The sequence below is a fragment of the Streptomyces sp. NPDC020884 genome, assembly GCF_044333935.1.
Classification (GTDB): Bacteria; Actinomycetota; Actinomycetes; order Streptomycetales; family Streptomycetaceae; genus Streptomyces.
This window is the reverse complement of sequence record NZ_JBIRRY010000002.1, coordinates 604,746-718,629: the sequence shown is the minus strand read 5'-3', so window position 1 is coordinate 718,629 and position 113,884 is coordinate 604,746. Positions and strand designations below refer to the sequence as shown.

The following is a 113,884-nucleotide window of genomic DNA, read 5'->3' as shown; positions in this document are numbered from 1 at the left end:
CTGCTGACGCTGCCCGACGCCGGGCACGTGGCGATGATGGAGTACCCGGAGGCGGTCGCCCAGGCGTTCCGGGAACTGCTGGACGATTGCGGCGGGAGCTGATCCGGGGCGTGGGACGACACAGTCGAAAGGGCTCCGGGGCGATCCGCCCGGACGCGGCGGCGACGGAACCGGGCGGCGAGCGCGCCGCGACGAGGCCCGCGTCCGGCGGCGGCCGGCGCAGGCGGACCGCTCCCGCGCCCACCGGTGACGGGCGGGGCCCGTTCTCCCCCGACGCCCCGCAGGTGCGCGGCGGCCACCCCGAGCAGCACGAGCAGGGCGGCGGCTGGGGGACCGGACCGACGCCCCGCCAGAGCCACGGCGCCCCCGCACCGCACGGCGCCTCCTACCCGCCCCACCCGTACCCCGCCCCGAACCGCCCCGCCGACCCCCGGCCGTACGCCGGGGGTCCCGCCGGGCCCCAGGACGCCGCGGCCCGGCAGCAGGCCGTGGCCCGCCAGGTGTCCGCCCAGCGTGCGGCCCAGCGCGCCGCGGACGGCCGGGTGGCGCAGCCGGCGCCCGCCGGTACCCCGGTGCCCGGCCCACGCCGGGAGTTCGTGGACGCCTTCGACGCCGAGGCCCCGGGAGCCGCCCCCGCCGTGGCCTCGGACGGGCCCCCGGACGGCACGGACGACGCCGAGGCCGGGGAGCCGGCCGAACGTTCCGCGCCCCGGGGCTCCCGGGGGCGGGCGTTCACCGGGATCGCCGCCGCCGCGGTGACCACCGTGCTCGCGGTCGTGGTGGCCGGACAGGTGGCCGAGGACTCCGGCGACCGTGCGGCCGCCGCGCGCGCCGCCGATGTGGAGCGGCAGGGCCTGGGCGAGGAGGCCTCCCGCTCCGATGCCCGCCCGACCCCGAAGCAGCCCTCGGCCAAGCCCGAGGTCAAGCCCCTCTCGTACGCGGACAAGATGGCGGAGCCGTATCCGCTCGCCGCGGACCTGAAGGCGAGCGGGACGTTCGAGGCGGTGCCCGGTCTGGCGAAGGCCCCCGGAAAGGGGCAGAAGCACCGCTACCGGATCGATGTGGAGAAGGGTCTGGGGCTCGACGCCGGTCTGTTCGCCGAGGCCGTGCAGAAGACGCTCAACGACGACCGGAGTTGGGCGCACAACGGTGCGATGACCTTCGAGCGGATCTCGTCGGGCACTCCGGATTTCGTGATCACGCTCGCCAGTCCCGGGACCACCGGCGACTGGTGTGCCAAATCGGGTCTGGACACCACGATCGACAACGTCTCCTGCGATTCCGCCGCGACCGACCGCGTCATGATCAACGCCTATCGCTGGGCGCAGGGCGCCGCCACCTTCGGCCCGGAGCAGCTGCTGCCCTACCGTCAGATGCTCATCAATCACGAGGTCGGCCACCGCCTGGGCCACAACCATGTGAGCTGCCGCACCCCCGGCGCCCTCGCTCCGGTCATGCAGCAGCAGACCAAGACCCTTGAGCTCGAAGGCATCAAGTGCAAGCCCAACGCCTGGGTGCACCCCACCGGTTGACCCGGCGATGTCCATATGGTGAGACGGCCGTCTCGTTCCGCTTTGACAGCGGTCGAGGCGGTCGTTCATATTTCTCGGCATGTCGCGCAGCCCCGCACCTTCCGAGATCGCCGCCCTTGAGCTGGCGCTTCTCGGCGTGACCGGGCACTGCGTAGCCGACGTTCTCTGTCGCTGACGCCTGTCCGAGCGCGCGTCGGCCCTTTTTCTCTTTCTTTCCCCGTGAGCCCTCTTCGGCTCCGGCGGGCCCCCATGACTGCCGCGCCCGGACGTCTTTCCGTCCGCAGGCGCGGCCTTTTCCTTTCGTTCCCCGATGACGGGGTCCGGTATGTCCTTCTCGTTGTCGCCTGCGCGGATGCCGCCTTTTCGCCTTCTCCGCTTCCTTCGCTCGCAGCACTCCGAGAGGTCATCTTCCGATGCGTCAACCGTCCGTCATATCCCGCCGCGTGGCAGCGTCCACCGCGGTTCTCGTCCTGGCCGCGGGCGTCGCGGCCTGCGGCCCCGAGGACAGCAAGAACGCCGCCGGCGCGTCCGGCGCCGAGGGCAAGCCGCAGAAGGGCGGCACCCTCACCGTCCTGAACAGCAACCCGCAGCAGGACTTCGACCCCGCCCGGCTCTACACCTCCGGCGGCGGCAACGTCCCCTCCCTCGTCTTCCGCACCCTCACTACCCGCAACCGCGAGGACGGGGCCGAGGGCGCGAAGGTCGTCCCCGACCTGGCCACCGACCTCGGCACGCCCAGCAAGAACGCCACCGTGTGGACGTACACCCTCAAGGACGGCCTGAAGTACGAGGACGGCACCGCGATCACCTCCGCCGACATCAAGTACGGCATCGAGCGATCCTTCGCCGCCGAACTCTCCGGCGGCGCGCCCTACCTGCGGGACTGGCTGATCGGCGGGGCCGACTACCAGGGCCCGTACCAGGACAAGAAGGGCCTCGACTCCATCGAGGTGCCCGACGGGAAGACGATCGTCTTCCACCTCAACAAGCCCGAGGGCGAGTTCCCCTTCCTCGCCACCCAGACCCAGACCACCCCGGTGCCGCAGGCCAAGGACACCGGCACCAAGTACGAGGAGCACCCCCTCTCCTCGGGCCCGTACAAGGTCGTCACCAACGAGAACGACGGTGAGCGCATCATCCTGGAGCGCAACCCGCACTGGTCGGCCGGCACCGACGAGGAGCGCAAGGCCTACCCCGACCGGATCGACGTCCGCTCCGGCCTCGACTCCGCCGTCATCAACCAGCGGCTCTCCGCCTCCCAGGGCGCCGACTCCGCGGCCGTCACCACCGACACCAACCTCGGCCCCGCCGAACTCGCCAAGGTCAGCAGCGACAAGAAGCTCGCCGCCCGCGTCGGCACCGGCCACTTCGGCTACACCAACTACATCGCCTTCAACCCGAAGGTGAAGCCCTTCGACGACCCGAAGGTGCGCCAGGCGATCTCGTACGCCGTCGACCGCTCCTCCGTCGTCAACGCGGCGGGCGGCTCGTCGCTCGCCGAGCCCGCCACCACCTACCTGCCGAACCAGGAGTCCTTCGGCCACACGCCCTACGACCACTTCCCGGCGGGCCCGACCGGCAACGCGCAGAAGGCGAAGGAGCTGCTCAAGGAGGCCGGGCACGCCAAGGGCCTGACCGTCACCCTCACCCACTCCAACGACAAGGACTTCGAGACCAGCCCGGAGATCGCCACCGCGATCCAGGCCGCGCTCAAGAAGGCCGGCATCACCGTCAAGCTCCAGGGCCTGGAGAGCAACGACTACTCCGACACCATCCACAGCGCGAAGAAGGAGCCCGGCTTCTTCCTCGCCCACTGGGGAGCCGACTGGCCCTCCGGCGGTCCCTTCCTCGCCCCGATCTTCGACGGCCGGCAGATCGTGAAGGACGGCGCCAACTTCAACACCGGCTTCCTGAACGACCCCGCGGTCAACAAGGAGATCGACGAGATCAACAAGATCACCGACCTGAAGGCCGCCGCCGCCCGCTGGGGTGCGCTCGACGAGAAGATCGGTGAGAAGGCCCTGACCGTGCCGCTCTTCCACCCCGTCTACAAGCGGCTGTACGGCGAGGACGTCAAGAACATCGTCATCAGCGACTGGACCGGCGTCCTCGACGTCTCCCAGGCCGCGGTCAAGTAGCCATGTCGGAAGCACTCCTGGTCCAGGAGGCGGGAGCGGCGCCGGCCGTCGCCCCCGCCTCGGGGGCCCGGCTGTTCTGGCGGAGGCTGCGCGCCCAGCGCGCGGCCTCCGCCGCGGCCCTCGTCGTCCTCCTGCTCGTCCTGGTCGCGCTCGCCGCACCGCTGCTCACCGCACTGGCGGGCCAGGACCCCAACGCCTACCACCCCGACCTCGTCGACTCGGCGGCCGGCGGCGTCCCCCTCGGCTCCTTCGGCGGCATCAGCGGCGAGCACTGGCTCGGCGTCGAACCGGGCACCGGCCGCGACCTGTTCGCCCGGGTCGTGCACGGCGCCCGGGTCTCGCTCGGCGTCGCCCTCGTCGCCACCGTCCTCCAGATCGCCCTCGGCCTGGTCATCGGACTCGCCGCGGCCCTCGGCAGCCGCCGCACCGACCAGATCCTCAGTCGGATCACCGACATCAACGTCGCCCTGCCGATCATGGTCATCGCCCTGGCGCTCCTGGCGATCGTCCCCGAGACCTTCCCGAGGCCCGTCCTCATCGCCCTCGTCATCGGCGGCATCAACTGGGCCGGCACCTCGAAGATCGTGCGGGCCCAGGCGCTCACCCTGAAGTCCCTCGACTTCGTCTCGGCCGCCCGGCTCACCGGGCGCGGCCCCTGGTCCATCGCCCGCCGCGAGCTGCTGCCCTCGCTCGCCGCACCCGTCATCACGTACGCGGCCCTGGCCTTCCCCACCAACATCATCGTCGAGGCGGCCCTGTCCTTCCTCGGCGTCGGCATCAAACCGCCCACCCCGTCCTGGGGCCAGATGCTCACCGAGGCCGACACCTGGTACCAGGCGGCCCCCACGTATCTGCTGATCCCGGCCGGACTCCTCTTCGTCACCGTCCTCGCGCTCACCGTCCTCGGCGAGGGCGTGCGCACCGCACTCGACCCGCGCGCCGCGTCCCGGCTCCGCGTGGGCACCAAGAACACCGGGGGAGGTGCGGCATGACCGGCTTCCTGATCCGGCGGCTCGGCGGCGCCGCCCTCGTCCTGTTCGCCCTGACCGCCATCCTGTACGGGATCTTCTACGTCGCTCCCGGCGATGTCGCCCAGATCGCCTGCGGCCCGCGCTGCTCGCCCGCCCAGGTCGCCCAGGTCACCGAGCAACTGCGGCTGGACGACCCGGTGTACGTGCAGTACGCGCACTTCCTCCAGGGCATCGTCGCCGGGCGCGACTTCTCCACCGGCACCGGCGCCGAACACTGCGCGATGCCCTGCCTCGGCGTCTCCTACCAGTCCGACCAGCAGGTCACCCAGCTCATCCTGGCCAAGCTCCCGGTCACCGGCTCGCTGGTGATCGGCGCGTTCGCCGGCTGGCTGCTGCTCGGCGTCGGCACCGGCGTCCTCTCCGCCTGGCGGCGCGGCCGGATCACCGAACGCGTGCTGACCTGGCTGACCCTGGCCGGCTCCGCCACCCCGGTCTTCGTCATCGGACTGCTGCTCATCATCGTGTTCTGCTCCACCCTCCAGTGGCTGCCCGCCCCGTCCTACGTACCGTTCACCGAGGACCCCGAACAGTGGGCCTGGGGACTGCTGCTGCCCTGGACGTCCCTGGCGCTCATCGAGTCCGCCAAGTACGCCCGCCTCACCCGCAGCGCGATGCTGGAGACCCTCGCCGAGGACCATGTGCGCACCTTTCGCGCGTACGGGGTCGGCGAGCGGGCCATCATCGGCCGGCACGCCCTCCGGGGCGCGGTGGCGCCCGTCATCGCCCTGAGCGCCCTGGACTTCGGCTCGATGTTCGGCGGCGCGGTGCTCACCGAGTCCCTCTTCGGCATCCCCGGCATCGGCCGCGAACTGGTCCACGCGGTCAAGGTCGTCGACCTGCCGGTCGTGGTCGGCATGGTGCTGGTGACCGGGTTCTTCGTCGTCCTCGCCAATGCCGTCGCGGACCTGCTGTACGCGCTGGCCGACCGACGGGTGGTCCTGTCATGACAACACCCCAACCCCTGGTGGAGGTCGCGGACCTCACCGTCGACTTCGGCTCCGTCCGGGCCGTCGACGGGCTCTCCTTCACCCTGGAGGCGGGCGGCGCGCTCGGTGTGGTGGGGGAGTCGGGCTCCGGCAAGAGCGCCTCCGCCTACGCCCTGCTCGGCCTGCACCGGGGAACCGGCGCCCGGGTCGGCGGCTCCGTCCGCGTCGCCGGTACGGACGTGAACGCGGCCGGCGAGCGTGAACTGCGGTCGCTGCGGGGCGCGCGGGCGGCCATGGTCTTCCAGGACCCGCTGTCCTCGCTCGACCCGTACTACCCGGTCGGCGACCAGATCGCCGAGGTGTACCGGGTCCACCGTCCCGTCTCCCGCAAGGCCGCCCGGGTCCGCGCCGTCGAGGTGCTGGACCGGGTCGGCATCCCCGACGCGGCCCGCCGCTCCCGGCTGCGCCCGCACGAGTTCTCCGGCGGCATGCGGCAGCGCGCGCTCATCGCGATGGCGCTCGCCTGCGAACCGCGGCTGATCGTCGCGGACGAGCCGACCACCGCCCTCGACGTCACCGTGCAGGCCCAGATCCTGGACCTGCTGCACGACCTGCGCCACGAGACCGGCATGGGGCTCCTGCTCGTCACCCATGACGTGGGGGTGGCGGCGGAGAGCGTGGAGGAGGTGCTGGTGATGCGGCACGGCAAGGAGGTGGAACGCGGCCCGGTCACCCGGGTCCTCGGCGCGCCGCGCGAGCCGTACACCAAGGAACTGCTGGCCGCCGTACCGAGGGTGGAGACCCGCAGGATCGTGCCGGCGCCCCCGCCGCGTGCCGCGGAGGACACGGCGCCCCTCCTCGAAGCCGTCGACCTGCGGCGCGAGTTCGGCCGGGGGAGTGCGCGGGTCGCCGCCGTGGACGGGGTCTCGCTCGCCGTGCACACCGGGCAGACGCTCGGCATCGTCGGCGAGAGCGGCAGCGGCAAGACCACCCTGGGCCGGATGCTGGTCCGGCTGCTGGACCCGACGGCGGGCCGCCTCCGGTACGGCGGCACGGAGATCGGCTCGCTGCCCGAGAAGGAGCTGCGGTCCTTCCGCCGCGAGCTCCAGATGGTCTTCCAGGACCCCGTCGCCTCCCTCAACCCCCGCCGCTCCGTCGGGGAGTCCGTCGCCGATCCGCTGCGGGCCGCCGGGGAGAGCGACGAGGGCCGGATCCGGGACCGGGTGGGCGAGCTGCTGGAGCGCGTCGGGCTCGACCCGGGGCGTTACGAGCGCTACCCGCACGAGTTCAGCGGCGGCCAGCGCCAGCGCATCGGGATCGCCCGCGCCCTGGCCGCCGAGCCGAAGCTGATCGTCTGCGACGAACCGGTCTCCGCGCTGGACGTCACCACCCAGGCCCAGGTCATCGACCTGCTGTCGGAGCTCCAGCGGGAGCTGGGCATCGGCCTCGTCTTCATCGCCCACGACCTTGCCGTGGTCCGGCAGGTCAGCGACCGGGTCGCGGTGATGCGCCGGGGCCTGATCGTCGAGCAGGGCAGCGCCGACGCGGTGTACGGCGACCCCCGGGACCCGTACACGCGGCAGCTGCTGGCGGCCGTTCCCGCCCTCGATCCCGGGCTCGCCGCGGCCCGCCGGACGGCCCGCAGGGAACTGGCCGCAGCCTGACCCTCCGTAACAACCGACCGCTGTATCGCGACGGAACGCGACGGGGGCGGGAAAGTTACGACGGTTCACCCCTTTCGGTGGTGCGACGGACAACCGTCCGTCGCACCACCGTCGTATCCGCATACGGTCGTCCCGCTGCGAGTCGCCGTTTCAACGGCGGCCGCCCACAAGGGAGATCGGGGGTGTACTCGTGCGGATCGGACTGCTCACCGACGGTGGTTATCCGTATGCGACCGGTGAGTCCAGACTCTGGTGCGACCGACTGGTGCGCGGGCTGCCGCAGCACGAGTTCGACCTGTTCGCCCTGAGCCGCTCCGCCCACCAGGAGGACCAGGGCTGGGTCCGGCTGCCGCACCAGGTCAGCCGGGTGCGCACCGCCCCGCTGTGGACCCCCGAGGACGGCACCCTGCGCGGCAGCGGCGAACGCGGCCTGCTGGCCCGCCTGGTGACCGGCGGCGAACAGTCCTACGGACGGCGCGACCGCAAGCGCTTCACCACCCACCTCACCGCCCTCGCCACCGCGATCTGCACCCCCGACGAGGCGGGCGCGGAGGCGGGCCCCGGCGCCGGGCTCTTCGCCGACGGGCTCTACGGCCTCGCCGAGCTCGCCCGCGAACGCGGCGGACTCCACCTCGCCCTGCGCTCCGAGACCACCGTGCGGATCCTGGAGACCGCCTCCCGCGCCCGCGGCACCGGCCGGACCGTGCAGAGCGCCACCGTGCCCGACCACCTCGCCTTCGCCGCCGAGCTGGAACGCGCGCTGCGCCCGCTCTCGCTGGACTGGTACGACCAGGAGAGCCTCGGCGCCGTCGACCTCTGCCATGCGGCCTCCGGCGGCGCGGCCGCCCTCCCGGGACTCCTGGCCAAACGCTTCTTCGGAGTGCCCCTGCTGGTCACCGAGCACGGCGTCCAGCTGCGCGCGCACTACCTGGCCGCCTCCGACACCCCCTACGGGGCCCCCGTGCGCGCCCTCCTCGCCGGATTCCACGGCCGTCTCGCCACCGAGGTCTACCGGCAGGCCGCGATCGTCACCCCCGGCAACACCCACGTCCGCCGCTGGCAGCAGCGCTGCGGGGCCGACCCCGCCACCCAGCGCACGGTCTACCCGGGCATGGCCGCCGAGCGCTTCGGCCCGGTCGGCGAGGACGACGACGCGGGCGGCCCCGACACGCTGGTCTGGGTCGGCCGGGTCGAGCCCGCCAAGGACCTGATCGCCCTCCTCCACGCCTTCGCCGAGGTCCGCCGCGCCGAGCCCGACGCCCGGCTGCGCATCTTCGGCGCCCCGGCCCCGGGCGAGGAGGGGGCCGCCCATCTCACCCACTGCCGGGCCCTGGCCGCCCAGCTCTTCCCCGACGAGGCCACCGGCGCACACACCGAAGGGGTCAGCCCGGTCACCTTCGAGGAGATCGGCGGCCCCGAGGTCCCCGATCTCGCCGAGGCCTACGGGGCGGGCGGCGTGATCGTCCTCTCCAGCGTCGTCGAGGGCTTCCCGGTCAGCCTCGTCGAGGCCATGTTCTGCGGCCGGGCCACCGTCTCCACCGATGTGGGAGCGGTCGTCGAGGTCATCGGCGGCACGGGCCTGGTGGTGCCCCCGCGCAACCCCAAGGCGCTCGCGGACGCCTGTATCGCGCTGCTGCGCGACCCCGAGCGCCGGGCCAGGCTGGGGGCCGCCGCGCGGGCCCGAGCGCTCGAACTCTTCACCGTCGAACAGAACCTCGCGGCATTTCGCGGCATTTACCTCGAGCTGATCTCGCATACCCCGGTGCGCCGGGAGGCCGACACGGTGGACGCCCACGGCGACCCGCTGCCCTTCGCCACCCCGCCAGAGGCCCGCCTCCTGGGCCACTGGACCCAGCCGGGGCCCCGAGGCCGGCCCCTACCCGATCCGCAGGCGTCGCCCGTCGCCGCTGCCGCTGTTGCCGCTGCCGACGTGCCGGGCTGGGCCGCGCCCGGGGCCCGGCTGCCGGACCGGCCCGGTGAGCCCGAGCCGCAGCACGCGCGGGAACCGGAGCCCGAGGGTGTCTGCGCGGTCGCGGCAGGACCGGCGGGGGACGGCGATGCGTGACCACTCGACCCTCCACGACCACGGAGACCACCCGATGACCCGTCCGGACGACCAGGCGACCCCCGCCGCCCCGGAACGCCCCGCGGAGATCCCGCCCCGCACCACGGCGCGCCGGGCCCCGGCCGCCACCGCCCGCCGGGGCCCGGCCGACCCGGTGAAATCCCTGCTGCACCACCACCGCGACCTGTGCGAAAGGGCCGTGGACCCGCTGGAGATCGCCGCGGGCCTGGAGGCGCACGGCATCACCGACCGCACCGCCGCCCGCTACCGCCACCGGGACGTCTTCGCCCTCGCCGAGGAGCTGTACGCCCGGATGCCGCGTCGCCCGCAGGAGCCCGCCGCCGACGGAGTCCCGGGCCCCGGCCCCGACACCGAGGCGCGGGCCGCCTGGACACTCCTCGCCCTGCTCCCCGGAGCCGCCTGCCTGGCGACCGCCGGACTGCTCCGGGTCACCGAGGGCGTGCTCGGCGACGGGACGCGCGCGCTGATCACCGTCGTCGGCGCCGTCCTGGCCTGCCTGGCGCTCCGCGCGTGCCTGGGCCGGGGGCCGCTGCGCGCCCCGGAAGGAGCGGGCCGCGCCGGGATGTACGGCTGCTGGCTGCTCAGCTACGCGGTGTACGGCGAGGAGCTGCTCGCCCAGGTCATGACCGGCGGCCCGGACGGCCCGTGGGACGGCACCCCCGCCCCGCTGCTCGGTCTCGCCGCCGCGATCGCCCCGGCCGCCTGGTGCGCCCACTTCTTCACCGTCCACGCCCACCGCAAACTGGCCGGCAGCCGCGCCCTGGAGGAGTTCGGCGCGGGCGTGCGCCCGCTGCTCCTCGCCGCCGTCACGCTCTTCCTCGGCGCGCTGTTGCCGCTGCTCCTGCTGGCCGATCTCGGCCTCGGCGGCAGCGGGACGCCCGTCGCGGCGGCCGCCCTCGGGGTCCTGTTCTTCGTGGCCCGGCTGCTCGCCGCCCACGGACTGCCCGAGCCGGGCACCGTCGCGCTCGCCGCGGCCTGTGCCGTCGAGGCGGGCGCTCCGGCCCTCGTCCTCGCCGCCCGGCTCCCCGGACTCGAACCCCTCGCCCAGCCCGTGAACGCCCTCGTCTCAGCGGGCGGGACCGGAGCCGTGCCCGCCCTCGCCTGCGGCGGGGCGGCCCTCGGGCTGCTGCTGCACGCGGCCCTCGCGCTCTCCCGGGCCTCCGCCCACACCCGGGCCTGAGCCGGCCCCACCGACGTACCACCGCACCACCCCCCCGGACCGCCCCACCGCCAGAAGGCTCGACCGCTCGACCGCCCCACCGCTTCACCGACCCACTCCCGCGGAGCCGACGCCGCGGGCCCCGCCCGGCACCGACCGAACCGACCGAGGAGAAACCCGCCATGACCCCCCAGTCCCCCGCACCGGCAGTGAGCCGTCGGCACCGAGGCGGTGCGCGATGAGGGTGCTGCTGCTCGGAGCCAACGGATTCCTCGGCCGCTTCGTCGCCGACCGTCTGCTGGCCGACCCCGCCGTCCACCTCACGGCCCTCGGCCGCGGCGACGACGCCGACGTCCGGTTCGACCTCGCCGGCGGCAGCCCGGGAGCCCTCACCCGCTTCCTGGACGCCGTCCACCCCGGAGTCGTCGTCAACTGCGCTGGCGCCACCCGCGGCGGCGCCCGTGACCTCACCCGCCACAACACCGTCGCCGTCGCCACCGTCTGCGAGGCCCTGCGCCGCAGCGGCTGCGGGGCCCGGCTCGTCCAGGTCGGCTGCGCCTCGGAGTACGGGCCCTCGCAGCCCGGGTCCTCCACCGCCGAGGACGCCGTCCCGCGCCCCGGCGGCCCGTACGGCGTCAGCAAGCTCGCCGCCACCGAACTGGTCCTCGGCTCCGGCCTCGACGCCGTCGTGCTGCGGGTCTTCTCACCGGTCGGCCCCGGCACCCCGGCCGGCTCCCCGCTCGGCCGGCTCGCCGAGGCGATGCGCCGGGCCATGCAGTCCGGAGACGGCGAGCTGAAGCTCAGCGGCCTCGGCGTGCAGCGGGACTTCGTCGACGTACGGGACGTGGCGCGGGCCGTCCACGCCGCCTCGCTCTCCGCCGCCCAGGGGGTCGTCAACATCGGCACCGGCCGCGCCGTCCGCCTCCGCGACGCCGCCGCCGTCCTGGCGAGAGTCGCCGGCTACGCGGGCGCACTCCACGAGCTGGACACGCCCCCCGCGCGCCTGCCGATCGGGGCCCCGCGCACCTCCACCGAGTCCGTCATGGAACACCTCTCCGCCACCCCGTCCCCGTATCCGGACGGCTGCGGAGCCTGGCAGCAGGCCGACGTCCGCACCGCGCGCGACCGGCTCGGCTGGCGGCCCCGGATCAACCTGGAGGAGTCGCTCGCGGACATCTGGATGGAGGCGGCGTGCCGCATCTGACCGCTCCCGCCGACGCCCGCCGGACCGCGGGCGGCGAACAGCTCGGCTTCGGCGTCCCGGGCTATGCCCACCCGCTGCTCGCCCCCGCCGAATGGGCCGAGCTGGTCCGTCCCGGCACCCCGCTGCACTGGGCCGTCCTCAACATCGCCGAAGGCCCCGGCTCCCGGCCCGACCCGCACTGTCTGGAGGCGGCGGGCAGACTGCGCAACGCCCGCGACCGCGCGTTGCACGGCGAGGCCCCGCAGGACACCGTCCGGGCCTCCGGCGGCAGGCTGCTGGGCCACCTCGACCTCGCCTTCGGCGAGCGGCCCTTCGACGAGCTGATCGCGGACGCCCGGTCCTTCATCGACTGGTACCGGACCGGGGGCTTCTACCTCGCCCGGTGCCCCGCGGAGCGCGCCGGGCTGCCCGCGGTCCGGCGGCTCACCGGCACCCTGCACGCCCTGCTGGCCGAGAGCGACAGCGCGGACGGCGGGGGCCGGCTGGTGCTGGGCCACGGCACCCAGCCGTATCCCGGGTACGCGGAGGCGGCCGACCAGCTGGTCACCTTCCAGGGCCCCTGGACCGACTACCGCTGGTCCCAGGTGGCCGAGTGGACCGCCGACTATCCCCCCGAGCGGTTCGCCCACTTCGTCCACGGGGTCCCGCGCACCCACCTCGAGGAGGCCATGCGGATCGCCCGCTGGCAGGGCGCCGGGACGATCTTCTTCACCGACCGGGACGGCCGAAGCGGACAAACCGATCCATTCGCGGCGCTGCCCAGGTACTGGGACGAAATCGTCTCGCGGATCGGACCCGGTATCTCGGAATGAGGAGGGGCGTGGCAGTGTTACGGGGAGAACAACCGTACGTAGTCGACCGTAAGAAGCCGGTCTACGTAGAATCCGACCACCTGCATTGTTGAGGTTCCTGTGTCGCTGCCACCCCTGGTCGAGCCAGCTGCTGAGCTCACCGTCGACGAGGTCCGCAGGTACTCCCGCCACCTGATCATCCCCGATGTCGGGATGGACGGACAGAAGCGCCTGAAGAACGCCAAGGTGCTGTGTGTCGGCGCCGGCGGCCTCGGCTCGCCGGCTCTGATGTACCTGGCCGCGGCCGGCGTCGGCACGCTGGGCATCGTGGAGTTCGACGAGGTCGACGAGTCGAACCTGCAGCGCCAGATCATCCACAGCCAGGCCGACATCGGCCGCTCCAAGGCCGAGTCCGCCAAGGACTCGGTGCTGGGCATCAACCCGTACGTCAACGTGGTCCTTCACGAAGAGCGGCTCGAAGCCGAGAACGTGATGGAGATCTTCGCGCAGTACGACCTGATCGTGGACGGCACGGACAACTTCGCCACCCGCTATCTCGTCAACGACGCCGCGGTGCTGCTGAACAAGCCCTACGTCTGGGGCTCGATCTACCGCTTCGACGGCCAGGCGTCCGTGTTCTGGTCCGAGCACGGCCCCTGCTACCGCTGCCTCTACCCGGAGCCCCCGCCGCCGGGCATGGTCCCCTCCTGCGCCGAGGGCGGCGTGCTGGGCGTGCTCTGCGCCTCCGTCGGCTCCATCCAGGTCACCGAGGCCATCAAGCTGCTCGCCGGCGTCGGCGACCCGCTGGTCGGCCGCCTGATGATCTACGACGCCCTGGAGATGCAGTACCGCCAGGTCAAGGTCCGCAAGGACCCCGACTGCGCGATCTGCGGCGAGAACCCCACCGTCACCGAGCTCATCGACTACGAGGCCTTCTGCGGCGTCGTGTCCGAGGAGGCCCAGGAGGCGGCGCTCGGCGCGACGATCACTCCCAAGCAGCTCAAGGAGTGGATCGACGGCGACGAGAAGATCGAGATCATCGACGTCCGCGAGCCGAACGAGTACGAGATCGTCTCGATCCCCGGCGCGAAGCTGATCCCGAAGAACGAGTTCCTCATGGGCACCGCCCTCCAGGACCTCCCGCAGGACAAGCGCATCGTCCTGCACTGCAAGACGGGCGTCCGCAGCGCCGAGGTCCTCGCGGTCCTCAAGTCGGCGGGCTTCGCCGACGCGGTGCACGTCGGCGGCGGCGTGATCGGCTGGGTCAACCAGATCGAGCCCGAGAAGCCGGTGTACTAGCAGCACCCCCGTACGGGAAGGGGCCCGGTCCGCGCGCTGCGGACCGGGCCCTTCCGTATGCCCGGGGCGGGGGAGGCCCGCTATCCGCAGGTCTTGCCGTCCGCCGGGACCTTCCCGTCCAGGAAATAGTCGTCCACCGTCGAGGTCACACAGTCGTTGCCGCCGTACGCCCCGTGCCCCTCGCCCTTGTTGGTCAGCATGACGCCGACGCCCTCGCCGAGCTCGTCCGCCATCCGCTGGGCCCCCTCGTACGGGGTCGCCGGGTCGCCGGTCGTCCCGACGACCAGGATCGGGCCCGCGCCCGGTGCGCTGGTCTCCGGCGTCTCGTGCTCCCCCTCGACCGGCCACTGAGCACACCACCCGGCGGTGTCCCAGGCCAGGAACGGGCCGAAGACCGGCGACAGTTTGCGGAACTCCGGCAGCAGCGCACGAGCCTCCTCCACGGTCGGCCGGGACTTCGAGTCGGCGCAGGAGATCGCCCGCTGGGAGTGGTTCTGGGTGTCGTACCTGCCCTGCTCGTCGCGGCCGTTGTACGAGTCGGCGAGCCGGAGCAGGCCATTGCCCGTACCGGCGTTCTCCGCCTCGTCGAGCGCGGCGGTCAGAGCGGGCCAGCTCGACTCGGAGTACAGCGGGGTGACGATGCCCGTGATGGCCAGCGACTCGCTCAGCTCCCGGCCCGAGTCGGTCGGCAGGGGACTCCGGTCGATGCGGGCCAGCAGCCGGGCGATGCGCTCCGAGCCCGCCTTCGGGTCCTGGCCGCGGTCCTTCAGATAGTTTTCCAGGGCGCGCTGGAAGCCCGTGGTCTGGTTCCGGGCATGCCCGGTCCCGTCGGCCGTCGGGTCGACCACCGCGTCCAGCACGGTGCGTCCCACGTTCTGCGGGAAGAGGTGCGCGTACGTCCCGCCCAGCTCCGTACCGTAGGAGAAGCCGAAGTAGGACAGCTTGTCGTCGCCCAGGACCTGGCGGATCAGGTCCAGGTCACGGGCGGCGTTGGCCGTGCCGACGTGCGGCAGGACCGTACCCGAGCGGCGCTCGCAGCCGGTGCCGAAGTCCGCCGCGTCCTCGATGAACGCGGCCTCCTCCGCCGCCGTGTCCGGAGTCAGGTCGACGCTCCGGTGGGCCTGCTCCTGCTCCTTGTCGGTGCGGCAGCGCACCCCGGAGCTGGCCGCGACCCCGCGCGGATCGAAACTCACCAGGTCGTAGCGGGTGTTGAGCGTCGCGTACCCGTCGGCAGCGCGCGGCAGTATGGCGACACCGGACCCGCCGGGACCGCCGAAGTTGAACAGCAGCGAGCCGAGCCGCCGCCGCTTGTCCCGGGCCTCCTTGCGGACCAGCGCGATGGAGAGGGTCTCCCCGGACGGATCCGCGTAGTCCAGCGGTACGTCCACACTCGCGCAACGCCAGGCCGAACCGGGGGCGTCGCCGTCGCGCGGGGCCGTGCAGCGCTTCCAGTCGGGGCGCTGCGAGGTGAGCGCCGAGGGCAGGGCGGGCGTCTTGGGGGAGTCCTCGAGGTCCGTCGGCGCGGGGGTGGCGGACGCGTCGCCGGGGCGGCCGTCCGCCGGATCGGAGGCCGTCGGCTCCGTGCTCAACAGGCCACAGCCGGCGAGCAGTCCCGCGGCGAGGAGAGCCGCTCCTGTTCGAACGGCGGCCCGATGGACCCGTCGGTGCGCACGCATGATCCGGCTTCCCTCCCCGAGGCCCGAAGCCGGTGGTGACGCGTCGGGCGGCTGTGGTGTGCCGCCATGTTAATCGTCACCGGCGGCACGGGATCCGGGGCCCGGGGCCGGGGGCACTCCCGCCCCGGAGAGGGGCATCACCCGCAGACCGTGCCGGACTTGGGCACCGTACCGTTCAGCAGATAACCGTCGACGGCCCGCTGCACACACGCGTCCTTGCTGTTGTACGCCCCGTGCCCCTCGCCCTTGTACGTGAGCTCCACACCGACGCCCTTGCCGAGCTTCTCCACCATCGCCTTCGCGCCCGCGTACGGGGTCGCCGGGTCGCCGGTGTTGCCGATGACGAGGATCGGCGCGGCCCCCGGGGCACTGACGTCCGGGGTCTCCCAGGCGCCCGCGACCGGCCAGCCGGTGCAGCTCATCAGGCCCCAGCCCAGGTAGTCCCCGAACAGCGGGGACGCCTTGCGGAACGCGGGCAGCGCGGCCTTCGTCTGCTCCAGGGAGAACCGCTGCTTGCTGTCGGCGCAGTTGATGGAGATGTTGGCGGCGTTGGAGTTGTCGTACCGCCCGTCCTCCGAGCGGCCGTTGAGCGAGTCGGCCAGCGCGAGCAGCAGCCCGCCGTTCCCGCCGCCCGCCTCGTCCAGGCCCTGCTCCAGCAGCGGCCAGGTCTCCTTGGAGTACAGCGCGGACGCGATGCCGGTGGTGGCCAGCGTCTGCGTCAGCGTCCGGTCGCCGAGCCCGTCGACGGGCTCCTCCTCCAGCTCGGCCAGCAGATCGGCGATGCCCTGCTCGACCTCCTGCGGGGTGGCTCCGGGCAGCGCGCAGTCGTCGCGCTCCGCACAGTCCTTCGTGAAGTTGTCCAGCGCGAGCTGGAACCCCTGGGCCTGCCCGAGGGAGGACTGCTCGGCGTCCTTCGTGGGGTCGACCACCGCGTCGAAGACCGCCCGCCCGACCTTGTCCGGGAAGAGGTGGGCGTAGACGCCGCCCAGCTCGGTGCCGTACGAGATGCCGAAGTAGTGCAACGTGTCGTCGCCCAGCACCGTGCGCATCAGGTCCATGTCGCGGGCGGCGTTCGTGGTGCCCACGAAGGGGAGTTCGGGGCCGGAGTTCTCCTCGCAGTCCGCGATGAAGTCCTTCTGGCCCTGGACGAACTCCTTCTCCTCGGCCGCGTCGTCCGGGGTGGAGTCCTCCTGGTAAAAGGCGTCCAGCTGGGCGTCGTCCGCGCACTGGACGCCCTCGCTGCGGCCGACCCCGCGCGGGTCGAAGCTCACCAGGTCGTACCGGGTACGGAGCTTGTCGTACTCGGTGCCGAAGGCGGGCAGCGTCGCCACGCCGGACGCGCCGGGGCCGCCGAAGTTGAACACCAGCGAGCCGATCCGCCGCTTCTGGTCCTTGGCCTTGCCCCGCACCAGCGCCAGCTCGATCGTGCGGCCGTCGGGCTTCGCGTAATCGAGCGGTACGTCCATGAAGGAGCACTCCCACACCACGCCGCCGGGCAGCGGGGACGGCGACTCGCCGCCGCCCTGGGCCGTGTTCGGAGGTGGACAGGGGGACCAGGCGAGCTTCTGCGAGGCCAGTTCCCCGGCCGTGGAGGACGGTGAGGCGGTCGACGCCCCGGTCGGAGTCGAGGACCCCTCTGCGTCGCCGCCGTCCGAACAGGCGGCCAGCGGCAGCAGCACGGTGGCGGTGGCGGCGAGGGCGGCGGCACGCAGAGCGGGGGAAGTCCTCATGACCCCATCGTGCGGCGGGGCGCCGGGGAGCGCGGCCGGGCGCGGTCCATGCGAGTGGTGGCGGGCGGCGGGGCGGGCCGGGCTCCGCGCCCGGACCTTCGGCTCCGGCGCTACAGCTCGCCCTTGCGGGTCAGCTGGTTGAAGGCGATCCACCCCGGCAGCACCGGCAGCCACAGCGTCATCACGCGGTACAGCAGCACCGCGGGCGCCGCGACCTCCTTCGGCAGCCCGACCGCGATCAGGCCCAGCGTCAGGGCGCCCTCGACCGCGCCCATGCCGCCCGGGGTCGGGGCGGCCGAGCCGAGCGCGTTCCCGGCGAGGAAGACCACCGCGATGCTCGCGTAGCTCAGCTGGGGGACGTCCGGGCCGCTGAACGCCCGGATCGAGGCGTCCAGGCAGAGCACGAACAGGCCGGTCAGCAGCAGCATGCCGCCGATGCCGGTGAGCAGCTTCTGCGGCCGCTGCACCACGTCCAGCATGCGCGGGACGACCCCGGCGAACAGCGAGCGCACCCGGGTCACCACGAACTTCCGCAGGAACGGGATCGCCGTCACCACGAGCACCAGCACCGCGACCGTGAGCAGACCCGCGATCACCGTCCGGGACGGGGTCAGCGAGTCCGGGGTCTTCTCCGTCCCGGTGAGATAGCCGAACAGCGCCAGCAGCAGGATGTGGGCGCCGAGCCCGAACAGCTGCGAGGCCCCGACGCTCGCCACCGCGAGACCGGGGCGCACCCCGGCCCGCTGGAGGAAGCGGGTGTTCAGCGCCACGCCCCCGACCGCGGCGGGCGCGACGATCTTCACGAAGGAGCCGGCCACCTGCGCCTGCACGGTCTTCAGGAACGGCACCCGCTCCGGCACGAAGCCCAGCAGGCTCATCGCCGCCGCCACGTAGCTCAGCGCCGAGAAGCCGAGGGCGGCCGCCACCCAGCCCCACTCCGCCTGCTCCACGACCGCCCCGAAGTCGGCCTGGGTGACCTGCGAGATCAGGAAGTACGCGGCGATGGCCCCGGCGATGAAGCTGAACAGCGTACGCGGCTTGATGCGCTCCAGACGGACCGGTTCGACCGGGGCCTGCGGGCGGATCAGCAGCACCTCGCGGCGGATCTGGGCGAGCAGATCCTCCTCGCGGGCCTCCTCCAGCGCATCGTCGATCGCGCGCTTCTCGGCCTGCTTCTCGGTGCGCAGCGACTTGCGCTCGGCCTTGGGCCCCGTCCTGGCGTCCGCGGCGTCCGCGCCGTGATCCGGGGAAGCGCCCTCGGCGGATTCCGCGGCGGCCTGCGTCTTCGCCAGCTTGGCGGCCTGCGAGGCCTCCACCACCGCCTCCCGCTCGCGCTGCGAACGCTCGCGGGCGATCCGGCGCAGCGTCGCCCGGGTGGAACGGCTCAGCGCGATCGGCTGGAGCAGCGGCAGACAGTCCGCCACCGCGTCCGGGCCGAGCACGGCCAGCGCCCCGGCGACCGACCGCTCGGCCCCCACGCGCAGCCCCAGCGTGGTCAGCAACTGGGCCACGTCCATCCGCAGCACCAGATCACCGGCGGCGATCTCGCCCCCGCGCAGATCCGTCACGAACGCCCTGCCGGAACGATCCACCAGAAGGGCGTCGCCGGTGAGTCTGCGGTGCGCGATCCGCCGCGACTGGAGGGCCTTCACCTGACGCCAGGCGCTGCGCACCAGCTCGTCGGTGATCTCCTCGTCCTCCATCGAGTCCAGTGACCGGCCGCCGATGTGCTCGTAGACGAGCATCACCGCGTCGGGGCCCAGCTCCGAGGTGGCGATCAGCTTGGGTGCGTTCGCCCCGGCGGCGATGGCCGCGTACGCGAGGAGCGCCTCCTGCTCGAGCGCCTGGCGCAGCGACTGGATGGAGCGCCGCTGGGTGATCCCGCGCAGCGTGAGCCGCCGCCAGGCCCGGTAGAAGAACCCCTGGGCCTGCTGTTCCCGGTCGACGACGGTGACGTCCAGCGGCGGACCGTCCTCCAGGGTGACCAGATACCGCCGGCCCCGGTCGCTCTGGTCGGCGTTGTCCGGGGTGTCCTCGGTGCGCATCGCGGCGACCGGGCGGAAGCCGACGTGCCGCAGACCGGCCATCAGGTGCTGGCCGGTGGGGCGGACGTTCGGCGAGCCGACCGCGTACAGCGTCCCGTACGCCACCGTCCAGCCGATCAGCACGGTGAGGATGATCGAGAACGGGGTGGTGTACCCGCCGACGAGCATCGCGAACGCGTCGAGCAGCAGCACCACCCACAGCACCACGCGCCAGCGCGGCCGCCGCGCCATTCCGACCGCCGTCATGTACGCGATGACCGGCGCGAGATACCCGTGCACCGGGTCGGTCAGCCCGCCGGCCGTCTGCGGCTGGGTCAGCGCGTCCTGGATGGTGCCGGGCGCGGTCCGCGAGACCCAGAGATCGGTGGCGAGCGTCACCCCGTGGGCGAGCACGGCGGCGAGAACGCCGTCCGCGATGCGCAGCCCGTCCCGTTTGATCAGCCGCTCGATGGCGAAGGCGACCGGCACCAGCAGCACGGCGATGCTGGACACCAGTCCGGCGATCTTGATCAGCAGATCGGGCGCCTGCTCGGTGCCCTTGGAGATGTCGTCCTCGAGACCGGTGGTGGTGCCCTGGGCGAACGCGGCGATCGAGAAGAGGACCGCGATCGCGAGCACCCCGATGAGCAGCCGCATCAGGTCGGAGGGGCGGTGCACCCGGGCGGGGAGCAGCGGCTCGTCCCCGGAGACGCGGTCGCTCAGGGCGGCGTCGGCGGAGGACAGCGTGGAGCCGGCCAGATGTCCGGTGGTGGACGTCGTGGGGCCGTCGGCGCGGGGTGCTCCGGAGGACTCGGGATCACCCTGTGGGCGCTCTCCGGCATCGGAGGCGTCCGCCGCCTTCGGTGGCTGCACGCCCTGCTCCTTCGTCGCCTCTGGTTCGTCTTCGTGTTCTGGTATCACCGGTCACCGCCCGCATGATGGTGGCACGGCCCGCAGTCAGAGGGGGGCATCAGGGTGCATCGCACGGGCGCGGGATGCGCAACATACGCCCCTTTGCACCTGTGTGCACGCTGTGTGTCCGGACGGACACCGGTTCGGTCGCGCTGTCGGTCGGGCTGTCGGTGGCGTACGGCAGGATGGGGCGGATGAGCCAGGACCAGACGGACGGGGGCGGCTCCGGCACCGCCCCGACCGGCGCCGAGCTGCCGGAATACGCGGAGCGCGTCCTCGACGTGGCCGATCTGATCCCGCCCGGCCGGGTGATGACGTACGGCGACATCGCGGAGTGGCTGGACGAGGGAGGACCCCGCCAGGTCGGCCGGGTCATGGCGCTGTACGGATCGGCCGTGCCGTGGTGGCGCGTGGTCCGCTCCGACGGGACGCTGCTCCCCGCCCACGAGCTGCGGGCGCTGGACCACTACCGCGCGGAGGGCACCCCGCTGCGCGAGGCGTCGCGCCACGCGGAGGGGCATCTGCCGCGCCTCGACATGCGCCGCGCCCGCTGGGACGGCGGCGGGCACCCGGGTGGCACGGGTGCTCCCGGCGCTCCCGGTGCCACCGGTGGCGACGCGGGCGGTCCGGTCGAGCCGGACGGTTCGCGCGGTCCGGGTGGTCCGGTCGGTCCTGGCGGTCCGGGCGGGAAAACTCACACCTGACAGCTTCCGCCACCGGTTCCGCCACAGGCTCCGCCACCGGTCTCCGGCACGAGCGGCCGGACCCGGCCGAGGACGTGACGAGGGACGCAGCCCGGCCGCTGCCTCCCGCGCCGCCGCTGGCGTAGCGTCGTCATCGCGCGGCATGCTCCGCCCCCTCTCCCCGGCTATCCCGACTGCCTCGACCTTGTTCCTCATCACCTGTACACCCACCAGGACCGGCGAACCACGTGAGTCTCTCCTCCACCCGGCACAGTCCGCACCGTGAGTCACGGCCGCGGACCACGGGTGCGTACCGTCTGGTGCGCACTCCGCCGGGCTCGGTGGATCCTCCTCTGCTGGACGCAGGTCAGCGCGCGGTGGTTGACCATCCGGGAGGCCCGCTGCTGGTCCTCGCCGGGCCCGGCACCGGCAAGACCACCACCCTCGTCGAGTCCGTCGCCGCCCGGGTGAACGGGGGCGCCGACCCCGCCCGCATCCTCGTCCTCACCTTCAGCCGCAAGGCCGCCGTCGAGCTGCGCGACCGGATGGCCGCCCGCCTGGGCGCGGCCCGGGGCCCGCAGGCCACCACGTTCCACTCGTACTGCTACGCCCTGGTCCGGGCCCACCAGGACGCCGACCTGTTCGCCGATCCGCTGCGCCTGTTGTCCGGGCCCGAGCAGGACGTCACCGTCCGTGAACTGCTCGCCGGCCAGCTCGACCTGGAGAAGGAGGGCCTGCCCCACGTCCGCTGGCCGGACGAGCTGCGGTCCTGCCTGACCACCCGAGGCTTCGCCGACGAGGTGCGCGCCGTGCTCGCCCGCAGCCGCGAACTGGGTCTCGGCCCGGACGCGCTGGCCGCCTTCGCCCGCCGCACCGGCCGCCCGGACTGGACGGCGGCGGCGCAGTTCCTCGCCGAGTACCTCGACATCCTCGACGCCCAGGGCGTCCTGGACTACGCGGAGCTGGTGCACCGCGCGGTCCTGCTCGCCGAGCACCCCGAGGTGGCGGAACGGCTGGCCGGGAGCTACGACGCGGTGTACGTCGACGAGTACCAGGACACCGACCCGGCCCAGGTGCGCCTGCTGCACGCGCTGGCCGGGAACCGGGGGCGCGGCACGGACGCGCGCGGCGGGCGGACGCTGATCGCCTTCGGCGACCCCGACCAGTCGATCTACACGTTCCGGGGCGCGGACGTGAACGGCATCCTGGACTTCCCGGACACGTTCCGCCGGGCGGACGGGGGCCCCGCGCCCGTGGGCGTGCTCACCACCTCCCGCCGCTCCGGGGCCGGGCTGCTGGCGGCGACCCGGCTGCTCACCCGCCGGATGCCGCTGACCCGGCTGCCCGCCGACACGGTCCGCGCCCACCGCGAACTGCACGCCGTCCGGGACGGCGGCCGCGTCGAGACGTACACCTACCCGACCGCGTCCACGGAGCTGGAGAACATCGCGGACCTGCTGCGCCGCGCCCATCTGGAGGACGGGGTGCCGTGGCAGGAGATGGCCGTACTGGTACGGGCCGGAGGCCGCTCGCTGCCCGCCGTCCGCCGCGCCCTCACCTCCGCCGGCGTCCCCCTGGAGGTCGACGGCGACGACCTCCCGCTGCGCCACGAGCCGGCCGTCGCCCCCTTGCTGACGGCCCTGCGGACGGTGGCCGCGGCGGCGCTGCACACGGTCCGGGCCGACGAGACGGACCGGGAGACCGACGGACCCTCGTCTGCCCCGGAGGCCGACGGATCCCTGCCTGCCCCGGACGACGCCGGCCCCCCACCCGCCCCGGAGACCGACGGAACCCCTCCCTGGCTCGACACCGAGACCGCGCTCACCCTCCTCACCTCCCCGCTCGGCGCCATGGACGCCGCCGATCTGCGTCGCCTCGGCCGGGCCCTGCGCGACGAGGAGCGCGCCGCCGGAATCCGGGTCCCCGCTCCCTCCGACGAACTGCTGGCCCGCGCCCTCGCCGAGCCCGAGCGGCTGGTCACGCACGACCCCGCGTACGCCCACGGCGCGCAGCGCCTCGGCGCGCTCCTGCGCAAGGCCCGCGAGCTCCTCGAAGGCGGCGGCACCGCCGAAGAGGCCCTGTGGACCCTGTGGAACGGCACCCCCTGGCCGGGACGGCTGGAGCGGGCCGCGCTGCGCGGCGGGGCGGGCGGGCGCAACGCCGACCGCGATCTCGACGCGGTGTGCGCCCTGTTCGACACGGCCGCCCGCGCCGAGGAGCGCACCGGCGGGCGCGGGGCCCTCAACTTCCTCGAAGAGGTCGACGCCCAGGACATCGCCGCCGACACCCTCTCCCGGCGGACCGCCCGCCCCGACGCCGTACGCCTGATGACCGCCCACCGCTCCAAGGGACTCCAGTGGCGGCTCGTCGTCGTCGCCGGGGTCCAGGAGGGGGTCTGGCCCGATCTGCGCCGCCGGGGCTCCCTCCTGGAGGCGGACCGGATCGGCCGTGACGGACTCGCCGAACCCCTCACGCCCGGGGCCCTCCTCGCCGAGGAGCGCCGGCTCTTCTACGTCGCCGCCACCCGCGCCCGCGAGCGCCTGATCGTCACCGCGGTGAAGGCCCCCGCCGACGACGGCGACCAGCCCTCCCGCTTCCTGACCGAGCTGGGCGTCGAACCCCGCGACGTCACCGGCCGCCCGCGCCGCCCCCTCGCCGTCGCCGCGCTCGTCGCCGAACTGCGCGCCACCACGGTCGACCCGGCCGCCTCCGACACCCTGCGCGAAGCCGCCGCCCACCGCCTCGCCCGGCTCGCCGCGCTCACCGACGACGAGGGGCAGCCACTGGTGCCCGCGGCCCACCCCTACCGGTGGTGGGGTCTGGAGGAGCCGACCCGCTCCGCCGTCCCGCTGCGCGACCGCGACCAGCCCGTCACCCTCTCCGGCAGCGCGCTGGACCAGCTCGCCAACACCTGTGCCCTCCAGTGGTTCCTGGGGCGCGAGGTGAAGGCCGACGCCCCGGCCACCGCCGCCCAGGGATTCGGCAACGTCGTCCACGTACTCGCCGACGAGGTCGCCTCCAGCCGTACGCCCGCCGACCTGGACGTCCTCATGGAACGCCTGGACTCCGTGTGGAACGGTCTCGTCTTCGACGCCCCCTGGAAGTCCGAGCAGGAGAAGGACCACGCCCGCGCCGCCCTGGAGCGCTTCCTCCAGTGGCACGTCCTGGACCGGGGCGGCCGCACACCCACCGCGAGCGAGCACGACTTCGACGTGACCCTGGAGGCGGGCGAGTACGCCGTCCGCATCCGAGGCTCCATGGACCGGGTCGAACAGGACGCCGAGGGCCGCGCGTACGTCGTCGACTTCAAGACCGGCAAGGGCGCGCCCACCAAGGACGAGGTCGCCGCCCACCCCCAGCTCGCCGTCTACCAGCTCGCCGTCCGCGAGGGCGCCGTGGACGAGGTCTTCGACGGCCGGCGGCCCGAGCCGGGCGGCGCGGAGCTGGTCCAGCTCCGCCAGCCGGCCCCGAAGAAGGAGGGCGGCGACGCCTTCCCCAAGATCCAGGCGCAGGAACCGCTGGCCGGGGAGTGGGTCTCCGACCTGCTCGCCACGGCCGCCGGAAAGGTCCTGGACGAACGCTTCACGCCCACCACGGGCACCCACTGCACCCACTGCACCTTCCGCGCCTCGTGCAGCGCGCAGCCGGAGGGGCGGCAGGTGGTCGACTAGTCGACCGGACATCCGGTTCGTACCGGGTTGTCAGCGGGTCCGGCTACCGTTGCTCAGGTGTCCCCACGCATCACCGATCCCGAGCAGCTCAAGGAGCTCCTCGGGATCCCCTTCACCCCGGAGCAGACGGCCTGCATCACCGCGCCGCCCGCCCCGCAGGTGATCGTGGCCGGAGCCGGGTCGGGCAAGACCACGGTGATGGCCGCCCGGGTGGTCTGGCTCGTCGGCACCGGCCAGGTCGCGCCCGAGCAGGTCCTCGGCCTCACCTTCACCAACAAGGCGGCGGGCGAGCTGGCCGAGCGCGTCCGCAAGGCGCTGATCGCCGCCGGGGTCACCGACCCGGACGTCATCGACCCGGACCATCCCCCGGGCGAGCCCACCATCTCCACCTACCACGCCTTCGCCGGCCGCCTCCTCACCGAGCACGGCCTGCGCATCGGCCTCGAGCCGACCACCCGCCTCCTCGCCGACGCCACCCGCTACCAGCTCGCGGCGAAGGTGCTGCGCGAGGCCCCGGGCCCGTATCCCGCGCTCACCCGGTCCTTCCCCACCCTGGTCAGCGATCTCCTGGCGCTCGACGGGGAGCTGTCCGAACACCTCGTACGCCCCGGCGCGCTGCACACGTACGACACCGAGCTGCTGAGCGCCCTGGAGCACACGAGACTCAGCAACGCCGACCTGCGCAAGATCCCCGAGACCGCCGAGGCCCGCCGCTCGCTCCTCGGCCTCACCGAGCGCTACCGGGCCGCCAAGCGCAGCCGGGACCTGCTGGACTTCGGCGACCAGATCGCCCTCTCCGCCGAGCTGGCCCTGACCCGGCCCGAGGTCGGGGAGATCCTGCGCGAGGAGTTCCGGGTCGTCCTCCTCGACGAGTACCAGGACACGTCGGTCGCCCAGCGGCTGCTGCTCGCCGCACTGTTCGGAGCCGGCGGACCGTCGGGAGCGGCCGGTCACGCGGTGACCGCGGTGGGCGACCCCTGCCAGGCGATCTACGGCTGGCGCGGCGCGTCCGTCGCCAACCTCGACGACTTCCCCGAGCACTTCCCGCACGCCGACGGAGCCCCCGCCACCCGCTACAGCCTCAGCGAGAACCGCCGGAGCGGCGGCCGCCTCCTCCAGCTCGCCAACAGCCTCGCCGAGCCGCTGCGCGCGATGCACGAGGGCGTCGAGGCGCTGCGCCCCGCCCCGGGGGCCGAGCGGGACGGCATGGTCCGCTGCGCCCTGCTGAACACCCACACCGAGGAGATCGACTGGCTCGCCGACTCCCTCGCCCACCTCGTGCGCACCGGCACCCCGCCCGGTGAGATCGCCGTCCTGTGCCGCACCGCCGGGGACTTCCCCCAGATCCAGGCCGCCCTGGTCGCCCGGGACATCCCGGTCGAGGTCGTCGGCCTCGCCGGACTGCTGCACCTGCCCGAGGTGGCCGACCTGGTCGCCGTCTGCGAGGTCCTCCAGGACCCCGGGGCCAACGCCTCCCTGGTCCGCCTCCTCACCGGACCGCGCTGGCGCATCGGCCCCCGTGACCTCGCGCTCCTCGGCCGCCGCGCCCGCCTCCTCGTGCACCGGGCCGGCCACGCGGACGACGCCGACGCGGACCAGCGGCTCGCGGACGCCGTCGAGGGCACCGACCCGGCCGAGGTGATATCGCTCGCGGACGCCCTGGACACCTTCCTCGTCGCGGGGGACACGGCGGACGACGGACTGCCGTTCTCCGCCGAGGCCCGGATCCGCTTCGCCCGCCTCGCCCGGGAGCTGCGCGACCTGCGGCGCTCGCTCGCCGACCCCCTGATGGACGTCCTGCACCGCGTCCTGGCCACCACCGGCCTCGAAGTGGAACTGTCCGCGTCCCCGCAGGCGCTGGCCGCCCGCCGCCGGGAGACCCTCGCCAACTTCCTGGACACGGCGGCCCGGTTCGCCTCCCTCGACGGCGAGGCCACCCTTCTCGCCTTTCTCGGCTTCCTGCGCACCGCCGCGCAGTACGAGAAGGGCCTCGACAACGCTCTGCCCGGCGGGGAGAACACCGTCAAGGTCCTCACCGCCCACAAGTCCAAGGGCCTGGAGTGGGACGTCGTCGCCGTGCCCGGACTGGTCACGGGCCAGTTCCCCAGCGGCCGGTCCCGGGACGCGTGGACCGCCCAGGCCAAGGTGCTCCCGCACGCCCTGCGCGGTGACGCGGCGACCCTCCCCGCCCTGGAGACCGCCGCCGGTCTCGACGCCAAGAGCCTGAAGGCGTTCAAGGAGGAGATGAAGGAGCACCAGCACACGGAGGAACTGCGCCTCGGGTATGTCACCTTCACCCGCCCCCGCTCCCTGCTCCTCGGCTCCGGCCACTGGTGGGGCCCGTCCCAGAAGAGGACGCGCGGCCCGTCCGCCTTCCTCGACGCGCTGTACGAGCACTGCGCCGCGGGCCACGGCGAGATCGAGGCCTGGGCGGACGAGCCCGCCGAGGACGAGGAGAACCCGGCCCTCGCGGTGCCCGACACCGACCAGGCCTGGCCCCTCCCGCTCGACACCGCCGCCCTCGCCCGCCGCCGCACCGCCCGGGACACGGTGCTGGCCCACCTGGAACGCCTGGCCGTCCACGGCGACGAGCCGGCACCGGCGTACGCGGGCGGGGCAGTGGCGTACGCGGGCGGGGCGCCTGACGAGGACGAGCCCGTCGAGCCCGACGAGCCCGTCGACGTCGAGCCCGACGAGGCGCCGATCGACGGGGAGTGGGACTGGGACGAGCTCCCGACCGAACGCCCCCCGGGCCCCCCTGGCCCCCCGCACCCGGCCCCGCACATCCCGGCCGCCCGCCACCCCGAGGAGGCCGGTCCCCCCGAACGGCTCACCCCCGAGGAGGCCCGCACCCTCGCCTCCTGGGACCGGGACCTGGAATCCCTGGCCGGCGAACTGCGCCGCGCCCGCGCCACCGTGCGCGAGGTCATCGTGCCCGCCTCGCTCTCCGCCACCCAGTTGCTGCGGCTCGCCGAGGACCCCGACGCCTTCGCCCAGGAGCTGGCCCGGCCGATGCCCCGCCCGCCGCAGCCCGCCGCCCGCCGGGGCACGCGCTTCCACGCCTGGGTGGAGTCGCGGTACGAGGAACTGCCGCTGCCCCTGCTCGGCCCCGACGAGCTGCCCGGGGGCGACGAGAGCGACGCGGAGATCGCCGACGAGCGGGACCTCGCCGAGCTGAAGGAGGCGTTCGAGCGCACCGCGTACGCCCGGCGCACGCCGTACCGCGTGGAGACGCCGTTCCAGATCACGCTGGCGGGCCGCGTCATCCGGGGCCGTATCGACGCCGTCTACCGCACCGGCGACACCTACGAGATCGTCGACTGGAAGACCACCCGCCACCGCACCGCCGATCCCCTCCAGCTCGCCGTCTACCGGCTGGCCTGGGCCGAGCTGCACGAGCTGCCGCTCACCGCGGTCACCGCCACCTTCCTCTACGTACGCAGCGGGGAGACCGTCCATCCGCGGGGGCTCCCGGGCCGGGCCGAGCTGGAGCGGATCCTGCTGGACGAGCCCGCCCCCGAGGACGGATAGGCTCAAGAGCATGAGCGAGACCCCGGACAGCGCCGTCCGTACGTACACCGAACAGCACCGCGCAGCCTTCCTCGACGACCTCGCGGAGTGGCTGCGCATCCCGTCCGTATCCGCGCAGCCGGAGCACGACGGGGACGTACGGCGCAGTGCCGAGTGGCTGAGCGCCAAGCTCAAGGAGACCGGCTTCCCGGTCACCGAGATCTGGGAGACCCCCGGCGCCCCCGCGGTCTTCGCGGAGTGGCCCGGCGAGACCCCGGACGCTCCGACCGTTCTCGTCTACGGCCACCACGACGTGCAGCCCGCCGCCCGTGAGGACGGCTGGGCGAGCGATCCGTTCGAGCCGGTGATCCGGGACGGCCGGATGTATGGACGCGGCGCCGCCGACGACAAGGGCCAGGTGTTCTTCCACACCCTCGGGGTCCGCGCCCACCTCGCCGCCACCGGCCGCACCGCCCCGGCCGTCCACCTCAAGCTGCTGATCGAGGGCGAGGAGGAGTCGGGTTCCCCGAACTTCCGCGCCCTGGCCGAGCAGTACGCGGACCGCCTCGCCGCCGACGCGGTGATCGTCTCGGACACCGGCATGTGGGACGAGGACACCCCCACCGTCTGCACCGGCATGCGGGGCCTCGCCGAGTGCGAGATCGAGCTGCACGGCCCCACCCAGGACATCCACTCCGGATCGTTCGGGGGAGCCGTCCCCAACCCCGCCACCGAGATCGCCCGCCTGGTCGCCGCCCTCCACGACGAGGACGGCAGGGTCGCGATCCCCGGGTTCTACGACGGGGTCGCCGACCTCACCGACACCGAGCGGGCCCTCTTCGCCGAGCTGCCGTTCGACGAGGCGACCTGGCTGCGCACCGCGAAGTCGCGGGCGGCCTCCGGCGAGGCCGGGTACTCCACGCTGGAGCGCGTCTGGGCCCGCCCCACCGCCGAGGTCAACGGCATCGGCGGCGGCTACCAGGGTGCCGGCAGCAAGACGATCATCCCCTCCGCCGCCCTGGTGAAGATCAGCTTCCGGCTGGTCGACGGCCAGGACCCCGACCGCGTCCAGCAGACCGTCCGCGGCTGGGTGGAGTCCCGCGTTCCGGCGGGCGTCCGGCACCGGATCACCTTCCAGCCCGCCACCCGTCCCTGTCTGACCCCGCTGGACCACCCCGCCCTCCAGGCGGTGGCCCGCGCGATGGGCCGGGCCTTCGGGAAGAAGATCCTCTTCACCCGCGAAGGAGGCTCCGGTCCCGCCGCCGACCTCCGGGACGTGCTCGGCGCCCCTGTCCTGTTCCTCGGCATCTCCGTACCCTCTGACGGCTGGCACGCCCCCGACGAGAAGGTCGAACTCGACCTTCTGTTCAAGGGCGTGGAGACGACCGCGTACCTGTGGGGCGAGCTGGCCACAGCGCTCCGATGAATGCCCGGAACTCCGCTGAATCCTCTGCACACCTCCACGTACCTCTGCACACCCGTTCCGCCCAGGGGGAGTAGGAAGCACCTGTGAGCACCTTCGACAACGCCACCGCAGACCGCCCGATCGGCCTCACCGCGCCGAGCGGCATCGACCGCGCGGCCCACCACCGCCTCGACGAGGCCTGGCTGGCCGTGGCGTGGAGCCACCCGACGACCCGCGTCTTCGTCGTCTCCGGCGGGCAGGTGCTGATCGACGACACCCCCGAGGGGGGCACCGAGATCGTGATGACCCAGGCCTTCGAGGCCCCGGTCACCGAGACCCACCGGTACTTCCTCGGCACCGACGAGGAGGGCGTCAGCTACTTCGCGCTCCAGAAGGACTCGCTGCCCGGCCGCATGGACCAGTCGGCCCGCCCGGCCGGACTGCGCGAGGCCGGACTGCTGCTCGGCCCCCGCGACGCGGGCCTGATGGTGCACGCCGTCGCCCTGGAGAACTGGCAGCGGCTGCACCGCTTCTGCTCCCGCTGCGGCGAGCGCACCGTCATCGCGGCGGCCGGCCACATCCGCCGCTGCCAGGCCTGCGGCGCCGAGCACTACCCGCGTACCGACCCGGCCGTCATCATGCTGGTCACCGACGACCAGGACCGGGCCCTGCTGGGCCGCCAGGTGCACTGGCCCGAGGGCCGCTTCTCCACGCTCGCCGGGTTCGTCGAGCCCGGGGAGTCGATCGAGCAGTCCGTGGCCCGGGAGGTCTACGAGGAGGCCGGGATCACCGTCGGCGAGGTCGAGTACATCGCCAGCCAGCCCTGGCCGTTCCCCTCCAGCCTGATGCTCGGCTTCATGGCGCGGGCGAGCTCCTTCGAGATCACCGTCGACGGCGAGGAGATCGAGGAGGCCCGCTGGTTCTCCCGCGAGGACCTCACCGCCGCCTTCGAGTCCGGCGAGGTCATGCCCCCGTTCGGAATCTCGATCGCGGCCCGTCTCATCGAACTCTGGTACGGCAAGCCGCTCCCGAGGCCGGGCGGCGTGAAGCGGACCGGCTGAGCACCGGCCCCGGACACACCACTGCCCCCGGCGGTGCCGGGGGCAGTGGTCCGCGCGACGGGCAGTCGTTCCCTCGGCGGATCAGGCCGCGAGCGCCTGCTTCACCTGGGCGAGCGACGGGTTCGTCATGACCGACTCGGTGCCCGAGGGAGCCACGATCAGCAGCGTCGGGACCGTCTGGTTTCCGCCATTGGCCTTCTCGACGAACGCCGCCGACTCCGGGTCGTGCTCGATGTTGACCTCGTTGTACGCGATGCCCTCGCGGTCCATCTGGCTCTTCAGCCGACGGCAGTAGCCGCACCAGGTGGTGCTGTACATCGTCACAGTGCCCGCCATGTCGCTGGCGCTCCTTCGTCTCGTCCGTCCGCTGCGCGGCCGGCAGCGTCACTCGCGGTCCGGCGGCTTTCCGCAGCGTTTCCGCATCGGTCAAGAACGTACGGGACGCGGCGGGCATTCCCGCCACCGCCCAGGCGCTCCGGGCCGGACGACGAGCGGGGCGGCGGGTGCCGCATCAGTACGACGAATACCTCACCCCTGTGGACAACCGCCGCATCCGCCCCGTGGGACCTGGCAGCATGGCGGGGTGACAGCAGCAACGCACTCCACCCTCTTCCCCCAGGTTCCCGAGACCCCGGACGCCGTGCTCGACGGGCTCGACCCCGAGCAGCGCGAGGTGGCCCTGGCCCTGCACGGACCGGTGTGTGTGCTGGCCGGAGCGGGTACGGGCAAGACCCGCGCGATCACCCACCGCATCGCGTACGGGGTGCGGGCGGGCATCCTCCAGCCGGCCACCGTGCTCGCCGTCACCTTCACCAACCGGGCCGCCGGAGAGATGCGCGGCCGCCTCCGGCAGCTCGGCGCGACCGGCGTCCAGGCGCGGACCTTCCACTCCGCCGCGCTCCGCCAGCTCCAGTATTTCTGGCCGAAAGCAGTCGGTGGCGAGCTGCCCCGGCTGCTGGAGCGCAAGGTGCAGCTGGTCGCCGAGGCCGCCGCCCGCTGCGAGCTCCGCCTCGACCGCAACGAGCTGCGGGACGTCACCAGCGAGATCGAGTGGGCCAAGGTCACCCAGACCGTCCCCGCCGACTATCCGGCGGCGGTCGCCAAGACCCAGCGCGACGCCCCCCGCGATCCGGCGGTCCTGTCCCAGATCTACTCCCTGTACGAGCAGCTCAAGCGCGACCGCTCGGTGATCGACTTCGAGGACGTGCTGCTGCTCACCGTCGGCATCCTCCAGGACCGCAGCGATATCGCGGAGCACGTGCGCGGCCAGTACCAGCACTTCGTCGTCGACGAGTACCAGGACGTGAGCCCGCTCCAGCAGCGGCTGCTCGACCTCTGGGTCGGCGACCGCGAGGACCTCTGCGTCGTCGGCGACGCCAGCCAGACGATCTACTCCTTCACCGGGGCCACCCCCGACCACCTGCTGAACTTCCGCACCCGCCACCCCGGGGCGACCGTGGTCAAGCTGGTGCGCGACTACCGCTCCACCCCCCAGGTCGTCCACCTCGCCAACGGTCTGCTGAGCCAGGCCCACGGCAAGGCCGCCGACCACCGGCTGGAGCTGGTCTCGCAGCGCGACAAGGGCCCCGAGCCCGCCTACGCGGAGTATCCGGACGAGCCCACCGAGGCCGAGGGCACCGCCCGGCGCATCCGCGACCTCATCGCCGCGGGCGTGCCGGCCGGTGAGATCGCCGTGCTCTACCGGGTCAACTCCCAGTCCGAGGTCTACGAGCAGGCCCTCGCGGACGCCGGGGTGCCCTACCAGCTGCGCGGCGCTGAGCGGTTCTTCGAGCGGGCCGAGGTCCGCGAGGCGGGCACCGCCCTGCGCGGCGCGGCTCGCGCCGGGGGCAACGACTCCCTGCTCGACGGAGCGGAGGGGCTGCCGTCCCAGGTGCGGGCGGTGCTCTCCACCAAGGGCTGGACCAGCCGTCCGCCCGCCGGGTCGGGGGCCGTGCGCGACCGCTGGGAGTCGCTGGCCGCGCTGGTGCGCCTCGCGGAGGACTTCGAGACGGCGAGGCCCGGGGCGACCCTGACCGACCTGGTCCGCGAGCTGGACGAGCGGGCGGCCGCCCAGCACGCCCCGACGGTCCAGGGGGTGACCCTGGCGTCGCTGCACTCGGCGAAGGGCCTGGAGTGGGACGCCGTGTTCCTGGTCGGCCTGACCGAGGGCATGATGCCGATCGCCTACGCCAAGACCGACGAGCAGGTCGAGGAGGAGCGGCGCCTGATGTACGTCGGGATCACCCGCGCCCGCGTCCACCTCTCGCTCTCCTGGGCGCTGTCCCGGTCACCGGGCGGCCGGGCGAGCCGACGGCCGACCCGCTTCCTGAACGGGCTGCGGCCGGGCTCGGCGGCCTCGGGCGCACGGGGCGGAGCCGGCGGCGGCGGTGGGATCGACCGGGGCACCGGCCGGACCGCGGCGGCGAGCAGGACTCCGGCGGTCGAGCGGAAGCACCGGGGGCCGGTGCGCTGCCGGGTCTGCGGACGGACGCTCACCGACGCCGGCGAGATGAAGCTGATGCGCTGCGAGGAGTGCCCCTCGGACATGGACGAGGCGCTGTACGGGCGGCTGCTCGACTGGCGGGCCGCCCAGGCGGCCCTGCTGGGCCAGCCGGACTTCTGCGTGTTCACCGAGAAGACCCTCATGGCGATCGCCGAGGCCGTGCCGTCCACCGCGGGCGAGCTGGTCGTCATCGCCGGCGTCGGCAACCGGAAGCTGAGCCGCTTCGGCGCCGAGGTTCTTGCCATCTGCGCAGGTGAGGCGTTTGATGAGGAGTCCGGGGAGGGCGCCGACGAGACATGAGAAAAACTCATCCAGAAAATAGTTTGCGCCCGCACCAGTCGTCACCATAGGTTCTTAACCACGGGAACAGCGACTTCTCTGAAGCCCTGATTCCGTGCTGTACTTATCCGAATACGCAGGACCGGTCCCGGCCGGTCCCCCTGAGACGCCGAGAGGAGGCGATTGAAGTGATCAGCATCATCGAAACCCAGAAAATGACCGATCTCTCGGTCGTCTCCGCCTGCTCGCTCGGCCTCACCCGCTCCTCGGTTGCTTCGCTTCGCGCCACCGGTCTGTCCGGCGTCTCCGCCGTCCGTCCGCTGTCCCTGGCGAGCCTCCCCGTGATGCGGGAGCGCAATGAGCGACCGATCGAGGCACCGGCGGCAGCAGTAGCGAAGGCGGCAAAGGCTCAGGCCTATGCCTTTGCGGCAGCCGGTGCCGGAGCCAAGACGCAGACGCAGCACCAGAACCACACGAAGTGGGCCATCCGTGGGCCTGAACCCTGGAGTGATCCAGCCTGATCCAGCATCAGGCCGGCGCCTTCAGGGCCGCGGAACCCCACTCGGGATCCGCGGCCCTTTTGTTTTGTCCGAACGGACGAGACGGAACGAAGGAGCCTCGGGACAAGCAGGACTTGGTACCAGTAGCCGCCAACCGGCCAACAGGCCGGCACGACCAGACGAGGACACCACCCACCGTGCACATCGAAACGCACGCCCCGTCAGTACCGCTTTCCACCCCGATCTCGCCGCCCGGCTCCACGGAGGACTCCACCTTGACCCCGCTCACCACGCTCACCGCGCTCGACGACGCCATCGAGAACCTCGGCGTGCCCGTTCCCTGCCGTTCCTACGACCCGGAGGTCTTCTTCGCCGAGTCGCCCGCCGACGTCGAGTACGCCAAGTCCCTCTGCCGCACCTGCCCGCTCGTCGAGGCCTGCCTCGCCGGGGCGAAGGACCGCCGCGAGCCGTGGGGTGTCTGGGGCGGCGAGCTCTTCGTCCAGGGCGTCGTCGTGGCCCGCAAGCGTCCGCGTGGCCGTCCGCGCAAGAACCCGGTCGCGGCGTGACCGCCACCTGTGGGGTCCCCGCCCCCACATCCAGGCTGCGCCTCGGAACGATCGACCGTCCTCAGACTCATGACCCCCGGAATCAGGCACCAATGATCACCCCCACGAAGGAGCCCGTCGGCTCCGCCACCCCTGACGTCACCATCATCGGCGCGAACGACTCGCGTCAGAACAGGACCCGCGAGATGCAACTCATCCCAGAAGCCCTGGCTCGTGCGCATATGCACGACCGCCTGCGGGAGGCCCAGGAGGACCGCCAGTCGGCCCGCCTGATCAGCGCCCGCCGCATGCAGCGCCGAGCGGAGCGCGCCTCGCTGCGCGCCCGCCGCGCGCTGGCCATGGCGGTCATGCACTGACCGTGCAGCCATTACCCCACCGCGGGGCCGTCCGGACACGGGCGGCCCCGCGGTGCGTTGTGCCGTCGCCCGTCCGGTCGCAGGGATATCGTCAGGAGGTGGACGAGGAGAACGATCCCCCCGAACAGCCCGTCGCGGGAAGCGTGGTGTGCGCCCGCTGCGGCACCGCCGTCGAAGGCGGAACCGCCCCGGTGACGTGGCTCAGCTCCGTGGAGGACGGACGCCGTCTCCACTTCTGCGAGGGCTGCGCCCGCCTCCACATCCGCGCGATCGAGAGCCGCCTCGACTCGCTCTGGTGGTGACCGCCCACCCGGCCCCGGGCGTCGGAGGCGGGAGACCACGGGCCCTCACTACGCCTGGACGGTCTCGCCCTCCTCCTCGGCGTACTCCGCCGCCGGGCCCTCCACCGCCCTGTCGTCGGCCTCCGGTTCGTCCGCCTCCGGGTCCTCCACCAGGAATCCCGGCAGCCAAGCTTCGAGCTCGTCGCGCAGCCGGACCGTCGCGCCCAGTTGGCACAGCACCCCGATCGTGCTGAGCGTCACCCGGTGTATCAGGACGTAGGACGGGGGCAGATTCAGCTGCCGGCCGAGCTGATGGGCGGGGGAGCGCGGATCGGCGATCCGGGCCGCCTGCTCACGGATCCAGCCCCGGCTGAAGGTGAACTCCTCCACCCGCGTGGGCTCGATGATCGGGAGCAGATAGTCGAGCACCGCGTCCGGGTCCAGGTCGATCGACTCCTTCACGAAGCCGTCCTCGCGCAGCAGCCCGTACACCGCGGCCCCATCGCCCTCCAGCGTCAGCCGCAGGGACTCCCCGATGTTCCGCGGGAGCCCGCCCGGAAGCCGGTCGACCGTGCCGAAGTCCAGCACCCCCAGCCGCCACGAGCCGGCCGAGCCGTCTTCCTCCTCCGGCAGCAGGCGGAAGTTGCCCGGATGCGGGTCGCCGTGCAGCAGGCCGGTGCGCGCCGGACCGGAGAAGAGGAAGCGGGCCAGCAGCTGCCCCGCACGGTCCCGCTGCTCCGCCGTACCCTCCGCGATGACCTCGGACAGCGGGATCCCGTCGATCCACTCCGTCACCAGCACCTGGTCGGACTGGTGCACCACCTGGGGGACCACCACATCGGGGTCGTCCGCGAACTCCGCCGCGTGCTCCCGCTGCGCCTGCGCCTCCAGCTCGTAGTCCAGCTCCTCCTCGACCCGGTCGCGCAGTTCCTTGATCACCGGCTTGATGTCCATCCCCGGGACCAGCGGGCCAAGCAGCCGGGCGAACCGGCTGAGCTGGGTCAGGTCGGACAGCAACGCCTCGCCCGCGCCCGGATACTGCACCTTCACGGCGACCTCGCGGCCGTCGTGCCACACGGCCCGGTGCACCTGACCGATCGAGGCGGCGGCCGCCGGTGTGTCCTCGAACTCCAGGAAGCACTGCCGCCAGTCCTCGCCGATCCGTTCGGCGAGAACCCCGTGGACCGTGCGCGCGGGCAGCGGCGGCGCGGCCTCCTGCAGTTTGGTCAGCGCGGCCCGGTAGGGGCCGGCGATCTCTTCGGGCAGGGCCGACTCGAAGACGGAGAGGGCCTGGCCCAGCTTCATGGCCCCGCCCTTCAGCTCGCCCAGGGTCTTGAACAGTTGGTCCGCCGTGCGCTGCTGCACCTCACGGGCGACCAGCTCGGCGGACCTTCCGCCGATCCGCTTGCCCAGACCCCAGGTGGCACGGCCGGCGAAGCCGAGCGGAAGCGCGGCCAGCTTGGCCGTACGCGTAACCGCCTTCCGGGGAAGATCAGACATGTGCCCCTCCAGTTCCCAGATTGCCGTGCCGCTCGGGCCTCCGGTGTCTCTCCGGCGACGGCGGTCACCCGGCCATTGTGTCCTGCGCCCGAATCCCGTCCGAGGCCCGATCCCCTCCGGGCGGCGTCCGACACCCCCGAGCGCCCCCGGCCGCCCCGCAGGAACAGTCCGCGTGCGGGCCGATCGGCTCGGAACGCCAGTCCAGCAACGGCAGCGCAGCCTCCCAGCGAGCTCCGGTACTGGCCGGGAGCTCCCCGTCCAGAAAGGCCAGGGCATGTGCCGCGGCGAGACCGGCGACCGCGGTCGCGAGCGCCAGATCGCAGGCGGGCACCGCACCCCGCCGCCCGGAACGCCACTGCGCCAGCATCCGGGGCCACTGCGGATCCCGGTCCGCACGGTGCAGTTCCAGGCAGCCCGCGCAGCCGGTGCCCCCGGGCAGGACGAGAGGCCCGACCACCCCTGTGGCCTCGATCACCCCCGCATAGAGATGAGGAGTGCCCGACGCGATCCAAGGGCCGGCCGTGTCCGCGACGGGTGCGTACACCGCGAGGCCGTCCCGGGGTGCGACGACGATCAGGGACAGACCGGGCTGTCCGGCGCTCCCCGCCGGTTCGGCCCCTGCCCCGCCTTCTGCCGGGTCTCCTCCCGGGCGGCCCGCCCCCGCCCCGTCCGTCCTCGGCCGTCGGGGGGCGGGCCCGGGTGCGGACCGGCGGACGAGCCGGCGGGCCGCCACGTCACGCCGTTCCCCCACCGAAGCCGGGGGAAGCCCGGCGGGCGCCACATCCCAGGGCTCGGCCCGGCCTCCGTCGAGCACGTCCACCTGTCCGACCCCCGCACCGGACAGCACGGACGCGATGGACGCCCCGACCCGGCCCGCTCCCCGTACTTGGACCCGCATCGCCCGCCGGGACGCCATCCGGCGCAGTCCGCCGCCCGGTTCGGGACGAACGACCGACAGCGAGGCCACGTCGGGACGCTGGCGGTCCATCACATCGGCGCTCCGACGCAGCGCATCGGCTCCCGGACCGGCCGACCGCGGATCATCGAGAAGGCCGGCCTCCGCCAACCGTCGCAGCAGAACGTCCACGTGACGTTCCGACAGATCGAGCCCGCGTGCCTCCTGGTGCAGGAGTGGCAGACCGCGCGTGCCGTCGAGCAGTTCCAGAAAGCTCCCGGTGGCGATGTCCACCGGACCGAGTGTCACGGCATGGGCGGGTGTCACACCGAATCGCACGGTGTTCCGTCCGCGCCAGGCACGACGCAGTGCGGGCTTCAGCATCGGATACATGACTTCTCCCCCCGAGCGGTGTCGCGGGCACGGGTGTGCCCGCAGACCGGATGATCCGCGGAGCTCTTTCCGCAGGACTTCCGCCAGAATGCGGGCCCGCGACGGACCGTGCGCGGAGTTGTCCACAGGCACCCGTTATCAGTCGTTCAAGCCCTTAATCGTTCAAATGGTGCAAGCTGTGGCGTGGATCGCCGCCGAACCGTTCCCGGGGCGGGACTTCCCCCACGGACAGCGGGTAACGTCGTGGCGTGCCCGCCGACCCGTCGTCCGGCTTCGCCGGGGAGACCCCCGCGCGCAGCGCCGGAAGCCATCAGCGCAGCGCGGCAGCCCATCAGCCCCGCGCTTCGGTGACGAGCGCGGTCGAGGTCCGCAGGAGCACCCGGCGCAGGAGGACGGTCTCCGCGTACCGGGAGGGCGACCGCACGATCGTGCTCATCCCCGCCCGGATGTCGGAGGCCGAGGAGCGGCGCTGGGTGGGTGTGATGCTGGACAAGCTCGCCGCCCAGGAGAGCAAGCGCGTCCTGGGCGACACCGAGCTCGAGGAGCGTGCCGTCCGGCTGTCGGCCCAGTATTTCGACGGTCGCGCCAGGCCCCTCTCGGTGCGCTGGGTGACCAACCAGAACACCCGCTGGGGCTCGTGCACCCCTGCCGAGGGCAGCATCCGGCTCTCGCACCGGCTGCAAGGCATGCCGGAGTACGTAGTCGACTACGTGCTTGTCCACGAGCTCGCGCACCTGCTCGTTCCCGGACACGGCCCGAGGTTCTGGCGGCTGCTGGAGGCGTATCCGCGCACCGAGCGCGCCCGTGGGTATCTGGAGGGCGTGGTGGCGGCCGACCAGCTGCCCCACCTGCCCGCCGCCCGCGAGGAGTGACGCTTTCGCCGATTCTGTACCGGGTGTGTACCGGCTTGGTCCGATGCCGTCGTTTGCGGTTAGCCTGACGCGACGCATTTACCTTCGGGATGGGGGACGGTCGTTACGCATGGCCAGGGAATTCCAACGAGGCCACAAGGCCAAGATCAGTGATCTCACGCCAGGGACGGATCTGTACGTAGGTGTGCAGATCGCTGCCCCGGGGCTGACTTTCGACATCAGCTGCTTCGGCCTCGACGCCAACGAGCAACTGTCCGACGACCGGTACTTCATCTTCTTCAATCAGCCGAAATCGCCCGAGGAGTCCATCCAGCTCCTCGGCGCGCAGTCCGGTGACACCGAGTCCTTCCGCGTCACGCTCGACCGCATTCCGGCAGCCATCCACAAGCTCTCCTTCACCGCGACGCTCGACGGTTCCGGGCAGATGTCCCAGATCGGTCCGGGGTACATCCGGATCGTCGCGGGCGGCGAGGAAGTGGTGAGGTACGCCTTCACCGGTTCGGAGTTCACCACCGAACGCGCCGTGATGCTCGGCGACTTCTATCTGAAGGACGTCTGGCGTTTCGCCGCGGTCGGCCAGGGTTTCGACGGCGGTCTCGACGCGCTCCTGAAGAACTTCGGCGGCGAGGTCGCCGAGGAAGAGGCGCCGCCCGCCCCGGCCGCCGCTCCGGGCTTCGCCCCGCCGGCCCAGGCCACCGCGCCCCCGGCCTTCGGTGCACCGGCTGCCCCGCCCGCATCCCAGGCCCCGCAGCCCGCACCGTCCTTCGGCGCCCCGTCCGCGCCCGCGCCGCAGCAGCCGATGCACGCGGCGCCGACGATCGCGGCGCCCCTGGCGCCCCAGGCCCCGCACGCCCCCGCGGCACCGCAGGCCCCGTCCCCGTACGGCCAGCCCCAGCAGCCGCAGTTCGGCCAGGTCCCCGGCCAGGGCGCGCCGCCGGCCCCGCCCTTCGGCCAGCAGGCTCCCGCCCCCTACGGCCAGCAGGCTCCGGCTCCCTACGGGCAGCCCGCGCCGGCTCCGTACGGTCAGCAGCCCCCCGGCGGCATGCCTCCGGGCGTCCCGCAGGGTGTGCCCCAGGGGGTCCCGGCCACGGGCGCGGGTCTCCAGGCGGCCCTGCAGCCGTACAAGGAGACCGCGACCGGGCAGCGCTGGACCCCGCAGAACCAGCAGCTCATGCGGGTCGACCTGACCATGGGCGGATCCGGGGTCCTGGCCCGCCAGGGCAGCATGGTGATGTATCAGGGCAAGGTCGACTTCGGCTACAAGAGCGCCGGGTTCGTCGGCCGTGCCGTGGGCAACGCCACCGGCCAGGAGATGCAGCTGATGCGCTGTACCGGCCGCGGCCAGGTCTTCCTCGCCGAGGAGGGCTCCCACCTGCACCCCATCGAGCTCCAGGGAGACGCCATCTGCGTCTCCGCCGAGAGCGTCCTCGCCTTCGACGAGTCCCTCCAGTACGAGGTCCGGCGGGTCGAGGGGCACGGCATCCCCGGCGGCGCCCTGTTCACCATGCAGTTCCAGGGCACCGGCACCGTGATCATCAAGACCCACGGCACCCCGGTCGTCCTGCCGGTCACGCCCACCACGTTCGCCGACTGCAACGCGGTGGTGGCCTGGTCGGCCGCCTCCCAGGTGATCGTCTCCAGCCAGGTCCGGCTGCGCCGCAACGCCTACCCGGGGCACAGCGGCGAGACCGTGAACCTCCAGTTCCGGGGAGCCCCCGGCAACTTCATCGTCGTCCAGCCCTACGAGGTCTGAGGGAGCCCGTCATGAACCAGCAACTCGCGGGCTTCGCCCCGACCCCTGTCACGGCCCGTATGGAGAACCACGGCAAGACCATGCTCAAGGTCGCCATGGCCTCCGGACAGGACCTCTTCGCGCGCACCGGCTCGATGGTGGCGTACGAGGGTTTCATCCAGTACGAGCCCAACCCGCCCGCCGTCCGGCAGATCGCCTCCCAGTGGATCACCGGCGAGGGCGCACCCGTCATGAAGTGCTCCGGCGACGGGCTGCTGTACCTCGCCGACTACGGCGCCGACGTGGTCGTCATCAACCTCAACAACGACTCCATCTCCGTCAACGGCACCAACCTCCTCGCCTTCGACGCCCACCTCACCTGGGGCGTCGAGAAGGTCAAGGGGCTCGCCAAGTTCGCCGGACAGGGCCTGTGGAACGTCGTCGTCCAGGGCACCGGATGGGTCGCCATCACCTCCCGGGGCACCCCGATCGTCGTCGACTGCGGACGCGGCGAGGACGAGACGTACGTCGACCCCGACGCGCTCGTCGCCTGGTCCCCGAACCTCAAGGTGAAGGGCAAGCGGAGCTTCAAGGCCGGCTCGCTGATCGGCCGGGGCAGCGGCGAGGCCTATCAGATGGGCTTCTCCGGCCAGGGCGTCGTCGTCGTCCAGCCGAGCGAGGACAGCACGGACCGCCTGCGGATCCGGAACTGACGGGGAGGGAGAACACATCATGCAGAGTCCGCTTTTCAGTCACACCGAGCAGCAGACCCAGGACCGGTACGCCGTCCAGAACCCGCAGCTCCTGCGGGTCTCGCTGACCGGTCACGACGACGTCCTCGCCCGGAAGGGCGCGATGGTCGCCTACCAGGGTCTGATGGACTTCGACGGCGAATACCAGTCGCAGGGCCAGCGGAACGCCCGCGCGCGCACCGGCGAGGGCCTTGACCTGATGCGCGTGTCCGGCCAGGGCACCGTCTACCTCGCCAACCTCGCCCAGTACATCCACGTCGTGGACGTCGACCGCGAGGGAATGACCGTGGACAGCTCCTATGTCCTCGCGCTCGACTCCGCGCTGCACACCGAGGTCATCGCGGTCGACAGCCAGTACGGGATCTCCGGCAGCGGCAAGTACCAGCTGAACATCTCCGGCTCGGGCAAGGTCGCCCTCATGACCTCGGGCCAGCCTCTGATGATGCAGGTCACGCCCGAGAAGTACGTCAACGCCGACGCCGACGCGATCGTCGCCTGGTCCAGCTCCCTGCGCGTGCAGATGCAGGCCCAGACGCACTCCTCGGGTGTCTTCCGGCGTCGTGGCAACACCGGCGAGGGCTGGGAGCTGAGCTTCCTCGGCCAGGGCTTCGCCCTGGTCCAGCCGAGTGAGGTCATGCCTCCGCAGAACGCCCAGATCGGGCAGGGTGCCCGCGCGCAGTTCGGCGTCGGCCAGCAAGGCGCTCACGGCCAGAACCAGAACAACGCCTGGAACTGATCGGCACACGGTTACGGGTAAGGGGCGGCCTCAGGGAGGCCGCCCCTTACCCGTATCCGCCCTACCGGCCCGCCCGCTCCAGGCGGGCGCGCGTCGCCTCCAGCAGCCGTACGACGGACGCGTCGGCCACTCCGGGCACGTCCTCGTAGCCGAACCAGCGCAGCTCCAGGGACTCCTCGCTGATCCGCTCCGCCGCTCCGGCCGGGGCCAGCGCGGCGTACTGCACGTCGAGGTGCTGGTTGCAGGGAGAGGGGATCGGGTGCCGGTCCAGCCGGACGGGTCCGCCGGGCAGCAGGGTGAGCCCCGTGATGCCGGACTCCTCCGTGGCCTCCCGCAGCGCGGCCCCCTCCAGGGCGGCGTCCTGGGGCTCGCAGTGGCCGCCCATCTGGAGCCACCTGCGCAGCTTGCGGTGGAGCGTCAGCAGCACCTTGCCGCGCTCCGGATCGATCACCAGGGCGCTGGCCGTCACATGCCCGGCCCCGCACGCCTTCCACATGCCGTCGTCGTGGCGTGCCAGGTGATCCAGATAGTCCCGACGCAGCTGCGCCTGGTCACCGTCCGGGCCCTCGGAGGCATACCCCTTCAGTACGAGAACGGCGTCGTCGTGCAGGCTCACCGGCCGGGGCCGCCCTTGCCGTCCTCGTCGTCCTTGCCCTCGCCCTGATCGTCGGCGTCAGTGTCACCGTCGGCGTCGGCCTCGGGGGCGTCGGGAGCCTTCGGCTTGCCGGAGCCCTTCGCCGCCTCGCCGAGCATCTTGTCCAGTTCGGAGAAGTCGGCCTGCTCGTGGTGCACGAAGCCGTCCGGGTCGTCCAGGTCGTGGGCGGTCGGCAACATGTCCGGGTGGGCCCAGAGCGCGTCCCGGCCCTCCAGACCCCGGGCGTCGGTGAGCGAGGCCCACAGACGCGAGGCGTCCCGCAGCCGGCGCGGGCGCAGCTGGAGACCGATGAGCGTGGCGAACGTCTGTTCGGCGGGCCCGCCGGAGGCGCGGCGCCTGCGCATCGTCTCCCGCAGCGCGTCGGACGAGGTCAGCCGGGACTTCGAGGCCTCGTGGACCACCGCGTCCACCCACCCCTCCACCAGCGCGAGAGCCGTCTCCAGCCGGGCCAGGGACGCCTTCTGCTCGGGCGTGTCCTCGGGCTGGAACATGCCCTGCTGAAGGGCGTCCTGCAACTGCTCCGGCTGCGAGGGGTCGAACTGACCGACGACGTCCTCCAGCTTGCTGGTGTCGACCTTGATACCGCGGGCGTAGGCCTCGACGGCGCCGAACAGATGCGACCGCAGCCACGGCACATGGGCGAAGAGCCGCTGGTGAGCGGCCTCGCGCAGGGCCAGATACAGCCGCACCTCGTCCTGCGGCACGCTGAGGTCCTTGCCGAACCGCGCCACGTTCAGCGGGAGCAGCGCGGCCTTGCCCGCCGGGCCCAGCGGCAGCCCGATGTCCGTGGAACCGACCACCTCACCGGCCAGCACGCCGGTGGCCTGCCCGATCTGCTGGCCGAACATGGCGCCGCCCATCGACCGCATCATGCCGATCAGCGGGCCCGCCATGGCCTGCATCTCCTCGGGCAGCACATCGCCCATCGCCAGGCCCACCCGCTCGGCCACCGGGTCGACCAGCTGCTGCCAGGCCGGCAGCGTGGCCTCGACCCACTCCGCACGGCTCCACGCCACGGTGGAGACCGAACCGGACGGCATCGACGTCACGCCGTCCAGCCAGAGGTCCGCCAGCCGCAGCGCCTCGTCGACCGCCGTCCGCTCGGACGGGCCGACGCTGGCGTCCTTGGTGCCGTCCGGAGTGCCCTGCGAGACCGTCTGGCGGGCGATCTGCTTGGCCATGTCCCAGTTCACGGGACCGCCCTCGTAGCTCAGCATCTGGCCGAGCTGCTGGAAGGCCGCGCCGAGGTCGTTCGGATTCATCGAGCCGAACATTGCGGCGAACGGGTTGTCCCCGCCCGCCCCCGGCCCGAATCCGAACGGGCCTCCGGGCCCGCCCGCGCTCTGCCCACCTTCGGTGGGGTCCTTCTTCTTGCCCTCGTCGCCGTTCTCCGGCTCCTCCGGCGGAAGGCCGAATCCGAATGGGGTGTCACTCACGGGTTTCCTCGGCTCGTAGGGCCGCCGGCTCGAACCGACGGCGACTGCCCGACATCACCATCCAGCGTAGACACCACGCCCGCTTCGGGCCTCAGTGCTCCGCCGACTCCCGGCCTGCGGCAGGATGGACGCCACCTGGTACGTACGCGTCATTCGGGTACGTACTGAAGACAACCGCTGGAGACGCCCGGTGAGTTCCCCAGATCCGCAGGTTCGCGCAGCGCGAAACCTGACCGACCCCTCGCCCGAGAGCACGCCCGAGAAGAAACGCCCCAGGACCCCCAGAAACCGGGGCCCCGTCGTCGCGGTCACCGGCGCCGCGACCGGCATCGGCGAACTGCTGACCGCCCACCTCGCCGCATCCGACGCGATCAAGCAGGTCATCGCGATCGACGAGCGCCGCGGAGAGGTCTCCGAGGCGACCTGGCACATCCTGGACGTACGGGATCCGGCCATCGCCGAGAAGCTGCGCGGCGCGGACGTCGTCGTGCACCTGGCCGTCGATCTCGACCTGGAGACCGACCCCGCCGCCCGCACCGCGTACAACGTACGAGGAACCCAGACCGTGCTCACCGCCGCGGCCGCCGTCGGGGTCCACCGGGTCGTGCTGTGCACCTCGGCGATGGTCTACGGGGCGCTCGCCGACAACGACGTGCCGCTCTCCGAGGACGCCGAGCTGCGCGCCACCGCCGAGGCCACCGGCGTTGGCGACCTCCTGGAGATCGAGCGGCTCGGCCGCCGCGCCCCGCGCGCCCACCCCGGGCTCAACGTCACCGTCGTGCGCCCCACCGTCCTGGTCGGCGGCACGGACACCGCCCTGACCCGCTACTTCGAGTCCCCGCGTCTGCTGGTCGTCGCCGGATCGCGCCCCACCTGGCAGTTCTGTCACGTCGACGACCTGGTGACGGCGCTGGAGTACGCCGCCCTGGAGAAGATCGACGGCGAGTTCGCGGTCGGCTGCGACGGCTGGCTGGAGCAGGAGGAGGTCGAGGAGCTCAGCGGCGTACGCCGGATGGAGCTGCCCTCGGCCGTCGCGCTCGGGGCCGCCGCCCGGCTGCACCGGATCGGTCTCACTCCGTCCCCGGCGGGCGACCTGGCGTACACGATGCACCCCTGGGTGGTCAGCGTCAGCCGGCTGCACGACGTGGGATGGCGGCCGAAGTGGACGAACGAGGAGGTGCTCGGAGCCCTCCTCGAAGAGGTCGAGGGCCGCCACACGCTCGCCGGCCGCCGCCTCGGCCGCAAGGACGCCACCGCCGCCGGAGCCGCCGGAGCCACGGTCGCCCTGCTCGGCGCCGCCGCCGTGGTGCGCCGCGCCCGCAAGGCCCGCCGCCGCATCTGACCGCCCACCGCGCCCGCAGGCCCCTGTAGGAGGCTCCAAACCGGCCGGTCCGCCGCCGGTAGAACAGGCAATTCCGGGATGTCGGAGCCGTACGGCACGATGGGAGCATGGCACCCACCCACGACCACCCCGGCGAGCACGCGGCAGCGGACCCCATCCGGCTGCTGGCGATCCGGGACGCCCCGCTCTCCCTCGACGAGGTCTTCCGCGCCGTCGGCGACGACGCGGCGGGGGGCATCGCCCTCTTCGTCGGCACCGTGCGCAACCACGACGCGGGGCAGGACGTCGGCGCGCTCGGCTATTCGTGTCACCCCTCGGCCGAGGACGAGATGCGCCGGGTGGCGGAGAAGGTCGTCGCCGACTTCCCGGTCCGTGCCCTGGCGGCCGTCCACCGAGTGGGTGAACTGGAGGTGGGCGACCTGGCCGTGGTCGTCGCCGTCGCCTGCCCGCACCGCGCCGAGGCCTTCGAGGCCTGCCGCAAGCTCATCGACGACCTCAAGCACGAGGTTCCGATCTGGAAGCACCAGCGCTTCTCGGACGGTACGGAGGAGTGGGTCGGAGCCTGCTGAGCGCAAACGGGACCGGGGCGCATCAGCCCCGATTTGCGTAACCGCACCCCCGCCATGAGCGTTGGACTTCCGGATCGTTAATCTGCTGATCGGGCATCCGGTCGCTCATGGGGTAGGGAGGTCGTGATGGCGGCACTCGCTTGGCTGTTGATACCACTTTTCGCTGCTGTCGGGGGTGCGATATGGGCGAGTTGGGCAGCCCGCAACCGCACGACCGGCGACGTCACCGAACTGGCCGGCTACGCCAGGTTCCGTGACGCGATGGAGAAATCCCCTTCCGGTTCCGAGGTACTCTGAGGCCGCCGCACGCCGCGTGATCGACTTCCGCCGCGTTCCGGCCCCCTCGTACGGACCGGCCCCGGCAGTGCACTGACAGGCCCTTCCCGTACTGTCGTTCCATGCCACGCCGCACCGCGACGATGCTCGCCTCCGCCTTCATTCTCATCGCGCTGCTCTGCGCAGGCGTGCTGATCAAAGTGCCGTATGCGGAGATGTCTCCCGGACCGACGGTCAACACCCTGGGCGACGCGCGGGGCGAGCCCGTCCTGCAGATCTCCGGTCGCAAGACGTACCCGGCCTCCGGGCACCTCAACATGACGACGGTCCGTGTCACCGGGGCGGAATACCGGATGAACATCGCCGAGGCCGTCTACGGCTGGCTGGCCCACGACAGCATCGTGGTGCCGCACGACACGCTCTACCCGAACGGCAAGACCGAGGAGCAGTCCACCCAGGAGAACGCCGAGGAGTTCAGCCAGTCCCAGGAGAGCGCCAAGGTGGCCGCCCTGAAGGAGCTGGACATCCCGGTCTCCACCCAGGTCGTGGTCTCCACGGTGGTCAAGGACAGCCCCGCCGAGGGCAAGCTGCACGCGGGCGACGTGATCAAGGCCGTCGACGGCACGGCGGTCAAGGAGCCCGACGACGTGGCCGAGCTCGTCACCGAGCACCGGCCGGGCGAGAACGTCACCTTCACCATCGTTCCGGCCAAGGAGGCCGCCGCGGCGGAGAAGGCCCGCCGGGTCCCCGAGGGCGGCGAGAAGATCACCATCAGGACCGCGAAGGCTCCCGCCGCCGAGGACGGCAGCGAGGAGGGCGGGAAGGACCGGGCGATCGTCGGCATCAAGGCCGGGACGGACCACACGTTCCCGTTCGAGATCGACATCAAGCTCGCGGACGTCGGCGGGCCGAGCGCCGGTCTGATGTTCTCCCTCGGCATCGTCGACAAGCTCACCCCGGGCGATCTGACCGGCGGCAAGTTCGTCGCGGGCACCGGCACCATCGACGACGCGGGCAGGGTCGGCCCGATCGGCGGCATCAACATGAAGCTGGTCGGCGCCCGCAACGCCGGCGCCCGCTACTTCCTCACGCCCGACGACAACTGCGCGTCGGCCGCGGCCGACACTCCCGATGGGCTCACTCTGGTGCGGGTCAAGACCATCGAGGACGCCACGAAGTCGCTGGAGCAGATCCGCGCGGGGAAGACCGCCGGCCTGCCGAGCTGCTCGACCGGCTGACGGCCGCGCCGCCCGGGAACCGTACGACGACGGCCCCGGGCAGCGGCCTGGTCAGGACTCGAACGTCGCCGCGAGCGCCTCGGCGAGACCGGGCACAAGACCGGAGCCGGTCAGCACCTCGGTGGGGGAGTCCTTCTCGCGCAGCCGTACGGCGGACTCGCGGGCCCCGTCCCGCAGCACGGCCACGGTCATCCGCACCTCCTGCCGGGCGGGGTGCTTGGCCACCCACTGGGTCAGCTGCTTGTCGCTGAGACCATCCGGTACGGAGGCCTCGGCGGACGGCGGCAGCATCAGCCGCTCCACCGTCATGGCGCAGCCGACCACGGCGTCGGGCCAGGCGATCGTGCCGAGGAAGTCGTCGAGCGCGGTGCCCGGGGGAAGTTCGTCCTGCTCGATCGGGGTGAGCGCGGCGACGGACGAGCTGGGGTCCGCAAGGCCCAGCTGCGCGGCGAGACCGGGCTCCTGGACCCGCAGCTGTGCGGTGTCGACCAGGGCGAACAGCCGGGCGGGCTGGTCCCAGCCGAGGTTGGAGGCATAGGCGTCGATTTCGAGGACGGCGACGGTGAGCGGACTCGCGGCCATCGGGGGTCCTGCGGGGGAAACGTTGGGCATGGGCAATATCCTGCCTCCTTCCACCCCGGGAACGGGAACTAGGTAAAGCCTCAGTAAGTTGCATAGGTGGGCTCTAGGATCGCTGGGCCTGTTCACACGACCGCGAACTTCGAGGTGCGCACGTTGGCTTTCCAGATGCCGGACCGCGGCGGAGGCCCGACCGGGCCACGGATCAGAGTCGGCCGCCCGTCCCGGCGCGCCCGTACCCTGCTCATGACTTTGGGCGTCCTGGCGGTTCTCGCCATGGCCTTCGTCATGTTCGCCGGGTTCTGGACGGACTGGCTCTGGTACAGGTCGGTCGCGTATTCATCCGTCTTCACCACCACCCTGTGGACCAAGATCGGGCTGTTCCTCGTCTTCGGACTGCTGATGGCGCTCGCCATCGGTGTGAACATCTGGCTCGCGCACCGGCTCAGGCCGCCGCTGAGCGCGATGTCGCTGGAGCAGCAGAGCCTGGACCGCTACCGCATGAGCATCGCCCCCTACAAGAAGTGGGTGCTGCTCGCCGTCACGGCGCTCGTCGGACTGATCGCCGGAGCTTCCGCGTCCGGCCAGTGGCGTACGTGGCTGATGTACGTCAACGGCGTGGCCTTCGGACAGAAGGACCCCCAGTTCCAGCTGGACGTCGCCTTCTACGCCTTCGACCTGCCGTGGTACCGCTTCCTGCTGGGCTTCGGCTTCGCGGCGACGGTGCTCGCGCTGATCGCCGCCGCCCTGACCCACTATCTGTACGGCGGGCTGCGCATCACCAGCCCCGGCGCCCGCGCCACCGGGGCGGCCACCGGCCACCTCTCGGTGCTGCTCGGCATCTTCGTCTCCCTGAAGGCCGTGGCGTACTGGCTCGACCGGTACGGGCTGGCAGTGAAGTCCAGTGACTTCAAGGCCGCGGACAACTGGACCGGCCTCCGGTATGTCGACGCCAACGCCTATCTCCCGGCGAAGACCATCCTGTTCTGTATCGCGGCCATCTGCGCGGTGCTGTTCTTCGCGACGCTGTGGCGCCGCACCTGGCAGCTCCCGGTCATCGGCTTCGGCCTGATGGTGCTCTCGGCGATCCTGATCGGCGGGCTCTACCCGGCGATCGTGCAGAAGTTCCAGGTCCAGCCGAATGAGCAGGCCAAGGAAGCCGAGTTCATCCAGAAGAACATCAACGCCACACGCGACGCGTACGACATCGACGACGCCCAGGTGGACGACTACGAGGGCCAGGCGACGACGGAGGACGACACCAAGCTGCGGGCGGCCGCCAACACGGCCGCCAGCTACCGGGTGATGGACCCCAACGTCGTCTCCCCGGCCTTCCAGCAGCTCCAGCAGCGGAGGAACTACTACCAGTTCCCCAAGACGCTGGACGTCGACCGCTACAAGGACAAGGACGGCAACGAGCAGGACACCGTCATCGGTCTGCGCGAGCTGAACATCCAGGGCCTGCCCAAGCGGAACTGGATCAACGACCACTTCACGTACACCCACGGGTACGGCGCCATCGCGGCCCGGGGCACGACCACCGGGACGAACCCGACGGGGTCCCCGGACTTCACCGAGTCGGGGCTGCCCTCCACCGGTGAGTTCGGCAAGTACGAGCAGCGGATCTACTACGGCGAGAAGACCGAGCAGTACTCCATCGTCGGCGGGCCCCAGAAGGAGCTCGACTACGAGGAGGACGGCGAGAAGACCACCAGCTACAAGGGCGGCAGCGGGGTCAGTCTCTCCAACACCTTCAACCGTGCCGCGTACGCGGTCTCCTTCAGCGAGCCGCAGATCATGTACTCGGGAGCCATCGGTGATGGTTCGCGGATCCTGTACAACCGCACGCCCAAGGAGCGCGTCGAGGCGGTCGCCCCGTGGCTGACCATCGACGGCGACGCCTACCCGGCGGTCGTCGACGGCCGGATCCAGTGGATCGTCGACGCGTACACCACGAGCAACGGCTACCCGTACGCGTCCCGGACCACGCTCGGCGACACCACGGCCGACTCGCTGACCACCAACCAGCGCGCGGTCGTCGCCCAGCAGAACCAGGTCAACTACATCCGCAACTCGGTGAAGGCCACCGTCGACGCGTACGACGGCAAGGTCAAGCTCTACGAGTGGGACACCAAGGACCCGGTCCTCAAGACCTGGCGCAAGGCGTTCCCGGGGACGGTCGAGTCCCGCGGTGAGATCCCGCAGGAGCTCATGGACCACCTGCGGTATCCGCAGGACCTCTTCAAGGTCCAGCGCGAGCTCCTCACCCGCTATCACGTCGAGGACCCCGCGCAGTTCTACAGCGGAAGTGACGCCTGGCAGGTGCCGGACGACCCGACCAACAAGGAGCCGGGCTCCGTTCCGCCGTACTACCTGAGCATGAAGATGCCGGGCCAGGAGGCGCAGCAGTTCTCCCTGACCACCACGTTCACTCCCAGAGGGCGGCCCAACCTGGGCGCCTTCATGGCGGTGAACGCGGACGCGGCCAGCAAGGACTACGGCGAGATGCGGCTGCTACGGGTCACCTCCACGGTGAAGGGGCCGGGCCAGGTACAGAGTGAGCTCAACGGCAACGACGACGTCGCCGAGTTCGTGAGAAACCTCAAGGGCACCGACTCGGACATCGAGTACGGCAACCTGCTGACGGTTCCGCTGGAAGGCGGCTTCCTGTACATCGAGCCGGTCTACACACGCGGTGGCAACCAGAACTACCCGCTGCTGCGCAAGGTGGCCGCCTCGTACGGTTCGAAGATCGTCTTCGAGAACAACCTCAAGGACGCGCTCAACGCCGTCTTCGGGGTCGAGGACGACGGGGCCACGACACCGCCCGATCCCGATGAGCCGCCGGGCGAGACCGATGAGCCCCCGGCCACCGGCAGCGCCGCGCTCAAGAAGGCCATCGCGGACGCCCAGAAGGCGTACTCCGACGGTGAGAAGGCGCTGAAGGAGCAGGACTGGCCGGCTTACGGCAAGGCCCAGGAGGCTCTTCAGGAGGCTCTGGAGCGAGCCGCCGCCGCGCAGCCCAAGGCGGGCAGCGAGGGGGACAAGGCCGACGGCGCGGAGAAGCCGGCCGGCGACGCCAAGCCGGAGAGTTCGGCCGAACCCGCGAGCGTGGGGAAGCCGGCGGACCCGGACAAGGCTGATCCGGCGAGGAAGCCGGACGCGTCCGACGGGGCCGGACAGGGCTCCGACCAGGGCAGCTGAGAAAAGCTCCACCCCGCGTCGTGGTACGGTTTGAACACAACGACGCGGGGTGGAGCAGCTCGGTAGCTCGCTGGGCTCATAACCCAGAGGTCGCAGGTTCAAATCCTGTCCCCGCTACGAAAAGGCGAAGGCCCGGATCCCTTGGGATCCGGGCCTTCGTCATGTCTGCCGTGCGCAGAGCCGTGTCGATCCCAGGCTGCGGGCGTGAAGTGCGGTTCGCTGAGCACCAGTTGGTTCCGGACGTGTTTGACTTGTCTCCCTGTGGGCATGTCGACAAAACGCTGTAGTGACCTCACTGGCCGCGATATACCAGGTGTACGCGGGTTACAGGTGGTGCGACGATGGTATTTATGGGGGACAGGGCAACTCTGTTGGAGACAGGGCGGTTTGTGCAGCAGCGCGGCCAAGATGCGGAAAGCGCGGTAGACGCGGTTTTCGCTGCTGCCATCGCCGGGGCGGGCGCACCGGTCCAGCGGACCGGCGCCATCGACGTGAGCGCCGGCGCGAGCACGTCCGACGAGGACACCACGGACGCGGTCGACGCCGCGGACAGCGCCGAGAGCGAGGCGCGCCACCGACGCGCCGCCGACGCGGGGGACACCGCCTCCATGAGCGTCCTGGGCGCGCTGCTGCTGCGCCGGGGCGAGCTGAGCAGCGCCGAGCGGTATCTCCGCGCCGCCACCGCCGACGGGGACCGGGCCGCCGCGAACAACCTGGGCGTCCTGCTCCACCAGCGCGGCTACCCGGACGAGGCCGCGGGCTGGTGGCGCATCGCCGCCGTGGCCGGCTCCGCCGCCGCCGCGCACGCGCTCGGCCGGCACTTCCGTGAGCGCGGCGACGAGCCCGGCGCCGAGTACTGGCTGCGGCAGTCCGCCGAGCAGGGCCACGCGCTGGGCGCGTACGCGCTGGCCGACCTCCTGGAGCACCGCAGCGACGTCGGCGCCGAGCGCTGGCTGCGCGCCGCCGCCGAACAGGGCCACCGCGAGGCCGCCTACCGACTGGCCCGCGCCCTGGAGCGGAATGCCGTGGAGGACCCGCACGATGCCTTCGGCCTGGGCCGGGGAGGCGCTGCGGGGCGAAACGGAACGGGCCTGGTGCCGCCCGGCGAGCTGCCGGCGCCCGACCGGGACGGGCGCGCGACGGCCCCCGACGGTGCGAAGGGCGCGGCCGACGGCGACAGCCCCGTGGCGGGCCCCGCCACCGGCCGGGTCGGTGAGGCCGAGCAGTGGTACCGCCAGGCCGCCGCCCGGGGCCACCGGCGTGCCGCCCTGCACCTGGGCGCGATCCTGGAGCAGCGCGGCGAGCTCAAGGAGGCCGGACGCTGGTACCTCACCTCCGCCAAGGACGGCGAGCCGCGCGCCGCCTGCGCGCTGGGCTTCCTGCTGCGCGACGCGGGCGACGAGGAGAGCGCCGCCGTGTGGTGGCTGCGCGCTGCCCAGGAGGGCGACGGCAACGCCGCCAACGCGCTCGGCGCGCTGCACGCCGCACGCGGTGAGCAGCAGACCGCGGAGCGCTGGTACCGGGCCGCGATGGACGCCGGTGACGTCAACGGGGCGTACAACCTCGGGCTGCTCTGCGCCGCCCAGGACCGCACCCCGCAGGCGGAGCAGTGGTACCGCCGGGCCGCGTACGCCGGACACCGCGAGGCCGCCAACGCGCTCGCCGTGCTGCTCCTCCAGGCGGGCGACCACACCGGGGCCGAGCCCTGGTTCTCCAAGGCGGCCGAGGCGGGCAGCGTCGACGCGGCCTTCAACCTCGGCATCCTGCACGCCGGTCGCGACGAGGACCGTACGGCGCTGGGCTGGTACCAGCGCGCCGCGGCGGCCGGGCACACCGACGCGGCGCTCCAGGTCGCCATGGCCCTGCTGCGCGACGGCGACGACCGGGAGGCCGAGCGGCACCTGCGCTGCGCCGCGGGCGGCGGCAGCGCCGAGGCCGCGTTCCGGCTGGCCGGGGTGCTGGACGCCCGCCAGCCGCCGCCGGGACCGCCCGCGCTGGGCGAGCCGATGCCGGAGAAGACCGAGTGCGAGGAGTGGTACGAGCGGGCCGCCGAACAGGGGCACCGCCGCGCCCAGGTCCGGGTCGGCATGCTCGCCGCCGCCCGCGGGGACGTGGAGAGCGCCGCCCACTGGTACCGGGAGGCCGCCGAGGCGGGCAGCCGCAACGGGGCCTTCAACCTCGGGCTGCTGCTGGCCCGCGAGGGCAGCGAGCGCGAGGCCGCCCTGTGGTGGACCCGTGCGGCGGGTGCGGGGCACGGCCGTGCCGCGCTGCGCCTGGCGCTCCTCGCCGCCCGCCGGGGCGAGCTCACCGAGGGGCAGCGCTGGTGCGCGCGGGCGGTGGAGCTGGGCCCGGCCGAGGTGGCCGAGCGGGCCGCGCGGCTGCGCGAGGCGCTGCACCAGGAGCTCACCGCGTAACGCGGCACGGCCGGCGCGTGCCGTGCCCCGGGGCCGGTGCGAAGGAATTTGCACCGTTCGACCTGCTGACGTAATGTTGCATTCACCGACGCGGGGTGGAGCAGCTCGGTAGCTCGCTGGGCTCATAACCCAGAGGTCGCAGGTTCAAATCCTGTCCCCGCTACTGCAAGACGAAGGCCCGGATCCCCAGGGATCCGGGCCTTCGTCGTGTCCGCGGACGGAAAGCGGCGGAACGCGAAAGGGCCCGCCCGGAGGCGGGCCCCCTTCACGGGCTCAGGCGGTGGCGGCGCAGCTCGGACAGATGCCGCGGTACGTCACCTCGACGCCGGAGACCATGAAGCCGTAGCGCTCGTCCGTCGGCAGGTCCGCCAGCGGATTGCCCGCGGGGTGCACGTCCCGGATGGCGCCGCACCGGGCGCACACCAGGTGGTGGTGGGGGCGGTGCGCGTTCGGGTCGTAGCGCTTGGCCCGGCGGTCGGTGGAGACCTCCAGCACCTCACCGAGGGACACCATCTCGCCGAGGGTGTTGTAGACGGTGGCGCGCGAGATCTCGGGCAGCCGGGAAACGGCCCTCGCGTGGACCTCGTCCGCTGTCAGGTGCACATGGTCCCCGTCGAGGACCTCGGCCACGACACGCCGCTGCGCCGTCATGCGCCAGCCGCGTCCGCGAAGTCGTTCCAGCAGGTCACTCATGCAGCCCAGCCTAACAGTGGAGGGACCGAGTCCCGATCGGGTGTGACTTTGGATGCTCACTTGACTTAGACATTGTCCATTGTAGGATCGGGACCGGCATACGCCAAGGGACAGGCTGTGCGGAACATCGGCCGGCGACGGAAGCCGGCCGATCACCGAAGTGCAGGACATGACGCAGGAGGCGCACGTGACGCAGGGACCGCTCACCACGGAGGCCGGCGCGCCGGTCGCCGACAACCAGAACAGCGAGACCGCGGGCGCCGGCGGTCCGGTTCTCGTCCAGGACCAGGCGCTGCTGGAGAAGCTCGCCCACTTCAACCGTGAGCGCATTCCGGAGCGCATCGTGCACGCCCGCGGCGCGGGTGCGTACGGCACCTTCACGCTGACCCGCGACGTCTCGCAGTGGACCCGGGCGAAGTTCCTCTCCGAGGTCGGCAAGCAGACCGAGACCTTCCTGCGCTTCTCCACGGTGGCGGGCAACCTCGGCTCCGCCGACGCCGTGCGCGACCCCCGCGGCTTCGCGCTGAAGTTCTACACCGAGGAGGGCAACTACGACCTCGTCGGCAACAACACCCCGGTGTTCTTCATCAAGGACGCCATCAAGTTCCCCGACTTCATCCACACCCAGAAGCGCGACCCGTACACCGGCTCGCAGGAGGCGGACAACGTCTGGGACTTCTGGGGTCTGTCGCCCGAGTCGACGCACCAGGTGACCTGGCTCTTCGGCGACCGCGGCATTCCGGCCACCCTGCGTCACATGAACGGGTACGGCTCCCACACGTTCCAGTGGAACAACGAGGCCGGCGAGGTCTTCTGGGTCAAGTACCACTTCAAGACCGACCAGGGGATCAAGAACCTCACCACCGACGACGCCAACCGCCTCTCCGGCGTCGACCCCGACAGCCACCAGCGCGATCTGCGCGAGGCGATCGAGCGCGGTGAGTTCCCGTCCTGGACGGTGCAGGTCCAGATCATGCCCGCGGCGGACGCGGCCACCTACCGCTTCAACCCGTTCGACCTCACCAAGGTGTGGCCGCACGCGGACTACCCGCCGATCGAGATCGGCAAGCTGGAGCTCAACCGCAACCCGGAGAACATCTTCGCCGAGGTCGAGCAGTCGATCTTCAGCCCCGCGCACTTCGTGCCGGGCATCGGCCCGTCCCCGGACAAGATGCTCCAGGGCCGTCTCTTCGCGTACGGCGACGCCCACCGCTACCGCGTCGGCATCAACGCCGACCACCTGCCGGTGAACCGCCCGCACGCCACCGAGGCGCGTACCAACAGCCGGGACGGCTTCCTCTACGACGGCCGTCACCGGGGCGCCAAGAACTACGAGCCGAACAGCTTCGGCGGCCCGTTCCAGACGGACCGCCCGCTGTGGCAGTCGACCCCGGTCACCGGCGACACCGGCAACCACGAGGCTCCGAGCCACGCCGAGGACAGCGACTTCGTCCAGGCCGGAAACCTCTACCGGCTCTACTCGGAGGACGAGAAGTCCCGTCTGATCGAGAACCTCGCCGGGTTCATCGCCCAGGTCTCGCGCGACGACATCGCCGAGCGCGCGATCAACAACTTCCGCCAGGCCGACGGTGACTTCGGCAAGCGACTGGAAGCGGCGGTTCAGGCCCTGCGCGGCTGATCCGCAGGACGACGGGTGCGGGGTGGGGCAGCGGATCGAGCTGTCCCGCCCCGCACTTCGTGCGCTCCCGTGCCCGCCCCGCAGGGGGTGTGTCCGCGGGAGGGCGCTCGCGCCGCAGGGGGCCGCTCAGCCGACCAGCTCCACCGGATGGCGTCCGGCCGGCGCCCAGCAGCGGATGATGTCGCGCACCGACACGATGCCGACCGGCCCGTCGCCGTCCAGCACGATCAGATGCCGGAAGCCGCCGTGCGTCATGGCCGCTGCCGCCTCCTCCAGGGTCCAGACGGGCGCGGCGAAGACCACGTCGGTGGTGGTGTGGCCGGAGGCGGTCTCGACGTCGGGGTTCTGGCCCGCCCCGACGGCGTTGAGGATGTCGCGCTCGGTGAGAATGCCGAATCCGCAGGTGTCCGGGTCATGGACGACGGCTGCTCCGACACGGCGTACCGACATCAGCCGGGCGGCCTGGCGGAGGGTGTGGGTCGGGCCGATGGTGAGGACCACCGTGCTCATGGCGTCACGGACGAGCATGAAAGGAGCCACCTCCTTCGTGAAGCGACTGCGTGAGCCGATTCACAAGTTCACAAGTAGGGGGGCTCTCAGAGTCGCACTGTTGGAGGACGCCGACAAGGCGTGGCGAATGCCCTTCGAGGGGCGTGCGGTGGTGCGGCACGCCCCTCGCGATTCCCCTACGCCCGCCGAACGGGTCAGTAGCGCTGGTTCAGATATCCCAGCAGCTCGTCGTGGAGCGTCCCGTTCGAAGCCGCCGCGTTGCCGCCGCCCGGACCCGGGACCCCGTCCAGGCCGGTGAAGCTCCCGCCCGCCTCCTGGACGATGATCGCGTTCGCCGCCATGTCCCACAGCGACAGCTCCGGCTCCGCGCAGATGTCCACGGAACCCTCGGCGACCATCATGTACGGCCAGAAGTCCCCGTACCCCCGCGTCCGCCAGCAGGCCCGGGTGAGGTCCAGGAGACCGTCGAGGCGGCCCTGCTCCTCCCAGCCGGACAGCGAGGAGTACGCGAACGAGGCGTCCGCGATCCGCTCCACCTTCGACACGTGCATCCGGCTCGCGGAGGTGAGGCTGCGGCCGGTGAACGCGCCCGCGCCCTTCGCCGCCCACCAGCGCCGGTTCAGCGCGGGGGCCGAGACCAGGCCGACCACCGGCTGGAAGCCGTCCTCGCCCGCCTCCATCAGCGAGATCAGCGTCGCCCACACCAGCACACCGCGCACGTAGTTCTTGGTGCCGTCGATCGGGTCGATCACCCAGCGCCGTGGGCCGGTGCCCTCGATCCCGAACTCCTCGCCCAGGATCGCGTCGCGTGGGCGGGCCCGATGCAGGTGGCCCCGGATCAGCTCCTCGGCGGCCTTGTCGGCCTCGCTCACCGGCGTCATGTCCGGCTTCGTCTCGACCTTGAGGTCCAGAGCCTTGAACCGGTCCATCGTCGTCGCGTCGGCGGCGTCCGCCAGCACGTGGGCGAGGCGCAGATCATCGTGGTAGTCGGGCATGCCGTCACAGTATCCAGCGCCGCCGGGCGCGGGCTACAGCGCCCCCGCCGCCGCCCGTGACGCGCACCCTTGACAGTGCCCGGGAGCGCGTCAACTCTGAACCGCAGGGTCGAGGGGCGGGGGCGAGGATGCCGACAGCGCGACAGGCACTGCTGGACGCCGCCCAGCGGGCGCTGGCCGACCGGCCCTGGCGCGCCGTGCGCATGATCGACGTCGCGACCCTCGCCGGCGTCTCGCGGCAGACCCTCTACAACGAGTTCGGCACCAAGGGCGGACTGGCCGGGGCCCTGCTGCGGCGGGCCGCCGACGGCTATCTCGCCGGGGTGGACCGCGCCCTGACCGCCCCCGCGCCCGACCGTCCGGCCGCCGTCGCGCTCTGGACCGTACGGGCCGCCCGCCGGGACGCGCTGGTCAGGGCGCTGCTCACCGGGCACTGGGCGGAGGGGCTGCCCCGCCCGGACCGCCGGCCGGACCCCCGGGGACGTACGGGCGGGAGACCGACGCCGCCCCCCGGAGAGCTGCTCGCCCTGGTACGGGACCGGATGGTGGCCGCCTCCCCGACGCCGCCCGACGCCGGGCGCTGCGAGATCGCGTTACGGCTCGCGCTGTCCTGTGTGATCGTCCCGGTGCCGGGCGACGACGCCGCGGACAGCCGCGCGCTCCACCTGGTCCGGGAGGCGTCGCGGCCCACGGGGCCGGGTCGGGCGCGTCAGGGCCGGGCGGACCTCAGTGCGCGGAACCGGACAGCTGGAGGCCGATCACCCCGATGATCACCAGCGAGATCGACACCAGCTTCAGCGTGGAGACCACGTCACCGAGGAAGATCATGCCGTAGATCGCGGTTCCGGCCGCCCCGATCCCGGTCCACACCGCGTACGCCGGACCGACGTCCAGCTTCCGCAGCGCCAGGGTCAGCAGACCGAAGCTGCCGAGCGCGAACGCGGCGAACGCGATCGTCGGCCAGAGGCGGGTGAATCCGTGGGAGAGCTTCAGACACACGGCGAAGCCGGTCTCCAGCAGTCCTGCGACCACGACCAGCAGCCAGGGCATCGTCAGTTGCCTCCCGCATAGGTGACGGCTTCGTCCCGCTCGGTGCGATTATGCCTTTACCGGTCGTTGAAGCTCGCAAACATGCGCGCGCCGCCGCGGCCGATTCGGGCCGGACGCGCCGTCAGTCGCCCTCGCGCCGTTCCCGGGTCGCGAGGAGCCTGCGCAGGGAGTCCAGCCGCGCCGGGTCGGCGTGCCCCTCGGTCACCCAGGCGTCCAGCGCGCATTCGGGCTGGTTCTCGTCGTGGGTGCAGCCGCGCGGGCAGTTCTCGGTGCCCGGCTGGAGGTCGGGGAAGGCGTTGATGACGCGCGACGGGTCGACGTGGTGCAGCCCGAAGGACCGGACGCCCGGGGTGTCGACCACCCAGCCCCGGTCGCCGGGCAGCGGCAGCGCGAGGGCCGAGGTGGTGGTGTGCCGCCCCCGGCCGGTGACCGCGTTGACGATGCCGGTGGTCCGCCGCCTGTCCTTCGGCACCAGGGCGTTGACCAGCGTCGTCTTGCCGACCCCGGAGTGCCCGACGAACGCGGTGACGCGGTCGTTCAGGAACGCGCGCACCTGGTCCGCCGCGCCCCCGCTCTCCAGCTCCTCACGGCTGGTCACGATGTACGGGACGCCGAGCGGGGTGTACGCCTCCAACAGCTTGTCCGGCGACGCCAGGTCCGACTTGGTCAGCACCAGGAGCGGGGTGAGCCCGCCGTCGTACGCCGCCACCAGACAGCGGTCGATCATGCGCGGGCGGGGCTCCGGATCGGCCAGCGCGGTGACGATCGCCAACTGGTCCGCGTTGGCGACGACCACGCGCTCGTACGGATCGTCGTCGTCCGCCGTGCGGCGCAGCACCGTGCGGCGCGGGGCGATGCGCACGATCCGGGCCAGGGTGTCCTTCTCGCCGGAGAGGTCGCCGACGATGGAGACGGTGTCGCCCACCACGGCGGCCTTGCGGCCCAGCTCGCGGGCCTTCATCGCCACCACGGTCCGGCCCTCGACGAGGCAGGTGAGCCGGCCCCGGTCGACGGTGAGGACCATGCCGTCCTCGGCGTCCTCGTGCTTGGGCCGGATGTGCGTACGCGGCCGGTTGCCCTTGCGGTTGGGGCGGACACGGATGTCGTCCTCGTCGGGGTTCTTCCCGTAGCGGCGCATGTCCTAGGCCCCGAGCATTCCGGTCCACATGTCCGGGAAGTCCGGCAGGGTCTTGGCGGTCGTGCCCACGTTCTCGATCTCCACGCCCTTCACCGCCAGGCCGATGACCGCTCCGGCGGTGGCCATGCGGTGGTCGTCGTACGTGTGGAAGACGCCGCCGTGCAGCGGGCGCGGGCGGATGTGCAGCCCGTCGGCCGTCTCGGTGACGTCGCCGCCCAGCTCGTTGATCTCCTTGGTCAGCGCGGCCAGCCGGTCCGTCTCGTGCAGCCGCAGATGGGCGACGCCGCTCAGCGTGGAGGGGGAGTCGGCCAGCGCCGCGACCGCCGCGATGCCCGGGGTCAGCTCGCCGACCTCGCCGAGGTTCACCTCGATGCCGTGGATCCGGCCCGTGCCGGTGAAGGTCAGACCGTGCTCGGTCAGCTCGCAGCTGCCGCCCATCGCGGTGAAGATCTCGCGCAGCGCGTCGCCCGGCTGGGTGGTGCGCTCGGGCCAGTCGGGGATGGTGACCCGGCCGCCGGTCACCAGGGCCGCGGCCAGGAACGGCTGGGCGTTGGAGAGGTCCGGCTCGATCGTCAGGTCCCGGCCGAGCAGGGCGGAGGGGGAGACCCGCCAGACGTCCCGCTCGCCGCCCGTCTCCGGCTCGTCCACCTGCGCGCCGACGGCCCGCAGCATGTCGACGGTCATCCGGATGTGCGGCATCGAGGGGAGGGTGGTGCCGGTGTGCCGGACCTCCACGCCCTGGTTGAAGCGCGGCGCCGACAGCAGCAGCGCCGAGACGAACTGCGAGGAGGACGAGGCGTCGATCGCCACCGGACCGCCCTCCAGCGCCCCGCCGCCGTGCACGGTCAGCGGCAGCGCGCCGCGCCCGTCGTCGTCGATCCGCGCGCCGAGCGCCCGCAGCCCCTCGATCACGCCGGTCAGCGGGCGCTCGTAGGACCGGGGGTCGCCGTCGAAGCGGACCGGGCCGTCGGCGAGCGTGGCGACGGGAGGCAGGAAGCGCATGACGGTGCCGGCGTTGCCGACGTCGACCGCGGCCGGGCCGTGCAGCCCCGCCGGGATGACCCGCCAGGCCTCGCCGGAGCTGTCGGGGGAGGCCGCGGCGGACGGGCTGGACGCGGACGAGGAGGAGACGGTCTCCTCGATGCCGACGCCCATCGCGCGCAGCGCGTCGGCCATCAGCAGGGTGTCGCGGGACCGCAGCGGGCGGCGCAGCCAGCCCGGCTCGGCGGCCAGCGAGGCCAGCACGAGTGCGCGGTTGGTGACCGATTTGGATCCGGGCACGGTGACCGTCGCGTCGACGGCTCCGCTCGCGTGGGGGGCGGGCCAGAGGACGGGCTGCACGGAACTCTCGGTCATGACCCTTACTTTAACCGGGCGGCACATGAGGGGCGGCGTCGCGAACCCGTGGCACGGACCGCGGCGGCGAACCCGCCCTCACCACCCCAGCAGCCACCTGCCGCCGCCGATCAGCGAGCACAGCGACACCGCGTGGAAGAGGAACAGCCACAGCACCGCCGGGGCGTGGGTCAGCCGGGCCAGCTGGTCCGCGTCGGAGTCCGGAGCACCCCCGTACCGCCGCTTGGACTGGAGCTCGAACGGCGGCCGCACCCCGCCCAGCAGCAGGAACCACACCACCGCGTACGCGAACGCCGACTGGACGTCCGAGGAGGCCAGCCAGGACACCAGCAGGAACGCGGTGCCGGTCAGGATGACGGTGAGGGCCCCGTACACATTGCGGATCATCACCAGCATCACCGCGAGGAGGGCCGTCGCCACCCACAGCAGGAGGGTGATCCTGCCGTTGGTCAGCAGCCAGGCGCCGCCCAGGCCCAGCAGCGAGGGGGCCGTGTAGCCCGCCGCCGCCGTGAGGATCATCCCGATCCCGGTCGGCTTGCCGCGACTCACGGTCAGCCCGCTGGTGTCCGAGTGCAGCCGGATGCCGGAGAGCTGCCGCCCGGTGAGCAGGGCCACCAGGCCGTGGCCGCCCTCGTGCGCGATGGTGATGGTGTTGCGGGCGAGCCGCCATATCGGGTTGGGCACGACGGCGACGAGCGCCAGGGTGGCCGTCACCACCACCAGCCACTGCTCGGGAGCGGACTGGGTCCCGGTGACGCGATCCCACAGATCGCCCAATTCGGTGCTGTTCATCGGCCGGGCGACTCCTTGCGGTCGGGGCGGGCGGTCGTGGCAGTCTGGCACTTATGTGCGGACGGTATGCAGCGAGCCGGCGACCCGAGGACCTGACCGGACTCTTCGGCGTCGAGAAGTGGGAACCCACCGAGACCCTGGAGCCGGACTGGAACGTGGCGCCGACCAAAGAGGTCTACGCGGTTCTGGAGCGTCCTGTTAAGGACGCCGACGACCAGCGTCCGGTTCGCCAGCTGCGTGCCCTGAAATGGGGACTCGTCCCGTCCTGGTCGAAGACCCCCGAGGGCGCCGCCCGGATGATCAACGCCCGCGCGGAGACCGTGCACGAGAAGCCCTCCTTCCGCCGCGCCTTCGCCCAGCGCCGCTGCATCCTGCCCGCCGACGGCTACTACGAGTGGGTCACCGGCCCGGAGGAACGGCAGCTGGAGGAGAAGAAGGGCAAGAAGCGGGCCCGCAAGCAGCCGTATTTCGTGACCCCGGCCGACGGGTCCGTCTTCGCGATGGCCGGACTGTACGAGTTCTGGCGCGACGCGACCCTGCCCAAGGACCACGAGAACGCCTGGTGGGTGACCTGCTCGGTGATCACCACCGAGGCGGAGACCACACCGCTGGCCGTCGCCCCGGCCGAGGGGCCCGGCGCCCTCGCCGACATCCACCCCCGGATGCCGCTGATGCTCACCCCCGACCTCTGGGACACCTGGCTGGACCCCACGCACACGGGCCTCGACGAGCTGCGGGCGCTGCTGGAGCCCCCGCCCGGCGGACTGATGCGCGCCTACCCGGTCGCCACCGCCGTCAGCAACGTCCGCAACAACGGGCCCGAACTGCTGGAGGAGCTGGCCGCGCCGGAGGAGTCCACGCTGTTCTGAAAGGGGCGCGGGGGAGTCCACGCTGTTCTGAAGGGGCGCGGGGGAGGATGGCCCCGTGAGCCGCCAACGGAGTACGCAGAACGTCACCACCGACGCCGGTGAGGCCAGGATCACCTGGGTCCCCGCGCCCGCGCCCCGCCTCGTGCTGGCCGTGAGCCACGGGGCGGGCGGCGGCATCGAGGCCCGCGATCTGCGGGCCCTGGCCGCCGCCCTGCCCGGACACGGCGTCACCGTCGCCCTGGTGGAGCAGCCCTGGCGGGTGGCCGGCAAGAAGCTGGCCCCCGCTCCCAGGACCCTGGACACCGGCTGGCGCGGTCTGTGGCCCGCCCTGGCCGCCGCCGGGCCGCCCGTCGTCGCCGGGGGCCGCAGCGCCGGGGCCCGGGTCGCCTGCCGGACGGCGACCGAGTTGGGCGCGGCCGCCGTCCTCGCGCTCAGCTTCCCGCTGCACCCGCCGGGCAGGCCCGAGAAGTCCCGCGCCGACGAGCTGCTCGGCGCCGGAGTGCCCGCGCTGGTGGTGCAGGGCGGCAACGACCCGTTCGGGCGGCCGGAGGAGTTCCCGCCCGGTCCCTACGAGCTGGCCGAAGTGCCCTACGGCGACCACGGGTTCGCGGTGCCGAAGAGGTCCGGGCTGACCGAGGAGCAGGCGATGGGCGTCCTCACCGAGGCGGTCGCCGGGTGGCTCACGTCACTCGGATGACCGACACGCCCCGGGTGACCCGGGCCTCACGCCCGTGGCCACGCGCCCCGGGAATGCTCCGCCCCGGGGCGCTGTTGTTCGGGACGTCGGTACAACAACGTCGTACGTGGAGAGGGAGTCCGTCGCATGGGTTCGACCATCTGCCCCAGCCGCTCGAACGCCGCTGACCTGGAGTGGACCGTGCTGCCTGCGGCGAGGACCAGCCACGAGCGGCCCTCGGGCGGTGCTGATCGACAGCCCGTCTCGAAGCAAGGTCGACTATTCTCCGATGCGAGCGGGTCCGGTTTCGGCTCCGCCACATCGTTGGAGGAGGTGGGTCCGGTCACTGGGACCGACACAGGGACCGACGACGGCCGTGCACCGGAGACGTCCGCCGAGCGCAACGCGCGCTTCGAGCGGGACGCCCTCGGCTTTCTCGACCAGATGTACTCGGCCGCGCTGCGCATGACGCGCAACCCGGCCGATGCCGAGGACCTGGTCCAGGAGACCTACGCCAAGGCGTACGGCTCCTTCCACCAGTTCCGTGAGGGCACCAACCTCAAGGCGTGGATGTACCGCATTCTCACCAACACCTTCATCAACTCGTACCGCAAGAAGCAGCGGGAGCCCCAGCGCAGCGCCGCCGAGGAGATCGAGGACTGGCAGCTGGCACGGGCCGAGTCGCACATGTCGACCGGTCTGCGCTCGGCGGAGTCCCAGGCGCTCGACCATCTCCCGGACTCCGATGTGAAGTCGGCGCTCCAGGCGATTCCCGAGGAGTTCCGCATCGCCGTGTATCTCGCCGATGTCGAGGGCTTTGCCTACAAGGAGATCGCGGACATCATGGGGACCCCCATCGGCACGGTGATGTCCCGGCTCCACCGCGGCCGTCGTCAGCTGCGCGGCATGCTGGAGGACTACGCCCGTGAGCGCGGGCTCGTCGCGGCCGGTGCCGGTGACTCGGACGATCGGAAGGGCTCGGCCTCATGAGCTGCGGAGAGCCGCACGAGACGGATTGCTCGGAGGTCCTCGACCATCTCTACGAGTTTCTCGACCGGGAGATGCCCGAGGGCGACTGCACCAAATTCGAGGTGCACTTCGAGGAGTGCTCCCCGTGCCTGGAGAAGTACGGCCTCGAGCAGGCCGTGAAGAAGCTGGTCAAGCGCTGCTGCGGACAGGACGACGTCCCGACCGACCTGCGCTCCAAGGTGATGGGCCGGATCGACCTGATCCGGGCCGGCGAGGCCGTGCCCGATCAGGACGTGACCGTGCAGGACACGGACCGGTCGGCGACCGCCGCCGAATAGTCACCCGAATGTGCTAATCGGATCCCGTAGTGGCTCGGTGAGCCGCGCAACTCGCTAGCGTGGCGCGTCCATCGACCATGCTGGGGGGCGAGTGCGCGCGTGAGGGGCACACCGGCGGCGGCACGTGCCTGCATCCTGACCGCCGTGCTCTGCGCGATCTGGTGCACGCTTCCCGCGTTCGCCCCCGGCGCCCCGGTTCCGTGGAGCACAGCCGCCCTGCTCGCCGCCCTCGGCCTCGGCTGCGGGCCGATCGGCCGCCGCTCTCCCGCCACGGGCTCCGGACCGGTCGCCGCCGGATCGTTCCTGCCGATCCTGCTCGCCGCCGCCTTCCTGCTGCCGCCCGCCGCGGCCGCGCTGGTGGCGGCGGCCGGCTCACTGGCCGGGGGGGTGGAACAGCCGCCGTACGCCGCCCGGCGGATCTGGCGGGCCGCTCAGCTCGCCCTCACCTGCGCCGCCGGCTCCTGGGTGCACACCGCTCTCGGCGGCCCCGCGACGCTCGGCGGCGGCGCAACGGCCCCGGACTTCCCGCGCGCCCTGCTGCCCGCCTGCGCCGCGTCGATCGCCTTCAGCCTGGTGCTCACCGCGCTGGACGGCGTCATTCTCGCGGCGGCCGAGCGCCGGCCGGTGCACCGCACCGCCTGCGGACTGCTGCCGCGCGCGCTCGGGCCGCATCTGACGCACGCGCTCGCCGGGCTGATGATGGCCGTCCTGTGGCGCAGCCCGTACGGCCCGCTCTCCGCGCTCCTCGTACTGCTGCCGATGTACCTCTCCTGCTGGGTCTTCGCCCAGTACCACCGTGAACAGGCCGCCCACCGGGCCACCATCCGCGCGCTGGTCCAGGCCGTCGACATCAAGGACGCCTACACCCGCGGCCACAGCGAGCGGGTCGGCCGGGCCTCCGTCCTGATCGCCCGTGAACTCGGCATGGACGAGAGCCGGGTGGAGGGGCTCCGGTTCGCCGGGATCCTGCACGACGTCGGCAAGCTCGGCGTGCCCACCCGGGTGCTCCGCAAGGACGGTCCGCTCACCCCCGAGGAGCGGCGGATCATGGAACTGCATCCGGAGTACGGGCACGAGATCGTCCGGGGCATCGGCTTCCTGGACGAGGCCCGCGACGCGATCCTGCACCACCACGAACGGCTCGACGGCAGCGGCTATCCGTACGGGCTCAGCGGCCCGCGCATCCCCGAGTTCGCCCGCGTCGTCGCCGTCGCCGACGCCTTCGACGCGATGACCTCCACCCGCTCCTACCGCCGGGCCCGCCCGGTGTCCGCCGCGCTCGCCGAACTGAAGCGGTGCGCGGGCAGCCAGTTCGACCCCCGGATGGTGCGCGCGCTGGACCGCGCGCTGGACCGGCACGGCTGGAGCGCCGCCGACACCGCCGTCACGGCCGACGAGCCGCCCGGCGCCGCTCCCGGGCCCCCTCGCGGCCCGGGAGCGGTGCCCGCCGCCCGGTCGGCGGGACCGCCCGCCGTTCCCCTCCCCGGGCCGTCCCGGGACCGCCGCCGGTGAGGGCCCGGCCCGGGAGCGGCCTGCCCGCCCCGGCCGTCCGCACGGTGCGCGGGGCCGCGCTCCTCCTCGCCCTCGTCGCGCTCGCCCACACCCTGGTGCACGGACTCGCCGGACCGGGCCACGCCCTGGCCTTCGGGCTGCTGGTCGCCGCCGGGGAACCGGTCCGCCGAAGCGTCGCCCCCGGGGGACGGGAGCCCGCGCCGATCGGGGCCGCCGGGGCCCTCGCGTACGCCCTGCTCGGGGACAGCGCCGGTTCGCCGACCACGCACGGGGCCCTCCAGGTGATCGCCGTGGTGGTCGCCGCGCAGGCGCTCGCCGCCGCCCCGCGGCTGGCGCGGGGCCATCGCGTGGACCCGGACCGGGCCGCCCGCCGGACCCTGACCGTGGGCTTCGCGGCGGTCTGCTTCCAGCCGCTGTACAACTCCGGGCAGGCGGTGCGCTGGTTCGGTGACGGGGCCCGCTTCGCGCTGTTCCCGCTCGCGGTCCTGGCGCTGACCGCCCTGTGCGACGCCCTGCTGGCCGCCCTCCTCGCGCGGTCGGCGGCCCGCTCCGAAGGGCCCGGCGCCCCACCCGCGTACGGATCGCTCCTGGCCGACGAGGTGCGCGCGCTCGCCGGGATCGGGCCCGCGATCGGCGCGACCGGGGTCGTGATGGCGCTGGGCGTCGCGGCCGCCGGGCCGTGGGCACTGGTGGTGCTGTCCGGGCCGCTGCTGCTCACGCAGATCTCCGTACGCCGGTACGCGGCCGTCCGCACGACCTACCGGCAGACGATCGCCTCGCTCGCCCGCGCCACCGAGGTCGCCGGGTACACCCCGCCCGGCCATGCCCGCCGGGTCGCCGCGCTCGCCACCGCCGTGGGGCGGGAGCTGGGGCTGACCGGGCCGCAGCTGACCGTGCTGGAGCACGCCGCCCTGATGCACGACATCGGCCAGCTCTCCCTCCTGGACCCGGTCGCCGGCGGTGCGACGGCCCGGCTGCCCGCTGCCGAGCAGCGCCGGATCGCCCTGCTCGGCGGGGCGGTGGTCCGCCGCACCGGGGTCGATCCGGCGGTCGCGGCGGTGGTGGAGCAGCAGGCCGATCCGTACCGGGAACAGCTGCCCGCCGCCAGGATCGTCAGGACGGTCAACGCATACGACGACCTGCGTGGGGAATGCGTGGGCGGGCCGCTCGGCGCGCTGGAGCAGCTCAGGCTCGGCACGGGGCACGACCACCAGCCGCAGGTGGTGGAGGCGCTGGGACGAGTCCTCGCGCGGGGCGGTCTGACCTCGGCCGGGGCTGGGTAACCCATGGGTAATGAGCGGGCGTCCGGCCGGGCATGGTTGGATGCGAAAGCAGAGCGGATGACGAGGGTGTCCAGTCGGGACAGGCGGGAATCGTGAGGATCTTCGGGAAGGTACGGCATCGGCCGTCCGCCTCTTGGCGGCAGGCCACGGACCGCGCGTTCACGCTGATCGGCGACGGCCGGTACGAGGACGCGGGGGCGCTGCTCACGCGCGCGGCGGATCTGGAGCCCTGGCTCTCGGAGTCCTGGTTCAATCTGGCGCTGCTGCACAAGTTCCGGCACGACTGGGAGCAGGCGAGGGCGGCGGGCCTGCGGGCCGTCGCGCTGCTCGACCGGGAGTCCGGCGCCCCGGACTGGTGGAACGTCGGGATCGCGGCCACCGCGCTCCAGGACTGGCCGCTGGCGCGGCGCGCCTGGCAGGCGTACGGACTGAAGGTCCCCGGCGGCAGCCAGCACAACGGGGCCACCACCGAGCCCACCGGCATGGAGCTGGGCAGCGCGGCGGTGCGGCTCTCGCCGGAGGGCGAGGCCGAGGTGGTCTGGGGCCGCCGGCTCGACCCGGCCCGGATCGAGGTGCTCTCGATCCCGCTGCCGTCCTCCGGGCGGCGCTGGGGCGAGGTCGTCCTGCACGACGGGGTGCCCAACGGCGAGCGGGTCACCGCGGCCGGGCCCTCGTATCCGGTGTTCGACGAGATCGAGCTGTGGGCGCCCTCCCCGGTGCCGACCTGGGTGGTGCTGCTGGAGGCGGCCACCGAGGACGACCGGGACGCGCTGGAGAAGCTGGCCTCGGACGCCGGGTTCGCCGCCGAGGACTGGTCCTCCTCCGTACGGCTGCTGTGCCGGGCGTGCTCGGAGAGCCGGATGGAGAGCGACGAGGGCGACGGGGAGCACCTGGACCCGCACGACCACAGCGAGCCGGGCCACCCCGGGCCGCTGGGCCACCGCACCGCGGGCGCCGGAGACCTGTGGGTCCCGGAGCGCGAGTGCGGTCTCGCGGCCCCGGCCGGTCTGGTGCGCGGGCTGCTGGACGGCTGGGTCGCCGACAGTCCGGACAGCCGGGAGTGGCGGGATCTCGAAGAAGTCTGCTGACCGCTGCCCGTAGGCTGTACGCGCACCGATCGCGGTGCTGTCCCTCCCGTGGTTCCCGGGTTCTGACGGGGTTCGGCGGGGTCACCGAGTTCAGGTTTTGCAGGAAGGCGTACGGCGGACATGTCGCAGCAGGAGACGGACGGGCGGATCGGCGTGGACGACGAGGGGTTCCTCGTCGACACCGAGGACTGCGAGGAGCGTGAGGCGGCCTACCGCGAGCGCGGCACCTCCCGTCCGATCACGGTCGTGGGCAACCCGGTGCTGCACAAGGAGTGCAAGGACGTCACGGCGTTCGACGACGAGCTGGCGCGGCTGATCGACGACATGTTCGCCAGCCAGAAGAGGGCCGAGGGCGTCGGCCTGGCCGCCAACCAGATCGGCGTGGACCTGAAGGTCTTCGTCTACGACTGCCCCGACGACGACGGCAAGCGGCACACCGGCGTCATCTGCAATCCGGTCCTGGAGGAGCTCGCCCCCGAGGCGCGGGTGCTGGACGACTCCAACGAGGGCTGCCTCTCGGTGCCGACCGCGTACGCCTCGCTCGCCCGCCCCGACTACGCGGTGGTGCGCGGACAGGACGCGCAGGGCAATCCGGTCAAGGTGCGCGGCAGCGGCTACTTCGCGCGCTGCCTCCAGCACGAGACGGACCACCTCTACGGCTACCTCTACATCGACCGCCTCTCCAAGCGGGAGCGCAAGGACGCGCTGCGGCAGATGGACGAGGGCACGCCGCGCTACGAGGTCGTCCCGAACGACTGAGGACGTTTGCGGCAGGGGTCCGGCGCTGAGGTGCGGCGCCGGGCCCCTGCCGCTTTTTCGGGGCCGCTTGGCAGATAACTGTCGTTTGCTCAGGGGTAGTTGACGCGCGTTGACCGGCTGGGACAGGCTCGCGTGAACATCGACCGTGACGTTCAGAGGGAGACCCCCTGTGCTGAGACGCACCGCACGCGTTCTGCTCGGATTTGTCATGACCATTGCATTTGCGCTGGGCGGGGTGGTGCTGACCGCCGGTACCGCGCAGGCCGACGGCTGCTACACCTGGACCCGCACCCTGAAGTCCGGGGCCACCGGCAACGACGTCACCCAGCTCCAGATCCGGGTCGCCGGCTACCCGGGTTACAACGCGGTACTGGCGATCGACGGCTCCTACGGCCCCGCCACCACCGCCGCCGTCAAGCGGTTCCAGGCGGCCTACGGGCTGGCCGCGGACGGGGTCGCCGGACCGGCCACCCAGTCCAAGCTCTACGCGCTCCAGGACAACGACTGCACCCCGATCCACTTCACGTACCCCGAGCTCAACAAGTGCAACAGCACCTGGGCCGGCGGGAAGGTCGCGGCGGGCACGGCCAAGGCCAACGCGCTGAGCAGCATGTGGAAGCTGGAGGCGCTGCGCCACGCGCTGGGCGACCAGTCCATCCGGGTGACCAGCGGCTTCCGCTCCGTCTCCTGCAACGCGGCCGTCGGCGGAGCCTCCAACAGCCGTCACATGTACGGCGACGCGGTCGACCTCGGCGTCTCGCCGCACTCCCTGTGCACGCTGGCCAAGCAGGCCCGCTACCACGGCTTCCGGGGCATCCTCGGCCCCGGCTACCCGGGCCACGGCGACCACGTGCACGTCAACCAGGGGCCCAACCGCCACTGGGCGGCGTCCAGCTGCGGTATCTGACCCTCCCCGGAGGATCCCGGCCCGGCGGCGCTCAGGCGACGTCGGGCACGGCCGTGCCCGACGGACCCCGGAAGGTGCGGCGGTAGGCGTTCGGCGTGGTGCCCAGTGACCGCACGAACTGGTGTCGCAGCGTCGCCGCCGTACCGAAGCCCGTCTGCCCCGCGATCGTGTCGACCGTCCGGTCGGAGGTCTCCAGCAGATGCTGGGCCAGCAGCACCCGCTGCCGCAGCAGCCAGCGGTACGGCGTGGTCCCGGTCTCCTGCTGGAACCGCCGGGCGAAGGTGCGCGGCGACATGTGCGCCTGCGCGGCCAGCTGCTCCACGCTCATCTCCTGGTCGAGGTGCTGGTCCATCCACGCCAGCGTCGAGCCGACCGTGTCGCAGGCGTTCCGGGGCAGCGGGCGGCTGATGTACTGCGCCTGGCCGCCGTCCCGGTGGGGCGGCACCACCATGCGCCGGGCGAGGGTGTTGGCCGCGTCCTGGCCGTACTCCTGCCGGATCAGGTGCAGACAGGCGTCGATCCCGGCGGCGGTGCCCGCCGAACTGATCACCGCGCCCTCGTCCACGTACAGCACATCCGGCTCGACGATGGCCTTCGGGTAGCGCCGGGACAGCTCCGCCGCGTGCCGCCAGTGGGTGGTGCAGCGGCGGCCGTCCAGCAGCCCGGCCGCGCCGAGGACGTACGCCCCCGAACAGACGCTCAGCACCCGCGAGCCGCGCTCCACGGCCCGGCGCAGCGCGTCGAGGAGCTCCTCGGGGTAGTCCCGCTCCATGAAGTTGCTGCCCGCCGGCACGGCGATGAGGTCGGCCTCCTCCAGCCGCTCCAGGCCGTGCGGCGTGGTGATGGTGAAGCCCGCGTGGGTGTTGAGGACGGGGCCCTCGGCGGAGACCACCGCGAAATCGTGCACGGGCAGCCCCTCCTCGCTGCGGTCGAGTCCGAACACCTCGCACAGGACGCCGAGTTCGAAGGGGTGGACCTCGTCGAGGAGGAGGGCGGCGACATTGGTCAGCATGGACCCAGTGTGGCAGTTATTTGATGCCCCATGGCAGTCCTGCCACTGATGAATTTCGTTCCGGCGGTCCAGAGTAGAGGCATGAACACATTCCTGAACTACCTGGTCGTAGCGGCACTTTTCGCCCTCGTCCTCGCGCCCGTGGCCCTCGGCGTCGCCCGCGAACGCCGTATCGACCGCCAGCTGCGGGTGGCGGAACGGGGGCGGCGGGCGGCCGGGCCCCCGGAAACGGAAAGCGCCGCGCAACCGGTCACGGCCGCGCGGCGCCCCTACCTCGGCAGTTGGGCGAGGGTCTAGAAGTCGTCGTCGAACCCGACCGAGCCCTCCACGGCCACCTGGTAGGCGGACGGGCGGCGCTCGAAGAAGTTCGTCAGCTCCTGGACGCCCTGGAGCTCCATGAAGGAGAACGGGTTCTCCGAGCCGTACACCGTCGGGAAGCCGAGGCGGGCGAGCCGCTGGTCGGCGACGCACTCCAGGTACTGGCGCATCGACTCGGTGTTCATGCCCGGCAGGCCCTCGCCGCACAGGTCGCGGCCGAACTGCAGCTCCGCCTCGACCGCTTCCTTCAGCATGTCGGTGACCTGCTGCTGGAGCGCGTCGTCGAAGAGCTCCGGCTCCTCCTTGCGGACGGTGTCCACGACCTCGAACGCGAAGTTCATGTGCATCGTCTCGTCACGGAACACCCAGTTGGTGCCCGTGGCGAGACCGTGCAGCAGACCGCGCGAGCGGAACCAGTACACGTACGCGAAGGCGCCGTAGAAGAACAGCCCCTCGATGCAGGCCGCGAAGCAGATCAGGTTCAGCAGGAAGCGGCGGCGGTCGGCCTTCGACTCCAGCTGGTCGATCTTCTCGACCGAGTCCATCCACTTGAAGCAGAACTGGGCCTTCTCGCGGATCGAGGGGATCTCCTCGACCGCGTCGAACGCCGCCGCCCGGTCGTCCGGGTCGGGCAGATAGGTGTCCAGCAGCGTCAGATAGAACTGGACGTGCACGGCCTCCTCGAAGAGCTGCCGCGACAGGTACAGCCGCGCCTCGGGGGAGTTGATGTGCTTGTACAGCGTCAGCACGAGGTTGTTGGAGACGATCGAGTCACCGGTCGCGAAGAACGCCACCAGCCGGCCGATCATGTGCTGCTCGCCCGGCGACAGCTTGGCGAGGTCGGAGACGTCCGAGTGGAGGTCGACCTCCTCGACGGTCCAGGTGTTCTTGATCGCGTCCCGGTAGCGCTCGTAGAAGTCCGGGTAGCGCATGGGACGCAGGGTCAGTTCGAAGCCCGGGTCGAGCAGGTTCTTGGTGTCGTCGGTGCTCATTACTGGCAGGCCTCGCAGGACTCGGGGTTTTCGAGGGAGCAGGCGATGGCCTCCGCGTCGGGAGCCGAAGCCTGCTGTACGGGAATGGGGGCGGCGGCCGCCGCCTGTCCGGACGCGGCACGGGCGATCCGGGTCGCCGGGCGCGAACGCAGGTAGTACGTCGTCTTCAGCCCCTGCTTCCAGGCGTACGCGTACATCGAGGAGAGCTTGCCGATCGTCGGCGTCTCCAGGAACAGGTTCAGCGACTGGCTCTGGTCGAGGAACGGCGTACGGGCCGCCGCCATGTCGATCAGGCCGCGCTGCGGGATCTCCCACGCGGTGCGGTACAGCGCCCGCACGTCCTCGGGGATCCAGGCGAAGCCCTGCACCGAGCCGCTCGCCTCGCGCAGCGCCTCGCGGGTGCGGGCGTCCCACACGCCGAGCTTCTTCAGCTCGTCCACCAGGTAGGCGTTGACCTGGAGGAACTCACCGCTGAGCGTCTCGCGCTTGAACAGGTTGGAGACCTGCGGCTCGATGCACTCGTACACCCCGGCGATCGAGGCGATCGTGGCGGTCGGCGCGATGGCCAGCAGCAGCGAGTTGCGCATGCCGGTCTGCGCGACCCGGGCGCGCAGGGCGTCCCAGCGCTCCGGCCAGTTCAGCTCGGTGTCGTAGTGGTCGGGGTGCAGCACACCGCGCGCCGCCCGGGTCTCGGACCAGGCGGGCAGCGGGCCGGAGCGCTCGGCGAGGTCGCAGGACGCCTCGTACGCGGCCAGCATGATCCGCTCGGAGATCTTCGTGGAGAGCGCGCGGGCCTGCGGCGAGTCGAACGGCAGGCGCAGCTGGAAGAAGACGTCCTGGAGGCCCATCGCGCCCAGGCCCACCGGCCGCCAGCGGGAGTTGGAGCGCCCGGCCTGCTCGGTCGGGTAGAAGTTGATGTCGACGACCCGGTCCAGGAAGGTCACGGCGGTCCGCACGGTGGCGTCCAGGCGCTCCCAGTCGATCGAGCCGTCGGCCACGAACGCGCCGAGGTTGACCGAACCCAGGTTGCAGACGGCCGTCTCGCCGTCGTCGGTGACCTCGAGGATCTCCGTGCACAGGTTCGAGGAGTGAACGACCCGGCCCGGCTCGGCCGTCTGGTTGGCGGTCCGGTTGGAGGCGTCCTTGAACGTCATCCAGCCCTGGCCGGTCTGCGCGAGGGTCCGCATCATCCGGCCGTACAGCTCACGCGCCGGAATCGTCCTGCGGGCCAGGCCCTTGGCCTCGGCCGCGCGGTAGGCCGCGTCGAACGCGTCGCCCCACAGGTCGACCAGCTCGGGCACCTCGGCGGGGGAGAAGAGCGACCACTCGGTGTCCGCGTCGACCCGGCGCATGAACTCGTCCGGGATCCAGTGCGCCAGGTTCAGGTTGTGCGTACGCCGCTGGTCCTCACCGGTGTTGTCGCGGAGCTCCAGGAACTCCTCGATGTCCGCGTGCCAGGTCTCCAGGTAGACCGCCGCCGCGCCCTTGCGGCGGCCGCCCTGGTTCACCGCCGCGACGGAGGCGTCCAGCGTCTTGAGGAACGGCACGATGCCGTTGGAGTGCCCGTTGGTGCCCCGGATCAGCGAACCCCGGGCACGGATGCGGGAGTACGACAGACCGATGCCGCCCGCGTGCTTGGAGAGCCGCGCCACCTGGTGGTAGCGGTCGTAGATCGAGTCCAGCTCGTCCTTCGGTGAGTCCAGCAGGTAGCAGGAGGACATCTGCGGGTGCCGGGTGCCGGAGTTGAAGAGCGTGGGGGAGGAGGGGAGGTAGTCCAGCCGGCTCATCAGCCCGTACAGCGCGGCGACCTCGTCCAGCGCCCGCACCGAGTCGTCCTCGGCGAGGCCGGCGGCCACGCGCAGCATGAAGTGCTGCGGGGTCTCGATGACCTGGCGGGTGATCGGGTGGCGCAGCAGGTAGCGGCTGTGCAGCGTACGCAGACCGAAGTAGCCGAAGCGGTCGTCGGCGCCGTCCGCCAGCGCCCGCTCGACGAGCTCGTCCAGCGCCTTGGCGTGCGACTCCACGAACGCGGCGGTGCGGTCGGCGATCAGGCCCTCGCGGTGCCCGACGGCGACCGAGGCGGCGAAGGACGTCGCGCCCTGCCCCGCGGCCTCGTCCGCGATCGTGCGGGTCAACAGCCGGGCGGCGAGCCGGGAGTACGCCGGGTCCTCGGAGATCAGCCCGGCGGCGGCCTCGGTGGCCAGCGAGCGCAGCTCGGCCTCGTCGGAACGGGCGTTGCGCCCGCGCAGCGCGGCGGCGGCGACCCGTCCGGGGTCGGTGTCGGGAAGATCGACGGTGAGGTCGGTCAGGGTCCGCAGCAAAGCGGTCCCGGGTCCGTCGTTCGTGCCTGCTCCGGACGTGGTGGAGGCAGCGGATTCGGTGGCTGAAACCGGATCGGCGGGCGCGATGGTCACTGGGCTTTCCCTCGCTCGGCAGGGGCCGGCAGAAGGCGGGGGAGCCGGGCAGCGCGAAACCCGGGGCAGGGCAGCACAACTGACGGCGTCCACCGGCCTGTCCGCGAGGCCCGGACGTCTGGCGTCCGGTTCGGTCGAGCCGGACGCGCTGTCGACAGGTCTTCGGACTTGTAGGTGCGCAAAAGCGCACCGATCACACCGTTGCGGGACAGTTCCGGATTCGCACCGGATTCCCCTGCGGCGACAGCGAGGTCGAGCATACATGTGGGGGCCGCCAGATGATGCGGCCCCCACATGTTGTGTCGCGACGATTCACTACGCCCCTCGAAGGACCGCCCCCAGCTCCAGCCGGAAGGTCATGAGACGCAGGCCCGGCACCGGTTCCCAGTCCCGTTCGGGGGTCCGCAGAAAGCCGAGCCGACGGTAGATCCTATGGGCTCCGAGCATGGCCGGCTGCGTCGACAGCACCAGCGCCCGCACCCCGTGGGCGGACCGGGCGCGCTCGACGCACGCCCGCACGAGGGCCTCTCCGACGCCCCGCCCGCGCCCCTCGCGGGCCACGGCCAGCATCCGGAATTCGGCCTCGTCCGGACCGGCGATGTCGCGCCACGGGGTGCCCGGTGCGGCATACGTCACACCGCCGAGCACCGCCCCGTGCGCGTCGAGCGCGACGAGGACCTCGGCCTCGGCCGCGCGCTGTCCGACCGCCCGCAGCTTGAGCAGATACGGGTCCTGCGGGCCGTCCAGCAGATTCTCGCCGAGATACGCCTCGGCGATGATCTCGCCGAGGACGGCGTACTCGCCGGGCTCCGCCACCCTGATCGTCAGATCCATCAGCCACTCGCTCCCACGTCGTTGTTGGGGGCTCCGTCGCCCACCGGCGGCAGGTCGCCGCGCTCGACCGGCTGCCGCCCGGAGGCCTCCCCGGCCGGTGGCAGCACCTGGTCCAGCTCGTGGTCGTCGGCGCGGTGGGCGAGCAGCGAGGCCGACCGCAGCGTCGCCCGGTCCACGTCCCGGAGCGTGCCGCTCACCGTGACCACGAGTCCTGCCTGCTCCCGGGCGTACGCGTGGCCCGACGCCGTGGCGCGGTACCACTGTCCGCCCTGCCGCTCGCAGGTCACCACGGGCTCCTGGCCGCCGGCGGGCGCGGGATGCTCCGTACAGTCGGCCACGGCGTGCGGGCGGCGCTCCACCGACAGTTGGATCCGCCCGCCCTCGGGCGTGGTGTAGACGCTGCCGAACCCGTCGTCGCCGATCACCCCGACCGACTGGCGCGCCAGCGTGTAGCCCGCGGCCTCGGTCACCCACACATGCTCCACGACGGTCTGCAGGGCCCCCGCCCGCGCCTCCAACTCCGCCCGGTCGGGGGCCGGAGCGGCGGAGGTGCTCCGGCCCGCCGTCACCGCGCCGGGCGCCCGCTCCGTGCCGCATCCCGTCGCCGCCAGGGCCAGAGCCGTCGTCACGGCCGGCAGCACGGCCCGGAGCGGCCGGAATCTCGGTGTCATGGGCACATCCTTTCGTACGGCGAAGGCTCCGCGCACCGCGCAAAGCGGCCGGGCCGCCGCCCGCTCCGCCGAGGGAGGGACGACGGCCCGGGTCAGGGCGTCCGGCGGGTCAGTGACCGCCCGGAGCACCCGCCGTGGCCGGCGGGAGCTCCGTCTTGACGCCCGGGTCGCCGGCGTCCGCCGTGTAGTCGGAGGGCGAGGTCTCGTCGATCCCCACCGGGGCCTTCAGCGCGTTCAGGACGAACGTGAGGACGATGACGACCACCAGGTTCAGCACGAACGCGGTCAGACCGATGTAGCCGATCTCACCGATGCCCGGGATCTCCTTGGAGGACCCGCCGAAGTGCTTCTGCGTCGGGCTCGCCACGCCGTACGCGGCGATCGTCCCGTACAGCATGCCGACCGCCCAGCCGGCTATGAGCGCCCAGCGGTGGAACCACCGGGTGAACAGGCCGCCGACCAGGGCGGGCATCGTCTGGAGGATCCAGATCCCGCCGAGCAGCTGGAAGTTGATCGCGACCGTCTTGTCCATCGTCAGGACGAACGCCAGCGCCCCGACCTTCACCAGCAGCGACACCAGCTTGGAGACCTTGGTCTCCTGGGCGGGTGTGGCGTCCGGTTTGAGGAAGTCCTTGTAGATGTTCCGGGTGAAGAGGTTCGCCGCGGCGATCGACATGATCGCGGCGGGCACCAGCGCGCCGATGCCGATCGCGGCGAACGCCACACCGGCGAACCAGTCCGGGAACATGTTCTCGAAGAGCTGCGGAATGGCCAACTGGCCGTTGTCCACCTTGATCCCGGCGGCGATGGCCATGAAGCCGAGCAGCGCCAGCAGACCCAGCATCAGCGAGTACAGCGGCAGGATCGTGGTGTTGCGCCGGATCACCTCACGGCTGCGGCTGGACAGCGTCGCCGTGATGGAGTGCGGATACATGAACAGCGCCAGCGCCGAGCCCAGTGCCAGGGTGGCGTAACCCCACTGCCCCATCTCGCCCGGGATCAGCGAGCCGCGCGGCTGCCCGGTCTTCGGGTTCTCCTGGGCGAACGCCTCGCCCGCCTTGGAGAAGATCTCGTCGAAGCCGCCGAGCTGGATCGGGATGTAGATGATGGCGACCGCGATGACCAGGTAGATCAGCCCGTCCTTGACGAACGCGATCAGCGCCGGCGCCCGCAGCCCGGAGGAGTAGGTGTACGCGGCCAGCACCGCGAAGGCGATCAGGATCGGCAGGTCCTTGATGAACCAGTGCGTGTTCTCGCCGCCGCCGACGCCCATCACGTCCAGCACCGCCTGGATGCCGACGAGCTGCAGGGCTATGTAGGGCATGGTGGCGAGGATGCCGGTGACGGCGACCGCCAGCGACAGCCCCTTCGACCCGAACCGGCCGCGGACGAAGTCCGAGGTGGTGATGTACCCGTGCTTGTGCGACACGGACCACAGCCGGGGCAGGAAGGTGAAGATCAGCGGGTAGACCAGGATCGTGTACGGCACGGCGAAGAACCCGGCCGCGCCCGCCGCGTAGATCGCCGCCGGGACGGCGACGAAGGTGTACGCGGTGTAGAGGTCGCCGCCGAGCAGGAACCAGGTGACCCAGGTGCCGAACGACCGGCCGCCCAGGCCCCATTCGTCGAGGGTCGCCTCGTTGTCGGCCCTGCGCCAGCGCGCGGCCATGAAGCCCATGACCGTGACGGCCACGAAGAAGAAGATGAAGACGGCGAGTGCGACGCCGTTCACGCCGTCGTTCATGCGGAAGCCCCCGCCTTGCGGGCGCGCTGGTCACGCTGCCACAGCTTGTACGCGATCATCGTCAGCGCGGTCGAGATGACCACCCAGAGCATCTGGTACCAGTAGAAGAACGGGATGCCGATGAACTTCGGCTCGATCCGGGCGTACGAACTCACCCAGAGCATCGCGACGAACGGCGCGACGAGACAGATCCCGATGACCACTCTCGCGGGTGTGACCGTGGGTGGTTTTGCCTCTGTGTCTTCCGGCATGTGGTGACTCCGTCCCCTCGCTGATCACCGGTGCAATGGGCAGGAAATCTAAGGGACACGTCCGCCCAGCGTCACCCCCTGTCCGCATTGCGGTCCGGCAACGGTGATGTATCGCAACGGGACACGGGTGCGGCGCCGGGTCGGTTCACCCAGCCGAAAACGGGCGGTGGCCCGGGGATGTCGTCCCCGGGCCACCGCCCTGTGCGTACCGCGTCGTCGCTCCCGGCGCCGGGAGCGCGCTCAGGCCGGACTCAGTCCGTCGGCCGTTTCAGGCGGGCCACGAACTTGTAGCGGTCGCCCCGGTACACCGAGCGCACCCACTCCACCGGTTCGCCCTGGCCGTCCACCGAATGGCGGGACAGCATGAGCATCGGCAGACCCACGTCGGTGCCCAGCAGCCCCGCCTCGCGCGGGGTGGCGAGCGAGGTCTCGATGGTCTCCTCCGCCTCGGCGAGACGGACGTCGTACACCTCGGCGAGCGCGGTGTAGAGCGAGGTGTACTTCACCAGCGAACGGCGCAGCGCCGGGAAGCGTTTGGCCGAAAGATGGGTGGTCTCGATCGCCATCGGCTCCCCGCTGGCGAGCCGCAGCCGCTCGATGCGCAGCACCCGGCCGCCCGTCGAGATGTCCAGCAGACCGGCGAGCGTGTCGTCCGCCGTGACATAGCCGATGTCCAGCAGTTGGGACGTGGGCTCGAGGCCCTGGGCCCGCATGTCCTCGGTGTACGAGGTGAGCTGGAGGGCCTGGGAGACCTTCGGCTTGGCGACGAAGGTGCCCTTGCCCTGGATGCGTTCGAGGCGGCCCTCGACGACCAGTTCCTGGAGCGCCTGGCGCACGGTGGTGCGCGAGGTGTCGAACTCGGCGGCCAGGGTGCGTTCGGGCGGCACCGGGGTGCCGGGCGGCAAGGTGTCCGTCATGTCGAGGAGATGCCGCTTGAGCCGGTAGTACTTCGGTACGCGCGCCGTGCGCGTACCGGCACCGGTCTCGCTCCCCGTACTGCCCCCGTCGGCACCCATGGCCCGCCTTCCCGACTGCTGCGTTGCTGCCGTCACCGGCTCCTCCGTCTGTCGCGGCTCACATGGTGGCACGGTCCGGTCACGGGTCGTCGCCCTCCCTTAGGTGTCGGTCCTATAACGGACGCGAGTGCACTTCTTATACACCCTTGACACCCCTAAAGGTCTAGGCCAAGCTCCCGGTACTGGTCTAAACCATTAAAGACCAGGTCCAGCCCCAGCAGAACTCGTCGAATGACTTCGCGGTGGGTGGGGTTGCAGCATCCCTGAGGAGGGTTTGACGTGAAGCGCAAGCTCATCGCGGCTATCGGTGTCGCGGGCATGTTGGTTTCGGTCGCGGCGTGTGGTTCCGACGACAAGCAGTCGTCCGCGGACCCCAAGGACCGCAAGGAAAACCTGACCGTCTGGCTCATGGGCGAGGCTCAGTCCACCTGGCCCGAACTGGTCAAGGACGTCAATGCCGAGTTCAACAAGAAGTACCCCGGTGTCACCGTCAAGGTTCAGTACCAGCAGTGGGCCGACAAGGTCAAGAAGCTGGACACCTCCCTCGGTGGCGACAAATTCCCGGACGTCGTGGAACTCGGCAATACCGAGACCATGCAGTACATCCTCAATGGTGCGCTCGGAGAAATCGACCCCAAGAAGTACGAGAACTCGGACACCTGGATCAAGGGTCTGAAGGACACGTGCTCCTTCGAAGGCAAGACCTACTGCGTTCCTTACTACGCCAGCGCCCGCCTGGCCGTGTACAACAAGGACATGCTGAAGGCCGGCACCGGCAGTGACGCCCTCCCGCAGACCGAGGACGAGTTCCTCGCCGCGATGGACAAGGTGGACGCCGAGCTCGGCAAGAAGGACAAGCGCGCCTCCTCGCTCTACTTCCCCGGCCGCTACTGGTACGCCGCGATGTCCTACGTCGCCGCCTTCGGTGGCCAGATAGCCGAGTACGACGAGGGCAGCAAGGAGTGGAAGGCCTCCCTGTCCACCCCCGAGGCCCAGAAGGGCATCCAGCACTACGTCGACCTGGTCAAGAAGTACAACAAGGCCGACGTGACGAAGGACGAGCAGGACCACGCCAACGTCATGGCCAACGAGAAGGCCGCGGTCATCTACGGCCAGGCCTGGGAGGCCGGCAGCGTCACCACGGGCGAGAACGGCAACCCGAAGCTCGAGGGCAAGATCGCCACGGCCGGTATGCCCGGACCCGAGGGCAAGGCGCTCCCGTCCTTCATCGGCGGCTCGGACCTCGCGACGATCTCCAAGTCCAAGGTCCAGGACCTCGGCGAGGAGTGGATCTCCCTCTTCACCAACGCGAAGTCCATGGAGGTCCTCGCGTCGAAGAACATCCTCCCCAACAACGAGAAGCAGCTCGAGCCGCTGAAGGCCAAGCCGGAGACCGCCGCCATCGCCAACGCGGTGCCGGACGCCTGGTTCACGCCGATCGCGCCGGGCTGGGCCTCCATCGAGAAGGAGGAGATCCTCCAGAACATGCTCCTGGAGATCGTCAAGGGCTCCTCCGTCGCCGACGCCACCAAGAAGGCCGACGACAAGATCAACGCGCTGATCAACAAGGAAGCCTGACCTTCCGATCGCCAGGCGGGGCCCGGCGCCAATGCCGGGCCCCCGCTCCTTTCCAGCAAGTGAACGCCGTGAATTCCGGGGCCCGCCCCGGACCCGCGATGGAAGGTCAGCCACGTGTCTGCCGCTGATACCAAGGCCGCCGGGCCGCCGGTCCCCGTACCACCCGACCCGCAGGCGACCGGGAAGTCGTCCTTCGACGACGATGCGCCCCGGGTACAGAAGAGGAAGCGGAAGAAGGGCGAACTCCTCCCCTACTTCCTGATCCTCCCGGCGATCGTGGCGATCGCCGCCGTCTACCTCTACCCGCTCGGCAAGACGGTCATCATGTCCTTCCAGGACATGGGCCGCCGTGAGCTGTGGTCCGGAGAGCCGGCGCCATGGGTCGGCTTCGAGCAGTTCACCAACATCCTCGGCGACTCCGAGTTCTGGTGGGTCACCTTCCGCACGGTCGTCTTCATGGCCATCTGCGTGACGCTGACCATGGGCATCGGGCTGCTGGTCGCCCTGCTCATGCGCAAGCTCTCCACCTGGGTCCGGCTCGTGCTCACCGCCTGCCTCATCGCCGCCTGGTCGATGCCGCTGATGGTGGCCGCCTCGATCTTCCGGTTCATGGCCGACTCCGACTACGGCCTGATCAACACTTTGATCGCCAAGGTCGTCGGCGAGGACTGGCTCGGACACAACTGGTACCTCGACCCGATCCAGGGCTTCGGCATCATCACCCTGCTGGTCGTCTGGGGCGCCATCCCGTTCGTCGTCGTCACCCTGTACGCCGCCCTCACCCAGGTCCCCCAGGAACTGGAGGAGGCCGCCGCCCTCGACGGCGCCAGCGCCTACGGCATCTACCGGTTCGTCACCTGGCCGGTCATCAAGCCGGTCTTCACCATGGTCGCCACCCTCTCGGTGATCTGGGACTTCAACGTCTTCGGCCAGATCTGGCTGCTGCGCGGCAACAAGCCCGAGCCGGAGTACGAGACCCTCGGCCTCTACTCCTACTCCAAGGCGTTCGAGTCCACTTCCTTCAGCCAGGGCACCGCGATCGCCCTGATCACGGTGCTGCTGCTGTCCGGCGTGGCCGTGTACTACCTGCGCCAGCTCATGAAGACGGGAGAGGTCGAATGAGCAGCTCGACCCAAACACAGGTGCTGCGCCCGGACCGCAAGAAGAGCCGGCTCCACTTCGACCTCATCGGCCTCGGCATCGCCCTGGTCATGGTCTTCCCGGTCTACTGGCTGGTCATCAGCGCCCTGCGGCCCAACCGGGAGATCCGCAGCTACGACCAGACCCTGTGGCCCACGTCGATCACCTTCGACAACTTCGTCCGGGCCACCGAGCAGCCGAACTTCGGCACCGCCATCCAGTCCAGCCTGATCGTCGCCGTCACCGCGGTGGTCGGCGGCATGATCATCGCGACCCTGGCGGCCCTGGCGATCGGCCGGTTCCGGTTCTTCGGCCGCAAGGCCCTGGTCCTGATCATGATCCTGGTCCAGATGCTGCCGCCGACGGCGATGCTCATCCCGATCTACGCCCAGCTCAACGCCATGGGCGGGATCGACGAGTACTGGGGCCTGATCGTCGTCTATCTGGTCTCCACGCTGCCCTTCGCCACCATCATGATCCGCGGCTTCGTCGTGAACATCCCGGTGGAGCTGGAGGAATCGGCGATGGTGGACGGCTGCACCCGCTTCCAGGCCTTCCGCCGGGTGATCTTCCCGCTGCTCGCCCCCGGGCTCGCGGCCGCGTCGATCTTCGCGCTGGTGAACGCGTGGAACGAGTACCTCTTCGCGTACATCCTGATCAACGACAACTCCAAGTACACGCTCAACGTATGGCTGATGACGTTCACGACCGAGCGCGGAACGGACTACGGCGCCCTCATGGCGGCATCGACCATGATCGCCATCCCGGTCGTCGTGTTCTTCATGATCATCCAGAAGAAGATGGCCGCTGGCCTCACTTCCGGCGCTGTGAAGGGATAGTGCGGGCCCATGACCACCCTCGTTTCCACCACGGACACCCTGACGCGTGACGCGCTCGCGGTGCTCCAGCCCGGATTCACCGGCACCACCGCGCCGGACTGGCTGCTGCGCCGAGTCGGTGAGGGCCTCGCCTCCGTCGGCCTGTTCGGCCGCAACATCACCTCGCCCGAACAGCTCTCCGCCCTCACCGAGCGGCTGCGCTCCGAGCGGGACGACGTCCTCGTCGCCATCGACGAGGAGGGCGGCGACGTGACCCGCCTGGAGGTCACGCACGGCTCCTCCTTCCCCGGCAACTTCGCGCTCGGCTCGGTGGACGACGTCCACCTCACCCGGGCCGTCGCCCAGGAGCTCGGCCGTCGGCTCGCCGCGTGCGGCGTCAACCTCAACTGGGCGCCGTCCGCCGACGTCAACTCCAACCCGGGCAACCCGGTCATCGGCGTGCGCTCCTTCGGCGCGGACACCCGCCTGGCCGCCCGGCATACCGCCGCGTACATCGAGGGGCTCCAGGCCGCCGGCGTCGCCGCCTGCACCAAGCACTTCCCCGGGCACGGGGACACCGCGGTCGACTCGCACCTGGCGATGCCCCGCATCGATGTGGACCTCGACACCCTGCACGCCCGTGAACTGGTGCCTTTCCGGGCGGCCATCGCCGCGGGTTCCAAATCGGTGATGAGCGCGCATATCCTGCTTCCCGCACTCGACCCGGACCGCCCGGCGACCCTGAGCCCGCAGATCCTCACCGGTCTGCTGCGCCAGGAGCTGGGCTACGACGGCCTGATCGTCACCGACGCCGTGGAGATGGATGCCATCGCCGGTACGTACGGCATCGAGCGCGGGTCCGTCCTCGCCCTCGCGGCGGGCGCCGACGCCATCTGCGTGGGCGGCGGCCTGGCCGACGAGGAGACCGTGCTGCGGCTGCGCGACGCCCTCGTCGCGGCCGTGCGCGGCGGGGAACTGACCGAGGAGCGGCTCGCCGACGCGGCCGCCCGTGTACGAGCCCTCGCGTCCTGGACGCAGAGGGCCCGGGGGGATGTCCCGGAGCCGGGCGCGGCAGTGCAGGAGGGGACCGCGCCCGGCACCGGAGTCAGCTCCGACATCGGTCTGATCGCCGCCCGCCGCGCGGTCCGGCTGACCGGCTCCGGCGACCGGCTGACCGAGCCGGCGTACGTCGCCTCGTTCAGCGCGGAGGCGAACATCGCGGTCGGCGACGAGACCCCGTGGGGCATCGCCGCCGAGCTGGACAGGATCCTGCCCGGCACCGGGACGGACACCTACGGCGAGGAGACCGCCGCTCCGACGGCCGAGATCCTTCGGTCGGCGGGGGAGCGGCGCATCGTCGCCGTCGTCCGCGACGAGCACCGGCACGGGTGGATGGGCGAGGCGCTCGACGCCCTGCTGGCGGCGCGCCCGGACACGATCGTGGTCGAGATGGGCCTGCCCCAGTCGGCCCCGCGGGGGTCGCTGTACATAGCCACCCACGGCGCGGCCCGGGTCTGCGGCCTGGCAGCGGCAGAAGCGATCACCGGCACGAAGGCCTGACGAGACACCGCCCCACGCTCCACACCACCCCGCCCGGGACCTGCAGCCAAGGCCCTGGGCGGGCCATTTCGAGCCTGCTGGGGCCGGCAGGCAAGGCGCTCGGGGGGCCAATCAAGCCCGTCCGGCGATTGAGGACAAAGCCTCACGCCGGAGGGCCGGCAGCACGCGCAGTACGGCGAAGGGCCGGGACACCGCAACGGCGTCCCGGCCCTCAGCCGTACGGGGCAACCGCCTACAACCCCTGCCACCCCGGCTTCGCCGCATACGTGGCCCGGAAGTAGTCCGCCAGCTTCAGCTTCGACGCTGCCGCCTCGTCCACCACCACCGTCGCGTGCGGATGCAACTGCAGCGCCGACGCCGGCACGACCGAGGCGACCGGCCCCTCCACCGTCTGGGCGACGGCCTCCGCCTTGCCCTCGCCGGTGGCCAGCAGGATCGGGTGGCGGGACTCCAGGATCGTCCCGATGCCCTGCGTGATCACGTGGTGCGGCACCTGCTCGATGTCGTCGTCGAAGAAGCGCGCGTTGTCCACCCGGGTCTGCTGCGTCAGCGTCTTGATCCGGGTGCGCGAGGCGAGCGAGGAGCAGGGCTCGTTGAAGCCGATGTGCCCGTCGGTGCCGATGCCCAGGAGCTGGAGGTCGACACCGCCCGCCTCCGCCAGCGCCCGGTCGTAGGCCTCGCAGGCCGCCTGGACGTCCTCGGCCGAGCCGTCGGGGCCCATGAAGGAGGCCTCGGAGAGCCCGAGCGGCTCGACGACCTCGCGCAGCACCACCGAGCGGTAGGACTCCGGGTGGCCCGCGGGCAGCCCGACGTACTCGTCGAGCTGGCAGATCCGGGCGCGCGAGGCGTCGACCGCGCCGGAGGCGACCTTCGCCGCGAGCGCGCGGTAGATGGGCAGCGGGGTAGAGCCGGTGGCAACGCCGAACAGGGCGTCGGGCTTGCGGCTGAGCAGGGCGGCGATGGCCTCCGCGATCAGTTCGCCGCCTGCCGTGGCGTCCGGGACGATGACAACTTCCACGCTGTGCCTGCCGATCTGACTAGGGGAGCCGGTGGTATAGACCAATCTAGGTCCCAATTTAGCAGAATCGGGCAGCCGTACGGTGAACAGTCCGCCCATCGGCCCGTGCACCCCGGCCCACACGCCCCGGCCCGCTGGCGGGCCACCGCATTGCCTGGTCGACTTGTCCGGTACGGGGCGGATCGCGCATCCCGCGGACGCGCCGTCCCGCACGCCGACAGCCCAGGGAGGCCCCCACATGTCCGCCACCCCTCCGGCCGACCGGAGCGGCCAGGGCGACGAGCCCGGCCGCATCATGTCCGGCGAGATGGCCGAGCAGCCCGCGATGCTGCGCCGCATTCTCGACAAGGGCGCCCCCCGCATCCGCGAGGTCGCCGCCGAGATCGCCGCCCGCAAGCCCCGGTTCGTGCTGCTCACCGCCCGGGGTACGTCGGACAACGCGGCCCTGTACGCGAAGTACCTGCTGGAGATCCGCCTCGGGTTGCCCTGCGGGCTGGCCTCGATGTCCACCACGACGGCCTACGGGGCCACACCCGACCTGCGGGACGTCCTGGTGGTCACCGTCAGCCAGTCGGGCGGCTCGCCGGACCTGGTGGCCTCCACGAGGGCGGCCCGGGAGGCCGGAGCCGTCACCCTCGCCGTCACCAACAACCCGGACTCCGCGCTGGCGGCGGTCTCCGAGTACCACATCGACATCCTGGCGGGCCCGGAGAAGGCGCTGCCGGCCACCAAGACGTACACCGCCTCCCTGCTCTCCCTCTACCTCTTCGTGGAGGGTCTGGGCGGTGGGGACGGCACTCCGGCCGCCGCGGGCCTGCCCGACCTCGCGGGTGCGATCCTGGGCCGCCGGGCCGAGGTCAAGGCGCTGGCCTCCCGCTACCGCTTCGCCGAACGCATGGTGATCACCTCGCGCGGCTACGGCTACCCGACGGCCAAGGAAGCGGCCCTGAAGCTGATGGAGACCAGCTACATCCCCGCTCTCTCCTACTCGGGCGCGGATCTGCTGCACGGCCCGCTGGCGATGGTCGACAACATCTCCCCGGTGATCGCCGTGGTGACCGACGGCCGGGGCGGCGAGGCCCTCCAGCCGGTGCTGGACCGGCTGCGCGGCCGCGGCGCGGATCTCTTCGTGGTCGGCCCCAAGGCGCAGGTGGAGGCGGCCTCGGCCGGCTTCGCGCTGCCCACGGCGGGGGTCCCGGAGGAGTTGCAGCCGATCCTGGAGATCCTGCCGCTGCAGATGCTCGCGTACGAGGTGACCATCGCCCGGGGGCAGGATCCCGACGCCCCGCGCGCCCTGGCCAAGGTCACCGAGACCCGCTGAACGCGTCCTGTCCGGAGGTCCGGGAGGGGCCCTGAAACACCCGCGGGCCGCGGCGCCAGAGCGGGACCCTCAGCCCACCCGGCACCGCAGCCCGGAGCTACCTGGCCGGCGGTGTGCGGTGCCTCCGGCCACTGGAGGCACCGGCGCGGTCAGGGCAGAGAGCGCCGGGTGCCTCGGTCCACTCTCCTGTGCGGGGAGAGTGGAGGTCTTGGTGAACCCATTGTGGACTAGACCAATTGCCCCTGTCCATCGATGTGCACGACATTCTCCGGCCGGGGGGCGGGCCCTGTCCATCGTCTTCCCGCGCCCACCCGCCCCTGCCCGGGTGCGGCCCGGCGGGGCCGATCGGTTCGAACGCTGCCGGTAACCACGGGTACGCTCCACACGTGCCCTCCATGAACGACCTCGTCCGCCAGCACACCGCTCTGAGTGACACCGACCTCGAGTGGCTGCATCTGCTGGTCTCGGAGTGGCAGCTGCTCTCCGACCTGTCCTTCGCCGACCTCGTGCTGTGGGTCCCGACCCGGGACGGCACGCGGTACGTCTCCGTCGCCCAGATGCGCCCCAACACCGGGCCCACCTCCTACCAGGACGACATGGTCGGCCACCTGGTCCCGCGCGGCCGCCGCCCCCTGCTGGACGCGGCCCTGGACGAGGGCCGGATCGTGCGCGAGGGCGACCCGGAGTGGCGCGAGGAGGTGCCCGTACGGGTCGAGTCCATCCCGGTACGCCGCGAGGGCCGGGTGCTCGGCGTCATCGCCCGCAACACCAACCTGCTCACCGTGCGCACGCCCTCCCGGCTGGAGCTCACCTACCTCCAGTCCGCCTCCGACCTGGCCCAGATGATCGCCGCCGGGTCCTTCCCCTTCCCCGGCCAGCAGGTCGACATGGACGCCTCCCCGCGGGTGGGCGACGGCCTGATCCGGCTCGACGCCGAGGGGGTCGTCCAGTACGCCAGCCCGAACGGCCTCTCCGCCTACCACCGCCTGGGCCTCGCCTCCGACCTGGTCGGCCACCACCTGGGCACCACCACCGCCGAACTGGCCCCCTCCCGGGGCCCGGTGGACGAGGCGCTGACCAAGCTGGCCAGCGGTTACGCGCCCCGCGAGTTCGAGGTGGAGTGCGCGGCCGGGGTGATCCAGCTGCGGGCCATCCCGCTCAAGCCCAAGGGCGTCCGCATCGGTTCCCTGGTCCTGCTCCGGGACGTCACCGAACTGCGCCGCCGTGAACGCGAGTTGATCACCAAGGACGCGACCATCCGGGAGATCCACCACCGGGTGAAGAACAACCTCCAGACGGTGGCCGCCCTGTTGCGCCTCCAGGCCCGCCGGATGGACTCCGAGCAGGGCCGCGAGGCGCTCAACGAGGCCGTCCGGCGGGTCGGTTCGATCGCCATCGTCCATGAGACGCTGTCCCAGAATCTGGACGAGCGGGTCGAGTTCGACGAGATCGCCGACCGGGTCATCGCGATGGTGTCGGAGATCTCCCCGGGCAAGGTCACCTGCCGGCGCACCGGACGCTTCGGCATCCTCGACGCCGAGGTCGCCACCCCGCTCTCGATGGTGCTGACCGAGGTTCTGCAGAACGCCCTGGAGCACGCCTTCGCCGTGGCCGACCACGGGACGGTGGAGGTCTCCGCCGTGCGCGGCGGATCACCCACCGAGGGGCGGCTGTTGATCACCGTCACCGACGACGGGCGCGGGCTGCCCGAGGGCTTCGACCCGAAGCGGACCGGCAACCTCGGGCTCCAGATCGTACGGACGCTGGTGGAGGGGGAGTTGGGCGGCACGTTCGGCATGGTCCCGGCACCCGAACGCGGCACCCAGGTGGTGCTGGACCTCCCGGTCCAGAGCGACAAGTAGCGCATACGGGCCGGACGCCCGCCGCACACAGCAGAGCGGGCCCGGACCGTGGTGACGGTCCGGGCCCGCTCCGTGGTGCTCACGTTGCGATGCGCTTCGGGGTACTGCGCGCTGCGACTCGAAGGCGGGGCTGTGCGTACGCTCTGTACGCGCCGCCGGGCTGAGGCTTGGTGCGGTTCTCGCTCAGGCGCTTGCGTTACGCGCCCGGTTGCGAGCGGCGCGGCGCTTCATCGCGCGGCGCTCGTCCTCGCTGAGTCCACCCCAGACGCCGGAGTCCTGGCCGGACTCGAGCGCCCACTGCAGGCACTGCTCCATGACGGGGCAGCGGCGGCAGACAGCCTTGGCTTCCTCGATCTGCAGCAGCGCAGGACCGGTGTTGCCGATGGGGAAGAAAAGCTCAGGGTCTTCCTCACGACAAACGGCGTTGTGACGCCAGTCCATGGCTGCTACCTCTCCTTGGTATTACACGCTTGTTGCTTGTGAATGTGAACGCTTTCACGAATCCCCCCGCAGGTGACGGGCCGACTCCCAGAGGGACTGGGTGTGGTCTGTGTGGTGAGGAGGGGTTCTGGCTCTCAGTGGAGGCCGGTGTTGCGGGCCGTCCCGATCGCCATGTAGAGATTCGCAAACCTCGGCGACGGATACAACCCCTTCTGGAAAGTTTTTTTTGATTCCTCGGTGTCGACTAGGTCACAGCCGCACTTCTTAGGGGTGGGGGCCAGTCCAAACGTTCGAGTTAAAGGACTTTGGGCCCTTCCACTCACACAATCACACGCAGTGCACGGCGTACGCCTGTGAACGTCACGCTCGTACGCAGTCCCAGGTGGTCGCCGTCCATCTGGAAGGGCAGTGGAACCTTTGAATGCAAGGTGAAGTCGGTGAGGTCATGCAGTGAAACGGCGTGCTTGCCGTGTGGCCCCTTCTCGGGGCTCGAAGTGAGCAACTGGGTGCCGTAACGGGCCACCGCCGGGGTGGACAGACGCTTCAGTCCGAGGATGTCCAGCGCGGTGTCGAAGGAGGCCTTCGGTGAGGCGTACATCGGGCGATTGCCCAGGTAGGTCCAGGGGGCGGTGTTGCAGATTATGGAGAGCGCGAGGTCGGTCACCGGGTCCCGGCCGGGCACGTCGAGCGTGATCTGACCCTGTCTGCGGTGGGCCTCGTTCAGGAACTGCCGCACCACCTGGCGTACGTACAGGGCATGCGTCGATCGTTTTCCGTGTTCGCGCTTCCGTTCGACCCGGCCGATGACTCCGGCGTCGAATCCGAGACCGGCGCAGAAAGTGAACCAGCGTTCGGGGACGGATTCGTCCTCGGTTCCCGGGGTGCCGGCCGCGAGGCCGAGACCGACCGTGCGTTCGGTCCGGTTCTCCAGGGCGTCCAGGATTGCGCCGGTCGCCTCCACCGCGTCGTTCGGCAACCCCAGGGCGCGCGCGAAGACATTGGTGGACCCGCCGGGAACCACGGCGAGCTTGGGAAGGCTGTCCACGTCCGGGCCCCGGTGCAGCAGCCCGTTCACGACCTCGTTCACCGTGCCGTCGCCGCCGAGGGCGACCACCAGATCGATGTCGTCGCTGTCCGCGGCCCGCCGCCCCAGATCCCGTGCGTGCCCCCGGTACTCGGTGGTCACCGCCTCCAGCTTCATCTCGCTGGCCAGCGCGTGGATGAGCACGTCACGGGTGCGGGCACTGGTGGTGGTAGCAGCTGGGTTGACCACGAGGAGTGCGCGCATGACGGCCAGCCTACCTACCGGGCGGTTCGGTGCTGTAGTCCCGGTTCGCTGCGCTCCAGGATGGTGACGGAGCGTGATGCTCCGCCCTGCCCTACGCCGAACGGGTGGGGTTCCCGCGCACCCCGGCTTCACTTCCGGGCCCCGGGGATGCCAACCTGAAAGGCGTGAGCACTCAAGCGACACCGTCCACCCCGTCGCCCTCCGCAGCGGAGCGCCCGACCAGGATCACCGTCCTCGCCGGGGTCAACGCCCTCGAAGGCGTGGCCCTCGCCGTCGGCGGGGTCTACCTGCTGGTGATGGGACTGCTCGGGAACCTGGAGAGCACGCAGCAGGCGGAGACCGTCGGGATCACGCTGGTCGCGCTCGGCGCGATCCCGCTGATCGCCGCCCGCGGACTGCTGCTGCTGCGCAGCTGGAGCCGGGGACCCGCGCTGATCACCCAGATCATGGCGCTGCCGGTGGCCTGGACGCTGCTGCGCTCGCAGGGCGCGCTGATCCCCACCGGGATCGTCCTGGCGGCGGTCGCCGTCACCGGCCTGGTGCTCGTCCTGAACCCGGCGACCACCCAGGACCTGGGCATCCGCCGGGGACCCAGGACGACCCCCGAGGCCTGAGCTCCCCGCCTACTCCTCGACGAGCAGCCGCTCGCGCAGCTGGGCCAGGGTGCGGGCCAGCAGCCGTGAGACGTGCATCTGCGAGATGCCGACCTCCTGCGCGATCTGCGACTGGGTCATGTTCCCGAAGAAGCGCAGCAGCAGGATGCGCTTCTCACGCGGCGGCAGGTCCTCCAGGAGCGGCTTGAGCGACTCCCGGTACTCCACGCCCTCCAGCGCCTCGTCCTCCGAGCCCAGCGTGTCCGCGACCGCGGGGGACTCGTCGTCCGTGTCCGGCACGTCCAGCGAGAGCGTGCTGTACGCGTTGGCCGACTCCAGGCCCTCCAGCACCTCCTCCTCGGAGATGCCCAGCCGCTCGGCCAGCTCGTGCACCGTCGGCGAACGGCCGTGCTGCTGGGAGAGCTCCGCGGTGGCCGTGGTCAGCGACAGCCGCAGCTCCTGAAGACGGCGCGGCACCCGCACCGCCCAGCCCTTGTCCCGGAAGTGGCGCTTGATCTCGCCGACCACCGTGGGGGTGGCGTACGTCGAGAACTCCACGCCCCGGTCCGGGTCGAACCGGTCCACGGACTTGATCAGCCCGATCGTGGCGACCTGGGTCAGGTCGTCCAGCGGCTCGCCGCGATTGCGGAAACGCCGGGCCAGGTGCTCCACCAGCGGCAGGTGCATGCGCACCAGCCGGTTGCGCAGCTCGGCCTTCTCCGCGGAGCCGTCGGGCAGCTCCCGCAGCTCGAAGAACAGGGCCCGAGCCCCGCTGCGATCGTGTGGATCGTGGTGCCCGTGCTCGCTCATCTGGCCCGCCCGCTCTGCCTGCGACTGCTGCTCCACCGCGACGTTGAGGCTCTCGGGCCCGTCCGCTCCGTCCACCGGATGCGGCCGGGCCTGCTGCTCCGGGATGCCTGCTGGGCGCACCACCCCGGATCGGATCGTCTCGTCCCGCACAGGACCGTCCCCGTTCCCGTCGCTCACGCCGGCCCGGGGCCCGCGCCGCGCTGTTTGTAGAGGCTGATGCTGACCGTACGGTCGTCGGCGACCGTGGAGTCGACCTTGCCGGCCAGTGCGGAGAGCACCGTCCAGGCGAAGGTGTCGCGCTCGGGCGCCCGGCCGTCGGTGGTGGGCGCCGACACCGTCACTTCGAGAGAGTCGTCGACGAGACGGAAGACGCAGCTGAGGACGGAACCCGGCACGGCCTGCTGGAGCAGGATCGCGCAGGCCTCGTCGACCGCGATACGAAGATCCTCGATCTCGTCGAGAGTGAAGTCCAAACGCGCTGCGAGGCCGGCCGTGGCCGTTCGCAGCACCGACAGGTAGGCACCCGCAGCGGGCAGTCGGACTTCTACGAAGTCCTGATTCCCGGGCTCGCCTGCGATCTGGGACACCCTCACCTCCAAGGTGGCACAAACTCTTTCGGGGTTCCGGGAAGGGTGGCCCGGAGCCATGCGGTCCGTCGATGGTTCTTCGGCTCGGCGACGCTATCGGATCCATGATGCCGTGTCGTACGGACCCCATACCCCAACCGTCACTCATGGTAAGCCCATGAGTACACACAGTGGCTAGGGGTCTGCGGCGTCCAATTGCGAAGAACCAGCGCCGCATTGACGTACCCAGGCGTCAGACGATCGAACCGTCCTCGAAGCACCAGCGCCAGCTCTCGCCCGCCTCGAAGCTCCGCATCACGGGGTGACCGGTCGCCCGGAAGTGTCCGGTGGCATGCCGCAGCGGCGACGAATCGCAGCAGCCGACGTGCCCGCAGGTCAGGCAGAGCCGCAACTGCACGGGGTGGGTCCCCGCCTCCAGGCACTCGGGACACGTCTCGCCGAGCGGCACGGGTTCGGGGCGTGGCAGATCCGCTGCATGCGCACACTCGCTCATGATGGGCAGGTTACGACGGATCCGAGGACGGTGGGATGGACGCGCTGCCGCTGGTGGCCCTGGTCGCGGTCAGTGCGGCGGTCGCCGGAGCGGCCCGCCGCACCCCGGTGCCCGCCCCGCTCGTGCTCGTCGCCGTGGGGCTGGTGGCCGGATATCTCCCCGGCGTCCCGACGTACCACCTGGACGCGCACGTCGTGCTCCCGCTGCTGCTTCCGCCGTTGCTCCACACGGCGGCCGTGGACAGCTCCTACCTCGACCTGCGGGCCAACATCAGACCGGTCGCCCTGCTCTCCGTGGGGTACACCCTCTTCGCGACCGTCGCGGTGGGCTGGCTGGCCCACCTGATCATCCCGGACCTGCCGCTGACCGCCGCGCTGGTCCTGGGGGCGGTCATCGCCCCGCCGGACGCCGTGACGGCCGCCGCCATCGCCCGCCGGGTCGGGCTGCCCGCCCGGGTGACCACGATCCTGCAGGGCGAGTCCCTGGTGAACGACGCCACGGCGATCACCGCCTTCAAGGTGGCGCTGGCCGCCGCGGTCGGGGAGGGGATGAGCTGGGGCGCCGGGGTCGGCGAGTTCCTGCTGGCCGCGGTCGGCGGGGTCGGCGTCGGGCTGCTGCTGATGGTGCCGCTGCACTGGCTGAGAACACATCTCAAGGAAGCGCTCCTCCAGAACACGCTCTCCCTCCTGATTCCCTTCGTGGCGTACGCGGCGGCCGAACGGGTGCACGCCTCCGGCGTCCTCGCCGTGGTCGTGGTCGCCCTCTACCTGGGCCACCGCTCCTGGCAGGTCGACTTCGCCACCCGCCTCCAGGAAGCGGCCGTCTGGAAGATGGTGGCGTTCATCCTGGAGTCCGCGGTGTTCGCCCTCATCGGGCTCCAGCTGCCCTTCGTCCTGAAGGGGCTCGGCCCGTTCGGCGTGGGGCAGGCGCTCGGCTACGCGGTCATCGTGTTCCTGGCCGTCGTCGTGGTCCGCTTCGTCTGGGTCTACCCGGCCACCTATCTGCCCCGGTGGCTCTCGCGCCGCGTCCGGGAACGCGAACCGGGCACCGACTGGACCGCGCCGCTGATCGTGGGCTGGGCCGGGATGCGCGGGGTCGTCTCGCTCGCCGTCGCGTTCTCCGTTCCGCTGGTCATGCAGGACGGCGAACCGTTTCCGGCCCGCAGCCTGGTGCTGTTCCTGACCTTCACCACGGTCATCGGCACGCTGGTGATCCAGGGCCTCACCCTGCCCGTCCTCGTCCGCGTACTGAAGCTGCCGGGCCCCGATCCGCAGGCGGTCACGCTCATCGAGGCGCAGGCCCAGAGCGAGGCGTCGGTAGCGGCCGAGGCCCGCCTGGACGAGCTGCTCGCCGACTCGCGCAGCAGCCTGCCGCCGCCGTTGGCCGACCGGCTGCGCAGTGTGCTGGAGCGCCGCCGCAACGCCGTGTGGGAGCGCCTGGGCGCCTCCGACCCGGTCACCGGGGAGTCGGCGGACGACACCTACCGGCGGCTGTCCCGGGAGATGATCGAGGCCGAGCGCGAGGTCTTCGTCCGGCTCCGGGACGAGCGGCGGATCGACGACGAGATGATGCGCACGCTGCTGCGCCGGCTGGACCTGGAGGAGGCGGCGGCCTACCGGGAGGCGGACGGGAGCTGAGCGGGCGGCTCCCCGGGAGCGCCGGTCACGACGGCGCCCACCCGGGCGCCCGGCCCGAACGCCCCCTCCTCGGCCCGTGCGGTCAGCGCGAACAGCAGTTTCGCGACGTAGACCCGCTCCACGGGCAGCCCGTGCCGGTCCTCGAAGTCCGCGGCGAAGGCCTCCAGCTCCGGGGTGGAGCGGGCATAGCCGCCGAAGGCGAAGCGCTCGTCCAGCGACCAGCTCCCGGCCGGGCCGCCGAACGCCTCGCGCTGGAGCCGCTCCACGGCCTCTCCGAGGAAGCCGCCGCGCAGCACCGGAACGCCCAGGGCCCGCTGCCCGGGGCCCAGCCCGGCGGCGAGTCCGGCCAGGGTGCCGCCGGTCCCGCAGGCCACGGCAGCCACATCGACCTCGCCGGAGAGCTCCCGCCCCAGCGCCGTGCAGCCCTGTGCGGCCAGCGCGTTGCTGCCGCCCTCCGGGATGACCTCCACGTCCCCGAACAGGCTCAGCAGCCCCTCCAGGACCTCGGGGGAGGCCTTCGCGCGGTACGTCGCACGGTCCACGAAGTGCAGTCGCATGCCGTCGGCCGCGCACCGGGCGAGCGACGGGTTGAGCGGCCGGTGCGCCAGCTCGTCGCCGCGCACCACGCCGATGGTCGGAAACCCCAGCAGCCGTCCGGCCGCCGCGGTGGCCCGGAGGTGGTTGGAGTACGCGCCTCCGAACGTGAGCAGGGTGCGTCCGGCGGCGGCCTCCAGGTTGAGGACGAGCTTGCGCCATTTGTTGCCCGGCAGATCGGGGTGGATCAGATCGTCCCGCTTCAGGAGCAGCGTGGCGCCGTGGCGCGCGAAACGCTCGTCATGGATCTCCCGCAGCGGGGAGGGCACCCGGGGCCGCAGAAGGGCGTCGAGGCGGGGCGGGCTGTTCACCCGCTCATTGTCGCCCTTCCCGCCGTTCAGGAAGCGGCCAGCCAGAGGTCCGGGCCGAACACCTCGTAGTGGACGTCGGCCGGCCGGACCCCCGCCTCCAGCAGCCGGGCGCGGACGGCCCTCATGAAGGGGAGCGGGCCGCACAGATAGGCGTGCGTTCCCGGCCGTACGGTGATGCCGTCCAGGTCGACGAGGCCGGTGCGGTTCGCCGGCTGTCCGGCCTCCGGGACCTCGTACCAGAAGTGCGCCTCGGCGTCCGGGAGCTTCTCCGTCAGCCGGACGTGGTCGGTGCGCAGGGCGTGGTCGGCCGGTGAGCGGTCGCCGTGCACGACGGTGACCGGACCCCGGTGGCCCTCCTGCGCGAGGTGCTCCAGCATCGACAGCATGGGGGTGCAGCCGATGCCCGCCGAGGCCAGCAGCAGGGGCCCGTCCAGGTGGTCGAGCACCAGGTCCCCGTAGGGGACGGAGACGCGCAGCAGGTCGCCCGCACGGGTGTGCTCGTGGAGGTGCCGGGAGACCTCTCCGTCGGGCGCGCCCCGGCCGCGTACGTGTTTCACGGTGATCGACCGCAGCCGGGAGCCGGGGGCGCAGGAGAGGCTGTACTGGCGTATCTGGCGGGCCCCGTCCGGGAGTTCGACCTGTACGGAGACGTACTGGCCGGGCCGGAAGGCGGGCAGGGGCGATTCCCGGTCGGGGCGCAGCAGGAAGGTGGTGACGTCCGCGGTCTCCTCGACCAGGGCGGCGACCTCCCAGGTGTGCCACACATCGCCCGCCAGCACGCCCTGCTGCGCGTAGAGGCGCTCCTCGACGGCGATCAGGGAACCCGCCATCAGCCAGTAGACCTCGTTCCAGGCGGCGGCGACCTCCGGGGTGACCGCGTCGCCCAGGACGTCGGCGATGGCCGAGAACAGATGGGTGTGCACCACCTCGTACTGCGCCGGGGTCACCCCGAGCGAGGCGTGCTTGTGGGCGATCCGCTCCAGCATCACGTCGGGCCGGGTGCCGGGCTGCTCGACCAGCTGGGTCGCGAAGGCGGCGATGGAGCCGGCGAGCGCCCGCCGCTGGTCGCCGGAGGCCTGGTTGCCCCGGTTGAACAGGTCCCGCAGCAGCTCGGGGTGGGCGGCGAAGAGCTTCTCGTAGAAGAGGTCGGCGATGTCCCCGATGGCCGCACCGACGGCGGGAAGGGTGGCGCGGACCGTGGCGGTGGACCGGTCGGAGAGCATGACGGGACTCCTCATTGGAATGTGAGATGCATATTTAAGGGCGAAGGGCAGCTCTGTCGGTGCGCCGGGCGGGCCGGTGCGTCGGGCTCGGGTGGCTCCGGGAGGCCGGGGCGGCCGGGGCGGGGCTCAGTCGGGCGGCGGGCCGCTGCCGATGCCCAGCAGGAGCGGGCCCGTGGGGGAGGTGACGAGGTCGGTGACGGTGATCGGGTCCAGTGCGGCGTAGAAGGCCTCCTGGGCACCCCGCAGGGCCCCGCGCAGGCGGCAGGCGGAGCGGAGCGGGCAGGGCGTCTCGCCCTCGCACTCGACGACCTCCTCCGGCCCCTCCAGCTCCCGCACCAGCGAACCGATCGACGCGGAGTGGCCGGCCGAGGTCAGGGTGAGCCCGCCGCCCCGGCCGCGACGGGCGTCGAGGAGGCCGAGATGCTGGAGCCGGGCGACGACCTTCGCCGCGTGCGTGTACGGGACCCGCATGGTGGCCGCCACCTCGCGGGTGGTCGGCGACTCCCGGCCCTCGGCGACCGCCAGTCGCATGAGGACGCGGAGTGCCACGTCGGTGAACCTCGTCAGCCGCATGGGGCCATCGTAGATAAGTGGCATGAGGGATGCAAATTAAACGGTCCGGTCGGCGACGGGGAGCAACGTGCCCCGCCCGAAGGCGGATTAGTCACACTCTTTTGTGTAATGGCGGCCGAGCCCTCCTGCTGAAAGGCTTTTGCACGCAGGTCAGCCCATGATCGAAAGGACGTCAGATGTCCGTTGGTGAAGAGGTTCGCGACACGCAGGCGCCGCCGCAGCAGAGTCTGGGGACGGCAGCTGCGCGGAACCTCGCGACGACCACCAAATCCGCGCCGCAGATGCAGGAGATCACCTCGCGGTGGCTGCTGAAGATGCTGCCGTGGGTGCAGGTACAGGGCGGTACGTACCGGGTGAACCGTCGGCTCAGCTATTCGGTCGGTGACGGCCGGGTGACCTTCGTCCAGACCGGGGACCGGGTGGCCGTGATCCCCGCGGAGCTGGGGGAGCTGCCCGCCCTGCGGGACTTCGGCGACGAGGAGGTGCTCGCCGAGCTCGCCCGCAGGTGCGAGCAGCGGGATGTGGCCGCGGGGGAGGTGCTCGCCGCCTCGGGGGACGCGGCGGACCGGGTCTTCCTGCTGGCGCACGGCAGGGTGGAGAAGATCGGAGCCGGACTCTACGGGGACGAGACGGAGCTCGGAGTGCTCGCCGACGGCGCGTACTTCGGCGACCGGAGCCTGATCGACGGCGACGCCGTCTGGGAGTACACCGCCCGCGCGGTCACCGCCTGCACGCTCCTCACCCTGAGCCGTGCCGACGTGTTCAACCTCGCGGAGCGCGCCGACTCGCTGCGGGGCCACCTCGCGGGTCTGCTCTCCATCCCGCATCAGCGGACCAACCACTACGGCGAGGCGGCGATCGACCTCTCCGCCGGCCATGTGGGGGAGGCGCTCGTCCCGCACACCTTCGTCGACTACGACGCGGCGCCGCGCGAGTACGAACTGAGCGTCGCCCAGACGGTGCTGAAGGTGCACAGCAGGGTCGCCGATCTCTACAACCAGCCGATGAACCAGACCGAGCAGCAGTTGCGGCTCACGGTCGAGGCGCTGCGCGAGCGCCAGGAGCACGAGCTGATCAACAACAGGGAGTTCGGACTGCTCAACAACTGCGACTACGGTCAGCGGCTCCAGCCGCACGACGGGGCGCCCAGCCCGGACGACATGGACGAGCTGCTCTCGCGTCGCCGCGGGTCGAAGCTCTTCCTCGCCCATCCGAAGGCCATCGCCGCCTTCGGCCGCGAGTGCAACCGGCGCGGACTCGTCCCGGAGAGCGTCGACATCGGCGGACACCATGTGCCCGCCTGGCGCGGGGTGCCGATCTTCCCGTCCAACAAGATCCCCGTCACCGACGCCCGCACCACCTCCATCATCTGCATGAGGACCGGCGAGGCCGAGCAGGGGGTCATCGGTCTCCAGCAGACCGGTATCCCCGACGAGATCGAGCCGAGCCTCTCGGTCCGCTTCATGGGCATCGACGAGCAGGCGATCATCTCCTACCTCGTGACGGCGTACTACTCCGCCGCGATCCTGGTGCCGGACGCCCTCGGAGTGCTGGAGAACGTCGAGGTCAGCCGCTGGCGCTGACCCCGAGTCACCCCGGGGGTCCGGGCGGCAGCGGCCGCCCGGACCCCCGGGTTCCGCACCCATCGCCTTGCCCCAGGGAGTGACCGTGACCATGACCAGTACGGACGCAGCGACGGAAGGGCACGAGGCCGCTGCGCTCCTGGAGCGCACCCGTGCCGTCGTCGACCCGCATCTGCGATCGGCCGTGGAGTCGTTGCCCGGCGGCATACGACGGATCGCGATGTACCACTTCGGCTGGGAGAACGCCGACGGAACCCCGGCCGCCGGCCAGGCGGGCAAAGCCATCAGGCCGGCCCTCGTGCTGGCAGCAGCCCGCGCGCTGGGCGGCGATCCGGAACGCGCGGTCCGGGCCGCCGTCGCCGTCGAACTGGCCCACAACTTCACCCTGCTCCACGACGACGTCATCGACGAGGACACCACCCGCAGGCACCGGCCCACCGCCTGGGCGGTCTTCGGCATCCCGGACGCCATCATCACCGGCGACGCCATGCTCGCCCTCGCCCAGCGGCTGCTGTCCGAGGACCCGCACCCGGCCGCCGCCCGCGCCGCCGCCCGCCTCTCCTCCTGCGTCATCGAGCTGTGCGCGGGCCAGCAGGCGGACTGCGCCTTCGAGGAACGCGGCCCCGACGAGGTCACACTCGACGAATGCCTCGCCATGGCGACCGCCAAGACCGGCGCCCTGCTCGGGTGCGCCTGCGCGCTCGGAGCCCTCTACGCCGGAGCGGAGGACCGGGCGGTCCGCGCGATGGACGGGTTCGGCCGGGAGGCGGGGCTCTCCTTCCAGCTCATCGACGACCTGATCGGCATCTGGGGCGACCCGGACCGCACCGGCAAGCCCGTCGGGGCCGACCTGGCCGCCCACAAGAAGTCGCTGCCGGTCGTCGCCGCCCTCACGTCGGGCACCCCGGCCGCCGCCGAGCTCGCCGCGCTCTACCGGGGGCCCATGACCACGTCCGGAGAGGTCCACCGAGCGGCCGACGCGGTGGACCGGGCCGGTGGGCGGGACTGGGCCCAGGTCTGCGCGGCCGACCGGATGGCCCGCGCGGTCCACCACCTCTCCCGGGCGGTTCCCGACCCGAGCGCGGCGGGCGACCTGCTGGCCCTGGCCGAATTCGTCACCCGGCGCACCAGCTGACCTGCCGCGCCTGACCGGCCCCGGCGGCTCAACTCTATGATTCCGGAGGTTGGTTGAAGGAAGCAGCGGAGAGGCGGCGGCCGGTCATGGGCATACGGATCCAGCAGGCGGAGCAGCACGACCGGGAGCTGGTCGTCTCGGTCATGGAAGAGGCGTTCCACCACGACCCGGTCAGCAGCTGGGTGTTTCCGGAGGAGGCGCACCGGCGCGCCGTGCACGGCAGGTTCCTCGGCGTCTTCGTCGACGTCGCCCTCGCCGAGGGCCGTATCGACATCGCCGATGACGGAGCCGCGGTGGCCCTGTGGCTGCCGGTGCCCGCCGGGGCCCCCGAGGAGGAGGACCCCACGCCGGCCCTGATGCGGCAGACCGCCGATCCCGACAACGAGCGCTGCGAACTGGTGGGCAGGCTCACCGGGGTCGTTCACCCGCACGACCGGGCGCACGCCTACCTGCTCATGATCGGCGTCCGCCCCGACCGCCAGGGGGAGGGCATCGGGGCGGAGTTGATCGGAGCGGAGCTGGAGCGCTGCGACCGGGAGGGGGTGCCGGCCTATCTGGAGGCGAGCAGCGCCCGGAGCCGGACGTTGTACGAACGGCTCGGGTTCCGCTTCCTCGGCCGCACGGTCGACCTGCCGGACGGCCCGCCGATGTACCCCATGTGGCGTGAACCCCAGGACGGTTGAGCGTCGGCGGAGGGTGGTACGGAAGCCGCCCGGGGCAGCGGCTACAGTCCCTGCTCATGACAGATGAGTCGTGGGCCGGCTGGTACCGGGACCGCACGGGTTCCGACGCCGTCGTTCTCACCACGGACGGACAGCAGCTCCGGATCCGGATCAGAGGGGTCGACTTCGAGGGCGAGAGCTTCGACGACCTGGGACCGGTCGCGGGCATACCGCCGGAGAGCGGGATGTTCGCGCTCGCGGACGGCGCGCTCACCGACTGCGTACTGGAGTGGGACCTGCCGCTGCCCGTCCTCGTCGCGGGCGCGCTCCGCCATGCCACGCTCAGCTGCCTGCTCTCCCTGCGCCGGGTGGACCCGGACCTCCACCTCACCCTCCATCTGGACGGCGCGGTGTACGAATCGGCCCGCGCCGAGAGCGACTTCGCCGCGGCCCTGGCAGCCGTCCAGCGGATCCTCCCGGACGACATCCGGATCCAGACCTGTATCGCCTGCGCCTTCTCCGACTACTTCCCCGCCCCGGGGCGGGGCCTCTCCGGCGGTCTCGCCTGTTTCCGGGGGGCCAAGGACGCCTACCGGGACTCCGCGGGCGAGGACGACGTCCTGGACCTGTGGGACCGGCGGTCCGGATTCGTCCAGGAGATCTGGAGCTGCCACGAGTTCGAGGTGCGCCCGGCCGACGGCGCGGGCACCGGCCACCGGGGAGCCTTCCCGCTGGAACACGCCTGACCGGACCCGCCGACGTGGCACCGCCGCGACCGCCCGCCCTCCGCCCCGTACCGCATCCCGGTACGGGGCGGAGGCGTGCCGTCCCGTTGCCCCTGCCTCATTGTTCTACTAGCATGCGAACAACGGAGGTTTTCCATGAAAAGCAAGAACCTTGGCCGCGCCCTGTTCGCCGCCCTGCCCTTTGTGCTCGCTCTCCTCGTCGACCTCACCCTCTACGCCGCCGTCAAGGACCGCCTGCCCGACCGGCTGGCCGTCCACTTCGACGCCGGTGGCTCCCCCGACGGGTACCTGAGCCTCACCGCCTATCTCCTCAGCTCGATCCCGGCGCTGCTCGTGCTCGGCGCCCTGTCGAGCTTCATCGCGGTCAGCGGCAGACTCCACGGCCGCGCCCACCGGTGGTTCACCGGCGGAGGCTTCGCCGTCGCCGCGTTCCTCGGATACCTGCTGATCGCCGTCCTGTTCGTGAACGTGGACGTCCCGGACGGCGGCTCGGCCGACGGCTTCCCGCTCTGGCACATCGCCGCGGCCCTCGGGGCGGCCGCCGTCGCCGGGGCCCTCGGCCTGTTGCTGTCCCGGCTCGTCCCCCTGCCCCAGGGCCCGCGCGAGGACGACCCGGCGGTCCGGGAGCGGATCACGCTCGCCGACGGCGAGGTGGCCGGCTGGGCGCGCGGGATCGGCGCGTGGTGGGCACCGATCGCCGTGCTGCTGTTGCTGGCTGCCGGCGTCACCGTCGGACGGACGCAGAGCTGGTTCATCGGGGCGCCGCTGATCCTCCTCGCCCTGGTGGTGGCCACCTTCTGCCGCCCCCACGTCACCGTGGACCGCCGGGGGCTCACCGTCTCCGGACTGCTGCCCCGGCCCCGGGTGCGGGTGCCGCTGGACCGGATGGCGGGGGCGGAGAGCCGTCGCGTCAACGCGCTCGCGGAGTTCGGCGGATGGGGCTACCGCATCCGCCCCGAGCGCAGCGGCGTCATCACCCGCTCGGGCGAGGCCATCGTCGTCGGCCTGGCGAGCGGCCGCGAGTTCGTCGTCACCGTGGACGACTCGGCGACCGGCGCGGCCCTGCTCAACACGCTGCTCGACCGGCAGCGGGCGGGGCGCTGACCATGCTCTTCCGGGTCGACCCGACCTCCACCGTCCCGCTCGGGGACCAGATCGCCGCCTCGGTCCGGCGTGCGGTCGCCGAGGGCGCGGTGGCCCCGGGCGAGCGGCTGCCCGCCGCCCGGGTGCTCGCCGAATCCCTCGGCGTGAACGTCCACACCGTGCTGCGCGGCTATCAACGGCTGCGCGAGGAAGGGCTCATCGAGCTGCGCCGCGGCCGGGGTGCGGCGATCACCGCCGGCGCCTCGCCGCAGCGGGCCCGGCTGCTGGAGCGGGTCCGTGAGGCGGTCGCCGACGCCCGGGACCTGGGCATGACCGAGGACGAACTGCTGGCCCTGGTCCGCAGCGAACTCGAGGCCTGAGACGCGCGGTGGACGCGGCGGCCGGAAGTGGGAGAACCGGCCGGTGCGCAACGCGAAGAGGACCGTTCCGCGAGCGGAGCGGTCCTCTGTCGTGTGGGGGGTGCCGGCCGGTCCCGGGACACGGGACCGGCCGGCCTCTGCCGCCGTACTGCCGGGTGACCCCGGTGTCAGGAGGCGGAGCGGGCGAGCGCGGCCAGGCCGTTCTGCCACAACTGGTTCACCCGGGCACGCTCGTTGGCGTCCGGGTTGGAGTTGGTGCAGGACGGGCCGGGGCCGCCGCCGGACATCAGTTCGCTGCACGGGCCGGAGTAGTGGTCCGGCAGACCGAGCACGTGCCCGGTCTCGTGCGTGGTGACCCGGGTCGAGTCGTACTGCTGGTTCTGGGCGTAGTCCAGGAAGATGTAGCCGCTGCCGTGTCCGTCGGTGCTCGCGTAGGAGCCCCGCGGGTCGTTGCCCTCGCGGTACGTGAAGTCCGCGTTGGAGCCCTCCTGCAGCTGGACGTTGGAGACCGAGCTGTTCCAGATCTGCGTGCTGCTGGCTATCTGGCTGCGGAAGGACGGCGCGTTGGACGCGTTGTAGACGACCGTGACGGCCTTGATGCCCGGGTTGGCCGCGCGCTTCTCGGCGACGGACTTCATGACCGCGTCGAGGAAGGCACGGTTCGCGGCGGCGTTCTCGCCCGAGCCGTTGTACGCGGCGATGGCGGTGGAGGAGGAGGGGGCGGCAGGGGCCGGAGCGGCGGCGACGACGGGTGCGGTGCCCAGCGCGGCGACGAGGCCGAGCCCGGCGGCGGCGGTGGCGACGGCAGTCCTGAGGTGTCTCATGGGGGGATTTCTCCTACCTGTCCGATCGAACCCGCGCCGTGGGGGTGTCCGCTGGGCGGACAAGGCGTGGGGCGGTACGGGGAAGAGTGTGGTGCAGAGCACAGTCGCCGGGGATGATGCCGAACGGCGATAACACCGCCCTATCGCCGCGCTGCGCCGCCCTTTGCGCACGTCAGCCGCTCGGCTGCATGCCATGGGCACGTCACAAACACCGCATCACCACATGTCTTCGCACCCAACACTCCCTGAATTGCTGTCGTTTGGTGGGGTTGCGACGTCTGGTGCGCGGCGGGCGGCGGTCATAGTCTCCGCTGCATGGAGCTGGAGGTGAGGCACCTCAGGGCGCTGTGCGCCATCGCCGACGCGGGCAGCCTGCACCAGGCGGCCCGTCGCCTCGGCGTGAGCCAGCCCTCCCTGACCACCCAGTTGCGGCGGATCGAGAACACGCTCGGCGCCGAACTGTTCCGCCGGGAACGCACCGGCTGCCGGCCCACCTCCCTGGGCCGGGCCGTCCTGAGCCGGGCCCGCCCGCTCGTCGACGGCATGAACGCCCTGGTCGCCGAAGCGCTGGCGGAGGCCGAGGCCGCCCGGCCCCGCGGGTCCCGGCTGCGCATCGGCTCCACCGCGAGCCGGGTCATCGGCGGCTGGCTGCGCCGGCTGCGGGTCGCCCTGCCCGGCACCGACATCTCGCTGCGGGTCGACGTCTCCGCCCACGCGCTGCTGCGCTCGGTCGAGGAGGGGCGTCTGGACGTCGCCTTCGTGCACGAGGTGGAGGGCAGTCCGCTCGCCGTGCCGGAGGGTCTGGAGCAGCGCGTGCTCGTGGACCGGGAACCGCAGTTCATCTCCCTCTCCCGGGACCACCCGGCCGCCCGGCGCCGGGTGGTGGAGCTCGGCGATCTGGCGGGCGACCCGTGGATGGTCGATCCGACGGTGGACGGCGAGTGGGACGGGGTGCGCCGCGTGCTCGGCGCGGCCGGGCTGAACCCGCCGGTCCTGCACGGCGACTACCTCACCGCCGCCTCCCTCGTCGTGCTCGGCGAGGCCGTCGCCCCCTGCCAGCCGACTTCGGGCCCGCGCGACGACATGGTGATCCGCCCGCTGCTGGGCGACCCGCTCGCGGTGCGGCTGCTCCTGGTCTCCCGGCCGGGGACGGACATCGACGTGGTGTACGCGCAGTTGGAGGACGCCTACCGGGACGCGGCGCGACGGGCGAGCGGCTATCACGAGTGGCTGCTGCGCCACCGCTCCCCGCTGGCCCGCACCCCCTGACCCGGGCCGGGAAGTTCCCCGTTCTGCTGACAGCGTGCTGGTGTTCCCCCGCCCCCTTCCGGCGGGCAGGGTTGCCGCATGAGGCTTCTGATGCTGGGCGGTACGGAATTCGTCGGACGGGCCGTCACCGACGCGGCGCTGGAGAGGGGCTGGGACGTCACGGTGTTCCACCGGGGCCGCCACGCACCCCCGCCCGGAGTGACCACGCTGACCGGGGACCGGACCGCGGGTGCGGCCGGACTCGCGGCGCTGGCGGAGAGCGGGCAGGACTGGGACCTGGTCGTCGACACCTGGAGCGGTGCGCCCGCCGCCGTCCGGGACGCCGCCCGCCTGCTGGCCGGCCGGTCCGGTCACTACACCTACGTCTCCAGTCGCTCGGTGTACGCCCACCCGGCCGCCCCCGGACTCGACGAGGACGGCCCGCTGGTGGCCGGGGCCTCGCCCGACGACGGCGGGGACGTGCCCTACGACCGGGCCAAGCGCGGCGGTGAGCTGGCCGCCCTCGACGCCTTCGGGGACCGGGCCCTGCTGGCGAGGGCCGGGCTCATCATCGGTCCCGGGGAGAACATCGGCCGGTTGCCCTGGTGGCTGTCGCGGATCGCCCGGGGCGGACCGGTGATCGCCCCCGGCCGGCCCGCAGCGGAGCTCCAGTACATCGATGCCCGGGACCTGGCCGGCTGGATCCTGGACGCCGCGGCGGCCGGGCTGCACGGCGCGTACAACACGGTCAGCCGCCCCGGCCACACGACCATGGGCGAGTTGCTGGCGGCCTGCGTGGCGGCCACGGGGTCCGACGCCGAGCTGCGCTGGACCGATCCGGAGGTCCTGCTGGCGGCCGGGGCCGAGCCCTGGAGCGACCTGCCGATCTGGCTGCCGCCGGGCGAGCTGTACGACACGCTGTACCGGGGCGGCCACACCAAGGCGCATGCCGCGGGGCTGCGCTGCCGCCCGGTCGGGGAGACCGTCGCGGACACCTGGACCTGGCTGCGCGCGCTGGGCGGCACGGCGCCGCAGCGCCCCGACCGCCCGGTCGTCGGCCTCGATCCCCGGCTGGAGGCGAAGTTGCTGGCTCTCTGACGCACCGGCCTCGGTGTGCGTGTCGCGGCGAAGAAACCTCCTATAGGCCTACGCGGGGGGTCGAGAGCGGCGTGTCATACAAAAGCATGAAGTGATAACCATGCATATTGCGCGGCATGGAACAGAAGGCGCGCAGGCGCGGCAACGCAATCCGGGCAGCAGTGACAGTGGCCACGGCCGCGGCGATGGTGGGCGTGCTGGCCCCGGCCGCCGGTGCCGATCCGCTGCCGGGCGGACTGGGGCCCTGCCTCGGCAGCTCCTGCCCGCCCAGCTGGAACGACCCCGGCAACGGCCCGGTCACCCACTTCGACAGCAACATCAACGTCTTCGTCGGCGGGGACTTCCTGGTCCGGCAGGCGGCGGCCGAGGCGGAGGGAAAGGTCGTCACTCTCGGCCGGTTCGACATGGACAAGCGGGACGGGGTCTCGCAGGTCTACAACGTCGGCATCGCGGGCGTCGGTTCGCGGGTGCCGCCGCCGGACGGCTCCGACTATCTGACGGCGGGCGGGGACGTCAGCATCGCCGACGGCGAGCGCCTCCTCGCCGAGGAGGGCGCGCACTCCGGCCGCGTCGCGCACGCGGCGGGTCTCACCGGCACGGTGAGTCCCACGACCGCCCCGCGCTTCGACGAGGAGGCGGCCGCCCCCTACACCGCGCTGCGCCCGCAGCTCACCGAGGCCAGCCACTGCTACGCGTACGACGGCGACGAGCACCGTGCGGCGACGGGCAGGTGGCAGAAGTCCGGCGACGTCATGACGTTCACCGGGGACGGCTCGTCGGCGATCCAGATCTTCGACGTGGACGCGGACCTGGAGTCGGAGACGGGCGGCAACACGGGGTTCGTGTTCAACGGCATCCCCGAGGGCGCGACCGTCCTGGTCAATGTCTACGGCGCCACCCGCAGCGTCGCGACGTTCATGGGCTCGTTCCCCAACGAGGGCCTCCGCGAGAACCTGCTGTGGAACTTCCCGGACGCCACCGACCTGTCGTTGAGCGGCCCGGCCCAGTTCGAGGGCAGTGTCCTGGTCGGCCGGCCGACGAGCAACACCGTGCTCAGCATGAGCGGGACCAACGGCCGCTTCTACACGGCGGGTTCGCTCACCCATACCTCGGCGGGCCGGTCGGGCGGCCAGGAGATCCACGCGTATCCGTTCGACGGCGACCTGCCGACCTGCACGCCCGACCCGACGCCGACGCCGACGGATCCCACCCCGACGCCCACGGATCCGACGCCGACCCCGACGGATCCCACGCCGACCCCCACGGACCCGACGCCCACGCCGACGGATCCCACCCCGACCCCCACACCCACCCCGACCCCCACACCCACCCCGACCCCCACGGACCCCACGCCCACCCCGACCGACCCCACCCCGACCCCAACGGACCCCACGGATCCGAGCCCGAGCCCCACCGACCCGACGCCCACGCCGATCGACCCCTCGCCGACCGGACCCGCCGAGCCCACCCCGCACCCCACGCCCTCGCCGAGCCACCCGGGCGAGCTGCCCGACACCGGTTCCCGGGGCGGTGAATGGATCATCGGGTCCATCGCGGCAGCGCTGATCGCCGCCGGTGGCACGGTCCTCGTGGCCACCCGCAGGGCTCGTCGCCGCACCTACTGACAGCCCCGCCCCACCCGCCAGGACCGCTAGCGTGGCTCGATGACCGAATCGCTGCTGCACCTGGCCGAAGCGCCTCTGTGGGAGGCCGCCCGCGCCTCGGGGACGTACGAGATGTCCACCCGCGGCCGGACCCTCCAGGAGGAGGGCTTCATCCACCTCTCGCTGCCCCACCAACTCCCTGGTGTGGCCCGGATGCTGTACGGGGAAGGCGACCGGGACCTCGTGGTCCTGGTCGTCGACCCGGCGCGCCTCACCGACCCCGTCCGGTACGAGGCGATGAAGCCCGGAGGCGAGGAGTTCCCGCACCTGTACGGACCGCTCCCGGTGGGCGCGGTCGTGGAGGTGCGGCCCTTCAGGCCCGGGGACCACGATCGACGAGAGGAAGACGAACTCCAGTGAACGGCCCCCTCATCGCGGTGACCGGAGCGAGCGGAGCGGTCGGCGGCCGGGTCGCCCGGCGGCTCGTCCGGACCGGCGTACCCGTACGGCTCCTCGGCCGTGACCCCGCCAGGCTGCCCGACCTGCCCGGCGCCGACCACGCGCCCGCCGCCCCCTACGGCGACGGCGAGGCCATGCGCCGGGCCCTCGACGGAGCCCACACCCTGTTCCTGGTCTCCGCCCACGAGAGCCCCTACCGGGTCCGCGAGCACACCACGGCGATCGACGCCGCCGTGGCGGTGGGCGTGGAGCGGATCGTGTACGTGTCCTTCCAGGGGGCCGCTCCCGACGCCACGTTCACCTTCGCCCGCGACCACGCGGACACCGAGGCCCACATCCGTACGGCCGAGGTGCGCCACACCTTCCTGCGCGACAACTGGTATCTGGCGGGGCTGCCCGCGATGACCGGGACCGACGGCGTGCTGCGCGGGCCCGGCGGCGACGGCCGGGTGGCGGCCGTCGCCCACGAGGACATCGCCGACGCGGCGGCGGCCGTGCTGCTGGACGAGGGCACGGACCACGACGGCCGGGTCCACGACCTCACCGGGCCCGAGGCGTTCACCCTCGCCGAGGCGGCCGAGGAGCTGAGCCGTGTCACCGGGCGCCCGGTCGTCTACGTCCCCGAGACCCGCGAGGAGGCCTACGCCTCCCGGGCGGGCTTCGGGGCCGAGGACTGGGAGGTGGCCGGCTGGGTCACCTCGTACGAGGCCATCGCGGCCGGTGAACTGGCCGCCGTCTCCGACGCGGTGCCCACGCTCACCGGGCACCCGGCGAAGAGCTTCGCCCAGTTCCTGGTGGAGAACCCGGACAGCTACCGCCACCTGCTGCCCGGCGGCTGACCGGCACGGGTCGCCGCCCCGCTCACGGCCGCCCGGTCACCGCCACGGGATGTGCCGCCACGGACTGCCCTCGCTCTCCGTCAGCAGACGGTGGGCGAGGACGTTCTGTTCGTAGAACGGCCCGTACTCCTCCTCGTCGAACCGCAGGACCCGCCCCAGCGCGTACCCCGCCGAGAAGTCCTCCCACGAGCGGTGGGCCGACTTGCTCAGCGCCCCGGCGTACACGATCGCCTGCTCCGCGTCGGCCGGGGCGCAGTAGCGCGCCGACAGCCCCCAGCGCGCCAGGTTCACCGCCCGGCCGTAGTCGTACGCCACCGTCGTGCGCACCCGGCCGTCCGGCGGCAGCAGTCCGTCCGCACGGAACCGGGCCTCGTAGCGCATGATCCGGCGTACGAGGTCCTCGATGCCCTTGACGGTGCCCGCGTCGGCCCCGAGGTCCTGGGCGTGACCCGCGGCGGTCTCCCGCCACAGATCGGCCGACGGCAGCTCGCCGATCCCGGCCGCCAGCTGCTCGCGGGCGCGCAGCGCGAAGTCCGGTTCCGGCGGGCTGTTGCGGGCGTCCAGCAGGGCGTCCAGCTGTTTGCGCCACCCGGCATGGTCGGTGATGCCCCAGGAGTCGCGCAGCTGATCGCGCTCTCTGGTGTACTCGCGGTAGACCGTCCCGATCTCGTTCCACGGCACGGCGTTCCCGATCGCCAGATGCACCCCGCAGGCCAGCCCGTACGCCAGCGGCCCGTGCAGTGCGCCGTGGCGCAGCGCCAGGAGCCGGTTCTCCGGGAGGCGGTCGTTCTCCGCGTACGCGCGCTGCCAGAGCGCCAGGTCCGTCGGGGCCGTGGGCAGCAGCAGCTGGCCGGGCGTCCCCACGTTCACCCCGAGGAACACCTGCGGGTCGGACCAGCCGAACTCGGCGGCCCAGCGGAGGGAGACCCCGTGGAAGACCCAGTCCGGATGCCACGCGGGCAGCATGCCCCGGGTGAGCACGGGCCGGCACACGAAGCCCGAGGGGTCGTGGTGCGCGCGCCAGGTGATGGTGTCCGGCCGCGCGTCCGCCTCGGCGCGCGGGGCCGGGATGTACAGCTCGGCCCCCGCCAGCGCCGCCAGTTGGGACCGGACATCGCCGCGCAGCGCCGCCTCGTGGAGGAGCTGCTCGGTCTCGGACGGCGGAACCCAGGGCGCCGGTGTCCAGGGTGCGGCGGCGGGTGCGGTGGGGAGGTTCGGGTTCATGACCAGGCAAGGTTCCGGTAGGGGCTGGTGGGGTCCTGGGTCAGCGTGCGGTGCTCGGCGAGCGACTGCCCGTACGTGGGCTCCGCCGCCTCCGGGCCGTCGTCCTCGGCCCGGTGGACCAGGCGGGCCATGAGGTAGCCGAGGGAGAAGTCCGCCCACGAGGCGTAGGCCCCCCGGGCGAGTTCGCCGAGCCGCAGGACGTCCTGCTCGGCCTCGTGCGGATCGCCGTAGCGGGCGCCGAGCGCGAGCCGGACGACGTTGACCGCCCGGCCGAGGTCGTAGGCGGCCAGTGTGTCGACGCGGCCGTCCGGGGCGAGCACGCCGTCGGCCCGGAACCGTTCCTCGTACCGGATGATGTGATGCAGTGCCCGCTCCGCCACCGCCCGGTCGTCGGCGTCACGCGTGGCGAAGGCGCGGGCCACCGCCTGGGACCACTCCTCGCGCGTCGGCGTGCGCCCCAGCCGGGCGGCCAGGGTGTGCCGGGTGCGCAGGACGGCTTCCTGGACGCGCCCGACCAGCTGGTTCTTCATCAGCGACGCGAGGCGGTCGCGGTACTCGGCGCGGTGCGGGATGCCCCACGGACTGCGCAGCCGGGCGCGGTCCGTCGCATAGTTCTCGTAGGCGGCGCCGAGCCGGTTCCAGATCAGGCCGTTGGTGACGGCCAGATGGGCGCCGAGCGCCAGCCCGTGGGCGAGCGGCCCGTGCAGGGGCCCGCCGCTGTCGGTGAGCAGGACGCCGTGCTCGGGCCCGGCCGCGTGCTCGTCGGCCTTCAGCCAGCGCTTCAGGTGCCTGGGGCGGGCGTCGATCATCGCCCCGTACGGGGTGCCGTGGTTCACCGCGAGCCGGCGCACCTCGTACGGCCAGGTCCGGGCCAGCTCGCCGAGGCCCACCTCGCGGAAGACCCACTCCGGGTGCCAGGGCGGCAGCATTCCCTGGGTCAGGACCGGGACGCAGATCCGCCCGGAGCCCTCGTCGCGGATCGCCGGCAGGGGCGCCGTCCAGCCGGGGATGTCCGCGTGCAGCCGGGCGACGAGCACATACAGCCGGGTCCGCGCGAGCAGCTCCACCACCGCGTCGGCGTCCCCGCCGGCGACCGCGGCGCACAGCGCGCGCTCGATCGCGGTGGGCGGCGCGGGGGGCGGGTAGGCCGGCGGGTGCGGCGCCGCGTCCGCGTACGCCGACGCGTCCGGGCGGTACCCGTCGTGCGGGGCGGCCACCGCTCGGCCGCCCGCTGTTTCTGCCCCGTTCCCCGTTGTCACGGTGAGATCCTACGGAACGGGGTCCGGCGGGCTGCCGGGGGAGCCCCGGGGCGGTCAGAGCCCGGCCGGGCGCACCAGCCCCGACTCGTACGCGAACACCGCCGCCTGGGTCCGGTCCCGGACGCCCAACTTGACCAGGATCCGGCCCACATGGGTCTTCACCGTCTGCTCCGCCACGATGAGCTGCCGGGAGATCTCCGCGTTCGACAGGCCGCCCGCGATCAGCGTCAGCACCTCCGTCTCGCGCTCCGTCAGATCCCCGATCCGCGCCTTGAGCGGCGGGCGCGGGGCCCCGGCCGTGCGGGAGAACTCCACGATCAGCCGCTTGGTGATGTTCGGGGAGAGCAGCGCGTCGCCCGCCGCCACCACCCGTACGGCAGCGGCGAGTTCGTCTGCGGAGGCGTCCTTCAGCAGGAAGCCCGACGCACCCGCGCGCAGCGCCTCGTACACGTACTCGTCGAGGTCGAAGGTGGTCAGCACGAGCACCTTCACCGTCGAGCCCTCCGGGGAGGTGATCCGCCGGGTCGCCTCGATCCCGCCCAGCTCGGGCATGCGAATGTCCATCAGGACGACGTCTGGGGCGAGTTCGGCGACCTTGGCGATCGCGTCGAGCCCGTTCACGGCCTGCCCGACGACCTCGATGTCCGGCTCGGCGTTCAGCAGGACCGTGAAGCCCTGGCGGACCATCATCTGGTCGTCGGCGATCACGGCGCGGATGGGCGGGGTCATGGGGCGTCCTCGGTCGTCTCGGTGCCGGTGGGCAGGATCGCGGTCACTTCCCAGCCGCCGTCGGGCGTCGGCCCGGTGGCGAGTTCGCCGCCGAGCATCGCGGTGCGCTCGCGCATCCCGAGCAGGCCGTGGCGTACCCCGGGGGAGGGGGCGGCCGGGCGGCCCGGCGGCGAGTTGAGGACCCGGACCGTCAGCCCGGCGGGCCGGTGGCCGATCAGCACCTCGGCGCTCGCGCCGGGCGCGTGACGCATCACGTTGCTCAGCGACTCCTGCACGATGCGGTACGCCGACAGCTCGACGCCCGGCGACAGCGGGCGGGGATCGCCGGTGGTGGAGACGGTGACGGCGAGACCGGCGGAGCGCACGGTGGCGACCAGCTCGTCGAGCCGGTCGAGACCGGGCTGCGGGGCGTGCAGCGCGCTCTGCGCGGGCGCGTCCTCCGAGCGCAGGACGCCCAGCACCCGGCGCAGTTCGGCGAGGGCCTCCAGGGCGTTCTCGCGGATGCCGGTCAGATTCTCCCGCAGCTCCTCGGTGGGGTGCTCGACCAGGTGCGGGGCGACCTGCGCCTGGATGGAGATCACCGACATGTGGTGGGCGACCACGTCGTGCAGCTCGCGGGCGATCCGGCCGCGCTCCTCCAGCAGGGTGCGCCGGGCCCGCTCCTCCGCGGTCAGCCCGGCCTGGACGACCAGGTCCTTACGGGCCAGCCGCAGGCTGCGCAGCGCCGCGCCCAGGACCAGGGCGACGACGAACACCGGTGCGGAGCGGTCGAGGTCGACGTTGTGCCGCTGGGTGGTGTGCAGGGTGAGCGCCAACCCCGCCAGCAGGGTGAGGGCCAGCGCTCCCGTCGCACGGCGCAGCGGGACCCGCAGCGCCAGCAGGAACAGCGCCCCGCCCTGGAGCACCATCCCCATGACGCCCCAGGGGAACAGCCGGTCCGGGCTCATCATGGACTCGGTGACCAGAACCGTGGTCACCGACAGCGCCGTCGCCGCCCACCAGGCACCCACCGGCCGGATCATCCCGGCCACCAGCGTCGTGGACTGCGCCAGCGCGGCCAGCACCGCCCACCCGCTGACCCCGCCGGTCGGGTCCGCGGTCAGCTCGTTCGTACGGGGCACCGCCGAACAGGCGGCCACGATGATCAACAGGACGAGCAACGACGGCCGCCACACCGGCACATCGGGCTCCCCCATGCGCGGCACCCGGTCGGCCGGCGCGGCCCACAACTCCTCGTACAGGGCACGCGGCGCACGGCGCACCGCCGCCCGCAGCCGTACCGCCCCCGATGACGTCACCGCCCCCACCGCCCCCTCGGCTCCACTCCTGCTCAGACTAGGCACGACGCGCGTGTCCCTTCCGCTCGGGGGCGGACTCCCGGACGACGAGGGAGCCCCCGCCGGAGCGCCGCCCGCCCTGCTCGCACCCCCGGAACACGGCCCAACAGCCCAGCAGGGCCAGGGCGAACACCGGCAGCCAGAGCAGCCGGGCGAGCACCCAGTCCGCCCCGTCGGGCACGGTGTGCAGCCCCGGCAGCGGACCACCGGCGACCAGCAGGGCGCTCGCCGTCACGACGATCATCGCGGTCTGGTGCCAGAGGAACACGGTCATCGCCGCCAGGTTCACCATCGCCACCGCCGCCCAGACGGCAGGTCTGCGCAGCACCCGGCGCAGGGGCCCGAGCAGCAGCAGCGCCGCCCCGCACTGCGCCAGGCCGAACGCCACGGCGGCCAGGCCCGGCGGGTCCAGATTGGACAT

General features: G+C 72.1%; 101 protein-coding genes, 2 tRNA genes and 1 riboswitch (2 of these 104 only partly in view). Of the genes, 64 read left to right on the top strand and 39 right to left on the bottom strand.

The annotated features are described in order from the left end of the window. From ACH4UK_RS09915 to moeZ, 12 genes are all read left to right on the top strand, one after another. Positions 1–102, top strand: the 3' end of a protein-coding gene (locus ACH4UK_RS09915; RefSeq protein ID WP_398355515.1) for an alpha/beta fold hydrolase. 864 nt of this gene lie to the left of the window's left edge; 102 of the gene's 966 nt are visible here — the last part of the coding sequence; the start codon falls outside the window, past its left edge; it ends in the stop codon at positions 100–102. Between the two features lie 8 nt (positions 103–110). Further along, complete coding sequence (locus tag ACH4UK_RS09910) at positions 111–1,532, top strand: DUF3152 domain-containing protein (RefSeq protein ID WP_398355514.1); 1,422 nt, start codon at positions 111–113, stop codon at positions 1,530–1,532. 79 nt (positions 1,533–1,611) lie between these two features. Next, entirely contained in the window at positions 1,612–1,707 is a 96-nt protein-coding gene (locus ACH4UK_RS09905) for an Ms4533A family Cys-rich leader peptide (RefSeq protein ID WP_316943073.1), read from the top strand. Positions 1,708–1,945: 238 nt separating this feature from the next. Next, complete coding sequence (locus ACH4UK_RS09900; protein WP_398355513.1) at positions 1,946–3,670, top strand: ABC transporter substrate-binding protein; 1,725 nt, start codon at positions 1,946–1,948, stop codon at positions 3,668–3,670. A 2-nt stretch (positions 3,671–3,672) separates the two neighbouring features. After that, positions 3,673–4,662 (top strand): ABC transporter permease, encoded by a 990-nt coding sequence (locus ACH4UK_RS09895; RefSeq protein WP_398355512.1) that lies wholly within the window; start codon positions 3,673–3,675, stop codon positions 4,660–4,662. Next, on the top strand, positions 4,659–5,648 hold the full coding sequence (locus ACH4UK_RS09890) for an ABC transporter permease (RefSeq protein WP_398355511.1): 990 nt from the start codon (positions 4,659–4,661) through the stop codon (positions 5,646–5,648). The genes ACH4UK_RS09895 and ACH4UK_RS09890 overlap by 4 nt, the downstream gene beginning before the upstream one ends. Then, a complete protein-coding gene (locus ACH4UK_RS09885; protein ID WP_398355510.1) occupies positions 5,645–7,291 on the top strand; it encodes an ABC transporter ATP-binding protein in 1,647 nt (548 codons plus the stop codon). The genes ACH4UK_RS09890 and ACH4UK_RS09885 overlap by 4 nt, the downstream gene beginning before the upstream one ends. 190 nt (positions 7,292–7,481) lie before the next feature. Beyond that, complete coding sequence (locus ACH4UK_RS09880) at positions 7,482–9,356, top strand: DUF3492 domain-containing protein (protein ID WP_398355509.1); 1,875 nt, start codon at positions 7,482–7,484, stop codon at positions 9,354–9,356. A 34-nt stretch (positions 9,357–9,390) separates the two neighbouring features. Continuing rightward, positions 9,391–10,557 (top strand): hypothetical protein, encoded by a 1,167-nt coding sequence (locus ACH4UK_RS09875; RefSeq protein WP_398355508.1) that lies wholly within the window; start codon positions 9,391–9,393, stop codon positions 10,555–10,557. Positions 10,558–10,774: 217 nt separating this feature from the next. After that, positions 10,775–11,740 carry an NAD-dependent epimerase/dehydratase family protein gene (locus ACH4UK_RS09870; RefSeq protein ID WP_398355507.1) on the top strand — a complete coding sequence of 322 codons (966 nt, stop codon included), beginning with the start codon at positions 10,775–10,777 and terminating at the stop codon, positions 11,738–11,740. Beyond that, a complete protein-coding gene (locus ACH4UK_RS09865; protein WP_398355506.1) occupies positions 11,728–12,552 on the top strand; it encodes a spherulation-specific family 4 protein in 825 nt (274 codons plus the stop codon). Before ACH4UK_RS09870 ends, ACH4UK_RS09865 begins: the two co-directional genes overlap by 13 nt. 99 nt (positions 12,553–12,651) lie before the next feature. Continuing rightward, positions 12,652–13,830: an adenylyltransferase/sulfurtransferase MoeZ gene (moeZ, locus tag ACH4UK_RS09860; protein ID WP_398355505.1), complete on the top strand. Its 1,179-nt coding sequence runs from the start codon at positions 12,652–12,654 to the stop codon at positions 13,828–13,830. Between the two features lie 80 nt (positions 13,831–13,910). Here moeZ and ACH4UK_RS09855 read toward each other — a convergent pair whose 3' ends face one another. From ACH4UK_RS09855 to ACH4UK_RS09845, 3 genes are all read right to left on the bottom strand, one after another. Further along, positions 13,911–15,506 carry an alpha/beta hydrolase gene (locus tag ACH4UK_RS09855; protein WP_398355504.1) on the bottom strand — a complete coding sequence of 532 codons (1,596 nt, stop codon included), beginning with the start codon at positions 15,504–15,506 and terminating at the stop codon, positions 13,911–13,913. A 137-nt stretch (positions 15,507–15,643) separates the two neighbouring features. Further along, on the bottom strand, positions 15,644–17,236 hold the full coding sequence (locus tag ACH4UK_RS09850) for an alpha/beta hydrolase (protein WP_398355503.1): 1,593 nt from the start codon (positions 17,234–17,236) through the stop codon (positions 15,644–15,646). 110 nt (positions 17,237–17,346) lie between these two features. Beyond that, positions 17,347–20,133 (bottom strand): YbhN family protein, encoded by a 2,787-nt coding sequence (locus ACH4UK_RS09845; protein WP_398355502.1) that lies wholly within the window; start codon positions 20,131–20,133, stop codon positions 17,347–17,349. Positions 20,134–20,366: 233 nt separating this feature from the next. On the opposite strand from ACH4UK_RS09845, the gene ACH4UK_RS09840 reads away from it, so the two are divergent. From ACH4UK_RS09840 to nudC, 5 genes are all read left to right on the top strand, one after another. After that, a complete protein-coding gene (locus tag ACH4UK_RS09840) occupies positions 20,367–20,876 on the top strand; it encodes an MGMT family protein (protein ID WP_398355501.1) in 510 nt (169 codons plus the stop codon). A 227-nt stretch (positions 20,877–21,103) separates the two neighbouring features. Then, positions 21,104–24,526, top strand: a complete 3,423-nt coding sequence (locus ACH4UK_RS09835; RefSeq protein WP_398355500.1) for an ATP-dependent helicase — start codon at positions 21,104–21,106, stop codon at positions 24,524–24,526. Between the two features lie 57 nt (positions 24,527–24,583). Further along, entirely contained in the window at positions 24,584–28,057 is a 3,474-nt protein-coding gene (locus tag ACH4UK_RS09830) for an ATP-dependent DNA helicase (RefSeq protein ID WP_398355499.1), read from the top strand. 10 nt (positions 28,058–28,067) lie between these two features. After that, positions 28,068–29,462: a dipeptidase gene (locus ACH4UK_RS09825; protein WP_398355498.1), complete on the top strand. Its 1,395-nt coding sequence runs from the start codon at positions 28,068–28,070 to the stop codon at positions 29,460–29,462. A gap of 83 nt (positions 29,463–29,545) precedes the next feature. After that, positions 29,546–30,502, top strand: coding sequence for an NAD(+) diphosphatase (nudC, locus tag ACH4UK_RS09820; protein ID WP_398355497.1), 957 nt, complete (start codon positions 29,546–29,548; stop codon positions 30,500–30,502). 81 nt (positions 30,503–30,583) lie between these two features. Here nudC and ACH4UK_RS09815 read toward each other — a convergent pair whose 3' ends face one another. Further along, positions 30,584–30,838, bottom strand: a complete 255-nt coding sequence (locus tag ACH4UK_RS09815) for a glutaredoxin domain-containing protein (protein WP_006127421.1) — start codon at positions 30,836–30,838, stop codon at positions 30,584–30,586. Positions 30,839–31,085: 247 nt separating this feature from the next. Between ACH4UK_RS09815 and ACH4UK_RS09810 the strand changes: the two genes are divergently transcribed. The 5 genes from ACH4UK_RS09810 (at position 31,086) to ACH4UK_RS09790 (ending at position 35,008) form a co-directional block, all read left to right on the top strand. After that, positions 31,086–33,305: an ATP-dependent DNA helicase UvrD2 gene (locus ACH4UK_RS09810; protein ID WP_398355496.1), complete on the top strand. Its 2,220-nt coding sequence runs from the start codon at positions 31,086–31,088 to the stop codon at positions 33,303–33,305. 167 nt (positions 33,306–33,472) lie between these two features. After that, complete coding sequence (locus ACH4UK_RS09805; RefSeq protein WP_398355495.1) at positions 33,473–33,805, top strand: hypothetical protein; 333 nt, start codon at positions 33,473–33,475, stop codon at positions 33,803–33,805. Positions 33,806–33,981: 176 nt separating this feature from the next. Continuing rightward, the gene (locus ACH4UK_RS09800; protein ID WP_006127424.1) at positions 33,982–34,350 is read left to right on the top strand and encodes a WhiB family transcriptional regulator; all 369 of its coding nucleotides are present in this window, start codon (positions 33,982–33,984) and stop codon (positions 34,348–34,350) included. After that, on the top strand, positions 34,347–34,706 hold the full coding sequence (locus ACH4UK_RS09795) for a hypothetical protein (RefSeq protein WP_398355494.1): 360 nt from the start codon (positions 34,347–34,349) through the stop codon (positions 34,704–34,706). Before ACH4UK_RS09800 ends, ACH4UK_RS09795 begins: the two co-directional genes overlap by 4 nt. A gap of 98 nt (positions 34,707–34,804) precedes the next feature. Further along, on the top strand, positions 34,805–35,008 hold the full coding sequence (locus tag ACH4UK_RS09790; protein WP_398355493.1) for a hypothetical protein: 204 nt from the start codon (positions 34,805–34,807) through the stop codon (positions 35,006–35,008). 48 nt (positions 35,009–35,056) lie between these two features. Here ACH4UK_RS09790 and ACH4UK_RS09785 read toward each other — a convergent pair whose 3' ends face one another. Both ACH4UK_RS09785 and ACH4UK_RS09780 read right to left on the bottom strand, forming a co-directional pair. Further along, entirely contained in the window at positions 35,057–36,487 is a 1,431-nt protein-coding gene (locus ACH4UK_RS09785) for an ABC1 kinase family protein (RefSeq protein ID WP_398355492.1), read from the bottom strand. Between the two features lie 64 nt (positions 36,488–36,551). Further along, entirely contained in the window at positions 36,552–37,775 is a 1,224-nt protein-coding gene (locus ACH4UK_RS09780) for a ThiF family adenylyltransferase (protein WP_398355491.1), read from the bottom strand. A gap of 248 nt (positions 37,776–38,023) precedes the next feature. Between ACH4UK_RS09780 and ACH4UK_RS09775 the strand changes: the two genes are divergently transcribed. The 4 genes from ACH4UK_RS09775 (at position 38,024) to ACH4UK_RS09760 (ending at position 41,867) form a co-directional block, all read left to right on the top strand. Next, positions 38,024–38,647 (top strand): M48 family metallopeptidase, encoded by a 624-nt coding sequence (locus tag ACH4UK_RS09775; RefSeq protein WP_398355490.1) that lies wholly within the window; start codon positions 38,024–38,026, stop codon positions 38,645–38,647. 109 nt (positions 38,648–38,756) lie between these two features. Then, entirely contained in the window at positions 38,757–40,400 is a 1,644-nt protein-coding gene (locus tag ACH4UK_RS09770) for a TerD family protein (protein ID WP_398355489.1), read from the top strand. Positions 40,401–40,411: 11 nt separating this feature from the next. Beyond that, entirely contained in the window at positions 40,412–41,092 is a 681-nt protein-coding gene (locus ACH4UK_RS09765) for an AIM24 family protein (protein ID WP_398355488.1), read from the top strand. Positions 41,093–41,111: 19 nt separating this feature from the next. After that, positions 41,112–41,867 (top strand): AIM24 family protein, encoded by a 756-nt coding sequence (locus ACH4UK_RS09760; protein ID WP_398355487.1) that lies wholly within the window; start codon positions 41,112–41,114, stop codon positions 41,865–41,867. A 61-nt stretch (positions 41,868–41,928) separates the two neighbouring features. Here ACH4UK_RS09760 and ACH4UK_RS09755 read toward each other — a convergent pair whose 3' ends face one another. Together ACH4UK_RS09755 and ACH4UK_RS09750 are read right to left on the bottom strand one after the other, a co-directional pair. Further along, on the bottom strand, positions 41,929–42,483 hold the full coding sequence (locus ACH4UK_RS09755; protein WP_398355486.1) for an NUDIX hydrolase: 555 nt from the start codon (positions 42,481–42,483) through the stop codon (positions 41,929–41,931). Then, positions 42,480–43,958 (bottom strand): zinc-dependent metalloprotease, encoded by a 1,479-nt coding sequence (locus ACH4UK_RS09750; RefSeq protein ID WP_398355485.1) that lies wholly within the window; start codon positions 43,956–43,958, stop codon positions 42,480–42,482. The genes ACH4UK_RS09755 and ACH4UK_RS09750 overlap by 4 nt, the downstream gene beginning before the upstream one ends. A 190-nt stretch (positions 43,959–44,148) precedes the next feature. Between ACH4UK_RS09750 and ACH4UK_RS09745 the strand changes: the two genes are divergently transcribed. From ACH4UK_RS09745 to ACH4UK_RS09735, 3 genes are all read left to right on the top strand, one after another. Beyond that, positions 44,149–45,300 (top strand): SDR family oxidoreductase, encoded by a 1,152-nt coding sequence (locus ACH4UK_RS09745; protein WP_398355484.1) that lies wholly within the window; start codon positions 44,149–44,151, stop codon positions 45,298–45,300. Positions 45,301–45,407: 107 nt separating this feature from the next. Then, positions 45,408–45,869, top strand: coding sequence for a molybdenum cofactor biosynthesis protein MoaE (locus ACH4UK_RS09740; RefSeq protein WP_398355483.1), 462 nt, complete (start codon positions 45,408–45,410; stop codon positions 45,867–45,869). Between the two features lie 398 nt (positions 45,870–46,267). Continuing rightward, positions 46,268–47,383: a PDZ domain-containing protein gene (locus tag ACH4UK_RS09735; RefSeq protein ID WP_398355482.1), complete on the top strand. Its 1,116-nt coding sequence runs from the start codon at positions 46,268–46,270 to the stop codon at positions 47,381–47,383. A gap of 51 nt (positions 47,384–47,434) precedes the next feature. Here the strand turns inward: ACH4UK_RS09735 and ACH4UK_RS09730 are convergent, their stop codons facing one another. Next, a complete protein-coding gene (locus tag ACH4UK_RS09730) occupies positions 47,435–47,995 on the bottom strand; it encodes a PPA1309 family protein (RefSeq protein ID WP_398355481.1) in 561 nt (186 codons plus the stop codon). Positions 47,996–48,130: 135 nt separating this feature from the next. Here ACH4UK_RS09730 and ACH4UK_RS09725 point away from each other — a divergent pair, with 135 nt between their 5' ends. The 4 genes from ACH4UK_RS09725 to ACH4UK_RS09710 all read left to right on the top strand — a co-directional run bounded on the left by ACH4UK_RS09725 (position 48,131) and on the right by ACH4UK_RS09710 (position 53,743). Continuing rightward, entirely contained in the window at positions 48,131–51,166 is a 3,036-nt protein-coding gene (locus tag ACH4UK_RS09725; protein WP_398355717.1) for a UPF0182 family protein, read from the top strand. A gap of 43 nt (positions 51,167–51,209) precedes the next feature. Further along, positions 51,210–51,283 (top strand) — tRNA-Met (locus ACH4UK_RS09720). A 224-nt stretch (positions 51,284–51,507) separates the two neighbouring features. Beyond that, entirely contained in the window at positions 51,508–53,580 is a 2,073-nt protein-coding gene (locus ACH4UK_RS09715; protein WP_398355480.1) for a sel1 repeat family protein, read from the top strand. 89 nt (positions 53,581–53,669) lie between these two features. Next, a tRNA-Met gene (locus ACH4UK_RS09710) sits at positions 53,670–53,743 on the top strand. A gap of 110 nt (positions 53,744–53,853) precedes the next feature. Here ACH4UK_RS09710 and ACH4UK_RS09705 read toward each other — a convergent pair. Continuing rightward, positions 53,854–54,273 (bottom strand): Fur family transcriptional regulator, encoded by a 420-nt coding sequence (locus ACH4UK_RS09705; RefSeq protein WP_398355479.1) that lies wholly within the window; start codon positions 54,271–54,273, stop codon positions 53,854–53,856. A gap of 169 nt (positions 54,274–54,442) precedes the next feature. Between ACH4UK_RS09705 and ACH4UK_RS09700 the strand changes: the two genes are divergently transcribed. Continuing rightward, positions 54,443–55,912, top strand: coding sequence for a catalase (locus tag ACH4UK_RS09700; RefSeq protein ID WP_398355478.1), 1,470 nt, complete (start codon positions 54,443–54,445; stop codon positions 55,910–55,912). Positions 55,913–56,038: 126 nt separating this feature from the next. Here the strand turns inward: ACH4UK_RS09700 and ACH4UK_RS09695 are convergent, their stop codons facing one another. Together ACH4UK_RS09695 and hisN are read right to left on the bottom strand one after the other, a co-directional pair. Next, the gene (locus ACH4UK_RS09695; protein ID WP_398355477.1) at positions 56,039–56,440 is read right to left on the bottom strand and encodes a cyclic nucleotide-binding/CBS domain-containing protein; all 402 of its coding nucleotides are present in this window, start codon (positions 56,438–56,440) and stop codon (positions 56,039–56,041) included. Between the two features lie 176 nt (positions 56,441–56,616). Continuing rightward, entirely contained in the window at positions 56,617–57,417 is an 801-nt protein-coding gene (gene hisN / locus ACH4UK_RS09690; protein WP_398355476.1) for a histidinol-phosphatase, read from the bottom strand. Between the two features lie 128 nt (positions 57,418–57,545). Here hisN and ACH4UK_RS09685 point away from each other — a divergent pair, with 128 nt between their 5' ends. After that, positions 57,546–58,187 (top strand): TetR/AcrR family transcriptional regulator, encoded by a 642-nt coding sequence (locus ACH4UK_RS09685; protein ID WP_398355475.1) that lies wholly within the window; start codon positions 57,546–57,548, stop codon positions 58,185–58,187. Here the strand turns inward: ACH4UK_RS09685 and ACH4UK_RS09680 are convergent. The 4 genes from ACH4UK_RS09680 to ACH4UK_RS09665 form a co-directional block, all read right to left on the bottom strand. Next, positions 58,144–58,467: a multidrug efflux SMR transporter gene (locus tag ACH4UK_RS09680; protein WP_073740048.1), complete on the bottom strand. Its 324-nt coding sequence runs from the start codon at positions 58,465–58,467 to the stop codon at positions 58,144–58,146. The genes ACH4UK_RS09685 and ACH4UK_RS09680 overlap by 44 nt on opposite strands. 121 nt (positions 58,468–58,588) lie before the next feature. Beyond that, positions 58,589–59,605: a ribosome small subunit-dependent GTPase A gene (gene rsgA, locus ACH4UK_RS09675; RefSeq protein ID WP_398355474.1), complete on the bottom strand. Its 1,017-nt coding sequence runs from the start codon at positions 59,603–59,605 to the stop codon at positions 58,589–58,591. Between the two features lie 3 nt (positions 59,606–59,608). Continuing rightward, complete coding sequence (gene aroA / locus ACH4UK_RS09670; RefSeq protein WP_398355473.1) at positions 59,609–60,961, bottom strand: 3-phosphoshikimate 1-carboxyvinyltransferase; 1,353 nt, start codon at positions 60,959–60,961, stop codon at positions 59,609–59,611. A 78-nt stretch (positions 60,962–61,039) separates the two neighbouring features. Further along, complete coding sequence (locus tag ACH4UK_RS09665; RefSeq protein WP_007458146.1) at positions 61,040–61,753, bottom strand: M50 family metallopeptidase; 714 nt, start codon at positions 61,751–61,753, stop codon at positions 61,040–61,042. A 53-nt stretch (positions 61,754–61,806) separates the two neighbouring features. Between ACH4UK_RS09665 and ACH4UK_RS09660 the strand changes: the two genes are divergently transcribed. The 9 genes from ACH4UK_RS09660 (at position 61,807) to ACH4UK_RS09620 (ending at position 70,154) form a co-directional block, all read left to right on the top strand. After that, entirely contained in the window at positions 61,807–62,622 is an 816-nt protein-coding gene (locus ACH4UK_RS09660) for an SOS response-associated peptidase (protein WP_398355472.1), read from the top strand. A gap of 55 nt (positions 62,623–62,677) precedes the next feature. Then, positions 62,678–63,319 (top strand): alpha/beta family hydrolase, encoded by a 642-nt coding sequence (locus ACH4UK_RS09655; protein WP_398355471.1) that lies wholly within the window; start codon positions 62,678–62,680, stop codon positions 63,317–63,319. 312 nt (positions 63,320–63,631) lie between these two features. Continuing rightward, positions 63,632–64,288 carry a sigma-70 family RNA polymerase sigma factor gene (locus ACH4UK_RS09650; RefSeq protein WP_007458152.1) on the top strand — a complete coding sequence of 219 codons (657 nt, stop codon included), beginning with the start codon at positions 63,632–63,634 and terminating at the stop codon, positions 64,286–64,288. Beyond that, entirely contained in the window at positions 64,285–64,605 is a 321-nt protein-coding gene (gene rsrA / locus ACH4UK_RS09645; protein ID WP_006127465.1) for a mycothiol system anti-sigma-R factor, read from the top strand. Before ACH4UK_RS09650 ends, rsrA begins: the two co-directional genes overlap by 4 nt. Positions 64,606–64,704: 99 nt before the next feature. Further along, positions 64,705–66,117 carry an HD-GYP domain-containing protein gene (locus ACH4UK_RS09640; RefSeq protein ID WP_398355470.1) on the top strand — a complete coding sequence of 471 codons (1,413 nt, stop codon included), beginning with the start codon at positions 64,705–64,707 and terminating at the stop codon, positions 66,115–66,117. Beyond that, on the top strand, positions 66,114–67,400 hold the full coding sequence (locus tag ACH4UK_RS09635; RefSeq protein ID WP_398355469.1) for an HD-GYP domain-containing protein: 1,287 nt from the start codon (positions 66,114–66,116) through the stop codon (positions 67,398–67,400). Before ACH4UK_RS09640 ends, ACH4UK_RS09635 begins: the two co-directional genes overlap by 4 nt. A gap of 92 nt (positions 67,401–67,492) precedes the next feature. Next, the gene (locus ACH4UK_RS09630; RefSeq protein WP_398355468.1) at positions 67,493–68,488 is read left to right on the top strand and encodes a tetratricopeptide repeat protein; all 996 of its coding nucleotides are present in this window, start codon (positions 67,493–67,495) and stop codon (positions 68,486–68,488) included. A 120-nt stretch (positions 68,489–68,608) separates the two neighbouring features. After that, positions 68,609–69,247: a peptide deformylase gene (gene def / locus ACH4UK_RS09625; RefSeq protein ID WP_398355467.1), complete on the top strand. Its 639-nt coding sequence runs from the start codon at positions 68,609–68,611 to the stop codon at positions 69,245–69,247. 169 nt (positions 69,248–69,416) lie between these two features. Continuing rightward, entirely contained in the window at positions 69,417–70,154 is a 738-nt protein-coding gene (locus ACH4UK_RS09620) for a D-Ala-D-Ala carboxypeptidase family metallohydrolase (RefSeq protein ID WP_398355466.1), read from the top strand. Between the two features lie 31 nt (positions 70,155–70,185). On the opposite strand, the gene ACH4UK_RS09615 is transcribed toward ACH4UK_RS09620, so the two are convergent. Further along, positions 70,186–71,166, bottom strand: coding sequence for a helix-turn-helix domain-containing protein (locus ACH4UK_RS09615; RefSeq protein ID WP_398355465.1), 981 nt, complete (start codon positions 71,164–71,166; stop codon positions 70,186–70,188). 81 nt (positions 71,167–71,247) lie between these two features. Here ACH4UK_RS09615 and ACH4UK_RS09610 point away from each other — a divergent pair, with 81 nt between their 5' ends. Then, positions 71,248–71,463 carry a hypothetical protein gene (locus ACH4UK_RS09610; RefSeq protein WP_398355464.1) on the top strand — a complete coding sequence of 72 codons (216 nt, stop codon included), beginning with the start codon at positions 71,248–71,250 and terminating at the stop codon, positions 71,461–71,463. Here the strand turns inward: ACH4UK_RS09610 and ACH4UK_RS09605 are convergent. The 7 genes from ACH4UK_RS09605 to ACH4UK_RS09575 all read right to left on the bottom strand — a co-directional run bounded on the left by ACH4UK_RS09605 (position 71,460) and on the right by ACH4UK_RS09575 (position 79,406). Continuing rightward, positions 71,460–72,476: a ribonucleotide-diphosphate reductase subunit beta gene (locus ACH4UK_RS09605; protein ID WP_398355463.1), complete on the bottom strand. Its 1,017-nt coding sequence runs from the start codon at positions 72,474–72,476 to the stop codon at positions 71,460–71,462. The genes ACH4UK_RS09610 and ACH4UK_RS09605 overlap by 4 nt on opposite strands. Next, a complete protein-coding gene (locus ACH4UK_RS09600; protein ID WP_398355462.1) occupies positions 72,476–74,890 on the bottom strand; it encodes a ribonucleoside-diphosphate reductase subunit alpha in 2,415 nt (804 codons plus the stop codon). Before ACH4UK_RS09600 ends, ACH4UK_RS09605 begins: the two co-directional genes overlap by 1 nt. A 135-nt stretch (positions 74,891–75,025) precedes the next feature. Beyond that, positions 75,026–75,162, bottom strand: a riboswitch (cobalamin riboswitch). Positions 75,163–75,205: 43 nt separating this feature from the next. Beyond that, the gene (locus ACH4UK_RS09595; protein ID WP_398355461.1) at positions 75,206–75,724 is read right to left on the bottom strand and encodes a GNAT family N-acetyltransferase; all 519 of its coding nucleotides are present in this window, start codon (positions 75,722–75,724) and stop codon (positions 75,206–75,208) included. After that, the gene (locus ACH4UK_RS09590; protein ID WP_398355460.1) at positions 75,724–76,395 is read right to left on the bottom strand and encodes a hypothetical protein; all 672 of its coding nucleotides are present in this window, start codon (positions 76,393–76,395) and stop codon (positions 75,724–75,726) included. The genes ACH4UK_RS09595 and ACH4UK_RS09590 overlap by 1 nt, the downstream gene beginning before the upstream one ends. Positions 76,396–76,504: 109 nt before the next feature. Then, entirely contained in the window at positions 76,505–78,139 is a 1,635-nt protein-coding gene (gene mctP, locus ACH4UK_RS09585) for a monocarboxylate uptake permease MctP (RefSeq protein ID WP_398355459.1), read from the bottom strand. Then, positions 78,136–78,390, bottom strand: coding sequence for a DUF3311 domain-containing protein (locus ACH4UK_RS09580; protein ID WP_398355458.1), 255 nt, complete (start codon positions 78,388–78,390; stop codon positions 78,136–78,138). Before ACH4UK_RS09580 ends, mctP begins: the two co-directional genes overlap by 4 nt. Before the next feature lie 251 nt (positions 78,391–78,641). Beyond that, the gene (locus ACH4UK_RS09575) at positions 78,642–79,406 is read right to left on the bottom strand and encodes a GntR family transcriptional regulator (RefSeq protein ID WP_007458216.1); all 765 of its coding nucleotides are present in this window, start codon (positions 79,404–79,406) and stop codon (positions 78,642–78,644) included. Between the two features lie 279 nt (positions 79,407–79,685). Here ACH4UK_RS09575 and ACH4UK_RS09570 point away from each other — a divergent pair, with 279 nt between their 5' ends. The 4 genes from ACH4UK_RS09570 (at position 79,686) to ACH4UK_RS09555 (ending at position 84,502) form a co-directional block, all read left to right on the top strand. Then, positions 79,686–80,984 (top strand): sugar ABC transporter substrate-binding protein, encoded by a 1,299-nt coding sequence (locus ACH4UK_RS09570; RefSeq protein WP_398355457.1) that lies wholly within the window; start codon positions 79,686–79,688, stop codon positions 80,982–80,984. Positions 80,985–81,098: 114 nt separating this feature from the next. Further along, positions 81,099–82,106 (top strand): carbohydrate ABC transporter permease, encoded by a 1,008-nt coding sequence (locus tag ACH4UK_RS09565; protein WP_398355456.1) that lies wholly within the window; start codon positions 81,099–81,101, stop codon positions 82,104–82,106. Beyond that, positions 82,103–82,963 (top strand): carbohydrate ABC transporter permease, encoded by an 861-nt coding sequence (locus ACH4UK_RS09560; protein ID WP_032794097.1) that lies wholly within the window; start codon positions 82,103–82,105, stop codon positions 82,961–82,963. The genes ACH4UK_RS09565 and ACH4UK_RS09560 overlap by 4 nt, the downstream gene beginning before the upstream one ends. Positions 82,964–82,972: 9 nt before the next feature. After that, a complete protein-coding gene (locus ACH4UK_RS09555) occupies positions 82,973–84,502 on the top strand; it encodes a glycoside hydrolase family 3 protein (RefSeq protein WP_398355455.1) in 1,530 nt (509 codons plus the stop codon). A gap of 232 nt (positions 84,503–84,734) precedes the next feature. Here the strand turns inward: ACH4UK_RS09555 and nagB are convergent, their stop codons facing one another. Next, positions 84,735–85,520, bottom strand: coding sequence for a glucosamine-6-phosphate deaminase (gene nagB / locus ACH4UK_RS09550; RefSeq protein WP_398355716.1), 786 nt, complete (start codon positions 85,518–85,520; stop codon positions 84,735–84,737). 238 nt (positions 85,521–85,758) lie between these two features. On the opposite strand from nagB, the gene ACH4UK_RS09545 reads away from it, so the two are divergent. Further along, on the top strand, positions 85,759–86,841 hold the full coding sequence (locus tag ACH4UK_RS09545; RefSeq protein WP_398355454.1) for an SIS domain-containing protein: 1,083 nt from the start codon (positions 85,759–85,761) through the stop codon (positions 86,839–86,841). A 395-nt stretch (positions 86,842–87,236) separates the two neighbouring features. After that, positions 87,237–88,703: a sensor histidine kinase gene (locus ACH4UK_RS09540; RefSeq protein WP_398355715.1), complete on the top strand. Its 1,467-nt coding sequence runs from the start codon at positions 87,237–87,239 to the stop codon at positions 88,701–88,703. Between the two features lie 183 nt (positions 88,704–88,886). On the opposite strand, the gene ACH4UK_RS09535 is transcribed toward ACH4UK_RS09540, so the two are convergent. Together ACH4UK_RS09535 and ACH4UK_RS09530 are read right to left on the bottom strand one after the other, a co-directional pair. Beyond that, positions 88,887–89,144 (bottom strand): WhiB family transcriptional regulator, encoded by a 258-nt coding sequence (locus ACH4UK_RS09535; protein ID WP_003953983.1) that lies wholly within the window; start codon positions 89,142–89,144, stop codon positions 88,887–88,889. 319 nt (positions 89,145–89,463) lie between these two features. Next, a complete protein-coding gene (locus ACH4UK_RS09530; RefSeq protein WP_398355453.1) occupies positions 89,464–90,432 on the bottom strand; it encodes a diacylglycerol/lipid kinase family protein in 969 nt (322 codons plus the stop codon). Positions 90,433–90,596: 164 nt separating this feature from the next. Between ACH4UK_RS09530 and ACH4UK_RS09525 the strand changes: the two genes are divergently transcribed. After that, positions 90,597–91,046: a hypothetical protein gene (locus ACH4UK_RS09525; protein WP_398355452.1), complete on the top strand. Its 450-nt coding sequence runs from the start codon at positions 90,597–90,599 to the stop codon at positions 91,044–91,046. 9 nt (positions 91,047–91,055) lie between these two features. On the opposite strand, the gene ACH4UK_RS09520 is transcribed toward ACH4UK_RS09525, so the two are convergent. The 3 genes from ACH4UK_RS09520 to ACH4UK_RS09510 form a co-directional block, all read right to left on the bottom strand. Beyond that, positions 91,056–92,012 carry an RNA polymerase sigma factor SigF gene (locus ACH4UK_RS09520; RefSeq protein ID WP_374202247.1) on the bottom strand — a complete coding sequence of 319 codons (957 nt, stop codon included), beginning with the start codon at positions 92,010–92,012 and terminating at the stop codon, positions 91,056–91,058. After that, positions 92,009–92,422, bottom strand: coding sequence for an anti-sigma regulatory factor (locus tag ACH4UK_RS09515; RefSeq protein WP_003966375.1), 414 nt, complete (start codon positions 92,420–92,422; stop codon positions 92,009–92,011). The genes ACH4UK_RS09520 and ACH4UK_RS09515 overlap by 4 nt, the downstream gene beginning before the upstream one ends. A gap of 232 nt (positions 92,423–92,654) precedes the next feature. Continuing rightward, positions 92,655–92,915 (bottom strand): UBP-type zinc finger domain-containing protein, encoded by a 261-nt coding sequence (locus ACH4UK_RS09510; protein WP_398355451.1) that lies wholly within the window; start codon positions 92,913–92,915, stop codon positions 92,655–92,657. A 35-nt stretch (positions 92,916–92,950) separates the two neighbouring features. Between ACH4UK_RS09510 and ACH4UK_RS09505 the strand changes: the two genes are divergently transcribed. Further along, entirely contained in the window at positions 92,951–94,552 is a 1,602-nt protein-coding gene (locus ACH4UK_RS09505; protein WP_398355450.1) for a Na+/H+ antiporter, read from the top strand. Here the strand turns inward: ACH4UK_RS09505 and ACH4UK_RS09500 are convergent. The 3 genes from ACH4UK_RS09500 to ACH4UK_RS09490 all read right to left on the bottom strand — a co-directional run bounded on the left by ACH4UK_RS09500 (position 94,528) and on the right by ACH4UK_RS09490 (position 97,253). Next, positions 94,528–95,457: a 1-aminocyclopropane-1-carboxylate deaminase/D-cysteine desulfhydrase gene (locus tag ACH4UK_RS09500; protein ID WP_398355449.1), complete on the bottom strand. Its 930-nt coding sequence runs from the start codon at positions 95,455–95,457 to the stop codon at positions 94,528–94,530. The two genes, ACH4UK_RS09505 and ACH4UK_RS09500, sit on opposite strands and share 25 nt — an antisense overlap. A gap of 26 nt (positions 95,458–95,483) precedes the next feature. Further along, positions 95,484–96,680 (bottom strand): globin domain-containing protein, encoded by a 1,197-nt coding sequence (locus ACH4UK_RS09495; protein WP_398355448.1) that lies wholly within the window; start codon positions 96,678–96,680, stop codon positions 95,484–95,486. 126 nt (positions 96,681–96,806) lie between these two features. Beyond that, entirely contained in the window at positions 96,807–97,253 is a 447-nt protein-coding gene (locus tag ACH4UK_RS09490; protein ID WP_398355447.1) for an RrF2 family transcriptional regulator, read from the bottom strand. Between the two features lie 176 nt (positions 97,254–97,429). On the opposite strand from ACH4UK_RS09490, the gene ACH4UK_RS09485 reads away from it, so the two are divergent. From ACH4UK_RS09485 to ACH4UK_RS09460, 6 genes are all read left to right on the top strand, one after another. Continuing rightward, on the top strand, positions 97,430–98,836 hold the full coding sequence (locus tag ACH4UK_RS09485) for a family 2B encapsulin nanocompartment shell protein (protein ID WP_398355446.1): 1,407 nt from the start codon (positions 97,430–97,432) through the stop codon (positions 98,834–98,836). A gap of 91 nt (positions 98,837–98,927) precedes the next feature. After that, complete coding sequence (locus tag ACH4UK_RS09480) at positions 98,928–99,971, top strand: family 2 encapsulin nanocompartment cargo protein polyprenyl transferase (protein ID WP_398355445.1); 1,044 nt, start codon at positions 98,928–98,930, stop codon at positions 99,969–99,971. Positions 99,972–100,057: 86 nt separating this feature from the next. Then, positions 100,058–100,654, top strand: a complete 597-nt coding sequence (locus ACH4UK_RS09475; protein WP_398355444.1) for a GNAT family N-acetyltransferase — start codon at positions 100,058–100,060, stop codon at positions 100,652–100,654. A gap of 56 nt (positions 100,655–100,710) precedes the next feature. After that, on the top strand, positions 100,711–101,379 hold the full coding sequence (locus ACH4UK_RS09470) for a DUF6304 family protein (RefSeq protein WP_398355443.1): 669 nt from the start codon (positions 100,711–100,713) through the stop codon (positions 101,377–101,379). A 135-nt stretch (positions 101,380–101,514) separates the two neighbouring features. Then, complete coding sequence (locus tag ACH4UK_RS09465) at positions 101,515–102,483, top strand: DUF1648 domain-containing protein (RefSeq protein ID WP_398355442.1); 969 nt, start codon at positions 101,515–101,517, stop codon at positions 102,481–102,483. Between the two features lie 2 nt (positions 102,484–102,485). Beyond that, entirely contained in the window at positions 102,486–102,842 is a 357-nt protein-coding gene (locus tag ACH4UK_RS09460) for a GntR family transcriptional regulator (protein WP_398355441.1), read from the top strand. 167 nt (positions 102,843–103,009) lie between these two features. Here ACH4UK_RS09460 and snpA read toward each other — a convergent pair whose 3' ends face one another. Further along, complete coding sequence (gene snpA, locus ACH4UK_RS09455; RefSeq protein WP_398355440.1) at positions 103,010–103,666, bottom strand: snapalysin; 657 nt, start codon at positions 103,664–103,666, stop codon at positions 103,010–103,012. 315 nt (positions 103,667–103,981) lie between these two features. On the opposite strand from snpA, the gene ACH4UK_RS09450 reads away from it, so the two are divergent. From ACH4UK_RS09450 to ACH4UK_RS09430, 5 genes are all read left to right on the top strand, one after another. Beyond that, positions 103,982–104,935, top strand: a complete 954-nt coding sequence (locus ACH4UK_RS09450) for a LysR substrate-binding domain-containing protein (protein WP_398355439.1) — start codon at positions 103,982–103,984, stop codon at positions 104,933–104,935. Between the two features lie 78 nt (positions 104,936–105,013). Further along, a complete protein-coding gene (locus ACH4UK_RS09445) occupies positions 105,014–106,012 on the top strand; it encodes an NAD-dependent epimerase/dehydratase family protein (RefSeq protein ID WP_398355438.1) in 999 nt (332 codons plus the stop codon). A gap of 116 nt (positions 106,013–106,128) precedes the next feature. Next, a complete protein-coding gene (locus ACH4UK_RS09440) occupies positions 106,129–107,637 on the top strand; it encodes a choice-of-anchor A family protein (RefSeq protein ID WP_398355437.1) in 1,509 nt (502 codons plus the stop codon). A gap of 39 nt (positions 107,638–107,676) precedes the next feature. After that, a complete protein-coding gene (locus ACH4UK_RS09435; RefSeq protein ID WP_398355436.1) occupies positions 107,677–108,036 on the top strand; it encodes a DUF952 domain-containing protein in 360 nt (119 codons plus the stop codon). Next, positions 108,033–108,914 carry an SDR family oxidoreductase gene (locus tag ACH4UK_RS09430; RefSeq protein WP_398355435.1) on the top strand — a complete coding sequence of 294 codons (882 nt, stop codon included), beginning with the start codon at positions 108,033–108,035 and terminating at the stop codon, positions 108,912–108,914. The genes ACH4UK_RS09435 and ACH4UK_RS09430 overlap by 4 nt, the downstream gene beginning before the upstream one ends. A gap of 36 nt (positions 108,915–108,950) precedes the next feature. On the opposite strand, the gene ACH4UK_RS09425 is transcribed toward ACH4UK_RS09430, so the two are convergent. The 5 genes in view from ACH4UK_RS09425 to ACH4UK_RS09405 are tightly spaced (at most 54 nt apart) and all read right to left on the bottom strand, a layout consistent with a single transcriptional unit that may run on beyond the window. Beyond that, complete coding sequence (locus ACH4UK_RS09425; protein WP_398355434.1) at positions 108,951–110,138, bottom strand: DUF1266 domain-containing protein; 1,188 nt, start codon at positions 110,136–110,138, stop codon at positions 108,951–108,953. Next, on the bottom strand, positions 110,135–111,397 hold the full coding sequence (locus ACH4UK_RS09420) for a DUF1266 domain-containing protein (protein ID WP_398355433.1): 1,263 nt from the start codon (positions 111,395–111,397) through the stop codon (positions 110,135–110,137). Before ACH4UK_RS09420 ends, ACH4UK_RS09425 begins: the two co-directional genes overlap by 4 nt. 54 nt (positions 111,398–111,451) lie before the next feature. Continuing rightward, complete coding sequence (locus ACH4UK_RS09415; RefSeq protein ID WP_398355432.1) at positions 111,452–112,126, bottom strand: response regulator; 675 nt, start codon at positions 112,124–112,126, stop codon at positions 111,452–111,454. Next, positions 112,123–113,433 carry a sensor histidine kinase gene (locus tag ACH4UK_RS09410; protein WP_398355714.1) on the bottom strand — a complete coding sequence of 437 codons (1,311 nt, stop codon included), beginning with the start codon at positions 113,431–113,433 and terminating at the stop codon, positions 112,123–112,125. Before ACH4UK_RS09410 ends, ACH4UK_RS09415 begins: the two co-directional genes overlap by 4 nt. Before the next feature lie 28 nt (positions 113,434–113,461). After that, positions 113,462–113,884: the 3' portion of an acyltransferase gene (locus tag ACH4UK_RS09405; protein ID WP_398355713.1), read on the bottom strand. Its footprint extends 750 nt past the window's final position; the window shows 423 of its 1,173 coding nt (coding positions 751–1,173); its start codon lies off the right edge, out of view — the gene reads right to left on this strand; its stop codon occupies positions 113,462–113,464.

Excerpts from the sequence above, each read along its gene's own strand:
- ACH4UK_RS09435 (WP_398355436.1), top strand. The coding sequence starts at position 107,677 with ATGACCGAATCGCTGCTGCACCTGGCCGAAGCGCCTCTGTGGGAGGCC.
- ACH4UK_RS09765 (WP_398355488.1), top strand. The coding sequence starts at position 40,412 with ATGAACCAGCAACTCGCGGGCTTCGCCCCGACCCCTGTCACGGCCCGT.
- ACH4UK_RS09415 (WP_398355432.1), bottom strand. The coding sequence starts at position 112,126 with ATGACCCCGCCCATCCGCGCCGTGATCGCCGACGACCAGATGATGGTC.
- ACH4UK_RS09840 (WP_398355501.1), top strand. The coding sequence starts at position 20,367 with ATGAGCCAGGACCAGACGGACGGGGGCGGCTCCGGCACCGCCCCGACC.
- ACH4UK_RS09825 (WP_398355498.1), top strand. The coding sequence starts at position 28,068 with ATGAGCGAGACCCCGGACAGCGCCGTCCGTACGTACACCGAACAGCAC.
- ACH4UK_RS09685 (WP_398355475.1), top strand. The coding sequence starts at position 57,546 with ATGCCGACAGCGCGACAGGCACTGCTGGACGCCGCCCAGCGGGCGCTG.
- ACH4UK_RS09890 (WP_398355511.1), top strand. The coding sequence starts at position 4,659 with ATGACCGGCTTCCTGATCCGGCGGCTCGGCGGCGCCGCCCTCGTCCTG.
- ACH4UK_RS09615 (WP_398355465.1), bottom strand. The coding sequence starts at position 71,166 with ATGCTGACCAATGTCGCCGCCCTCCTCCTCGACGAGGTCCACCCCTTC.
- ACH4UK_RS09595 (WP_398355461.1), bottom strand. The coding sequence starts at position 75,724 with ATGGATCTGACGATCAGGGTGGCGGAGCCCGGCGAGTACGCCGTCCTC.
- ACH4UK_RS09440 (WP_398355437.1), top strand. The coding sequence starts at position 106,129 with ATGGAACAGAAGGCGCGCAGGCGCGGCAACGCAATCCGGGCAGCAGTG.
- ACH4UK_RS09770 (WP_398355489.1), top strand. The coding sequence starts at position 38,757 with ATGGCCAGGGAATTCCAACGAGGCCACAAGGCCAAGATCAGTGATCTC.
- rsrA (WP_006127465.1), top strand. The coding sequence starts at position 64,285 with ATGAGCTGCGGAGAGCCGCACGAGACGGATTGCTCGGAGGTCCTCGAC.
- ACH4UK_RS09425 (WP_398355434.1), bottom strand. The coding sequence starts at position 110,138 with ATGAACCCGAACCTCCCCACCGCACCCGCCGCCGCACCCTGGACACCG.
- ACH4UK_RS09505 (WP_398355450.1), top strand. The coding sequence starts at position 92,951 with ATGGACGCGCTGCCGCTGGTGGCCCTGGTCGCGGTCAGTGCGGCGGTC.
- ACH4UK_RS09660 (WP_398355472.1), top strand. The coding sequence starts at position 61,807 with ATGTGCGGACGGTATGCAGCGAGCCGGCGACCCGAGGACCTGACCGGA.
- ACH4UK_RS09545 (WP_398355454.1), top strand. The coding sequence starts at position 85,759 with ATGTCCGCCACCCCTCCGGCCGACCGGAGCGGCCAGGGCGACGAGCCC.
- ACH4UK_RS09535 (WP_003953983.1), bottom strand. The coding sequence starts at position 89,144 with ATGGACTGGCGTCACAACGCCGTTTGTCGTGAGGAAGACCCTGAGCTT.
- ACH4UK_RS09780 (WP_398355491.1), bottom strand. The coding sequence starts at position 37,775 with ATGTATCCGATGCTGAAGCCCGCACTGCGTCGTGCCTGGCGCGGACGG.
- ACH4UK_RS09475 (WP_398355444.1), top strand. The coding sequence starts at position 100,058 with ATGGGCATACGGATCCAGCAGGCGGAGCAGCACGACCGGGAGCTGGTC.
- ACH4UK_RS09895 (WP_398355512.1), top strand. The coding sequence starts at position 3,673 with ATGTCGGAAGCACTCCTGGTCCAGGAGGCGGGAGCGGCGCCGGCCGTC.
- ACH4UK_RS09715 (WP_398355480.1), top strand. The coding sequence starts at position 51,508 with ATGGTATTTATGGGGGACAGGGCAACTCTGTTGGAGACAGGGCGGTTT.
- def (WP_398355467.1), top strand. The coding sequence starts at position 68,609 with ATGTCGCAGCAGGAGACGGACGGGCGGATCGGCGTGGACGACGAGGGG.
- ACH4UK_RS09725 (WP_398355717.1), top strand. The coding sequence starts at position 48,131 with ATGCCGGACCGCGGCGGAGGCCCGACCGGGCCACGGATCAGAGTCGGC.
- ACH4UK_RS09785 (WP_398355492.1), bottom strand. The coding sequence starts at position 36,487 with ATGTCTGATCTTCCCCGGAAGGCGGTTACGCGTACGGCCAAGCTGGCC.
- ACH4UK_RS09695 (WP_398355477.1), bottom strand. The coding sequence starts at position 56,440 with ATGCTCGTCCGTGACGCCATGAGCACGGTGGTCCTCACCATCGGCCCG.
- ACH4UK_RS09490 (WP_398355447.1), bottom strand. The coding sequence starts at position 97,253 with ATGCGGCTGACGAGGTTCACCGACGTGGCACTCCGCGTCCTCATGCGA.
- ACH4UK_RS09485 (WP_398355446.1), top strand. The coding sequence starts at position 97,430 with ATGTCCGTTGGTGAAGAGGTTCGCGACACGCAGGCGCCGCCGCAGCAG.
- ACH4UK_RS09445 (WP_398355438.1), top strand. The coding sequence starts at position 105,014 with ATGAGGCTTCTGATGCTGGGCGGTACGGAATTCGTCGGACGGGCCGTC.
- ACH4UK_RS09575 (WP_007458216.1), bottom strand. The coding sequence starts at position 79,406 with ATGGGTGCCGACGGGGGCAGTACGGGGAGCGAGACCGGTGCCGGTACG.
- ACH4UK_RS09460 (WP_398355441.1), top strand. The coding sequence starts at position 102,486 with ATGCTCTTCCGGGTCGACCCGACCTCCACCGTCCCGCTCGGGGACCAG.
- ACH4UK_RS09580 (WP_398355458.1), bottom strand. The coding sequence starts at position 78,390 with ATGCCGGAAGACACAGAGGCAAAACCACCCACGGTCACACCCGCGAGA.
- ACH4UK_RS09605 (WP_398355463.1), bottom strand. The coding sequence starts at position 72,476 with ATGAGCACCGACGACACCAAGAACCTGCTCGACCCGGGCTTCGAACTG.
- ACH4UK_RS09730 (WP_398355481.1), bottom strand. The coding sequence starts at position 47,995 with ATGCCCAACGTTTCCCCCGCAGGACCCCCGATGGCCGCGAGTCCGCTC.
- ACH4UK_RS09700 (WP_398355478.1), top strand. The coding sequence starts at position 54,443 with ATGACGCAGGAGGCGCACGTGACGCAGGGACCGCTCACCACGGAGGCC.
- ACH4UK_RS09540 (WP_398355715.1), top strand. The coding sequence starts at position 87,237 with ATGAACGACCTCGTCCGCCAGCACACCGCTCTGAGTGACACCGACCTC.
- ACH4UK_RS09855 (WP_398355504.1), bottom strand. The coding sequence starts at position 15,506 with ATGCGTGCGCACCGACGGGTCCATCGGGCCGCCGTTCGAACAGGAGCG.
- ACH4UK_RS09465 (WP_398355442.1), top strand. The coding sequence starts at position 101,515 with ATGAAAAGCAAGAACCTTGGCCGCGCCCTGTTCGCCGCCCTGCCCTTT.
- ACH4UK_RS09680 (WP_073740048.1), bottom strand. The coding sequence starts at position 58,467 with ATGCCCTGGCTGCTGGTCGTGGTCGCAGGACTGCTGGAGACCGGCTTC.
- hisN (WP_398355476.1), bottom strand. The coding sequence starts at position 57,417 with ATGCCCGACTACCACGATGATCTGCGCCTCGCCCACGTGCTGGCGGAC.
- ACH4UK_RS09510 (WP_398355451.1), bottom strand. The coding sequence starts at position 92,915 with ATGAGCGAGTGTGCGCATGCAGCGGATCTGCCACGCCCCGAACCCGTG.
- ACH4UK_RS09875 (WP_398355508.1), top strand. The coding sequence starts at position 9,391 with ATGACCCGTCCGGACGACCAGGCGACCCCCGCCGCCCCGGAACGCCCC.
- ACH4UK_RS09610 (WP_398355464.1), top strand. The coding sequence starts at position 71,248 with ATGAACACATTCCTGAACTACCTGGTCGTAGCGGCACTTTTCGCCCTC.
- snpA (WP_398355440.1), bottom strand. The coding sequence starts at position 103,666 with ATGAGACACCTCAGGACTGCCGTCGCCACCGCCGCCGCCGGGCTCGGC.
- ACH4UK_RS09470 (WP_398355443.1), top strand. The coding sequence starts at position 100,711 with ATGACAGATGAGTCGTGGGCCGGCTGGTACCGGGACCGCACGGGTTCC.
- ACH4UK_RS09450 (WP_398355439.1), top strand. The coding sequence starts at position 103,982 with ATGGAGCTGGAGGTGAGGCACCTCAGGGCGCTGTGCGCCATCGCCGAC.
- ACH4UK_RS09590 (WP_398355460.1), bottom strand. The coding sequence starts at position 76,395 with ATGACACCGAGATTCCGGCCGCTCCGGGCCGTGCTGCCGGCCGTGACG.
- ACH4UK_RS09495 (WP_398355448.1), bottom strand. The coding sequence starts at position 96,680 with ATGCTCTCCGACCGGTCCACCGCCACGGTCCGCGCCACCCTTCCCGCC.
- mctP (WP_398355459.1), bottom strand. The coding sequence starts at position 78,139 with ATGAACGACGGCGTGAACGGCGTCGCACTCGCCGTCTTCATCTTCTTC.
- aroA (WP_398355473.1), bottom strand. The coding sequence starts at position 60,961 with ATGACCGAGAGTTCCGTGCAGCCCGTCCTCTGGCCCGCCCCCCACGCG.
- ACH4UK_RS09815 (WP_006127421.1), bottom strand. The coding sequence starts at position 30,838 with ATGGCGGGCACTGTGACGATGTACAGCACCACCTGGTGCGGCTACTGC.
- ACH4UK_RS09870 (WP_398355507.1), top strand. The coding sequence starts at position 10,775 with ATGAGGGTGCTGCTGCTCGGAGCCAACGGATTCCTCGGCCGCTTCGTC.
- ACH4UK_RS09480 (WP_398355445.1), top strand. The coding sequence starts at position 98,928 with ATGACCAGTACGGACGCAGCGACGGAAGGGCACGAGGCCGCTGCGCTC.
- rsgA (WP_398355474.1), bottom strand. The coding sequence starts at position 59,605 with ATGCGCCGCTACGGGAAGAACCCCGACGAGGACGACATCCGTGTCCGC.
- ACH4UK_RS09850 (WP_398355503.1), bottom strand. The coding sequence starts at position 17,236 with ATGAGGACTTCCCCCGCTCTGCGTGCCGCCGCCCTCGCCGCCACCGCC.
- ACH4UK_RS09705 (WP_398355479.1), bottom strand. The coding sequence starts at position 54,273 with ATGAGTGACCTGCTGGAACGACTTCGCGGACGCGGCTGGCGCATGACG.
- ACH4UK_RS09560 (WP_032794097.1), top strand. The coding sequence starts at position 82,103 with ATGAGCAGCTCGACCCAAACACAGGTGCTGCGCCCGGACCGCAAGAAG.
- ACH4UK_RS09905 (WP_316943073.1), top strand. The coding sequence starts at position 1,612 with ATGTCGCGCAGCCCCGCACCTTCCGAGATCGCCGCCCTTGAGCTGGCG.
- ACH4UK_RS09530 (WP_398355453.1), bottom strand. The coding sequence starts at position 90,432 with ATGCGCGCACTCCTCGTGGTCAACCCAGCTGCTACCACCACCAGTGCC.
- ACH4UK_RS09760 (WP_398355487.1), top strand. The coding sequence starts at position 41,112 with ATGCAGAGTCCGCTTTTCAGTCACACCGAGCAGCAGACCCAGGACCGG.
- ACH4UK_RS09555 (WP_398355455.1), top strand. The coding sequence starts at position 82,973 with ATGACCACCCTCGTTTCCACCACGGACACCCTGACGCGTGACGCGCTC.
- ACH4UK_RS09735 (WP_398355482.1), top strand. The coding sequence starts at position 46,268 with ATGCCACGCCGCACCGCGACGATGCTCGCCTCCGCCTTCATTCTCATC.
- ACH4UK_RS09900 (WP_398355513.1), top strand. The coding sequence starts at position 1,946 with ATGCGTCAACCGTCCGTCATATCCCGCCGCGTGGCAGCGTCCACCGCG.
- ACH4UK_RS09740 (WP_398355483.1), top strand. The coding sequence starts at position 45,408 with ATGGCACCCACCCACGACCACCCCGGCGAGCACGCGGCAGCGGACCCC.
- ACH4UK_RS09885 (WP_398355510.1), top strand. The coding sequence starts at position 5,645 with ATGACAACACCCCAACCCCTGGTGGAGGTCGCGGACCTCACCGTCGAC.
- ACH4UK_RS09665 (WP_007458146.1), bottom strand. The coding sequence starts at position 61,753 with ATGAACAGCACCGAATTGGGCGATCTGTGGGATCGCGTCACCGGGACC.